Source organism: Bacillus sp. ES1-5 (genome assembly GCF_022487605.1).
In the GTDB taxonomy this organism is placed as follows: Bacteria; Bacillota; Bacilli; order Bacillales; family Bacillaceae_G; genus Bacillus_A; species Bacillus_A wiedmannii.
The window spans coordinates 346,029-461,371 of the sequence record NZ_JAKVPU010000004.1 but is presented as its reverse complement, the minus strand read 5'-3'; the positions used below and the strand labels follow the sequence as shown (position 1 = coordinate 461,371).

General features: G+C 35.3%; 118 protein-coding genes and 3 pseudogenes (2 of these 121 cut by a window edge). 92 read left to right on the top strand and 29 right to left on the bottom strand.

Annotated features, from left to right (window positions below; translation table 11 throughout):
* From MKO96_RS16780 to MKO96_RS16755, 6 genes are all read left to right on the top strand, one after another.
* A protein-coding gene (locus MKO96_RS16780) for a GH25 family lysozyme (protein WP_087981546.1) crosses the window boundary here: on the top strand, positions 1-7 show its 3' end. Its footprint begins 1,043 nt before the window's first position; 7 of the gene's 1,050 nt are visible here — the last part of the coding sequence; its start codon lies off the left edge, out of view; it ends in the stop codon at positions 5-7.
* Positions 8-216: 209 nt separating this feature from the next.
* Entirely contained in the window at positions 217-1,236 is a 1,020-nt protein-coding gene (locus MKO96_RS16775) for a nuclease-related domain-containing protein (protein ID WP_240588138.1), read from the top strand.
* 69 nt (positions 1,237-1,305) lie between these two features.
* On the top strand, positions 1,306-1,809 hold the full coding sequence (locus MKO96_RS16770; RefSeq protein ID WP_240588162.1) for a hypothetical protein: 504 nt from the start codon (positions 1,306-1,308) through the stop codon (positions 1,807-1,809).
* A gap of 214 nt (positions 1,810-2,023) precedes the next feature.
* Positions 2,024-3,745: an S-layer homology domain-containing protein gene (locus MKO96_RS16765; RefSeq protein WP_240588161.1), complete on the top strand. Its 1,722-nt coding sequence runs from the start codon at positions 2,024-2,026 to the stop codon at positions 3,743-3,745.
* A 240-nt stretch (positions 3,746-3,985) separates the two neighbouring features.
* Entirely contained in the window at positions 3,986-4,132 is a 147-nt protein-coding gene (locus tag MKO96_RS16760; RefSeq protein WP_240588137.1) for a BC1881 family protein, read from the top strand.
* Between the two features lie 60 nt (positions 4,133-4,192).
* A complete protein-coding gene (locus MKO96_RS16755) occupies positions 4,193-4,996 on the top strand; it encodes a sulfite exporter TauE/SafE family protein (RefSeq protein ID WP_240588136.1) in 804 nt (267 codons plus the stop codon).
* Positions 4,997-5,311: 315 nt separating this feature from the next.
* Here MKO96_RS16755 and MKO96_RS16750 read toward each other — a convergent pair whose 3' ends face one another.
* Positions 5,312-5,512, bottom strand: a complete 201-nt coding sequence (locus tag MKO96_RS16750) for a DUF3903 domain-containing protein (protein WP_240588135.1) — start codon at positions 5,510-5,512, stop codon at positions 5,312-5,314.
* Positions 5,513-5,653: 141 nt separating this feature from the next.
* Here MKO96_RS16750 and MKO96_RS16745 point away from each other — a divergent pair, with 141 nt between their 5' ends.
* Entirely contained in the window at positions 5,654-6,067 is a 414-nt protein-coding gene (locus MKO96_RS16745; protein WP_240588134.1) for an NUDIX hydrolase, read from the top strand.
* A 12-nt stretch (positions 6,068-6,079) separates the two neighbouring features.
* Here MKO96_RS16745 and MKO96_RS16740 read toward each other — a convergent pair whose 3' ends face one another.
* Both MKO96_RS16740 and MKO96_RS16735 read right to left on the bottom strand, forming a co-directional pair.
* Entirely contained in the window at positions 6,080-6,757 is a 678-nt protein-coding gene (locus tag MKO96_RS16740) for an LrgB family protein (RefSeq protein ID WP_240588133.1), read from the bottom strand.
* Positions 6,754-7,119: a CidA/LrgA family holin-like protein gene (locus tag MKO96_RS16735; protein ID WP_000872362.1), complete on the bottom strand. Its 366-nt coding sequence runs from the start codon at positions 7,117-7,119 to the stop codon at positions 6,754-6,756. The genes MKO96_RS16740 and MKO96_RS16735 overlap by 4 nt, the downstream gene beginning before the upstream one ends.
* 152 nt (positions 7,120-7,271) lie before the next feature.
* Here MKO96_RS16735 and alsR point away from each other — a divergent pair, with 152 nt between their 5' ends.
* A complete protein-coding gene (gene alsR, locus MKO96_RS16730) occupies positions 7,272-8,177 on the top strand; it encodes an acetoin biosynthesis transcriptional regulator AlsR (protein WP_240588132.1) in 906 nt (301 codons plus the stop codon).
* 63 nt (positions 8,178-8,240) lie between these two features.
* Here the strand turns inward: alsR and MKO96_RS16725 are convergent, their stop codons facing one another.
* Positions 8,241-8,840, bottom strand: coding sequence for a histidine kinase (locus MKO96_RS16725; protein WP_240588131.1), 600 nt, complete (start codon positions 8,838-8,840; stop codon positions 8,241-8,243).
* Between the two features lie 174 nt (positions 8,841-9,014).
* On the opposite strand from MKO96_RS16725, the gene MKO96_RS16720 reads away from it, so the two are divergent.
* The 3 genes from MKO96_RS16720 (at position 9,015) to MKO96_RS16710 (ending at position 11,529) form a co-directional block, all read left to right on the top strand.
* Positions 9,015-9,590, top strand: a complete 576-nt coding sequence (locus MKO96_RS16720; RefSeq protein ID WP_240588130.1) for an ABC transporter permease — start codon at positions 9,015-9,017, stop codon at positions 9,588-9,590.
* A 90-nt stretch (positions 9,591-9,680) separates the two neighbouring features.
* Complete coding sequence (locus MKO96_RS16715; RefSeq protein ID WP_137050695.1) at positions 9,681-10,592, top strand: ABC transporter ATP-binding protein; 912 nt, start codon at positions 9,681-9,683, stop codon at positions 10,590-10,592.
* Positions 10,585-11,529, top strand: a complete 945-nt coding sequence (locus MKO96_RS16710; protein ID WP_000482782.1) for an ABC transporter permease — start codon at positions 10,585-10,587, stop codon at positions 11,527-11,529. The genes MKO96_RS16715 and MKO96_RS16710 overlap by 8 nt, the downstream gene beginning before the upstream one ends.
* Positions 11,530-11,566: 37 nt before the next feature.
* Here MKO96_RS16710 and MKO96_RS16705 read toward each other — a convergent pair whose 3' ends face one another.
* Positions 11,567-12,712: a M20 peptidase aminoacylase family protein gene (locus tag MKO96_RS16705; RefSeq protein WP_240588129.1), complete on the bottom strand. Its 1,146-nt coding sequence runs from the start codon at positions 12,710-12,712 to the stop codon at positions 11,567-11,569.
* Positions 12,713-12,800: 88 nt separating this feature from the next.
* Positions 12,801-13,709, bottom strand: a complete 909-nt coding sequence (locus tag MKO96_RS16700; protein WP_087981533.1) for an EamA family transporter — start codon at positions 13,707-13,709, stop codon at positions 12,801-12,803.
* Between the two features lie 332 nt (positions 13,710-14,041).
* Here MKO96_RS16700 and MKO96_RS29520 point away from each other — a divergent pair, with 332 nt between their 5' ends.
* The 3 genes from MKO96_RS29520 to MKO96_RS16690 all read left to right on the top strand — a co-directional run bounded on the left by MKO96_RS29520 (position 14,042) and on the right by MKO96_RS16690 (position 15,500).
* A complete protein-coding gene (locus MKO96_RS29520; RefSeq protein WP_079999649.1) occupies positions 14,042-14,179 on the top strand; it encodes a peptidase T in 138 nt (45 codons plus the stop codon).
* Between the two features lie 16 nt (positions 14,180-14,195).
* Positions 14,196-14,903 (top strand): cytochrome c-type biogenesis protein CcdA, encoded by a 708-nt coding sequence (ccdA, locus tag MKO96_RS16695; protein ID WP_001152684.1) that lies wholly within the window; start codon positions 14,196-14,198, stop codon positions 14,901-14,903.
* A gap of 90 nt (positions 14,904-14,993) precedes the next feature.
* Positions 14,994-15,500: a CcdC family protein gene (locus MKO96_RS16690; RefSeq protein WP_001028637.1), complete on the top strand. Its 507-nt coding sequence runs from the start codon at positions 14,994-14,996 to the stop codon at positions 15,498-15,500.
* Between the two features lie 71 nt (positions 15,501-15,571).
* Here MKO96_RS16690 and MKO96_RS16685 read toward each other — a convergent pair whose 3' ends face one another.
* Entirely contained in the window at positions 15,572-16,003 is a 432-nt protein-coding gene (locus tag MKO96_RS16685; protein ID WP_240588128.1) for a DUF2621 domain-containing protein, read from the bottom strand.
* 103 nt (positions 16,004-16,106) lie between these two features.
* On the bottom strand, positions 16,107-16,403 hold the full coding sequence (locus MKO96_RS16680; protein WP_060487415.1) for a hypothetical protein: 297 nt from the start codon (positions 16,401-16,403) through the stop codon (positions 16,107-16,109).
* Between the two features lie 244 nt (positions 16,404-16,647).
* Between MKO96_RS16680 and MKO96_RS16675 the strand changes: the two genes are divergently transcribed.
* Together MKO96_RS16675 and MKO96_RS16670 are read left to right on the top strand one after the other, a co-directional pair.
* Complete coding sequence (locus tag MKO96_RS16675) at positions 16,648-17,235, top strand: AAA family ATPase (protein WP_140386858.1); 588 nt, start codon at positions 16,648-16,650, stop codon at positions 17,233-17,235.
* The gene (locus tag MKO96_RS16670) at positions 17,232-17,804 is read left to right on the top strand and encodes a DJ-1/PfpI family protein (RefSeq protein ID WP_240588127.1); all 573 of its coding nucleotides are present in this window, start codon (positions 17,232-17,234) and stop codon (positions 17,802-17,804) included. Before MKO96_RS16675 ends, MKO96_RS16670 begins: the two co-directional genes overlap by 4 nt.
* A 13-nt stretch (positions 17,805-17,817) precedes the next feature.
* On the opposite strand, the gene MKO96_RS16665 is transcribed toward MKO96_RS16670, so the two are convergent.
* Positions 17,818-18,765, bottom strand: coding sequence for a class I SAM-dependent methyltransferase (locus MKO96_RS16665; protein ID WP_140386857.1), 948 nt, complete (start codon positions 18,763-18,765; stop codon positions 17,818-17,820).
* A 194-nt stretch (positions 18,766-18,959) separates the two neighbouring features.
* On the opposite strand from MKO96_RS16665, the gene hutP reads away from it, so the two are divergent.
* From hutP to MKO96_RS16610, 11 genes are all read left to right on the top strand, one after another.
* Positions 18,960-19,400 (top strand): histidine utilization transcription antiterminator HutP, encoded by a 441-nt coding sequence (hutP, locus tag MKO96_RS16660; protein WP_087981527.1) that lies wholly within the window; start codon positions 18,960-18,962, stop codon positions 19,398-19,400.
* Positions 19,401-19,504: 104 nt separating this feature from the next.
* Positions 19,505-21,022, top strand: a complete 1,518-nt coding sequence (gene hutH, locus MKO96_RS16655; protein WP_240588126.1) for a histidine ammonia-lyase — start codon at positions 19,505-19,507, stop codon at positions 21,020-21,022.
* A 23-nt stretch (positions 21,023-21,045) separates the two neighbouring features.
* Complete coding sequence (gene hutU / locus MKO96_RS16650) at positions 21,046-22,704, top strand: urocanate hydratase (RefSeq protein WP_087981525.1); 1,659 nt, start codon at positions 21,046-21,048, stop codon at positions 22,702-22,704.
* A 12-nt stretch (positions 22,705-22,716) separates the two neighbouring features.
* Positions 22,717-23,988 carry an imidazolonepropionase gene (gene hutI, locus MKO96_RS16645; RefSeq protein ID WP_240588125.1) on the top strand — a complete coding sequence of 424 codons (1,272 nt, stop codon included), beginning with the start codon at positions 22,717-22,719 and terminating at the stop codon, positions 23,986-23,988.
* The gene (gene hutG, locus MKO96_RS16640) at positions 23,967-24,938 is read left to right on the top strand and encodes a formimidoylglutamase (protein ID WP_087981524.1); all 972 of its coding nucleotides are present in this window, start codon (positions 23,967-23,969) and stop codon (positions 24,936-24,938) included. The genes hutI and hutG overlap by 22 nt, the downstream gene beginning before the upstream one ends.
* Before the next feature lie 281 nt (positions 24,939-25,219).
* The gene (locus tag MKO96_RS16635; RefSeq protein ID WP_176225740.1) at positions 25,220-25,681 is read left to right on the top strand and encodes a CarD family transcriptional regulator; all 462 of its coding nucleotides are present in this window, start codon (positions 25,220-25,222) and stop codon (positions 25,679-25,681) included.
* 590 nt (positions 25,682-26,271) lie between these two features.
* Positions 26,272-27,399, top strand: a complete 1,128-nt coding sequence (locus tag MKO96_RS16630) for an alkene reductase (RefSeq protein ID WP_240588124.1) — start codon at positions 26,272-26,274, stop codon at positions 27,397-27,399.
* 67 nt (positions 27,400-27,466) lie between these two features.
* On the top strand, positions 27,467-29,041 hold the full coding sequence (locus MKO96_RS16625) for an FMN-binding glutamate synthase family protein (RefSeq protein WP_087981522.1): 1,575 nt from the start codon (positions 27,467-27,469) through the stop codon (positions 29,039-29,041).
* Positions 29,042-29,151: 110 nt separating this feature from the next.
* Positions 29,152-29,640 (top strand): CcdC protein domain-containing protein, encoded by a 489-nt coding sequence (locus MKO96_RS16620; RefSeq protein WP_240588123.1) that lies wholly within the window; start codon positions 29,152-29,154, stop codon positions 29,638-29,640.
* A gap of 336 nt (positions 29,641-29,976) precedes the next feature.
* Complete coding sequence (locus tag MKO96_RS16615; protein WP_087981520.1) at positions 29,977-30,915, top strand: ring-cleaving dioxygenase; 939 nt, start codon at positions 29,977-29,979, stop codon at positions 30,913-30,915.
* A 24-nt stretch (positions 30,916-30,939) separates the two neighbouring features.
* The gene (locus MKO96_RS16610) at positions 30,940-31,551 is read left to right on the top strand and encodes an alpha/beta hydrolase (RefSeq protein WP_240588122.1); all 612 of its coding nucleotides are present in this window, start codon (positions 30,940-30,942) and stop codon (positions 31,549-31,551) included.
* Positions 31,552-31,605: 54 nt separating this feature from the next.
* Here the strand turns inward: MKO96_RS16610 and MKO96_RS16605 are convergent, their stop codons facing one another.
* A complete protein-coding gene (locus MKO96_RS16605) occupies positions 31,606-33,138 on the bottom strand; it encodes a BA3702 family sensor histidine kinase (protein ID WP_240588121.1) in 1,533 nt (510 codons plus the stop codon).
* Between the two features lie 235 nt (positions 33,139-33,373).
* On the opposite strand from MKO96_RS16605, the gene MKO96_RS16600 reads away from it, so the two are divergent.
* On the top strand, positions 33,374-33,745 hold the full coding sequence (locus MKO96_RS16600; RefSeq protein WP_240588120.1) for a VOC family protein: 372 nt from the start codon (positions 33,374-33,376) through the stop codon (positions 33,743-33,745).
* Positions 33,746-33,765: 20 nt separating this feature from the next.
* Here the strand turns inward: MKO96_RS16600 and MKO96_RS16595 are convergent, their stop codons facing one another.
* Positions 33,766-34,575: a YitT family protein gene (locus MKO96_RS16595; RefSeq protein ID WP_000251342.1), complete on the bottom strand. Its 810-nt coding sequence runs from the start codon at positions 34,573-34,575 to the stop codon at positions 33,766-33,768.
* 144 nt (positions 34,576-34,719) lie between these two features.
* Here MKO96_RS16595 and MKO96_RS16590 point away from each other — a divergent pair, with 144 nt between their 5' ends.
* The 4 genes from MKO96_RS16590 to MKO96_RS16575 all read left to right on the top strand — a co-directional run bounded on the left by MKO96_RS16590 (position 34,720) and on the right by MKO96_RS16575 (position 38,173).
* Positions 34,720-35,523: a protein phosphatase 2C domain-containing protein gene (locus MKO96_RS16590; protein WP_240588119.1), complete on the top strand. Its 804-nt coding sequence runs from the start codon at positions 34,720-34,722 to the stop codon at positions 35,521-35,523.
* Positions 35,524-35,537: 14 nt separating this feature from the next.
* Positions 35,538-35,990 (top strand): peptidoglycan recognition protein family protein, encoded by a 453-nt coding sequence (locus MKO96_RS16585; protein WP_240588118.1) that lies wholly within the window; start codon positions 35,538-35,540, stop codon positions 35,988-35,990.
* A gap of 17 nt (positions 35,991-36,007) precedes the next feature.
* Entirely contained in the window at positions 36,008-36,259 is a 252-nt protein-coding gene (locus MKO96_RS16580) for a DUF2164 domain-containing protein (RefSeq protein ID WP_001983516.1), read from the top strand.
* A gap of 444 nt (positions 36,260-36,703) precedes the next feature.
* A complete protein-coding gene (locus MKO96_RS16575) occupies positions 36,704-38,173 on the top strand; it encodes a DUF4822 domain-containing protein (RefSeq protein ID WP_240588117.1) in 1,470 nt (489 codons plus the stop codon).
* 150 nt (positions 38,174-38,323) lie between these two features.
* Here MKO96_RS16575 and MKO96_RS16570 read toward each other — a convergent pair whose 3' ends face one another.
* The gene (locus MKO96_RS16570) at positions 38,324-38,536 is read right to left on the bottom strand and encodes a CsbD family protein (RefSeq protein ID WP_240588116.1); all 213 of its coding nucleotides are present in this window, start codon (positions 38,534-38,536) and stop codon (positions 38,324-38,326) included.
* A 171-nt stretch (positions 38,537-38,707) separates the two neighbouring features.
* Positions 38,708-39,520: a GNAT family N-acetyltransferase gene (locus tag MKO96_RS16565; RefSeq protein WP_240588115.1), complete on the bottom strand. Its 813-nt coding sequence runs from the start codon at positions 39,518-39,520 to the stop codon at positions 38,708-38,710.
* A gap of 152 nt (positions 39,521-39,672) precedes the next feature.
* On the opposite strand from MKO96_RS16565, the gene MKO96_RS16560 reads away from it, so the two are divergent.
* The 10 genes from MKO96_RS16560 (at position 39,673) to MKO96_RS16515 (ending at position 50,116) form a co-directional block, all read left to right on the top strand.
* Positions 39,673-39,876: a hypothetical protein gene (locus tag MKO96_RS16560; RefSeq protein WP_000810206.1), complete on the top strand. Its 204-nt coding sequence runs from the start codon at positions 39,673-39,675 to the stop codon at positions 39,874-39,876.
* 462 nt (positions 39,877-40,338) lie between these two features.
* Positions 40,339-41,127: a helix-turn-helix domain-containing protein gene (locus tag MKO96_RS16555; protein ID WP_240588114.1), complete on the top strand. Its 789-nt coding sequence runs from the start codon at positions 40,339-40,341 to the stop codon at positions 41,125-41,127.
* A gap of 45 nt (positions 41,128-41,172) precedes the next feature.
* On the top strand, positions 41,173-42,024 hold the full coding sequence (locus MKO96_RS16550; protein WP_240588113.1) for an ABC transporter ATP-binding protein: 852 nt from the start codon (positions 41,173-41,175) through the stop codon (positions 42,022-42,024).
* Positions 42,025-42,675 (top strand): ABC-2 transporter permease, encoded by a 651-nt coding sequence (locus tag MKO96_RS16545; protein WP_240588112.1) that lies wholly within the window; start codon positions 42,025-42,027, stop codon positions 42,673-42,675.
* A gap of 137 nt (positions 42,676-42,812) precedes the next feature.
* On the top strand, positions 42,813-44,426 hold the full coding sequence (locus MKO96_RS16540; RefSeq protein ID WP_240588111.1) for a long-chain fatty acid--CoA ligase: 1,614 nt from the start codon (positions 42,813-42,815) through the stop codon (positions 44,424-44,426).
* A 123-nt stretch (positions 44,427-44,549) separates the two neighbouring features.
* A complete protein-coding gene (locus MKO96_RS16535; protein ID WP_001093321.1) occupies positions 44,550-45,125 on the top strand; it encodes a biotin transporter BioY in 576 nt (191 codons plus the stop codon).
* 65 nt (positions 45,126-45,190) lie between these two features.
* Positions 45,191-46,651 carry an acyl-CoA synthetase gene (locus MKO96_RS16530; RefSeq protein WP_240588110.1) on the top strand — a complete coding sequence of 487 codons (1,461 nt, stop codon included), beginning with the start codon at positions 45,191-45,193 and terminating at the stop codon, positions 46,649-46,651.
* Entirely contained in the window at positions 46,644-47,735 is a 1,092-nt protein-coding gene (locus tag MKO96_RS16525) for an acetyl-CoA C-acyltransferase (RefSeq protein ID WP_240588109.1), read from the top strand. The genes MKO96_RS16530 and MKO96_RS16525 overlap by 8 nt, the downstream gene beginning before the upstream one ends.
* Positions 47,736-48,095: 360 nt before the next feature.
* A complete protein-coding gene (locus MKO96_RS16520) occupies positions 48,096-49,361 on the top strand; it encodes a helix-turn-helix domain-containing protein (protein WP_087981507.1) in 1,266 nt (421 codons plus the stop codon).
* A 557-nt stretch (positions 49,362-49,918) separates the two neighbouring features.
* Complete coding sequence (locus MKO96_RS16515) at positions 49,919-50,116, top strand: hypothetical protein (protein ID WP_078401409.1); 198 nt, start codon at positions 49,919-49,921, stop codon at positions 50,114-50,116.
* 177 nt (positions 50,117-50,293) lie between these two features.
* Here MKO96_RS16515 and MKO96_RS16510 read toward each other — a convergent pair whose 3' ends face one another.
* Positions 50,294-50,875, bottom strand: coding sequence for a DUF6434 domain-containing protein (locus MKO96_RS16510; RefSeq protein WP_240588108.1), 582 nt, complete (start codon positions 50,873-50,875; stop codon positions 50,294-50,296).
* 104 nt (positions 50,876-50,979) lie between these two features.
* On the opposite strand from MKO96_RS16510, the gene MKO96_RS16505 reads away from it, so the two are divergent.
* Positions 50,980-51,423: an NUDIX domain-containing protein gene (locus tag MKO96_RS16505; protein WP_240588107.1), complete on the top strand. Its 444-nt coding sequence runs from the start codon at positions 50,980-50,982 to the stop codon at positions 51,421-51,423.
* A gap of 44 nt (positions 51,424-51,467) precedes the next feature.
* On the opposite strand, the gene MKO96_RS16500 is transcribed toward MKO96_RS16505, so the two are convergent.
* The gene (locus tag MKO96_RS16500) at positions 51,468-52,670 is read right to left on the bottom strand and encodes an alanyl-tRNA editing protein (protein ID WP_240588106.1); all 1,203 of its coding nucleotides are present in this window, start codon (positions 52,668-52,670) and stop codon (positions 51,468-51,470) included.
* A 137-nt stretch (positions 52,671-52,807) separates the two neighbouring features.
* Here MKO96_RS16500 and MKO96_RS16495 point away from each other — a divergent pair, with 137 nt between their 5' ends.
* The gene (locus MKO96_RS16495; protein WP_000965140.1) at positions 52,808-53,215 is read left to right on the top strand and encodes a hypothetical protein; all 408 of its coding nucleotides are present in this window, start codon (positions 52,808-52,810) and stop codon (positions 53,213-53,215) included.
* A 67-nt stretch (positions 53,216-53,282) separates the two neighbouring features.
* Positions 53,283-54,521 carry an MDR family MFS transporter gene (locus MKO96_RS16490; RefSeq protein WP_240588105.1) on the top strand — a complete coding sequence of 413 codons (1,239 nt, stop codon included), beginning with the start codon at positions 53,283-53,285 and terminating at the stop codon, positions 54,519-54,521.
* Between the two features lie 242 nt (positions 54,522-54,763).
* On the opposite strand, the gene MKO96_RS16480 is transcribed toward MKO96_RS16490, so the two are convergent.
* A complete protein-coding gene (locus MKO96_RS16480) occupies positions 54,764-55,150 on the bottom strand; it encodes an Hsp20/alpha crystallin family protein (RefSeq protein ID WP_141525283.1) in 387 nt (128 codons plus the stop codon).
* Positions 55,151-55,274: 124 nt separating this feature from the next.
* The gene (locus MKO96_RS16475; protein ID WP_000517650.1) at positions 55,275-55,397 is read right to left on the bottom strand and encodes a small acid-soluble spore protein P; all 123 of its coding nucleotides are present in this window, start codon (positions 55,395-55,397) and stop codon (positions 55,275-55,277) included.
* Between the two features lie 121 nt (positions 55,398-55,518).
* Between MKO96_RS16475 and MKO96_RS16470 the strand changes: the two genes are divergently transcribed.
* Together MKO96_RS16470 and pdaB are read left to right on the top strand one after the other, a co-directional pair.
* Complete coding sequence (locus tag MKO96_RS16470; protein WP_001146292.1) at positions 55,519-55,782, top strand: hypothetical protein; 264 nt, start codon at positions 55,519-55,521, stop codon at positions 55,780-55,782.
* 45 nt (positions 55,783-55,827) lie between these two features.
* Complete coding sequence (gene pdaB, locus MKO96_RS16465) at positions 55,828-56,553, top strand: polysaccharide deacetylase family sporulation protein PdaB (RefSeq protein ID WP_096001630.1); 726 nt, start codon at positions 55,828-55,830, stop codon at positions 56,551-56,553.
* A 41-nt stretch (positions 56,554-56,594) separates the two neighbouring features.
* Here pdaB and sspO read toward each other — a convergent pair whose 3' ends face one another.
* Complete coding sequence (gene sspO, locus MKO96_RS16460) at positions 56,595-56,744, bottom strand: acid-soluble spore protein SspO (RefSeq protein WP_000518057.1); 150 nt, start codon at positions 56,742-56,744, stop codon at positions 56,595-56,597.
* A 291-nt stretch (positions 56,745-57,035) separates the two neighbouring features.
* Here sspO and acnA point away from each other — a divergent pair, with 291 nt between their 5' ends.
* Positions 57,036-59,759, top strand: a complete 2,724-nt coding sequence (gene acnA / locus MKO96_RS16455) for an aconitate hydratase AcnA (RefSeq protein ID WP_240588104.1) — start codon at positions 57,036-57,038, stop codon at positions 59,757-59,759.
* A gap of 124 nt (positions 59,760-59,883) precedes the next feature.
* Positions 59,884-60,307 (top strand): annotated as a pseudogene (locus MKO96_RS16450) (ABC transporter transmembrane domain-containing protein); the annotation flags it as partial.
* A gap of 7 nt (positions 60,308-60,314) precedes the next feature.
* Here MKO96_RS16450 and MKO96_RS16445 read toward each other — a convergent pair.
* Positions 60,315-60,572, bottom strand: coding sequence for a hypothetical protein (locus MKO96_RS16445; RefSeq protein ID WP_240588103.1), 258 nt, complete (start codon positions 60,570-60,572; stop codon positions 60,315-60,317).
* 249 nt (positions 60,573-60,821) lie between these two features.
* Here MKO96_RS16445 and MKO96_RS16440 point away from each other — a divergent pair, with 249 nt between their 5' ends.
* Positions 60,822-61,397, top strand: a complete 576-nt coding sequence (locus tag MKO96_RS16440; protein ID WP_087981500.1) for a redoxin domain-containing protein — start codon at positions 60,822-60,824, stop codon at positions 61,395-61,397.
* A 115-nt stretch (positions 61,398-61,512) separates the two neighbouring features.
* Complete coding sequence (locus tag MKO96_RS16435; RefSeq protein WP_240588102.1) at positions 61,513-62,460, top strand: 3'-5' exonuclease; 948 nt, start codon at positions 61,513-61,515, stop codon at positions 62,458-62,460.
* A 248-nt stretch (positions 62,461-62,708) separates the two neighbouring features.
* Here MKO96_RS16435 and MKO96_RS16430 read toward each other — a convergent pair whose 3' ends face one another.
* Positions 62,709-63,206, bottom strand: coding sequence for a DAPG hydrolase family protein (locus MKO96_RS16430; protein ID WP_076539386.1), 498 nt, complete (start codon positions 63,204-63,206; stop codon positions 62,709-62,711).
* 610 nt (positions 63,207-63,816) lie between these two features.
* Between MKO96_RS16430 and MKO96_RS16425 the strand changes: the two genes are divergently transcribed.
* Positions 63,817-63,960, top strand: a complete 144-nt coding sequence (locus MKO96_RS16425) for an FbpB family small basic protein (protein ID WP_001254698.1) — start codon at positions 63,817-63,819, stop codon at positions 63,958-63,960.
* A gap of 43 nt (positions 63,961-64,003) precedes the next feature.
* The gene (gene sspN / locus MKO96_RS16420; protein WP_000527987.1) at positions 64,004-64,138 is read left to right on the top strand and encodes an acid-soluble spore protein SspN; all 135 of its coding nucleotides are present in this window, start codon (positions 64,004-64,006) and stop codon (positions 64,136-64,138) included.
* Between the two features lie 67 nt (positions 64,139-64,205).
* On the opposite strand, the gene MKO96_RS16415 is transcribed toward sspN, so the two are convergent.
* Positions 64,206-65,498: a glycoside hydrolase family 18 protein gene (locus MKO96_RS16415; protein WP_240588101.1), complete on the bottom strand. Its 1,293-nt coding sequence runs from the start codon at positions 65,496-65,498 to the stop codon at positions 64,206-64,208.
* Positions 65,499-65,607: 109 nt separating this feature from the next.
* Here MKO96_RS16415 and MKO96_RS16410 point away from each other — a divergent pair, with 109 nt between their 5' ends.
* Positions 65,608-66,027 (top strand): acyl-CoA thioesterase, encoded by a 420-nt coding sequence (locus MKO96_RS16410; protein WP_000495804.1) that lies wholly within the window; start codon positions 65,608-65,610, stop codon positions 66,025-66,027.
* A 26-nt stretch (positions 66,028-66,053) separates the two neighbouring features.
* On the opposite strand, the gene MKO96_RS16405 is transcribed toward MKO96_RS16410, so the two are convergent.
* On the bottom strand, positions 66,054-66,344 hold the full coding sequence (locus tag MKO96_RS16405; RefSeq protein ID WP_001054449.1) for a HesB/YadR/YfhF family protein: 291 nt from the start codon (positions 66,342-66,344) through the stop codon (positions 66,054-66,056).
* A 108-nt stretch (positions 66,345-66,452) separates the two neighbouring features.
* Entirely contained in the window at positions 66,453-67,049 is a 597-nt protein-coding gene (plsY, locus tag MKO96_RS16400) for a glycerol-3-phosphate 1-O-acyltransferase PlsY (RefSeq protein ID WP_000258967.1), read from the bottom strand.
* A 225-nt stretch (positions 67,050-67,274) separates the two neighbouring features.
* Between plsY and MKO96_RS16395 the strand changes: the two genes are divergently transcribed.
* The 8 genes from MKO96_RS16395 to MKO96_RS16360 all read left to right on the top strand — a co-directional run bounded on the left by MKO96_RS16395 (position 67,275) and on the right by MKO96_RS16360 (position 78,175).
* Positions 67,275-69,131: an anaerobic ribonucleoside triphosphate reductase gene (locus MKO96_RS16395; RefSeq protein WP_240588100.1), complete on the top strand. Its 1,857-nt coding sequence runs from the start codon at positions 67,275-67,277 to the stop codon at positions 69,129-69,131.
* Positions 69,128-69,580, top strand: a complete 453-nt coding sequence (gene nrdG, locus MKO96_RS16390) for an anaerobic ribonucleoside-triphosphate reductase activating protein (RefSeq protein ID WP_087981495.1) — start codon at positions 69,128-69,130, stop codon at positions 69,578-69,580. Before MKO96_RS16395 ends, nrdG begins: the two co-directional genes overlap by 4 nt.
* A gap of 18 nt (positions 69,581-69,598) precedes the next feature.
* Complete coding sequence (locus MKO96_RS16385) at positions 69,599-70,276, top strand: response regulator transcription factor (protein ID WP_001044675.1); 678 nt, start codon at positions 69,599-69,601, stop codon at positions 70,274-70,276.
* Between the two features lie 200 nt (positions 70,277-70,476).
* Complete coding sequence (locus tag MKO96_RS16380; protein WP_087981494.1) at positions 70,477-71,718, top strand: S1C family serine protease; 1,242 nt, start codon at positions 70,477-70,479, stop codon at positions 71,716-71,718.
* 79 nt (positions 71,719-71,797) lie between these two features.
* On the top strand, positions 71,798-72,211 hold the full coding sequence (locus MKO96_RS16375; protein WP_000151391.1) for a CoA-binding protein: 414 nt from the start codon (positions 71,798-71,800) through the stop codon (positions 72,209-72,211).
* A 374-nt stretch (positions 72,212-72,585) separates the two neighbouring features.
* Positions 72,586-74,550 (top strand): DNA topoisomerase IV subunit B, encoded by a 1,965-nt coding sequence (gene parE, locus MKO96_RS16370; RefSeq protein WP_001062190.1) that lies wholly within the window; start codon positions 72,586-72,588, stop codon positions 74,548-74,550.
* 1 nt (position 74,551) lies between these two features.
* Entirely contained in the window at positions 74,552-76,975 is a 2,424-nt protein-coding gene (gene parC, locus MKO96_RS16365) for a DNA topoisomerase IV subunit A (protein WP_087981493.1), read from the top strand.
* A 168-nt stretch (positions 76,976-77,143) separates the two neighbouring features.
* Positions 77,144-78,175, top strand: a complete 1,032-nt coding sequence (locus tag MKO96_RS16360) for an oxidoreductase (protein ID WP_240588099.1) — start codon at positions 77,144-77,146, stop codon at positions 78,173-78,175.
* Between the two features lie 58 nt (positions 78,176-78,233).
* On the opposite strand, the gene MKO96_RS16355 is transcribed toward MKO96_RS16360, so the two are convergent.
* Positions 78,234-78,677 carry a VOC family protein gene (locus MKO96_RS16355; RefSeq protein ID WP_240588098.1) on the bottom strand — a complete coding sequence of 148 codons (444 nt, stop codon included), beginning with the start codon at positions 78,675-78,677 and terminating at the stop codon, positions 78,234-78,236.
* Positions 78,678-78,759: 82 nt separating this feature from the next.
* Between MKO96_RS16355 and MKO96_RS29620 the strand changes: the two are divergent.
* The 3 genes and pseudogenes from MKO96_RS29620 to MKO96_RS16345 form a co-directional block, all read left to right on the top strand.
* A pseudogene (locus MKO96_RS29620) lies at positions 78,760-78,822 on the top strand (helix-turn-helix transcriptional regulator); the annotation flags it as partial.
* 252 nt (positions 78,823-79,074) lie between these two features.
* Positions 79,075-80,187 (top strand): transposase, encoded by a 1,113-nt coding sequence (locus MKO96_RS16350; RefSeq protein WP_240588097.1) that lies wholly within the window; start codon positions 79,075-79,077, stop codon positions 80,185-80,187.
* A 136-nt stretch (positions 80,188-80,323) separates the two neighbouring features.
* Positions 80,324-80,425: pseudogene (locus MKO96_RS16345) on the top strand (helix-turn-helix transcriptional regulator); the annotation flags it as partial.
* 72 nt (positions 80,426-80,497) lie between these two features.
* Here the strand turns inward: MKO96_RS16345 and MKO96_RS16340 are convergent.
* Complete coding sequence (locus MKO96_RS16340; RefSeq protein ID WP_240588096.1) at positions 80,498-81,118, bottom strand: TetR/AcrR family transcriptional regulator; 621 nt, start codon at positions 81,116-81,118, stop codon at positions 80,498-80,500.
* Positions 81,119-81,255: 137 nt separating this feature from the next.
* Here MKO96_RS16340 and MKO96_RS16335 point away from each other — a divergent pair, with 137 nt between their 5' ends.
* The 10 genes from MKO96_RS16335 (at position 81,256) to MKO96_RS16290 (ending at position 93,022) form a co-directional block, all read left to right on the top strand.
* Positions 81,256-82,149: an ABC transporter ATP-binding protein gene (locus MKO96_RS16335; protein ID WP_240588095.1), complete on the top strand. Its 894-nt coding sequence runs from the start codon at positions 81,256-81,258 to the stop codon at positions 82,147-82,149.
* Entirely contained in the window at positions 82,142-82,948 is an 807-nt protein-coding gene (locus tag MKO96_RS16330) for an ABC transporter permease subunit (RefSeq protein ID WP_240588094.1), read from the top strand. Before MKO96_RS16335 ends, MKO96_RS16330 begins: the two co-directional genes overlap by 8 nt.
* A gap of 50 nt (positions 82,949-82,998) precedes the next feature.
* On the top strand, positions 82,999-83,370 hold the full coding sequence (locus tag MKO96_RS16325) for a VOC family protein (RefSeq protein WP_240588093.1): 372 nt from the start codon (positions 82,999-83,001) through the stop codon (positions 83,368-83,370).
* A 127-nt stretch (positions 83,371-83,497) separates the two neighbouring features.
* Positions 83,498-84,031 (top strand): sigma-70 family RNA polymerase sigma factor, encoded by a 534-nt coding sequence (locus MKO96_RS16320; protein WP_240588092.1) that lies wholly within the window; start codon positions 83,498-83,500, stop codon positions 84,029-84,031.
* Between the two features lie 12 nt (positions 84,032-84,043).
* Entirely contained in the window at positions 84,044-85,042 is a 999-nt protein-coding gene (locus tag MKO96_RS16315; protein ID WP_240588091.1) for an anti-sigma factor, read from the top strand.
* A gap of 17 nt (positions 85,043-85,059) precedes the next feature.
* Positions 85,060-86,097, top strand: a complete 1,038-nt coding sequence (locus MKO96_RS16310; RefSeq protein WP_087981483.1) for an LCP family protein — start codon at positions 85,060-85,062, stop codon at positions 86,095-86,097.
* Positions 86,098-86,444: 347 nt separating this feature from the next.
* Positions 86,445-88,148 (top strand): peptide ABC transporter substrate-binding protein, encoded by a 1,704-nt coding sequence (locus MKO96_RS16305; protein ID WP_240588090.1) that lies wholly within the window; start codon positions 86,445-86,447, stop codon positions 88,146-88,148.
* Positions 88,149-88,455: 307 nt separating this feature from the next.
* On the top strand, positions 88,456-90,162 hold the full coding sequence (locus MKO96_RS16300) for a peptide ABC transporter substrate-binding protein (RefSeq protein WP_240588089.1): 1,707 nt from the start codon (positions 88,456-88,458) through the stop codon (positions 90,160-90,162).
* Positions 90,163-90,447: 285 nt separating this feature from the next.
* Positions 90,448-92,154 carry a peptide ABC transporter substrate-binding protein gene (locus tag MKO96_RS16295; RefSeq protein WP_240588088.1) on the top strand — a complete coding sequence of 569 codons (1,707 nt, stop codon included), beginning with the start codon at positions 90,448-90,450 and terminating at the stop codon, positions 92,152-92,154.
* A gap of 148 nt (positions 92,155-92,302) precedes the next feature.
* Positions 92,303-93,022 carry a class I SAM-dependent methyltransferase gene (locus MKO96_RS16290; protein ID WP_240588087.1) on the top strand — a complete coding sequence of 240 codons (720 nt, stop codon included), beginning with the start codon at positions 92,303-92,305 and terminating at the stop codon, positions 93,020-93,022.
* 40 nt (positions 93,023-93,062) lie between these two features.
* On the opposite strand, the gene MKO96_RS16285 is transcribed toward MKO96_RS16290, so the two are convergent.
* On the bottom strand, positions 93,063-93,452 hold the full coding sequence (locus MKO96_RS16285; RefSeq protein WP_087981478.1) for a hypothetical protein: 390 nt from the start codon (positions 93,450-93,452) through the stop codon (positions 93,063-93,065).
* Between the two features lie 134 nt (positions 93,453-93,586).
* Here MKO96_RS16285 and MKO96_RS16280 point away from each other — a divergent pair, with 134 nt between their 5' ends.
* The 4 genes from MKO96_RS16280 to MKO96_RS16265 all read left to right on the top strand — a co-directional run bounded on the left by MKO96_RS16280 (position 93,587) and on the right by MKO96_RS16265 (position 99,900).
* On the top strand, positions 93,587-93,922 hold the full coding sequence (locus tag MKO96_RS16280; RefSeq protein WP_064476959.1) for a hypothetical protein: 336 nt from the start codon (positions 93,587-93,589) through the stop codon (positions 93,920-93,922).
* A gap of 250 nt (positions 93,923-94,172) precedes the next feature.
* Positions 94,173-96,272 carry a vWA domain-containing protein gene (locus MKO96_RS16275; protein ID WP_240588086.1) on the top strand — a complete coding sequence of 700 codons (2,100 nt, stop codon included), beginning with the start codon at positions 94,173-94,175 and terminating at the stop codon, positions 96,270-96,272.
* Positions 96,273-96,345: 73 nt separating this feature from the next.
* On the top strand, positions 96,346-99,708 hold the full coding sequence (locus MKO96_RS16270; protein WP_000175132.1) for a tubulin-like doman-containing protein: 3,363 nt from the start codon (positions 96,346-96,348) through the stop codon (positions 99,706-99,708).
* A 57-nt stretch (positions 99,709-99,765) separates the two neighbouring features.
* Entirely contained in the window at positions 99,766-99,900 is a 135-nt protein-coding gene (locus tag MKO96_RS16265; RefSeq protein ID WP_001116179.1) for a hypothetical protein, read from the top strand.
* Between the two features lie 79 nt (positions 99,901-99,979).
* Here MKO96_RS16265 and MKO96_RS16260 read toward each other — a convergent pair whose 3' ends face one another.
* Genes MKO96_RS16260 through MKO96_RS16250 form a run of 3 tightly spaced genes read right to left on the bottom strand, consistent with a single transcriptional unit; the run spans position 99,980 to position 103,749 of the window.
* Positions 99,980-101,116: a Ger(x)C family spore germination protein gene (locus MKO96_RS16260; protein WP_240588085.1), complete on the bottom strand. Its 1,137-nt coding sequence runs from the start codon at positions 101,114-101,116 to the stop codon at positions 99,980-99,982.
* Positions 101,117-102,214 (bottom strand): endospore germination permease, encoded by a 1,098-nt coding sequence (locus MKO96_RS16255; RefSeq protein WP_240588084.1) that lies wholly within the window; start codon positions 102,212-102,214, stop codon positions 101,117-101,119.
* Positions 102,211-103,749 (bottom strand): spore germination protein, encoded by a 1,539-nt coding sequence (locus tag MKO96_RS16250; protein ID WP_240588083.1) that lies wholly within the window; start codon positions 103,747-103,749, stop codon positions 102,211-102,213. The genes MKO96_RS16255 and MKO96_RS16250 overlap by 4 nt, the downstream gene beginning before the upstream one ends.
* Before the next feature lie 296 nt (positions 103,750-104,045).
* Between MKO96_RS16250 and fdhF the strand changes: the two genes are divergently transcribed.
* The 13 genes from fdhF to MKO96_RS16185 form a co-directional block, all read left to right on the top strand.
* The gene (fdhF, locus tag MKO96_RS16245) at positions 104,046-106,985 is read left to right on the top strand and encodes a formate dehydrogenase subunit alpha (RefSeq protein WP_240588082.1); all 2,940 of its coding nucleotides are present in this window, start codon (positions 104,046-104,048) and stop codon (positions 106,983-106,985) included.
* A 12-nt stretch (positions 106,986-106,997) separates the two neighbouring features.
* The gene (locus tag MKO96_RS16240) at positions 106,998-107,480 is read left to right on the top strand and encodes a helical membrane plugin domain-containing protein (protein ID WP_087981472.1); all 483 of its coding nucleotides are present in this window, start codon (positions 106,998-107,000) and stop codon (positions 107,478-107,480) included.
* Between the two features lie 116 nt (positions 107,481-107,596).
* Positions 107,597-107,941, top strand: coding sequence for a Na-translocating system protein MpsC family protein (locus MKO96_RS16235; protein WP_000039582.1), 345 nt, complete (start codon positions 107,597-107,599; stop codon positions 107,939-107,941).
* A gap of 16 nt (positions 107,942-107,957) precedes the next feature.
* Positions 107,958-108,755 carry a formate dehydrogenase accessory sulfurtransferase FdhD gene (gene fdhD / locus MKO96_RS16230; protein ID WP_240588081.1) on the top strand — a complete coding sequence of 266 codons (798 nt, stop codon included), beginning with the start codon at positions 107,958-107,960 and terminating at the stop codon, positions 108,753-108,755.
* Positions 108,756-108,775: 20 nt separating this feature from the next.
* A complete protein-coding gene (moaA, locus tag MKO96_RS16225) occupies positions 108,776-109,792 on the top strand; it encodes a GTP 3',8-cyclase MoaA (protein WP_240588080.1) in 1,017 nt (338 codons plus the stop codon).
* A 200-nt stretch (positions 109,793-109,992) separates the two neighbouring features.
* Entirely contained in the window at positions 109,993-110,772 is a 780-nt protein-coding gene (locus MKO96_RS16220) for a formate channel (protein WP_002107908.1), read from the top strand.
* Between the two features lie 24 nt (positions 110,773-110,796).
* Complete coding sequence (locus tag MKO96_RS16215; protein ID WP_240588079.1) at positions 110,797-111,813, top strand: molybdopterin-synthase adenylyltransferase MoeB; 1,017 nt, start codon at positions 110,797-110,799, stop codon at positions 111,811-111,813.
* 18 nt (positions 111,814-111,831) lie between these two features.
* A complete protein-coding gene (gene moeA, locus MKO96_RS16210; RefSeq protein ID WP_240588078.1) occupies positions 111,832-113,139 on the top strand; it encodes a molybdopterin molybdotransferase MoeA in 1,308 nt (435 codons plus the stop codon).
* Complete coding sequence (gene moaE / locus MKO96_RS16205; RefSeq protein ID WP_240588077.1) at positions 113,120-113,584, top strand: molybdopterin synthase catalytic subunit MoaE; 465 nt, start codon at positions 113,120-113,122, stop codon at positions 113,582-113,584. Before moeA ends, moaE begins: the two co-directional genes overlap by 20 nt.
* 4 nt (positions 113,585-113,588) lie before the next feature.
* The gene (gene moaD / locus MKO96_RS16200; protein ID WP_087981466.1) at positions 113,589-113,825 is read left to right on the top strand and encodes a molybdopterin converting factor subunit 1; all 237 of its coding nucleotides are present in this window, start codon (positions 113,589-113,591) and stop codon (positions 113,823-113,825) included.
* Between the two features lie 60 nt (positions 113,826-113,885).
* A complete protein-coding gene (locus tag MKO96_RS16195) occupies positions 113,886-114,935 on the top strand; it encodes a P-loop NTPase (RefSeq protein ID WP_240588076.1) in 1,050 nt (349 codons plus the stop codon).
* Between the two features lie 15 nt (positions 114,936-114,950).
* Complete coding sequence (locus tag MKO96_RS16190; protein ID WP_000752391.1) at positions 114,951-115,175, top strand: hypothetical protein; 225 nt, start codon at positions 114,951-114,953, stop codon at positions 115,173-115,175.
* Between the two features lie 42 nt (positions 115,176-115,217).
* A protein-coding gene (locus tag MKO96_RS16185) for a hypothetical protein (RefSeq protein WP_240588075.1) crosses the window boundary here: on the top strand, positions 115,218-115,343 show its 5' end (the start). The gene runs 273 nt beyond the window's last position; 126 of the gene's 399 nt are visible here — the first part of the coding sequence; the start codon lies at positions 115,218-115,220; its stop codon lies off the right edge, out of view.

Genomic DNA, 115,343 nt, shown 5'->3' with positions numbered 1-115,343 from the left:
ACAATAAAATGCACGTAAAAGGTATCTCGCCTGAGATGCCTTTTACTCTGCTATTTGAGGGCAACCTGAAACGATCGGTAGGGCATGGGGAAAATGGCTTATTAAAGTCTCGTTTCATTAAAAATATGTAATGTTTACAAAGTGTATATTGAAAGCATAGTATAATATAATGGATGTTTATAAAAATAAATGAAAATGGACTAAAGGAGTAAAAATATGGATTATGTGCTAATAGGTGTGATTTTATTATTATTAGCTGTAGCATTCGTGCTGTTCTATAAAAATAAACAGCTAGAATCAGAGAGTCAGCAAGTAGAGTTTGAGAAGAAACAAGCAATTGAAACGTATGAAAATGAAATTGCAGCTACGGTTACAGAGCATAAAGAACAACAAAATACATTGAAAAGTATGGAACAGAAGAAATATAATGATTTACAAATAAGTGCAGCTAGAGAACTTGAAAATATGCGTATGATGAAAAATCAATTAGCTGTGCAACATAGTAAAGAACGCAGTGAAGTGCAAGAAAAGCATAGTAACGAAATACATATGTTTCAAAAGTTAATTGCAAATTTGCGAGAGTATACGAAAAATGGAGCTGAAGTGAATACACACGAAACATTACATTATATGAAACGAGGCTTCGTAGAACAAGGCATAATACTAGATAATGAATTTCATATTATGCCGAATGTTTTTATTAGAAATCAGCACGGCGGAAATGATTTTCGAATTCATCATCTTGTTTTAAGTAAAACGGGCATATATCTACTTGAGACGAAAGAATGGACAGGGAAATTAATTCATGGCTTAACGAAAGAAAATGCTAGTATATATTCATTTATGATTGATGAAATTGGCAAGTATCAACAAGAAGTAGAGAAAGAAGAGACGTTTGAATGCATTACAGGTGAAGATTCATTAACGATACAAGTGAAAAATGAAGGGAATCCAGTATATAGAGCGAAGAAACTATCTCATATTCTATACAATTGTTTGAAAGAAATACAAGTTGATATTGTAAAGGAAAACGTAAAACCGATTGTATATTTTTATAATGAAAATGGGAAAGAAGTGCTAGATCTGTCTGAAGAAAAAACACCGAGATTAAAAGATAGAGAGCAAATTGTAACGTTCTTTAGAAATGAGATCTTAACAGGTAAAGTAATATATACAGATCAAGAGTTAGAAAAACTTCGAGAAATTATTAGCCGGATGAATTATATAATGAATTAAGAGGGGGGGGGCTTTTTGAATACTATATTGAGGGGTATTTTGTACATTTATTTTTGTTTGTATATACTAATGTATCTTGCGTTTATTTTTGTAATTGATGCGGTTCATATGTTAGTAAGTGTAAAAAGTATGTTTGTAGTAGTCATGCCATTTGTTTTATTAGTCGTGATTCAAAAGTTCGTCTTACGTAATTCTGTAAATCTTAATACAGAAAAGAAGCAAATGCTACGTGTAATGATAGTAGGGTGTATTCTATTGTTAGTGTGCACAGGGCAATTAAGTATGAATACATACACTTCAAAGTTTAATCAAGATCGGTGGTTACATGCTGAAGAGAAACGGGTACATATGGTAGATGATCTATTACAAAAATATAAATTAATAGGGAAATCAAATGAAGAAATCACAAAATTATTAGGAGCACCTACTGGAACAAGCAATGGAAAAGACGGTGTTATCACTTCGTACTATCTTGGAACTGAACGTGGCTTTATTCCAATAGATAGTGAGCAGCTTGTTTTACAATTTGATAGAGATGGTAGAGTTGTGGAATATAAGGTGCAAAGAGATTAAAGAAACTGGGAGAGAAGCTATATATTATAGCTTCTTTTTTATATTCCAATATAGTAAATGTAGGCAAATAGTAGTCATTCCTATCTATACGAATCGGAATGAGTCTGTTATATTGTAAATGGTTATGTAGTTTAATAGTTTACTAGATGTCCTATATTTTGGTTGAGGAGGGGGAAATTAACACGAATTTAATTATGGCGTGTTAAGTATTATGATGAAAAAAAGATTTTATAATGTTTTAGCTGCATCGATTGTATTTAGCGTGGTAACGATTCCGAATTATTCCTATGCTAATGAGTTGGAAAAAACTGTAGCGATTTCACCTGATGAACAAGCTTTAAAAAGTATTGAAAACCATATGAAAGAGGAAGATGGTCGAGGAGAAGATAAAGGAGTAAAAAATGAAGTGCAAGGCGAATTTCTTGTACATATAGTGAAAGAAGTACCTTTATATGATTCTAGTAATTTTCAACAGGAGACAGGGGTTCACATTTCGAATCAAGTTGTAAAAGCTGAGAAGAGAAAAGGAAACGCTTACTATGTTCGGACTTCATCTGGAACTGGATGGATAGAAAATAGTGAGGGGAATGTAGAGGTTAAAGAAGTTCACCCTTTATTAAGTGAAAAGTTGGTTATTAGTGAAGTAACCTTTACTTACTCTGAACCATTTACTTCATACAAAGAAGAAAATGTATTGGAGCCACAAAATATTCAAGCTATTGGACAGGCTGGAGAATGGTTCCAAGTAAAAATAAATGATGAGATAAAATGGATTTATTCACCTTCAGCAAAATTTGAAGGAACAAAAGCTTCAATTATTCAAGAGGCAACACCAGCACGTACAAAACGTGCAGCAGTTATGTATGCTGCACCAGAAAAAACAACGGATATTTATGGTGTAACTTTAAAAGAAATGATTGTACCGAAAGGAAATGAAAATATCCGTCCTGGTTATGCGATGAAGCCGAAGTATATTACGATTCATGAGACAGATAATTACAGTGTTGGGGCAAATGCTAAAAACCATGCAATATATTTATATAACCAAGCAACTGGAACGGAAGATCGTTCAGCGTCATGGCACTTTACGGTAGACGATAAAGAGATTTATCAACATCTTCCATTAAACGAAAATGCTTGGCATGCTGGAGATGGAGCAGAAGGAACTGGAAATCGAGAATCCATTGCGATTGAAATTGCCGTAAATGAAGATGGTGATTACAATAAAGCTGTTGAAAATGCTCGTAAATTAACAGCTTATTTAATGGGAGAATTACATATTCCTTTAGAAAATGTGAAGAAACATCAATTCTGGAGTGGAAAGAATTGTCCGGCTATTATGATTAAAAATAATGCGTGGGAACCATTCTTACAAGGAACAAAGGTTTATTATGATGCGAACCATAAAGATGATATAACAGGTGGTTGGTACGAAGCAGACATTCGTGAATTAGATAAACGAGGCATTATGATTGGGGATGGGAAAGGTTCTTATTGGCCAGAGCGTCTTGTCACACGTGGCGAATTTGCGAATTTAATTTCAAGATCATTACAGTTACCTGAAGGATCATCGAATTTTAATGATTTAAATACAGCACATTCATCGCTAATAGATGGTATTAATCGTGCAGCAAGTGCCGGGATAATAAGTGGTAGAGGAAATGGGACATTTGCTCCAAATGATACGATTAAACGAGATGAAGCTGTTATCATGATTGACCGTGCACTGCAATATAAAAAAATTAAAGGTAACTTAGTTCCGTTACCATTCTCGGATCAAGATTTAGCATATGATAAACAAGCTGTACAACGTGTTTATGGATTAGGTATTGTAAAAGGGAATGAAAATAATGAATTTATGCCGAAAGGTTCTGCGACGCGTGGAGAATCGGCAGCATTTATTAATAGAATGTTAAAAGTAATTGAAAGTAAATAATGAAAAAGCATTCGCTTTTGCGAGTGCTTTTTTATTTTTCAATACGTTACGGAAGGGAGAGAAAGGTTTTGAGGGGAATAAGGAATGAAAGCGGAGGTGATACATATATATAGATGCATTGGGGTGTTTTTTATCGTACATAAACGGGAAGCCCGATTATAACCCGTGTGGAGTGGACCAAACCTCTACTGATTAAACTTTCACTTTATCATATTGTATAAATGAAGAGGAGGTAAGACGGTGAAATCTATACCGACTGATGTCCTGAGTAAAGAGTTGATGGAAAGAGAAGGTGTTATATCTATTACAGTAAAGGAATTTGAAAAGATAGAAGTAGCTGGAGTAGTAGTCGCTGGTCCTGCGATTATTTTGATTAATCAAGATTAAGTACATAGTATCAATTTTGAAAAGTACGAAAAGCATCCGTCCAGGGTGCTTTTTATTTGTATGCAAGGAGGAATATGGTGGATAATTGGATTACTGGAGGGAGAGTTTGTGGCAATTATTATAACGATGTTAGTAATGGGGGTTTTATTAGGGTTTGTTGGAGCAGGGGGAGCTGGTTTTATTATCGCAATACTCACTTTAGTATTCCACATTCCTATTCATGTTGCACTTGCAACGTCTTTAAGTGCTATGGCATTTACGACATTATCTGGGGTTATAAGTCATTATCGTGAAGGAAATGTTGTATTTACTATAGGTGGGATTGTTGGTGGATGTGGAGCACTTGGTTCTTATATTGGTTCAAAGCTTGGTTCACTTATCCCACCGTATCTTCTTCATTGGTTTACAGCTGGGATGTTATTTTTATCTGCAATTTTTATGTTTATTAAATTAATTAAGTTTCAAAATAGGGAAAAACTACTTTTAGCAGAAATTAAAGATTTTTCGAAAGAAAATATAATGAAATGTATATGTCTTGGATTAGTCACTGGAATGATGGCTGGTTCATTCGGGATTGGTTCTGCACCATTTATTCAACTTGGATTAATGGTTCTATTAGGATTAACGATTCAGCAATCTGTAGGAACAACAATGCTTGTTATATTGCCGATCGCAATTGGAGGTGGGCTAGGATATAGTTCAGAAGGGTATCTAGATTATATATTGTTATTACAAGTATTAATTGGGACGATGTTAGGAGCGTATATCGGGGCGAAGTTTACAAATTATGCACCAAGTATGCTTTTGAAGCTTTCAATGATTATGACACCAGTTGTAGCTGGATGTATGTTGTTGATGGAATGAAAATAATATAGCAAACTAATATGTTTTACGAATGAATTATGTAAGTAATTCATATTTCCCATATAAAAGGATTTGCTTTAAAATAATGAGTGTAAAGTTCGAGTATTCGAAGTACTACTTGAATTATATCCCTATCCCTTTTCTAAAAATGCGAACAAGTTTTGCCCTATTCTATTCAATATTTAATTGCATAGAAATATATTGTTCGATGACCATTATGGAACGTACATAATGGGAAAATCCCGATCCTGAAAGAGGATGCCCCTAATCTTCATGTGAAAATATGATCGGATATGAAAGCTGACCAATTTATGGTCAGCTTTCTTTTTGTTCAAAAGCTAGTTCTTCTTTAATTTCGGTTTGTAATAATAAAGCTTTTCCGAAACGGCGTTTACATTCTGAACGCACTTTTTCAATGGCTAGTAGCTGAGTAGTGGCAGGAACCGTGACGATAGCTTGGCGAGGTTTTCGATTTTCTTCACAAAAGACACATTCCACAACATATTTAGAAATCATATTTTCATCCTTCCGTTTTTAATTTCTAAGAAGGGATTGTCTATGAAGTTAATGTGATTTTTCGTCATTAGTTTACTTTTTTCCTCTTTTTTCAAGGAGAAAATAGTAAAGAAGGCGAATTTTTGTAGGGGAGGGATGTACATGGAGAGATGGATAGGTGCAGCAGCTATATGTGTAAATGAAAGAAATGAAATCTTAATGGTATTGCAAGGACAAAAGGGAGAAGAAAAAAGGTGGTCTATCCCAAGTGGAGGACTTGAAAAAGGAGAAACACTAGAGGAATGTTGTATCCGAGAAGTTTGGGAGGAAACAGGTTATAGTGTGGAAGTTATAAGTACAATATATGAAAAAGAAGGTATTACATACGGGGTGCCTGTATACGTTCATTATTATGTCGTAAAAAAAATAGGCGGTAGTATGAAAATCCAAGATCCTGATGAGTTAATACATGAAATTGCGTGGAAGGGGATAGATGAAATGAAGGAATTAACGCTATCTTTCCCGGAGGATTATGAGATTTTAAATAAATATATAAATAAAAAAGCGAGTGTTTAAACACTTGCTTTTTCAATGTATCCACGATAAGAAAAGCGGAACGATAACTAAACTAGCTCCTGCTGTTAAAAGCATGGATAAACTGGCGATGGTTCCTTCTACAGGACCGATTTCAAATGCTTTTGATGTACCGGTGCCATTTGCGCTCGTGCCTAACATAATGCCTTTTGCGAGCGCTGTTTTAATACGGCATATACGTATGAGAGAAGGACCAAGCAATGCTCCTGTTAATGCAGTTAAAACAACAAATACAGCTGTTAATTGTGACATACCACCAATCATTTCTGAAATGGCCATTGCAATTGGTGTCGTTACAATATGAGGCGCTAAACTATGTTCTAACGATGAATCAATTTGAAAATAATTTGCTAGTAGTGCTGAAGTAATGACTGATAAAAATGAGCCGACAATGACATTAAGTAAAATAGCTATTCCATGTTTCTTGAGTAAATCAAAGTACTTATAGATTGGCCATGCGAAAGCAACTGTTGCAGGCTTTAATAATTCTGTTAACCATTGACCACCTGTTGCATATGTTTCATAAGGTGTGTCTAGTCCGATTAATAAAGCAATTAAAATAATAGGGCAGACGAGAAGAGGAGAAAGTAAGCTCCAATTCCAGCGTTTATACATTTTCTTCGATATCCAATATGTGAATAGTGTTAATAGTAAACAAAGAAAGCCGATCATTGTGTTGATCCTTTCCGCTTTAGTAGCAATTCTGTTAGGAGTCCTGTAGCGAGAGTGACACAAAGTGTACTAATCATAATAATTAAAATGAGATCGATTCCATATTGTGATAGTGTATCTTTGTAGCGTATGACAGCGACTGCAGAAGGAATGAAAAATAAAATAAGTTCTTTTAATAAAAAGTCTGCTCCGTCCTGTATCCACTCTTTTTTCACTAGGTTAAATTTTAATGAAATTAACAATAAAAAAATACCGATTATACTTCCTGGAACTGGGAGGTGTGCCTGTTTTGCAATCCATTCACCTGTCCAAGCGAAACAAAATAATAATAAAATTTGTCCGCTTAATTTCCACCATTTCATACAGTAACCACCTCTTTCTTTTTTTTCATAAAAATTGTAAAAAAGAATTAACAAATTCTACTATACGTTCATTCGAAAAATTTGTCTAATATATAAATTATATGTTATTAATATATTAGATGTATTAATTGAAAGTGAAAAGGGTGTCCAAAATGGAATTACGGCATTTGCAATATTTTGTTGTAGTGGCAGAGGAGTTACACTTTGGACGAGCAGCTGCTCGTTTACAAATGACACAACCACCGCTTAGTCAACAAATTCAGCAATTAGAAAAAGAAATGGGAGTTATGTTATTTTCAAGAACGAAGAGAAAAGTTGAATTAACAGAAGCTGGAGAAATGTTTTTAAAAGAAGTAAAAAAAGCGTTCGAACAAATTGATAAAGCGGTAGAAGTTGCACAAAGTGCCCAAAGGGGAGAAGTGGGCTCACTTTCAATTGGTTTTGTAGGTGCGGCGATATATGATATTTTACCATCTATCGTAAGGGAGTATAGAAAGAAATTTCCGAGAGTGTCTGTTGCGTTACATGAACTGTCAACACCGGATCAGGTGCATGCACTTCACGATAACCGTATTGATATTGGCTTTTTGCGTCCGCCAATTCCAACGCAATTACTAGAGTTAGAACCAATTCAAAAGCTTTCTTGTACGTTATGTTTACCGAAGGCACATCCACTTGCTGAAAAGGATGAAATACATATTGAAGATTTAAGAGACGAACCGTTCGTATTTATTACGAGACCGGTATGGCCAGCGTTATACGATACAATTTTATCACTTTGCCGCGACGTAGGATTTAGTCCACACATTGTACAAGAAGCAACGGAATATCAAACAGTTATGGGACTTGTAGCAGCAGGAATCGGAATTACGGTCATACCTGTATCGGCAAATAAATTGTATAAAACAGAAGTTGTATATAAAGAGTTATGTGATTCGAATTTTGTTGCAGAAATGTCAGTAGCGTACAAAAAAATGAATACTAATCCAGAGCTTTTAGAGTTTTTAAAAATTGCAAGAGAGAAGAAAAGAATAGAAGTTGAGGATGAGATTGATTAACTTGTTAAAAAGTACACCTCATTAAACACTAAAGCGGAAATGCAATATAATTGCATTTCCGCTTTAGTGTTCTTTTTTTAGTTCTATACTAAAGAGATAAACATGTTCGCTTTCTTGTAATAGTTGGTCAATAGCGGTTTTTTCCTCAAGCATTGGAACTCTTACGGTTTCTTTATTCGTTTTTATTATAGCCGCTAAAGTCGTCTTTTGATTGTATGTTAAGTTTATTGCAGATTGAAGAGTAGTAGAGGTAGAGCTATTTACGATTGGAGGTGCTTCTTCAGGAGCGAGCATGGAGCTACCTTCAATATTAACATACCAATGTTTTTGCACTTGTACATCTTTATCGAGTTGGGATTGAGGTGGTAAAAAAGAAAGCTTTACTTTCTTTTTTGGAAAATGGGAGGTAGCTATATTCGCAATTACGTTTGTTTTTTTACCATTTTGATAATAATCAATCGTAGCATGTATTTCATCTTTTTCATTTTTTAGGGTAACGTTATAAAATATGCTGTCTCCTTCTTGAAAAGGAGTCATTTGTAAAATAGAAGATTGCTCTTCTGTTAATTTGTATGGCTCAACAATGGCATCTGCATTGTTTTTAAGTGAGCTACAACTTGTGAGAAATAATAAAAATAAGATTGATAGTAATTTCATGTGCATGCAACCCCCTCCTTTTTACAATTATATTCTTAATATGATTTTTTTACCATTTTATTTTCTAGGACTAAAGACTTAGAAAAAATTCAGATTGTAGTGCGATGTTTAAAATGTCATATTTTTATACACTAGTAGTATAGAATGAGTATGGTATGAAGTAAGGTAGGGGAAGAATATATGTCTTTATGTCAGTTAGTGAGAAAAAATATAAGAACATTTGCTGCCAAAAGGATGAAGCAATTCATGTGGGTTGCTATGAGTACTATGATTTTATTTTTTATGATATCGCTCCAATTTAATGAAGGAGCTATTGGGAAATTAGAGACTACACTTTTATTTCAAATGAGCTTTTACATGCTGTTTATTGTATTCATTTTTATTTGTATTTTTACTACATATAAAATAACGTTTTCTCTTCTGCAAGTGAGGAAAGAGGAATTTAAATCTTATGTAGCAGAGAATAGGAAGAGAAATGACGTACTATGTTTATTATGTCAGGAGCAATTATTTATTTATGGAGCAGCGTTTGTTTTTGGATTAGTGAATGGGATGTTATTTTTGAAATTATTTACGATTATCTTTATGAAAATAGCAGGAATACAAGGGATAAATAGTGCACCAATTACAATATATGCAATCGTAGTTGTTAGTATAATTATGATCGTTATCGTCCTATTATCGATGATGCAATGTTTTCGATTTGTTCAAAGTTTACAAGATGAAAATTCGTTTTCATTCAAGGAAAAGGCATGAGAAATCATGCCTTTTCTTATTTTACACATAAAAATAATCATGTTACAGTGTAAAGACCTGACAAAGAATGGGAAGGAAAGGTTGTATAGAATGACAAATGAACAATCGATTGTAAAGGTTGAGCGATTAACGAAGCGAATTGGTTCAAAGACACTTGTAGAAAATATTAGTTTCGAAGTTAAAAAGGGTGAAGTAGTTGGCTTGCTCGGACCAAATGGTGCTGGAAAAACGACTTTAATGAGAATGATGGTCGGCATGATTCGTATGACAGAGGGCGAAGTTTGGATTGACGGTCAATCTGTAAAACAACAATTTGAAAGTACTGCTTCTAAAATTGGAGCAGTAATTGAGACACCCGAATTTTATCCATTTTTGAGTGGCTATGAAAATTTAACATATTTCGGACGCATGAATGGTAACGTGACAGAAGAACGTATCGATGAAGTAGTGAAATTGTTAGGGATGGGACAAGTAATTGACCGCAAAGTAAAAGCATATTCACTCGGCATGAGACAACGTTTAGGAATTGCTCAAGCGCTTATTCACGATCCAGATGTATTAATATTAGATGAGCCAACGAATGGATTAGATCCTAGTGGAATACATGAAATGAGAATGTACATAAAGAAAATTGCACATGAACAAGGAAAAGCGGTACTTGTATCTAGTCACTTACTTTCAGAAGTTGAATTAATGTGTGACAGAGTTATCATTATTCAGCATGGAGAATATGTGGCGACGCAAAATATTCAGCATAGTCAAAGCGAAGAGATGGAGACAATCCGTATACGTGTAGATGATGCAAATAAAGCAGCAGAAATGTTAGACCAAGATGTTTTAATAAAAGGTAATGATCTACTTATTCATGTAAAAGATGAAGAAATCCCAAATGTTATTCGTACATTGCTTGAGAAGGACATTCAAGTTTATCGTGTATATGAAGAAAGAAAAACGTTAGAAGAGCAATTTTTAGAATTAACAGGGGGAAAAGATATTGTTTAATTTAGTGTATAACGAACTGTATAAAATATTTAAGCGAAAGCGAACGATTATTCCCTTTGCAGTTATTGCAGTATTAATAATTGGATTAGGGTGGGTTACGGTAAAGTATTTAGAACCGGAAACAAAAGGATGGAAAGCCGATTATACAGAACGAACTGTAGAAATAGAGAAAAAGCTAGGTATGAAAAAAGAAGCTATATTAGCAGAACGATCTGGGGACGAGCTTGTAAAGGAATATCAGCTTAAGATGAAGCATTTAGATACAGATACAGCACCGGCAAGCAGTTCTCCGCTTTCTTTCATGAGAGATACAGGTTTTATCGTATTTCCAATATTGCTCCCATTTATCCTCGTGTATGCAAGTACAATTTTTGCGAATGAATATAGCTGGGGAACATATAAATTTTTAACGATACGACCAGCGAGTCGATTTAAAATTTTAACAGCTAAATTTTTAGCAATTGTGATATTTGCAGCGTTATTGTTTATATTTAATATGATTTTCTCCACTTTATGTGGACTTGTTATTTATAAATTTCAACAGCCTGCATGGAGCGAGCTTATTTTCCAAGATGGAAATATTATAAAACAAAATATTTTTGTGGAAGCTAGTAAGTATTATATTTTATCGTGGTTGCCGACCATTGTGTACGCAGCGTTTGCATTTATGATTTCTGTATTAACAAGATCTAGTGGAGGCGCGATTGGTATTTCGCTATTTCTTGCTTTATCAGGAAATATTGCATTATTAGCAGCAACTAGATATGATTGGGCGAAATATTTATTGCCAGCAAACACAGATTTATACAGTATTTCAAAGAATGGAAGTTTTATTGATGGAGTAACATTCCCGTTTGCTTCATGTATGTTATTACTATATTTATTTGTATTTTTAAGCATTTCCTATACAGTATTTTTAAAACGTGATTTAACTTAAAAAAAAGAGCCGTTAAGTATTTCTTAACGGCTCTTTTTTATGCAAAGTGTTTAAGTGCTTTTTCAGCTAACAAAGCGAAGTATTCTGCACTGATAGGTAATGCTTGCTCATCTACTGTAAAAGCTGGATGATGCCATTCATGTGTACCGCTCGTTCCCATAAAAACGAATGAACCAGGTATTTCTTGTTGATAAAAAGAAAAATCTTCTCCGGCCATTGACGGGGTAGGAGAGATGATATTTAAATTCATTTTTTCAGCAATTTGAGAGGATAAGTTTGTTAAAGATGTATCGTTATGAACAGCAGGAGGACCTGCATAAAAACGAAATTCTGTTTTTACACCTAATGCATCAGAAACCCCTTGAATAATACGTTTCATGAGAGCTGGAATCTTTTCACGTGTTTCAGTTTGGAATGTACGTACAGTTCCTTCCAGCGTTGCTTTTTCAGGAATTACGTTCCACGTATTTCCTGAATGGATGTTTGTGACACTGACGACGGCATTATGTGAAGAGCTTATATTTCGGCTTACAATTGTTTGGAGTGCCATCACGATTTGAGAGGACGCGACAATAGGGTCTACCCCAGCATCTGGTACAGCTGCATGTGTACCAACTCCGTGAATTTCAATTTCAAATCGATCGACCCCGGCCATCAGTGGACCATCTTTAATACCGATTGTACCTACTGGTAAATCAGGTTTATTATGCATACCGAAAATAGCTTGCACGCCATGTAAATGCCCGGCTTCAATTACTTTGCAAGCACCATTGCTACTTTCTTCAGCTGGTTGGAATATAAAGCGTACAGTTCCGCTAAGTGAAGATTCTTTTTCTTTTAATAAATAAGCGGCACCTATAATAGCAGCTGTATGAAAATCATGCCCACAAGCATGCATTTTACCAGGGATATTTGAAGCGTACGGTAAATTTGTTTCTTCTTGAATAGGAAGGGCATCAATATCAGCACGGATTGCTATAATTGGTCCGCTATTATTCCCTGAAATTTCAGCAATAACGCCTGTTTCTAAACTAGAATTTATAATCGTAATGTTTTTCTCTTCTAACCAATTTTTTATAGTCTTCGTCGTTTCAAATTCTTCGTATGATAACTCTGGATGTTCATGTAAATTTCGACGAATAGAAATTAGCATCTCAGTTAATTGCTCTACATTTGCTGCCACGTATAATGCCTTCTTTCTTAAATAAAGTATTTACATTAAGTATACAATAAGAAAAGAGAGGATTCTCAAATGAAAATCCTCTCTCGTTTTATGCTGCCAATTTTTTGTGTGTATGATGTTTACGATAACGTCCACGCATTGCATAGGCAATTTGCGGGATTGCAATACCGATTAAAATAAGTGATACACCGATCCATTGTGAAGATAGCACCGCTTCTTTTAAAACGAATACAGACATAATTGTTGTAACTGGTAGTTCTGCGGCACCAAGAATAGTCGCTAAGCCAGAACCGATCTTTGGAATACCGATTGTAAAGGCGATAGAAGGAATAACGATACTAAATGTTCCTAATCCTAAACCGTATTTCCAAAGTCCTTCAGAAATTGCACCGCTAAAAATAAATGTTGGCGGGAATACGATCATTACTAAAGTTAAAGCGCCAGTCATTAAGAGAACACCGCGCGGTAATGAAGGTACTTCAACAGCAACTTTTCCGCTCACGAAAATGTATGTTGCGAATGTAACAGCAGATAATAAACCTAGTATGATTCCAGTCATATCGAAATCACCTGCTGATTTCTCTAGTACACCACTTGATAAAAATGTACCTGCAAGTAAGAAAATAACGGAAATAACCTTTTCTCTTGAAGGTAATGCTTTTGTTGCGACTGCTTCAATAATAATTCCGACCCAAACGAATTGGAATAAAAGTATAATTGCAATAGATGCTGGTACAGTTTTTAATGAAGCATAATAAAAAATTCCAGTAAAACTTGCAGATGTACCTGCAACGAATAAAATTAACGCTTGTTTTAATGGAACACGATGTCTAGAAAATAGAAGAGTAATAGCAAGCAAAATAATCCAACCGAACAAATATTGGCTGCCAATTACCTCTCCAAGTGAAAATCCTTCCGCATATGCAAGTTTAACGAAAATGGCTAAAATCCCATAACTACACGCTCCTAATAAAACTAAAAGAGAATAACGAAGCATGAAAAATTCCTCCCATCTATATGAAATTGTTCCTAACGGACATATATAACTAGAGGGAAGTATACAAAATTAAAAATAAAGGGTCAAATAAAAGAAAAGTGTGACATTTTATAGAATAATAATAAAAGTATGATATTTATGCATAATCTTGAAATTAGTAATAATAAAAGTATTGTAAAATCAGATTCGTATTGTATAAAGACAGCATTTGAAAAAAAATTTTTTTTAGGGAGATAGAAGGGTAGTCTATTATAGTGTGCTAATCATTTGAGAAACTATGTTACCTTTGTTATGTTAATAACAATTAGAGAAGTTTAGTAGTCCAATTGAGAATGTTCTATATAATAGAAGGAAATGAAAACGTTTTATTAGAAACTGTTTGTAAGGGTAGTTTTTCTTATTATCACGTTGTTAAAGTGAGTTCACGAATTGTTCATAGTATTTTTATGTGTTTTTGCTACAATATGTAAGGAGAGGAGTGGAATCATGCAAGATATTAGTATTTTTTTAGCGTTTGGCGCTGGATTTTTATCATTTATTTCCCCATGTTGCTTACCGCTTTATCCGGCATTTTTATCGTACATAACAGGTATGTCGGTTTCTGAGTTGAAAGAAGAAAATGCAATGCTTCGTAAAAGAAGTATGATACATACAGCGTTTTTCTTACTTGGATTTTCAATTATATTTATTGCAATTGGGTTTGGTACAAGTTTTATTGGAGGCATCTTTACAAATTATAAAGATTTAATTAGACAGTTAGGTGGTATATTTATCATCGTGTTCGGTCTTATTATTGTCGGTGTGTTTAAGCCGAAGTTTTTAATGCAAGACCGCAAATTTACGTTTAAAAATCGTCCGAGTGGCTATTTTGGATCTGTTCTAATTGGATTGGCCTTTGCTGCAGGGTGGACACCATGTACTGGACCTATTTTAGTGTCTGTAATTGGATTAGCTGCAACAAATCCAGAATCAGCAATGATTTATATGATAGCATACATACTTGGGTTTGCTATCCCATTTTTCGTGCTATCATTCTTTATTACGAAAATGTCTTGGATTAAAAGAAATAGTATGAAATTCATGAAAATCGGGGGATATGTTATGATTGTCATGGGTATCTTCCTATACTTTAACTGGATGACGAAAATTATCGTATATTTCTCAAGTTTATTTGGTGGTTTTACCGGTTTTTAGTATTATTCTGTGAAAATGTTGGAAATACTAACGGAAAAGCATATAATGAAAATATATTTTGCATATAGCCACAAAAAAGGATGAGAAAATATGAACATAGTTGTTTTATCCAGTATCGTTGCTGTTTGTATGGCTGTCGGTGCGATGTTTATTCGTTTGAAAGCAGCTAAGAAACCTGCAACATTGAAAAAGATTATACTTCCACCATTTTTTATGAGCACGGGAGCGTTGATGTTTGTTTTTCCTGAATTTCGATTAACTCCAGCAGAAATGTTAGAAGCAATTGGCGTCGGTTTGTTTTTCTCTATTTTTCTTATTAAAACATCTAAATTTGAAATTAGAGGACAAGAGATTTATTTGAAGCGTTCAAAAGCCTTTGTTTTTATATTAATTGGATTGCTTGTCGTGCGGATTGTATTTAAAACATACTTAAGTCAATCTCTTGATTTAGGACAACTTAGTGGCATGTTCTTCTTACTGGCATTCGCTATGATTGTGTCATGGAGAATTGCCATGTACCGTTCCTTTACGAAATTACAGAAGGAAATGGAAAAAGAAGATGGTTTTTATAATGAAAAAGATATGAAACTAACTTAAAAACTGTATTTGTATAAAATAAAAAAGACAGCGTCAAAGGCGCTGTCTTTTTTATCGAAAATAATGTGAAGTTATTTTGCGAGTAAAGACTTATAGTTTGAATAATCAATCTCTTTTTCTTGTAGTTTTTTTACTAAAAATTTATGATCACGCTTCGGTGTAGCAATAATATACCCTTTAATAATTAAATCTTGTGTAATTTGAGAGGCTTTTTCTTGTAATGCTAGTTCTCCGATTTTGCCAGCAATTTTTGATTTAGCAACATCGCGAAATAGTTCTGGAACAGGACTTACGAGCTCTTCTAACAATTGTTTTTGTTCTTCATCCCATAAATGCCTAGTTTTATTAATATAGTGCTCTTCCCAATCTAAAACAGACATACCATCTTCTTTTGGTAATCGTTTTAGGAATTTTCTGAACATGAAATATCCACCGATAGACATAAGTCCTAATAAAATTATAGTCCATAGCACTATGAACCAACTGAACCATCCTTCGAGCAAGCTTATCCCCCCTTAATGATTACGGTTTTCTTTTATTCATATTATAAACAGTGATATTCATAGAAAGCAAGAACGCTTGGTCATTTTGACCAAGCGTTATCATTTAAACAAAGTATAGTTGTTCAACACATAAATTATTATTATCATCTTCTACATATTCAATGATTAATGTGCCAACTTTACGATCTTTATCTTCAGTTGTGAAAATAGAGTAAGAAGTAAAACGTACTGTTGATAGGCCGCTTATATGTGTAGGTAAAGAAATGTAGTCGTTATCGCGGAAGAATTCCATCAGTTCAATATTTTCAAATTCTTTTCGATCAACTTGTTTGTTCGTATAGCGGCGTTGAAGTTGTTTTAAAGACTCATTCCAAGAAATTGCTTTTGTATCGTATACCATTGTTCTATCTCCTTACTGTATGTAATCATTAAGAACATACGTTCTAAACTAGTATACTCTTTTTATTAGAAAAGGGAAAGCAAAAAATAATGTAAGCTTGGATTTCCAAGCTTACATTATTGATGCGTCCGTCATAATCTCTATTTTTATTATAAGTTAGATAAGAATAAGAAACAAGATGATATGTATATCGTTGATAGTTTTCAAAATTCTGTATATTATAGGTGTACTAAAGTGCAAGGGAATGAGAGGAATGGCATATGTAATTTCAATCCAAGGATCGATGGCAAGCGGAAAAACAACATTGGCTAAAAGGTTAGAGAGATGTGGGCTTTCAGTTATATATGAAAATCCATATCTAATTGTAGAAAAGCGAAAACAATTAAATTTGGATATGAATTCAAAAGAAGGATTTATTATAAATCAAAAAATGTTTATGGAAGCAAAAATAAAGGAGTTTCAAAATGTGAAAGATTCAGTCGTGATTTTTGATCGCGGACCAGAAGATATTGAGTTTTATACGCTTTTTTATCCAACGATTATAGGGGAAGAGTGGGATATGGAAACTGAATTAAAAGATGAATTATATAAATTAAGAGAATGTCGTTCAGATGCAATTTTTTATTTAGATGTTACGAAAAAGAATGTATATGATAGAAAAAATAATGATAGGACAAGAAACCGAAGTACATTTGAAGAGCAATTTAAATTAGTAGAAACTGAAAAAGAATGGTATAAACAATTTCCTGTAACTTATGTGGACACGAATAGATTAACAGTGGATGAGTTAGAAGCATATTTTATGGGCTGGTTAAAGGAGAAAGGACTATGAAAAAAATATTATTATTCGTATACCCAACATTTGCGGAGTTTGAAATTACAGTAGCAACAGCATTGCTGAAAAAGAAATATGAAATCATTACTGCGGGCTTAACAAAAGGGTTGATTATAAGTGAAACAGGCTTGCAAGTACAACCGCATATAGAATTAAGTGAAGTGCGTGTAGATGAATATGAGGGGATTATCATTCCAGGGGGAGACGCAGTACATATGAAAGACGCAGATATTCTCTTTTCAGTCATTCGCCAATTTTCTGAAAAAGAAAAATTAGTAGCTGCGATTTGTGCTGGACCGTATGCGTTAGCAAGAGCAGGTTTATTTAAAGGGATTTCTTATACAGCGACTATAGATTATCAAAAGTTAGATTGTTTTCCAGTAGAAAATTTTGTATATAAAGAAGTTGTACAACACTCAAATATTATTACTGCACAAGGACATGCTTTCGTACCATTCGGAATAGCAGTTGCTTCTTATTTTGGAGTAGCGAACGAATATAATATAAATTTTTACGGTGGTAAGGGCAATATGATGATGGACAAACTTTTACATGAGAATGTATAAAAGCTAGCATTTGCTAGCTTTTTTCTTTTTGACATCGATAAATGGCTAACGTTTTCGGGTCGCGCCATATACCGTTATGAAGTGACAATTCATTTTCTACTTCTTTTTTTAGCCATTCCTTCATTTCGGCGTGAAGATATGTATTATCAGGTATATGTAGCGACGGAAACATGCTAGAAATATAGTTTACAATCGGAGTAGCGTGATGAAAAACAAGAGCATTATGAATAACTGTTACTTCAACAGTTGGAAAAACAGACTGTAATATCTCTTTACCATTTTCTAAACAAAATGGAGTGACTGATGATGTTGTTTTCGGTAAATCAAATGCGTCCAACATGCGGTTACACATTTCAACTATACGAGGTAATGTAACGTCAGAATTTGTTGTAGCTAAAAGTGAGCCTCCGGGACGAATTACTTTATGGAATCCTTGAACTGTTTTTTCGACATCTTTCATGTGATATAACATATGTCTTGTGATGACCCAGTCATAGCAATTAGCTTCAAAAGGAAGTTTACCAGCATCACCTAGTTTCCATTCAATTATGCTATTCTTTATTGCAGCTTCAGAAAGCATCGTTTTCGATTGATCAAAACCGGTTAGTTGTCCTTTATGACCGTTAGTTTGTAAAAGGGAAAGGAAATTTCCATTAGCACACCCAACCTCTAATATTTTTTCTTCTCCTTGAAGTTGTAAATGTTCCATGACGAGTTCATCTAAATTTACTTGTTTTTCTTCGTAATGTTTATGCGTATCGATACGTGTTTGTAAATGGTTGCTTACGTTATATTGGCGTTTTACATCATTCATTTTTTCGCATTCCACCTTCGTGCAAAATTGCTGAATCGCATGTGTTAATACGTCGGTTTTCTTTAAACCTTCGTAATGGAGTGCAGATTCAAACCTTTCAAGTAATTTTTCTTCAATTCGAAAATGAATATCTTTTCGCTTCGTCATTGAAATATCGCCCCTTTGCATCTGTTAGTGAGACTATAGCACGCCTGAAAAATTTGTGTAAATCATTTGTGTACACAAATGGAGGGGATGAAAAAAATGTTTGAATGTGAGTTTAAACTATTGACGATTTAACCGTTTTCATATATTCTTAAATTAAGAAATATTCAAATAATTAAAAGAAATGAGAGAGTCACATGCTTCTTCAAGGAACACATCGAATTGGTCGTATGGCCATGTTGTTGGCACTTGCGGATGAGAATGAAAGTCCTGTATTATCTGTTCCAAAAGGTTGGAAGTATTGTACGGGGAAAGTGGGTTCGATGAATTCGCAAAAAGTTGTAGCAGCAATGGAAACAGCGGCTAAGAGCACCCAAGTTATTGAGACAGACGTTTACAGAGAAACACATGCACTTTATCATGCAATTATGGAAGCTTTGTACGGAGTGACGAGAGGTCAAATTCAGTTAGCAGACGTTCTTCGTACAGTAGGACTTCGCTTTGCGATTGTGCGCGGTACACCATACGACGGAAAAAAAGAAGGCGAATGGGTTGCTGTTGCATTATATGGAACGATTGGTGCACCTGTAAAAGGATCTGAGCATGAGGCGATTGGTTTAGGAATTAATCACATATGATTTGCCCATAGTCTATTAGTTAGAAGGGGGCCTTACTTTTTTAGGACAGAAGTCTGTCTTAAAAAAGATAAGGTCCCCTTTTGCCTTTTTAAGGAGGAAAAAGAATGATTACGTTAACAGGACAGACATTGACAATTGAAGAGATGAAGAAGTTGTTACTTGAAGGGGAAGGTGTAACAGCTTGTCCAAATAGTATGCAAAAGGTGGCGGAGTGCCGCGAAGTTGTTGAGAAAATTGTAGAGGACGGAAAAGTCGTTTACGGTATTACAACTGGATTTGGAAAGTTCAGTGACGTGCTTATTCAAAAAGATGATGTAAAGGCACTTCAACACAATTTAATTCAGTCACATGCATGCGGTATAGGTGATCCATTCCCTGAAGAAGTATCACGCGGTATGTTAATTTTACGAGCGAACACGATGCTTAAAGGAGTATCTGGTGTTAGACCGCTTGTTGTAAATATGCTTCTTGAGTTTGTAAATCGTAAAATTCACCCAGTCGTTCCTCAACAAGGTTCACTTGGTGCGAGTGGCGATTTAGCACCTTTATCTCATCTTGCGCTTGTATTATTAGGCGAAGGTGAAGTGTTCTATAAGGGAAAACGTGTTCATGCGATGGTTGCTCTTACAGAAGAAGGTCTTGAACCGATTGAACTTGAAGCGAAAGAAGGGCTGGCATTAATCAATGGTACGCAGGCGATGACAGCACAAGGAGTTCTTTCTTATATAGAAGCAGAAGCAATGGCTTATCAAGCTGAATTCATTGCTTCGATGACAATTGAAGGATTACAAGGCATTATTGATGCATTTGATGAAAATGTTCATAAAGCACGTGGTTATAAAGAGCAAGTGGAAGTAGCGAGCAGAATTCGTGACATCCTTCATGATAGTAAATTAACAACAAAACAAGGAGAACTACGAGTACAGGATGCATATTCACTTCGCTGTATCCCGCAAGTACACGGTGCTTCTTGGCAAGTTTTAAATTATGTGAAAGAAAAATTAGAAATTGAAATGAATGCAGCAACGGACAATCCACTAATCTTTGATGGTGGGGAAAAAGTAATTTCGGGTGGTAATTTCCATGGTCAACCGATTGCGTTTGCGATGGACTTCTTAAAAGTAGGAATGGCGGAACTTGCAAATATTTCAGAGCGTCGTATTGAGCGTTTAGTAAATCCGCAATTAAATGATTTACCTCCATTTTTAAGTCCAGAACCAGGACTTCAGTCTGGTGCAATGATTATGCAATACGCTGCAGCGTCACTTGTTTCTGAAAATAAAACGTTAGCACATCCAGCGAGTGTTGATTCAATTCCATCATCAGCTAATCAAGAGGATCACGTAAGTATGGGAACAATTGCTTCACGCCATGCACATCAAATTATTCAAAATGTAAGACGTGTTCTTTCAATTGAGATGATTTGTGCGATGCAAGCAGCAGAATATCGCGGTATTGAAAACATGAGTACAGTGACGAAGAGCTTCTACCATCAAGGCCGTCAACAAGTACCTTCTATTACAAATGATCGCATATTCTCAACGGATATTGAAAATATTGCGTATTGGTTAAAAACGAATTATTCGATAAAAGAAAGATTAGATGTAAACGCAGCACTATAAAATGAGAAAAGGGAGAGATTGAAATGGAAAAAGTTAAACAAACAATTCGCGCGCCAAGAGGCACAGAGCTACAAACGAAAGGGTGGGTTCAAGAAGCTGCACTTCGTATGTTAATGAACAATTTAGATCCTGAAGTTGCTGAAAAACCAGAAGAATTAGTTGTATATGGCGGAATTGGCCGGGCAGCTCGTAACTGGGAAAGCTACCATGCAATTGTAGATTCATTAAAAACGTTAGAAAGCGATGAAACATTACTTGTTCAATCAGGAAAACCAGTTGCAATTTTTAAATCACATGAAGATGCACCTCGCGTTCTGTTAGCAAACTCAAACTTAGTACCAAAATGGGCGAACTGGGATCACTTCCGTGAACTAGAGAAAAAAGGTCTTATGATGTACGGCCAAATGACAGCTGGTAGCTGGATTTACATTGGAACACAAGGGATTTTACAAGGAACATATGAAACATTTGGTGAAGCAGCACGTCAACATTTCGATGGATCATTAAAAGGTACAGTAACACTTACTGCTGGTTTAGGTGGTATGGGTGGTGCACAACCTCTTGCTGTAACGATGAACGGCGGTGTTGTAATTGCTATTGATGTTGATAAGCGCAGTATCGATCGTCGTATTGAAAAGAGATATTGTGATCTGTATACAGAGTCTTTAGAAGAAGCATTAACTATTGCGAACGAGTATAAAGAGAAGAAAGAACCGATTTCAATCGGATTGTTAGGAAATGCAGCGGAGATTTTACCAGAACTAGTGAAGCGTAATATCACGCCAGATTTAGTTACGGATCAAACATCTGCTCATGATCCATTAAACGGTTACATTCCAGTAGGTTACACGTTAGAAGAAGCAGCGAAACTTCGTGAAGAAGATCCAGAACGTTACGTACAATTATCAAAAGAAAGTATGAAAAAACATGTGGAAGCAATGCTTGCTATGCAAGAAAAAGGCGCGATTACATTTGATTACGGAAATAACATTCGCCAAGTTGCTTTCGATGAAGGTTTGAAAAATGCATTCGATTTCCCAGGATTCGTTCCAGCATTTATCCGTCCGTTATTCTGTGAAGGAAAAGGACCATTCCGCTGGGTAGCGCTTTCTGGTGATCCAGAAGATATTTATAAAACTGATGAAGTAATTTTACGTGAGTTTGCTGATAATGAGCATTTATGTAACTGGATTCGTATGGCTCGTCAGCAAGTTGAGTTCCAAGGTCTTCCATCACGTATTTGTTGGCTTGGTTACGGTGAGCGCGCAAAATTTGGCCGCATCATTAATGAAATGGTGGCGAATGGTGAATTATCAGCACCGATCGTTATCGGTCGTGACCATTTAGATTGCGGATCAGTAGCATCTCCAAACCGTGAGACAGAATCGATGAAAGACGGCAGTGATGCAGTAGCAGACTGGCCAATTTTAAATGCATTAATTAACAGTGTAAACGGTGCGAGCTGGGTGTCTGTTCATCACGGTGGTGGCGTTGGTATGGGTTATTCACTTCACGCTGGAATGGTTATCGTTGCAGATGGAACAGAAGCGGCAGCAAAACGTATTGAGCGCGTATTAACTTCTGATCCTGGTATGGGTGTTGTTCGTCACGTTGATGCAGGATATGACTTAGCTGTGGAAACTGCGAAAGAAAAAGGCGTTAACATTCCAATGATGAAATAAGGAGGAGAAAACATGCTGGACACTTTACTAATAAATATCGGTCAATTACTAACAATGGATCAAGAAGATGGCTTGTTAAGACGTGAGGCGATGAACACGCTTCCTGTTATCGAAAACGGTGCGGTTGGAATTGAAAATGGCGTAATTACTTTCGTTGGAACAGCGGAAGAAGCGAAAGGATTACAAGCTAAAGAAGTTATTGATTGCGGCGGGAAAATGGTTTCTCCTGGTCTTGTTGATCCGCATACTCACCTTGTATTTGGTGGATCTCGTGAAAATGAAATCGCACTGAAATTACAAGGAGTTCCGTACTTAGAAATTTTGGAACAAGGCGGAGGTATTCTTTCAACTGTAAATGCAACGAAACAGGCGTCGAGAGAAGAACTTGTTCAAAAAGCGAAATTTCATTTAGACCGTATGTTATCTTTCGGAGTTACAACTGTAGAAGCGAAGAGTGGTTACGGATTAGATGATGAGACGGAATGGAAACAATTAGAGGCAACTGCACAATTACAAAAAGAGCATCCAATCGATTTAGTTTCCACATTTTTAGGTGCTCATGCAGTTCCGAAAGAGTATAAAGGTAGATCGAAAGAATTTTTACAATGGATGTTAGACCTACTACCAGAAATGAAAGAGAAGCAACTAGCTGAATTCGTTGATATTTTCTGCGAAACAGGTGTGTTCTCTGTCGAAGAATCAAAAGAGTTTTTATTAAAAGCGAAAGAGCTTGGTTTTGATGTGAAAATTCATGCAGATGAAATTGACCCTCTTGGTGGCGCGGAAGTAGCGGCTGAAATTGGTGCAGCATCAGCGGACCATTTAGTTGGCGCTTCTGATAAAGGAATTGAAATGCTTGCAAACTCTAATACAGTAGCGACTTTATTACCAGGAACAACTTTCTATTTAAATAAAGAAAGCTTTGCTCGTGGGCGTAAAATGATCGATGAAGGTGTTGCAGTTGCGTTAGCTACAGATTTTAACCCAGGCAGCTGTCCAACTGAGAACATTCAGCTTATTATGAGCATCGCGATGCTCAAGCTGAAAATGACACCAGAAGAAGTTTGGAATGCAGTAACAGTTAACTCATCTTACGCAATTAATCGTGGTGATGTAGCTGGGAAAATTAGAGTTGGTCGTAAGGCAGATTTAGTTTTATGGGATGCTTACAATTATGCTTACGTACCGTATCATTACGGCGTAAGTCATGTAAATACAGTATGGAAGAATGGTAATATCGCATATACAAGAGGTGAACAATCGTGGAGCACGGCCACTATTTAAAGAAGAATGCAAAGTTTATTGATCGTGAAGTGACGAAATGGAGTGAGATGATTAAAGAGTGGGAGGAAGGCGTGGAAATATTCGGTGCTGCCTTAATTGGAGCACCCCTTTCTAAACCATCTATTAGTCATTCAGGAGCAAGCTTTGCTCCAAAAACAATTCGTGCGATGTTAGATGCATATAGCACGTACGCAATTACAGAAGAACATGATATGAAAGAAAGTGTCTTATATGATTGCGGTGATATCACGATGCATGTGACGGATATAAAAGAAAGTCATAACCGAATTGCGAAAACAGTTGGTCACGTAACGAAAGTAAATCCGAATATGACACCAATCGTTCTTGGCGGGGATCACTCGATTAGTTTTCCGAGTATAACAGGATTTGTAAATAGTAAAGGGAAGGTCGGTATTATTCAATTTGATGCCCATCATGATTTACGTAATTTAGATGATGGTGGTCCATCAAATGGGACACCGTTCCGTAGTTTACTAGAAAATGGTGTCATTACAGGAAAACAACTCGTTCAAATCGGGATTCGTAATTTTTCAAATGCACGTGCGTACCATGAATATGCAAAAGAGCAAGGCGTGACAGTGTACACAATGAAAGATGTACGGGAGCGAAAAATCAAAGATATTATCACGGAAAGTATTGAAGTATTAAGAGAGCAAGGCGTGACTTCTATTTACATTTCTCTTGATATGGATGTACTAGATCAAGCATTTGCACCAGGTTGTCCAGCAATTGGTCCTGGCGGTATGGATAGTACGACTTTACTTGATGCGATTGAATTTCTTGGTAAAGAACCGCTTGTTCAAGGGATGGATATAGTAGAAATTGATCCAACCCTTGATTTCAGAGATATGACAAGTCGAGTAGCTGCGCAAGTGATTATGGGTTTTCTTTTAGCGAGAGAGACAGTCTGTAAGCAGGTTAGTATATAGACGTGGAATTAATAGGGAATGTTTAACGATTCCGTATAAAAAACACATTACTACTTATAAGTAGTAATGTGTTTTTATGTAAAAAGAGAAGGTAAAGTTAGAATGTATATATGTGTGGAAAAGTTAATAAGATTGCGGGTTTTCAGTGATATTTCACAAATTTATTTTCTTAGTTCGAAAGGATTGACATGAAAAATAATTTTATGATAAAATAAAAATTTTGCTAAAAAAGCGATTGTGTGTTAAGATTGAGAAGGTTACCATATATGGAGGTGGATTATTTGTTTCAAATTGGCGATAACATTGTTTATCCTATGCACGGAGCAGGTATAATTAAAGCCGTAGAAGAGAAGGAAATCGCAGGAGAAAAACAACAGTATTATGTTATAAAAATGTCGGGTAGTAATATGGAAGTAATGATTCCGGCAGGGAGAATATTGAGCTCAAATATACGACCAGTCACGGATATAACGGCAATAGCACACATATTGGATATTTTTCAACATGGAGAATCTGATAGATTACTTACGTGGAAACAAAGGTATAAATTGAACACTGATAAAATAAAGACGGGTAAAATACAAGAAGGTGCTGAAGTTGTACGTGATTTATTACGTATGCAGAAAGAAAAAGCACTTAATGCAAGCGAAAAGAAAATGTTAGATAACGCACACGAATTTTTGATTAGTGAACTGGGATTAATTGAAGGTATCACAGAAAGTCAAATAAAAAGCTTTTGTTAAGATTCATTACAAATAATGTATTAGATCCCAAAAAAGGTTTTGAATTTTTTGGGAACATAATTATAGAAAATTAATCATTTCAAAGACATTCAACTCTTTCAAACCACTTTTAGAGCATTAACCTCTTTTGTTATTACTACAATCAAATCCATTTTTATTTTTTAATTCTTTATGAATGTTCGAAGTTTAATTAAATACTTCGATAGAATAGTTACTTGATTTTTGCAATCCTGATTCACACTGGCACGGACGAGGAGCCGTAAGGATGAAAGAGAGGTAGGGCTTTCATTGTTTTAGGTTTATAAGTTATTATTTTTAGAAGAATACTCAACCATTTCCACTTCTATTGATAAGGGATTTTTTATATGTGAAGAGATAATAATTCTTTATATAAAAGAGATAAAGAAATTGATACCCATATATGGTCAACTAAAAAAGGTTTCCTACTAAGGAAACCTTTTTTAGTTTATTTATAGCATTCTATTTGTTTGATATTCGAATGTTTTGTGTTTAAAGCGTATAAATTGACGTTACTATCTAAAAGTAAGTATGATGCGATTATAGTAAGAATTTTTTTAGGGGGAAGAAAAATGACAAGTTCAAATAATAAAGCAGCAAGTATTTATGAAGGAACAAATATAAACGCTTGGGGATCTTTTGAAAATATTGAAGAAATAAAGTTGTTTAATCCGATTCAAATTGGATCTTGGTCTCTTCGTAATCGCATAGCAATGGCACCGATGACGAGATGTTTCGCAAATCATGAAACGGGAGTAGTTGGTACTGATGTAGTTGAGTACTATAGAAAGCGTGCAGCTGATGGAGTTGGATTAATTATTACAGAGGGAATCGTCATTAGCCCAAGAGCAAAAGGTAATCCGGGAGTGCCAGGAATTTATACGCAAGAACAAATCGATTCGTGGAAGCCTGTTACAGAAGCAGTACATAAAGAAGGCGGAACGATTATTGCTCAAATATGGCATGTTGGCCGTATGAGTCATCACGAAATAATTGGTGGACAAATGCCACAAGCACCGTCTGCTATCGCTGCAGAGGGAAATGTTCCGCGTTTTCGTAAACCGTTCGACACGCCAGAAGCAATGACGTTAGAAGAAATACAAGAGGTGATTGGTCAATACGCACAAGCTGCGAAAAACGCGATCGAAGCCGGATTTGATGGAGTAGAAATTCATGGGGCACACGGATATTTAATCGATCAATTTACTTATGAGTTCGCAAATAAGCGTACTGATAAATACGGCGGAGATTTAAAGAAAAGGTTAACGTTTATGAAAGAAGTAACGGAGGCTGTAATAGAAGCTGTTGGGGCTGATAAAACACTTCTTCGTTTCTCTGCTTTCAAAGGTGATAATCCAACTTATATGTGGGAAAACCCTGAACTTGCAATTGAAATGTTTGTAAATATGTTCAACGAAGTTGGATTAACGATGATTCACCCTTCAACGATGAATTATACGGCAGTTATTGCTGACGGAAAGAATTTTCATCAATTAGTAAGAAAATATTGGGAGGGTACGATTGTAGGAGTAGGGAATTTAAATCCGAAAGAGGCTGAAGAAGCGTTGCAAGAAGGAACAATTGATGTAGTGGCATTCGGAAGACCTTTAATAGCTAATCCAGATTTTGTTCATCGAATTAAAAATGCTGAAAGTTTAGTTGAATATGATGCGAAAGAGCATCTTGCTACATTAATTTGAATAAAGATAAAAGGAGAACACATCAGGTGTTCTCCTTTTATTATGGATTTTCATAGGAGGAAGCGGGATGAGTGAAACGCTACTCGTTATTATTAGTATATTGCTCTTATTGATGTTACTATTAATCATTTTTTTTATTATTACATTTTTTATTAAAAAACGGACGCATCATTCTATATTAAAGTTACATCCATACTTAGGAAGGATGCGTTATTTACTTGAAAAGATAGGACCGGAATTTAGGCAATATTGGTTTGATCATGATACGGATGGAAAGCCCTTTTCACGTTATGATTTTCAAAGTGTAATGTTTCTAGCAAAATACCGTTCAGAAATACTCGGTTTTGGATCAAAACGAGATTTTGATGCATCTGGATATTATATCGCTAATACATTATTTCCGAAATTAACAGATGAATTAAGTGTGAATGTAACGAAAGAACGTGAAGGGAAAAAGTATGTGATTCATAAGGAAGGGTTATTTTCACGAAGAGAAAAATTGACAGCGGATACAACGAATCTTTGGTTATACGAAGAAGACGATGCAATTATCGTCGGTGAAAACCGCAAATATCCGTGGAAACTGTATGGCATGTTTGGCGCATCAGCAACTTCTTACGGTGCGATTGGCGAAAATTATATTTTGGCAAGTGGATTTGGCGCGAAGATGGCTGGCGGTTCGTGGATTAATACGGGGGAAGGTGGTGTAATACCGGAACATTTACATACCGGTGCAAATATCGTTGCGCAAATTGGTCCAGGATTATTTGGATATCGTGATGAGGATGGTAAGTTTTCAATGAAGAAATTTATGGAGAAAGCGAAAGAAAGTAATATTAAAGCATTCGAATTGAAATTTGGGCAAGGTGCGAAAATACGTGGTGGTCATCTAGAGGGACAAAAAGTAAATGAGAAAATTGCTTCTGTTCGGAATGTGCGAGAAGGAGAAACGATTAATTCACCGAATCGATTTCCATTTTTAAAGAATGCAGTAGATGTACTTTATTTTATTCAACATTTGCAAGAAAGCAGCGGCAAACCAGTCGGTATGAAAATTGTAATTGGACAGCAGGAGCCGTTGGAAGATTTATTCAAATCGATGAAAGAGTTAAATATTTATCCAGATTTCATTACAGTTGATGGTTCAGAAGGTGGATCAGGTGCAACGTATAAATCGATGGCAGATAGTATGGGGATGCCGCTTATTCCAGCGTTACTGACATGTATTGATACAGCGAATCATTACGGTGTCCGGGACAAATTCAAAGTTTTTGCCTCGGGGAAATTAATTACACCAGATAAAGTGGCAATTGCTTTAGCAATTGGTGCAGATGCTGTAAATTCAGCGCGTGGATTTATGATGGCAAGTGGCTGTATTATGGCGCTTCAATGTAATTCGGGGCAATGTCCATCTGGAGTTGCCACGACGAATCCGCACTATCAAAAAGCGCTAGATCCGTATGAGAAGAAATGGCGAGTAATGAATTATGTTGTTAGTATGAGATATAGTTTGTTCTCGCTTGCGGCAGCAGCGGGAGTAAAGAGCCCGCGTCATTTAACGAGAGAGCATATTGTGTTTAAAGATGAGGTAGGGCGGGTGGTGCCTCTTTCGGAATTGTTTCCTATAATAAATAAAACCTAAAAATATATTTTATATGTAAAATTTTTGAAGGAATAATCATATTCTTTAGAAAACATTAAGAGTATAATGGGAAAGGTTTTAAAAATGACTATTTTTAGGGAGAGATTCATTTGGATCAAGGTTCGTACAGTATAACAATTTTTTTACTTGTCATAGGGCTCATTATATTTGGACGTATGCGTTCTATGAATCGACCAATTAAAAATAAAGGAAGACGACTATTATTTCCATTATTCCTTTTATTACCAGGTTTTTCTTTATATGCGGCACCGATACAACTTGCTGATTGGCAAATTGGGGTAGCTGCTGGGATTGGACTGTTATTATCAATTCCACTTATTATTTTAACTGGATATGAAGTGAGAGAAGATGGTCAAATTTATGCGAAAAAAAGTATTGCTTTTATTGCTACATTTTTAATTATTGTCCTTTTACGTGCTTATTTTAGAAGACATTTACAAGGTTTAGATCCAAAGTCAATCGGCATTCTTTTCTACACCCTTGCGGTTTGTTATATAGTACCTTGGCGTATTGGCTGCTATATGAAATTTCGTAAAGTATATGCAGGGAAAGAGAAAATTGAGATGTCAATAAGTTAACAGTCATACATTTGTATGGCTTTTTTTAATTTGAAATGAAGTAAGTCACTTGTTGACAATGAAAAGTAAGTAACTTATAATAAATATTGAGTTCGAGATAAATATCATTCCAAATCAAGATTTATCATGATAATAGATTGAACAAATATTTTTTGAGTATTATCTTGAGTTCGAGATAATTTTAATGGTTTAGATGCTAAAATATAATTTTATAATTAATGTCTCGAATTCGAGATAAAATTATAACGATGGATTTTACTTTGCAGTATGGACAAAATGAATAATGAAATTTAATGTATAAAAGTTTTTAAAATGAAATAAAAAGGGGCGGAGAAAATGGAAAAGAAAACGATGGGAATTCATCACATTACAGCAATCGTAGGACATCCACAAGAAAATGTAGATTTTTATGCTGGTGTATTAGGTTTACGTTTAGTAAAACAAACAGTGAATTTTGATGATCCAGGTACGTACCATCTTTATTTCGGTAATGAAGGAGGAAAACCAGGAACAATCATTACGTTTTTCCCATGGGCAGGTGCTCGTCAAGGAGTTATTGGTGACGGTCAAGTGGGAATCACTTCTTATGTTGTACCAAAAGGGGCAATGGAGTTTTGGGAAAATAGATTAGAAAAATTCGATGTTTCGTATACAAAAATGACTCGATTTGGAGAGCAGTATTTAGAATTTGATGATCCACATGGTTTGCATATAGAATTAGTAGAAAGAGAAGAGGGTGAATTAAATAATTGGACTTTTGGAGAAGTTACGCCAGAAGTAGCAATTAAAGGATTTGGCGGTGCTGTTCTTTTATCGGCACAACCTCAAAAAACTGCTGAATTGTTAGAGCATGTTATGGGTCTTGAGAAAATTGGAGAAGAGGGTGAATTTATTCGATTCCGTTCTTCTGCTGATATTGGAAATATTATCGATTTGAGGTTATCGACAATTGGTCGTGGCCAAATGGGTGTTGGTACAGTGCATCATATTGCTTGGAGAGCGAGTGACGATGCTGATCAGCTAGACTGGAAAGAGCATGTGTCCCGTTTTGGATACCACGTAACTCCTGTACAAGATCGAAATTATTTTAACGCAATTTATTTTAGAGAACACGGTGAAATTTTATTTGAAATTGCAACAGATCCCCCTGGTTTCGCTCATGATGAATCGTTAGAGACGATGGGTGAGGAATTAAAGTTACCGGAACAATATGAACAACATAGAAAACAGATTGAACAAACACTTTTACCATTTGAAGTGAGAAATTTAGATTAAAGTGATTGAAAGGGGAAAAGGATTATGATGAAACATGTTTTTCAAAAAGGAAAAGATACGTCAAAACCAGTGTTATTATTACTTCATGGCACAGGAGGTAATGAATTAGATTTATTACCACTTGCAGAAATAATTGATCAGGAAGCTTCGGTATTAAGCGTTAGGGGAAATGTGTTAGAGAATGGGATGCCGCGTTTCTTCCGCCGATTAGCAGAAGGTATTTTTGATGAAGAGGACTTGATTTTCCGTACGAAGGAATTAAATGAGTTTTTAGATGAAGCTGCAAAAACATATGAATTTGATAGAAACAACATTGTTGCTATCGGTTATTCAAATGGAGCAAACATTGCGGCAAGCTTATTATTCCATTATGAAAATGCGTTAAAAGGTGCTGTGCTTCATCACCCAATGGTGCCTAGAAGAGGAATGCAATTACCTAATTTAGCAGAAAAATCTGTGTTTATTGCTGCTGGGACAAATGATCCGATTTGTTCATCAGCAGAGTCAGAGGAATTGAAGGTACTATTAGAAAATGCAAATGCTAATGTAACAATGCATTGGGAAAATAGAGGGCATCAATTAACAATGGGTGAAGTAGAAAAAGCAAAAGAATGGTATGGCAATACAGTATTATAAAAACAAATAAAAAAGAAGCATCTGCTCATCATTAGCAGATGCTTCTTTTTTTATTTACGGCTGAATTGCAAGATGAGATGAAGAAAGCGGTAATTGAATGTCAACGATCGTACCTTTATTTAATTCGCTTGAAATGTGTAATTTACCATGATGTTCCTCAATTATTTTGTAACACATCATTAATCCTAGTCCTGTTCCCTTTTCTTTTAAACTGTAAAATGGTTCGCCTAGACGAGAGATACGATCTTCTGGGATACCACAACCTTCATCGATAATTCGTATTAAAATAAAGGCATCATCCAATGGTTTTGTTTGGATGTAAATATTTCCGCCATTTGGCATCGCTTCTATAGCATTTTTTAATATATTTATAAAAACTTGTTTTAATTGGTTACCATCACATTGAATATCATGTTTGTAATCAAAATGATCCATAATGATATGAACACTATGCATAATAGCAGTTGGTAAAATAAATGTAACTACCTCTTCAATTAAATTTTGTATGTTACAAGTTTGGATAGATAATACTTGTGGTTTAGACATCGCCATAAATTGACTTGTGATAGATTCCATTTGTGAAATCTCACTTAACATAACATCGATATACCATTTATGCTCCTCATTTATTTCAGGGAGTAGCAATGTTAGAAAACCTTTTAGAGAAGTCAGTGGATTTCGAATTTCATGGGCAATTCCAGCTGTCAGTTGTCCGACTACGGCAAGCTTTTCTGATTTTCGTAATAACTTTTCCGTTTCTTTTAGCTCGGTAACGTCTCTTCCCATTACGATAAGACCTTTACGGGAGCCGTCAGGATGATAAAGTGGAACTTTCGATATACTTAAGATTAGATCGAAATCATCTCTATGAATAATAAATTCCTCACCATGAAGAATTTGTCTTTGTTGCCATGCTAGTTCGTCGACTTCTTCACAATGTAAAAAAGCCTCTCGGTACGCTTCGTTATATTGAATGAGTTCACTATCTTTTTTCCCATGGTAAGGTACATGATGGAAATTGAAACAAGAAAGTGCGTAGTCATTTGCCTCAAGCCAGCGCCCCTCATGATCCTTAAATATAACAAACGCAGGCATGGAGTTCACTAATGTACGTAACCTCTTCTCACTTTCTTTTAGCATATTCTCAATTCTTTCTGATTTTTCAAGAGGCTTCATAATAGTATATACGCCAGTTAGACGATTTTGGACAAAAATAGGAACTAGTTTTGTCACGACGTCTAATAAGAATCCACTTTTATGATAAATAGATAAGATATACTCTTGTTGATTATCTGCTTCAGTATTCTTTATATTGTGTAATACTTGTTCAGAAATATGAGCTTCTAAAATAGAGGTAATATTTTTCTGTTCTAATTCTAAAGAAGTGTAACCTAATATTCTTTCGGCAGAAGGATTTATATGTAGAATAACTCCCTCTAAATTTAATGAAATAATACTATCAGGATTGTGTTCGAACAGAGATGCGTACATTTCTGTTAATGAACGATCTTGTATATGGTTTCGAAAACGTCTAGAAATGTTCGGATGACGTTTTCTTTGAGTTGATGAATATTTTTTACGACTCATAATAGTTCCTCCGTACAAATAGCATCTAAAAAGATTTGTCTATTCATAACTATAATATAGATGTAATGTGTATTTCTATAAAAAATGGAAGTTATATAATAAATTTTGTTTTCTTTATTTTGTAAAAGTGCGTATAGGGTGGTAATAAGGGAAGCTTATATTGTTTTATAAATCATTTGTAAGTTACAGGAGAAGGTTTTCCTTATAATATTAGGGTAGAAGAGGGGGAGAGAAAATGAGAAATTATATTCAGGGTATCGATCATGTACAAGTAGCTGCGCCTGTAGGGTGTGAAGAAGAAGCACGAGAGTTTTATAGTAATAAAATTGGTATGGAGGAAATACCGAAACCAGAGGAACTAAAGAAGCGTGGTGGATGTTGGTTTAAGTGTGGAAATCAAGAGATTCATATCGGAGTTGAGCAAAACTTCAATCCAGCTAAAAAAGCGCATCCGGCTTTTTATGTTTTAAAAATTGATGAATTTAAACAAGAGTTAATAAAGAAAGGTATTGAAGTAATAGATGATTATGCACGGCCAGATGTAATTAGATTTTATGTGTCAGATCCGTTCGGAAATCGAATTGAATTTATGGAAAATAAAAACTAGGTGGAAATCCACCTAGTTTTTTAACCTTTTCTAAACAACCCTAATACTTCAACAGTTTCGGTAATGTTAACGAATGCATGAGGGTCAATTTCAGAAATTGTTAATTTCATACTTGCCAATTCTTCACGAGAAACGACCGTCATAAGTACACGTTTTTTTTCGCTGGAATAAGCACCTTCGCCATCAAGTAATGTAATTCCACGTACAACAGTTGAAAGAAGTTGTTTTTTCATTTTTTCTGCTTCATTTGTTACAATCATAAGTGTAACCTTTCGATGTTTCGTATGAATAGCATCGATCACTTTACCAGTTACATAAATTGAAAGTAAGCTTGTAAGAGCAACATCCCAAGTGAAGAAGAATCCTGCAATTATTACAACGACTGCATTTAAAATAATAAGGAATCCACCAAGTTTAATGTCTCTTTTTCGAGACAATAGCATACCGATAATATCAAATCCACCAGTTGATCCATTACAGTTAAAAACAAGACCGATACCAGCTCCGGCAATGACACCACCAAAGATAGATGATAAAAGTGGGTCTGTTGCTACGACTTTTACTGGAACGTAGTATAATGCAACAGATAATACAATAACAGAGATAACAGTGTTAAAAATTACTTTTTTTCCAAGGCCTATGTATCCTAAAATAAGGATAGGTAAGTTTAATACAAAGTTAATAATACCTGTGTTTACAGGAGTTACAATCCCTAAAATAATAGCAATTCCGCCAATTCCACTACTTAATATTTTGTGGGGGATAAGGAAAAGATTGAATGCAATCGCAATAATAATAGAACCGATAATAACACCAAGAAATCTGACCATCTCTTTCCCGTCCTTCACTAAAAAATTCATATTATTTCAAGATTATATATGATATTGAAAGTTTTGGGTAAAAACAGTTTATTTCGGAAAATTAGATTAATCAAAAGAATTCGAGTATTTTATCATTTGAAAGGGGATACAGATATGAGGATAAAAACGTATCAACAGAAAAGCCCGTTGAAGCAAGAATGTGAGGATTCTTATTTTTGTAATGAAGAAAAAAAGATGTATGGTGTATGTGATGGTGCAACACCGCTCGTCCCGTTTCGTGATGAAAAGGGACATAATGGAGCATACATCGCTTCGCATTTATTTGCAAGTTATTTTGCTTCATTACGTGAAAATCATAGTTTGCAAGTTGCCGTTGCAAAAGCAAATGAAGCATTGCAAAGCAAAATGGTAGAGTATGAAGTAGATACGAGAAAGAAAGAGCATTTGTGGTGTACATGTATTGCGGCCGTTCAAATAGATGGTGAGAAAATTGAATACGCACAGTTAGGGGACTGTATGATTGTCGCAATACTTCAAAATGGAACGATGCAAGTATTAACGAAAGACACGGTTGAAGGAATTAGTAAACGAGCAAAAAAGAAGAGAGAAGAGGATCGTAAAAAAGGGTTATCTGTACCAGAAGAACATGTTTTTCAAGATGTGCAAGAACAGTTAAAATATAATCGTTATCTTGCAAATATGCAGGACGGGTATTCTGTTGCAAATGGAATGAAAGAAGCGATACATTATTTACAACATGGTGAATTGCATATAGATGAAGTGAGTGGGATTTTTATTTGTTCAGACGGATTATTCCACCCAGATTGGCCACTCGAACAAACTGTTGCATATATAAGAAAGAATAGTATAAATGAATATGTAGCAATTATTGAAGAGCTAGAAGGGGAAAAGAGAATAAGACCAGATGATAAAACAATTATGATCATTGATTTTTAAGGGAGGACGTTCAAATGGAAATCAAATGTGTTAATTTAACATTTCAAGATGAATTAATTCCTTTAGAGAAAGTAAATAAACTGATTATCCACCACACATCTGAAGAGGGATGGGATGTGTATAAAACACATGAATTTCATCAAAAAGTAAGAGGGTGGAGTGGGATCGGTTATAATTATTTTATTGAAGAAGATGGAACTGTAGTCGAAGGGCGAGGTTTACATATTGGAGCACATGCGAAAGATAATAATAGAGATACAATTGGAATATGTATGACGGGTAATTTTGATAAATATGATCCAACTTCTACACAAATGAATGCATTGTATTCTTTATGTAAAATGTTTATGAAGCAGTTTGCTATAAAGAAAGAAAATATACTCGGTCATAGGGAGCTAGAAGGAGTTACAAAAAGTTGTCCTGGCAATCGCTTTTCTATGGTAGAGTTAAGAAACGTACTATCTTAAATATAGAGGAGTAAGAAATGATGATGAATATAAAAATACCAAATGATAAAAAAGAAGAGCTTGTAGCACAAATTCAGCAATTTTTCGTTGAAGAAGATTTAGATGAAATTGGACGTTTTCAAGCAGAGCGATTAATAGAAGAAATGATAAAATTAGTAGGACCATTTGCATACAATCAAGCAATTGGAGATGCTAGAAAGCTTGTAACAGAGAAACTATCTAATATTGAAGAAGATTTGTATGTGTTAGAGAAGAGTGAAGGGAAGTAAAAAGAGCCATTTTGGCCGTATTCCGTCAATTATAAAATAAGTATTATGCCACGGCTTTTTCCGATGTTCTGTTTGGAAAAGGCCGTGAAGTTGTTTATGGGCATATAAAATAAAGTTTCTCTTTTTTTGTCAAAAAGAACCCTAGAACTAAAAACGTTATTCTTTCTTAACAAGCTAGATGAGAAAGAATAACGTTTTTTTAGATTGAGATTAAAAATATATTATCTTAATTTTATCTTTTTTTAATAATTTATTTATGGGCAATTTATAATTGCTATTTATAATTCCTATATATAACAGCTATGGATACTACGAAAAAGAACTTTGGAGGTGTAACTAATTAGCTGTAATCAAAATTTAAAACATGAATTGCTCACATAGAATCTTCTTTTGGAAGATAAGTGGTGTAATTCTTTGTTAAATGAAGGAAGGGATTGGGAAGTTATGAATAAAATAATTTTAAAAACATGTATCATATCAGCAGTTTTAGGTGGAAGTCTATTAAGTGAAAAAAATGGAGAGGTGAAAGCAGAAGAGGTTACACCACAAGCGAATCATACTGGTGTATTCAAAGATGTTCCAAAGGGGCACTGGGCATATGAGGCGATTCATCAATTAGCAGGTGAGAAAATTATTTTTGGCTATGATGATGGAAGGTTTGGTTTTGGAGATAACGTAACACGCGAACAAGTTGCAGCATTAATGTATCGTTATTTTAATATGGCAGAAAACAAAAATTATGAGAACTCATATGGGGACGTAAGCGAAGAGTCGACAAGCTATATAAAGGAAATTTTGTCTTTAACAGAAATGGGTGTTTTTACGGGTGACGAGCATGGGAACTTTAGACCGAAGGCATCCTTAACACGTGCAGAAATGGCACAAGTTCTTACAAATGCTTTTCATTTAAAGGCAAAGAGTGATCATACTTTTAATGACATTTCAACGAACTCATGGGCAAGAAATGCAATTAGTGCTGTTCAAACAAATAATATTACAAAAGGAGTAGGAGGAGGGAAATTTGCTCCAAGTATGGATGTGACGCGTGAACAGTACGCACAATTTTTATACAATGCAATACAAGAAACTCAACAAACGAAAGGGCAACTACTAGCTAGCATACTTGGTGAAACAAATTGGAAAGGGACAAAAGTCTATGACAAAGATCATAATGATGTAACGAAAGAAAATCAAAATTTCATCGGGCTTGCAAAATATGATGCTAAAACTGCAAGGTATGAATTTTTTAATGCAAGTACAGGGGAAAGTCGTAATGATAGCGGTACCTTTTTTATAACGAATGATGGAAAGAAAAGAGTGTTAATTTCTGAAACGCAAAATTATCAGGCAGTTGTTGAATTAACGCAATTAGACAAGGAGAAATTTACATATAAAAGAATGGGGAAAGATGCAAAAGGGAACGATGTAGAAGTGTTTGTTGAACATGTTCCTTACCATGAAAAAGAACTTTCTTTCACGCAACCTGATAAAAATTTAGAAAGCTCGACAGGGAAAATAGTTACAGACGTTGATGGAGATGAAATTTTATCTAGTACACTATGGAACGGAACGGTGGTATTAGACGAACAGGGTAATAATGTAACAAAATACAACTCAAACTTAATCAGTCTAGCAAAATATGATAAAAATACAAATAAATATGAGTTTTTCAATATGAATACAGGAGAAAGCCGTGGAGACTATGGTTTCTTTGATGTTGTACATGGTAATAAAATAAGGGCTCACGTTTCGTTAGGAAATAATAAATATGGTGCGGTCCTTGAACTTACAGAGTTAAATAAAGAGAAATTTACGTACACAAGAATCGGGAAAGATGCGAATGGAAAAGATATAAAAATCTTTGTTGAGCATGAACCGTATACAGGTGACCTAAAACCAAATTTCACAAAGTAGGATGTAAAATAGTTGTTTATAGACAAAAAGATGCCTTGAGGCATCTTTTTGTCGTTTTAAAATGATTTTATAGGCAAATATAAAATACAAACTCTCTTTTCTCAAATCTAGTAACTTACTACTTGCACAACCATACATCCTAGTTCTTTTTTATTTATTCTCTTTATGCTCTTTATATTCATGTACTTTCTCTTTTACATTACCAACCGTATCTTTAGCAGTGCCTTTCACTTTATCCCATTTTCCTTCAGCTTGTAATTTTTTATTGTCAGTTACTTTCCCGACAACTTCTTTCACTTCACCTTTTACTTTATCAATAGCACCTTCTACTTTTTCTTTTAAACCGTGTTCATGCTTACTCATACATTTCTCCTCCTTGTAGTTTGATTAGAATTCTCTTTTCATGTTGCAAGTTGAATGATGTATCTAGTAATAGCGTAACAAATCTAGTTTGAATATTCAAATGATTAATAGGATAGAAAAGGAATTGTCATAGAATGTATAAGATTGTAATGGAAGGAGAAAGAATGTTAATTATATGTCTTTTGCAGTCCATATTGATTTTGTATAAGCAATTTTCATATGGGCACGTTCCATATTATTTTGACTGCCGCTACCGAACCTTGCTTGTCCGACTATTAAATGACAGTTTTTCGCTAGGGCTTTTTCTATTCGTTTTTGAATTAAGGCAGTATGACAGCCTTTACGCTGAAATTCTGGCAAAGTAGCAGAAGCAGCTAATGAAGCAACACCGTTATTTATATAGAGAACTCCTATACTAGCGGGAGTGTTTTGAACTTCGGCTATGAAAAAATGCCAGCCGGGTTTATTGTAGAGAATTTCGTTATTTTGGCGCACGCCATCTTTTGTAAAGGGTGGCATGTTAAATCCACGTACATATATGTCGGCAAACGTATCAAACTCATTTTCTTTCAGGTGGCGTACTGAAATATGAGAAGGAAGAAGGGGCGAATCTTCTCTCGGTATACTGTATAAAGCGGTATGGAAGCTGGATTGGTAAAATCCTTTTTGAGATAAGTATTGAAATAATTCAGCTGTACCTTGAGCGGGTGTAATTTCAAAACGACAAGGGATTTGTAGCGATTGATAATAAGAGATGATTTCATCTATCTCATCTGTATTTGTAAAGGTAACGCCTTTTACTGTGTTAAAAGCAGGACCAGCAATTATTTTTGATGAAAAGGCAGTGGCACTCCCGAACTTTTTCATTTGTACTTGCATTGAATTTTCAGCTAGCGCTTGTAGTGCTTTTAGTCTAGAAGAGAGCATATGTATTTCTGCGTTTTCAATTTCTTGAGCTGTATTGAGTGTCATAATTGTACTCATACTATTCCTCCGTCAATAAATATATTTCATAGTACATATACGATGTTTGTTCTGAAATTCCTGTTGAAATGTAAGAGAATAAGAGGTTTTTTGGAAGGGAAATGGAAGTGAACTGTCGAAGGGAGTGGAAACAGATTAAAGGTGGTGCTCTCATGAAACAGAAAGACGTGCAGACATGCTCTAATTGTGGTTCTCATAACATAGGAGAAGGTGAGTTTGTCGGTTATGCACAAATACGGAAAAAGGAGACGATGTTTACATCTTCACCAGTAGATGCTTATATTTGTACAGATTGCGGGAATATCCTTTTATTAAAAGTACGACATTATGAAAAGTTTAAGCAGAAGCCGTTATGATTATGGAGAAGTGTTTTTATTAGGGAAGTTAGAGGAGTAATATTTTACATATATATATATGATTATGTCCTTATATAAAGAGATGAAAACATATACTGTGTGGGATGCTTATTAATCGTTGCACGACATACAAAAATGTATAGAAGAAATTGTGAATCAATATGGGGAAGACAAATTAACCCTTATTGGAATACTTCATAGCGAAAACTCCTTTAAATGAATAAGGGGGTTTTTGTTTTTTTTTTTTTTATAACAGTAATTACCTTTAATTGTTATAATTGGTTATTGGGAGAGGGTATTTTATTAACGCCATAATCATAGAAGAAAACTAGCTAAATCGTATAGAAAACGGCTATATAACACAATCGCAACCATAAGTTGACAAAGTGCAACCGCAGGAAGATAGAGATAAGGGTAATGTTTACATACAATTTAGTTAAGAAAACAAAGGGGGACACACATATGGGATTTGGTGAAAAGCTTTTTAAATTAAGAAAGGAAAAGGGCCTTTCTCAAGAAGCGTTAGCTGAAAAATTAAACACAACAAGGCAAGCAGTTAGTAAATGGGAAAACGGTCAAGGATTTCCTGAAACTGAAAAGTTAATAATGATTGGAAATGTATTTGAAGTATCACTCGACTATTTATTAAAAGAAACTGCTGGGCAAAGTAATGAAAATGTGGAGGGCTATTACGTAAGTCAGGAAATGGCAGAAGGGTATATAGTGTATGGGCAAAAAATTTCTAAATATATTGCGTTAGGATTTAGTTTGCTTATTTTGTCTACAATACCGTATTTATTATTTAAAGAAAATGCAACAATGTCGACATTCCTTGTCATTATCATTGCTGTTCTTGGAATTGGAGCGATGATGGTACCTGTAACGATAGAAGAGAGTCGATACAATGTATTGAAAAAGGAAGAACTACTATTTGATCAAAACTTTCTAAAAGAATTGACAAAAAGATATGAAGTAATTAAGAAGAAGTATGCTGCAGTAATGATTGTTGGATTTTGTTTTATAACTGCAGGAGCGATACCATTTTTATTTGAGAAAAAGCATATCACTTCAGGAGAATTAGTGCAGTATTATCCGTACTGTGTTGTACTTATTGCGATTGGAGTCTATCTTTTTGTTCGTGTTGTAGGAGTGTGGGAGATGTATCGGATTTTAGTAGAAAATAAGGAATATAGTAATCGTATTATTTTTAAACTAAAAAAGAAAGTGAGAGATAAAGTGGATAATTTTTAATAGGAGAAAATCTATTTTATTAAAAGTTAAGATGGGAGTGAAATGATGTCAAACATTCTAGAAATTAAAAATTTAAGTAAATCATTTGGAAGCAAAGTTGTTTTAAAAGATGTTACATTCAATGTGCCATCAGGGGCAATTGTTGGATTCATTGGTGACAATGGGGCAGGTAAATCAACAACATTTAAAACAGTACTAGAATTAATTTCTAAAGATAGCGGTACAGTAAAAATATTTGGTGAAGAAAATATAAATAAAGATGCCAAGAATAAGGGGAAGATTGGAGTCGTATTTGATGCTATGAATGTCCCGGCTCATCTTACAATAAAACAACTAAATAAGGTTTTTGAAAACATGTTTGAATCTTGGGATAGAGAAAATTTTTACCGATTAGTTCATTCTTTCTCTTTACCTACTAATGAAAAAGTAGGTAGGTTTTCCCGTGGAATGTCGATGAAACTATCTATAGCTGTTGCATTGTCGCATAATGCCAAATTATTAATTCTAGATGAAGCGACGGGAGGTCTTGATCCTTCATCTAGGGAGGAGGTGTTAGAGGAATTAAAAAGTTTTGTGAATAAAAGTAATGGTGGTATATTACTTTCTTCTCATATTATGAGTGATGTAGAAAAAATCGCTAGCCACCTTATCGTGATAAAAGATGAAGAAATTTTATTGAATGAAGAAAAGGATAAGGTTTTGGACAATTATGCCATTGTATATGTTAATGAGGAACAACTAACTTTAATCAACAAAGATATAGTTGTGGTGAAAAGGAATAATGGCTCTTATTTCAATGTACTTGTATCAGATGTGCATAAACTACCAAATGGGATTGCTCATAGAACCATTTCAATAGAAGAAATAAGTGTTTTATTAACGAGGAGTGAAAAATAAATGAAAGGTTTATTATTGACAAACTATTATCTAGTGTATCGAACTTTCTTTATGTTCATGGGAATAGCGATATTAGGAGCGGGATTTGTTTTTTATTTTGGTAATGCTTCAATGTACCGTTTAATTGCTACGTTCATTATCTTATTTGCTGCGATTCCTGCACTTGAAGTTATTAAATATGAGAGTAAGTCGGGGTATGAAAAATATGTACTTACTTTACCGGTTACTAGAAATAATATTGTACAAAGTCACTATCTTTTCTATTTTTTAGTTGTAATTATTGGTACTTTATTATCGTATGGCATATTTTATGTACATGGTTTAGTTTCAGATACACCAATTGAGGATGGTATATTTAAGAGTGTTTCTTTAGGGACATTCATCATTCTTAATGCCGGAGCAATAGCTTATCCGCTTCTCTATGTTTTTGGAGCAGAAAAATCTGATGCTATTACAATTGGAGGCGCATGTGGGGGACTTGCTACTTATTTTGGATTACAAAGTGTAATTGGATATCTAATAGAACAATTTCCAATATCAAATTTAAATTCATCTGTATACGTTTCAATTCTATATACAATATTTGGCGTTATCATATATATCTTTTCTTATTTCATTTCAGTATTTATATATCGTAAGAAGGAATTTTAATATATTTTCTCTTAGTATTTTCTGAATTATTTCCGAAGAAATAATTCAGAAAATACAGAAAAGTGTCGTAATTGTTTGTGGAAGTCTGTTATAATAAACAAAAAAATGAAAACGCTTTAAAGGGGGATATAACCAATATGATGATGAATGTACCGCTAACAATTAGTTCTATGATGGAAAGAGCAGAAAAACTGTTTTCAAAGAAAGAAATTGTTTCACGGACACATGATACAGTTACGACGTTAACGTATAAGCAGTTAGGTGAAAGGACGAGAAGGCTTTCTAGTGCGTTAAAAAAATTAGGAATTAAAGAAGGCGAGCGTATAGGAACGTTAGCGTGGAATCATCATCGACATGTGGAAGCATATTTTGCTATTCCTGGTATTGCTTCTGTTTTGCACACAATTAATATTCGTTTATCCCCTCAACATATTTCATACATTATTCAGCACGCAGAAGATCGCATTCTACTTATAGATGAAGATCTCGTACCACTCGTTGAAAATATTCAATCACAATTATCAACTGTACAAGCCTACATTATTATGACTGATAAAGATGAACTTCCAAATACTACGCTAGAACCTGTATATCATTATGAAAAGCTATTAGAAGAAGGCGATCCAACTTTCCAATTTGTAAAAGATATTGATGAAAATACACCTGCTGGTATGTGTTATACGTCAGCGACTACAGGAAACCCAAAAGGTGTTGTATATACGCATCGTAGTACTGTATTGCATTGTATGGCACTCGGTTTAGCGGATACAGCTGCTTTATCGGAAAGTGATGCGGCGATGGCAATTGTACCGATGTTCCATGTGAACGCTTGGGGGCTTCCTTTTGCAGCTACTTGGTTTGGAACTAAACAAGTTCTGCCAGGACCAATGTTTACTCCAAAAATTTTATTAGAGATGATTCAAGCTGAAAAAGTAACGATAGCAGCAGGTGTGCCGACAATTTGGCTCGGTGTATTACAAGAATTAGAAAATAATAGTTACGATCTATCTAGTATAACGAGAATATTATGCGGTGGTGCTGCTGCACCGAAAAGCGTTATTAAAGCATTTGAGCAAAAATATAATGTTCCTTTCGTACATGCATATGGTATGACTGAAACAAGCCCACTCGTAACACTTGCACGTTTAAAAAGTTATGAAACAGAATTATCATATGAAGAGCAATTAGAAATCCGCTCAAAACAAGGATATCTTGTCCCTGGTGTAGAGATGAAAGTAGTCGGTACAAACGGTGAAGTGAAGTGGGATGGTACTGAGATGGGAGAGTTATGTTTACGAGCACCTTGGATCGCTGAAAGCTATTATAACGATGATCGTACTGTCGAAGGATTCCGAGAAGGTTGGTTATATACTGGTGATGTTGTTACAGTTGATGAGGAAGGCTGCGTGAAAATCGTTGACCGCACGAAAGATGTTATTAAAAGCGGTGGAGAATGGATTTCTTCCGTGGATCTTGAAAATGCGTTAATGGCGCATGATGCTATATTTGAAGCAGCTGTCGTTGCCGTTCCTCATCCGCAGTGGCAAGAGCGACCAATTGCCTGCGTCGTTCAAAAGAAAAATAGTACAGTAACAAAAGAAGAAATATATGAGTTTTTAAAACCACAGTTTGCGAAGTGGTGGTTACCAGACGATATTGTATTTATGGAAGAAATACCGAAAACATCTGTTGGGAAGTTTTTAAAACAGGCGCTTCGGAAAGAACTTGAGCATTTGCATAAAGAGAAATAATTGAAAAAATATTTGTAAACCTATATTTAAAATAAGTTGACAAAGACTAAATAGAAAGATAATATAACTCCTATAATATGTTATCTAAAAATCATTTTAAGTTTACAAATAGGAGAAGCAAATATGAATACAAAAAACTTAGTTTTCGTCGCTTTATTTAGTTCTATTATGGGAGTGTTAGGGTTAATACCTCCAATTGCTCTTGCTATTACACCAGTTCCGATTACATTACAATCACTCGGTGTTATGCTTGCTGGTGGATTGTTAGGATCACGTCTTGGTGCGTTAAGTCAACTTATTTTCTTACTTATAGTTGGAGTCGGAGCACCATTACTTGCTGGTGGACGCGGTGGTCCAGGCGTATTTGTTGGGCCAAGTGCAGGATATTTACTCGGTTATATCGTTGGAGCGTTTGTCATTGGTTATTTAATTGAGCGTTTACGTGAAGTTTCTATAATAAAGGTATTATGTATTAATATAATTGGTGGTATTTTCGTAGTTTATGTATTTGGTATTATTGTACAAGCTTTCTTTATGGATGTTTCTATATGGCAGACGATGAAAGTAAGTGCGGTATTTTTACCAGGTGATTGCATAAAAGCGATTATAGCAGCGATTCTTGTAACGAAATTACATCGTTCATTGAAACATATTATTACGCCTGCTCTAAAGAGTGGGAAATATACAAATGCAGGATAAGAAAGAGAAGAAACACGTTCATTGCGTGTTTCTTTTTATTATTTTGTAGAGAAAGGACAACTTATATGGGAATTACAAAAGAATATAAAAAACATCTCTCTATACAATCAAATAAAATAGCGATAAAGGAAAATGATCGAATTTTAACATATAAAGAATGGTTTGAGTCAGTGTGTAAAGTAGCAAACTGGTTGAATGAAAAAGAATCGAAGAATAAAACGATAGCAATTGTATTAGAGAATAGTATAGAATTTTTACAACTATTTGCTGGTGCTGCTATGGCCGGATGGGTTTGTGTGCCATTAGATATAAAGTGGAAACAGGATGAGCTCAAAGAAAGAATTGCAATCAGTAATCCGGATATGATTGTGATAGAGCGATATAAGGTAAATGATTTACCGGATGAAGAAAGAGTAATAGAAATTGATGAGTGGAAAAGTAGGATAGAGAACTACCTGCCTACATATTATCCTATAGAAAATGTGCAACATGCTCCGTTCTATATGGGATTTACATCAGGATCGACTGGGAAGGCGAAAGCATTTTTACGTGCACAACAATCGTGGGTTCATAGTTTTGATTGCAATATAAAGGACTTTCATATGAAAAAAGAAGATTCTATTTTAATAGCTGGGACGCTCGTTCATTCTCTTTTCTTATATGGCGCAATAAGTGCATTATATGTAGGGCAAACGGTGCACGTTATGAGAAAGTTTATTCCAGATCAAGTGTTGGATAAGTTAGAAACGGAACATATCTCGGTCATGTATACAGTTCCGACAATGCTAGAATCTTTATATAAAGAAAACAGAGTAATAGAAAATGAAATGAAAATTATTTCGTCAGGAGCGAAATGGGAAGCTGAAGCGAAAGAAAAAATAAAGAGTATATTTCCTTATGCACGAAAATATGAATTTTACGGTGCATCGGAACTAAGTTTTGTAACAGCACTTGTTGATGAAGAGAGTGATAGAAGGCCAAATTCAGTAGGGAAACCTTGTCACAATGTGCAAGTTCGAATATGTAATGAAGCAGGAGAAGAGGTACAAAAAGGCGAGATTGGAACTGTTTATGTGAATAGTGATCAGTTTTTTATGGGATACATATTGGATAAGGTTTTAGTTCCAGAGTTGACTGAAGAAGGCTGGATGACAGTACGAGATGTAGGTTATGAAGATGAAGAAGGCTTTATTTATATTGTCGGTAGAGAGAAGAATATGATTTTATTTGGAGGAATTAATATTTTTCCAGAAGAAATAGAAAGTGTATTACATGAACACCCAGCTGTTGATGAAATAGTTGTAATTGGTGTGAAAGATAGTTACTGGGGTGAAAAACCTGTCGCCATCGTAAAAGGAAGTGCTACGAGGCAACAATTAAAAAGTTTTTGCTTACAACGATTATCCTCTTTTAAAATACCGAAAGAATGGCATTTTGTAGATGAACTACCGTATACAGATAGCGGGAAAATCGCTCGTATTGCAGCAAAAAATATGATTGAAAACCGGGAGAAGATATATGAATAGAGCGGTTATTGTAGAAGCAAAAAGGACACCTATTGGTAAGAAGAATGGGATGTTGAAAGATTATGAAGTTCAGCAATTAGTAACGCCGCTTCTTACATTTTTAAGTAAAGGAATTGAGAGAGAAATAGACGATGTCATATTAGGGAATATTGTGGGGCCAGGAGGGAATGTTGCAAGATTATCTGCTTTAGCGGCAGGACTTGGCTATCATATTCCTGGTGTAACGATTGATCGGCAATGTGGTGCGGGTTTGGAAGCGATTCGCACCGCATGTCATTTCATTCAAGGCGGGGCAGGTAATTGTTATATTGCAGGAGGAGTAGAGAGTACAAGTACATCACCTTTTCAAAATAGAGCGCGATTTTCACCAGAAACAATTGGAGATCCTAATATGGGAGTGGCGGCTGAATATGTTGCAGAGCGTTATAATATAACGCGAGAAATGCAAGACGAATACGCTTGTCTTAGTTATAAACGGACACTGCAAGCATTAGAAAATAGATATATACAAGATGAAATACTTTCTTTTAATGGATCTTTTGACGAGGCTATAAAACTAGAAATGAAGTATGAAAGAATGATTAAAAGAACTAAGCCGGCATTTTTACAAAATGGTACAGTAACGGCAGGTAATTCGTGCGGTGTAAATGATGGAGCATGTGCCGTTCTTGTAATGGAAGAGGGGCAAGCCCGAAAATTAGGATACAAACCTGTACTTCGTTTCGTTCGTAGTGCTGTAGTTGGAGTGGATCCAAATCTTCCGGGGACTGGTCCGATATTTGCGGTGAACAAATTATTAAACGAAATGAATATGAAAGTAGAGGACATCGATTACTTTGAAATAAATGAAGCGTTCGCTTCAAAAGTTGTTGCTTGTGCAAAGGAGTTACAAATTCCATATGAAAAATTGAATGTCAATGGTGGAGCAATTGCGCTCGGTCATCCGTACGGTGCATCTGGTGCTATGCTTGTAACACGTTTGTTTTATCAGGCACAAAGAGAACATATGAAATACGGAATTGTGACGTTAGGAATTGGGGGCGGAATAGGGCTTGCTTTATTATTTGAGAAAGTAGAAGACTAGTGAGGTATTAACTGTACTATGATTAATAGAGGATAATTAGTTCAATATATGAGTTAATATCCTCTATTAGTAACTAAAAAACAAACAAATATTATTCTATATTTTGGGGTTACCTGAGGTTGAATTTGTAAGCTTGAGCCTCAGATTATTGGTATAATGTAGTAATATGGGTGGAAGGTGGAAAAGCTGATATTAGTAAATTGAGCATACAAATTTCAAATGCATCCAGATAAGTATTAATAACATTTCTCTCTCTGAACATAAAACTATACACATATTATGATAGGTAATATAGGCGTTATTCTTATTATATTGCTCTAAAATAATCAAACCAGTTTATTTGAAGAAAGGAATGGGAATATGAACATTGGTGAACGGATTCGACAAATACGTATACATAAAGAATTCACGCAAGGGGAAGTAGTATCAGGGGTATGTTCTATAACTTATTTAAGTAGAATTGAAAATGGACAAATTAAACCTTCAAATTCTGTTTTAAAAAAAATCGCTAAAAATCTAGATATTGATTACAACTTTCTTGTAGGTGCAGATTATGAGGATATTGAAGCTAAGATTCTTGAAATATGTAATAGGTATAAAAATGATAATATTATAAACTCTAAAGACTTATCATTTTTAGAGTTATATGTTCGCGATACAGACTCTATTCTCTTATTATTAAAGGCCTATGGTGTTTTAATATACTACCATTCTCGAAATAATAACTTATTACATGTAGCAACGATTGTAAATGAGGCTTCGCAAGTACTTCCAAATCAAGTAGCCTCCCTTTATACTCAAGACTTTATATATTATTTAATGGCTCGAGGTTATTATTTTTCTAATAAACAAGACTATATGACTGCAAATGAAATTTATATGCAGACAGAGAGTTTACTTGGTCTAGATGAAACTATGCTACACGCTGATATATATTATAATCTAAGTCTAACAAATCAAAGTCTTTATAAAGATCAAACGATTAGTCGTTTGTATGCTAAAAAAGCCTACAGATTGTATGAAAAATTAAATGTAGAAAATCAAGTAATAAACATTCTTATAATCATTGCACTACAATATCAAAAAGATAATCTACCCGAGAAAGCTCTTGAATCTTTAAAACAAGCAGAAATTAAAGCAGAGGTTAGTGCTAATCCTATGTATTTACCTTTAATTGCATATAATTATGGGAAAATATATCAAGGATTAAAAGATTACACCAATTCTATTAAATACTATGAAAAAAGTTTACAGACTAGCAATCTCTATCCAGATCAAGCTCAAAAAATATACGCAGTAAGAAACTTAATAGAAATTTATATAGAATCTAAAGACTGGAAAATTGTTAATAAACTGATGGATGATGCATTAGAAATGTTATCAATTTCTGATATGCCACACGCATATGTTGAGATATATGGACTGAAGGGGAAAATATCCAAATTAAGGGGCGATAATCATGGATATGAGAAAAATATGCAAAAAGCTATTGAAATGGGCCTAGAAAAAAAGCAATACCCTTTAGTTCGTGAACTCGCTACTGAACTAGGAAACTATTTTTATGATAATCGTGCCTATAAAATGTCAGCAAAGTACTTGAAAATATCCAGTCAACTCCCCACTTAAGCTACGCTTAAGTGGGCTTTCTTATGTATTGATCTAATAGGGAATTAACACCAGTAAAACTACTATGTTTATAACGCTCCCATTCAAGTACATTACTTTCGTCAAATATCTAGTTAGGGGAGTAAAACTTTCCTATATTTCAAAATAAGTAAAATATCAAGTTTAAAACAATTGATAATTCGCTAAAAATTTAATGGAATTTTACTAATTGTTATTAACATAAATGAACATGTATATTTTAAGTACAGAAATTCAAATAGCAAGGAGGGAGTTATTCTGATGCAAGAGAAAAAATGATCTACAAATATGATAGACAATATAAATTATCATTTGAATTAGAGTAAAGGTTATAATCAATATTTTAAAATCCTTTCAAATGAACGTGAAGTATTGCCATATCATGTTTATAAACACTCATAGCGGAAACATACATCACAAAAAGAATGGATGAAAAAGACAGTATTTAAGCAAATTCAAATGAGATGAACAAAAAAATTGATGGCACTGAAGATACAATGCAGCAGACCTTACTTAATAAATAAGAAAGAGGGATACATATGAAAAGAAACGAAACGGGAACTAAGCGAAAAATAGTAAGATATACGGGTGGAATTGCTATACTTATATTATTGATATCCTTTATATATCAATGGAAAAATGGTTTAGAGGTTGATACTACTGAAAACTTCAGTCTGGCATTAATTGTTGCCATTTTCCTGTCTAGTTTTATTCCTGAAAGAAAAAGAGATAGTTAAATAATTGAATAGGCAATTGAGATCTATTTCTCAATTGCCTATTTATGCAAATGTAAATTCAAAATAAGAGATAAATGCTTAATATCGGTGATTACATACTTGAATAACAAATAATTCTTATTCAATATTTAATTATCTTTTAAAGTTTTTTAGATTTAGGTCTTGATAGTAGTGCTACTAGTTTTCTACTTTCTGAGGAACATAAGCATTACTACCAGGTTTTGCTTTTATTTCATTCCAAGCAGCGATAGCATCAGCTTTTGATTTTCCTTTATTATTTGGATCTTCGAAAAAGTCGCGAGTGAAACGATTGTATTCAAACTGCGCGCTAATAGTTGTTTTATAAGTAGGATCTTTTTTTCGTTCGTTTTCTTCATACCAAAACGTTATCGCGTCTTCATATGTTTTTCCAACATTCTCTTTAAAAAACTTTTGAAGAGCTACTGTAAAGCGGAAGTTTGCTCCAATTTTGTCTTTGAAAAAAGCACGAACATCTTCGCTACAGCGGTGATTTTTAGTAATAAGCGTTTGAAGGGAAAGTTCTTTATAAGAGAGGGAAGCTTTACTCATATTTTGACCAGAGCTGTATTTTAATATTTTACCAGTAGTTAAATAATGTGAGATACGCTCGGTTATTTCCATTTTAGAGCCACTAGCTGGTAAACCATGCTCACGACAAAATGTTTGGAGTTCTGCTTTTAACCAATAATAGTTTTGGAAATCTTCAAGTGATATAGATTTTGTTAAAGTTGGACGCATGAATGTAACAACTTCTTTCTTCCATAATTTTCTTTAATTATAAAACATATGTTCTTTTTGTGGAAGGATTAATTTGTGAATATAACAGGAAGAGGAGATTACATATGGAAAATGTAATGCAAGTTCGTGTTACGGGAATTTTAATTGAAGATGAAAAGGTATTGCTAGTAAAGCAAAAAGTTGCTAATCGCGATTGGTCTTTACCTGGAGGAAGGGTAGAGAATGGTGAAATGTTAGAAGAAGCGATGATTCGAGAAATGAGAGAAGAAACAGGATTAGAAGTTAAAATTAAGAAGCTACTCTATGTTTGTGATAAACCAGATGCTAGTCCATCTTTATTACATATTACGTTTCTGCTTGAAAGGATTGAAGGTGAAATTACGCTACCTTCTAACGAGTTCGATCATAATCCGATTCATGATGTGCAAATGGTACCGATTAACGAATTAAGTCATTATGGTTTTTCGGAAACTTTTATGAAACTGGTAAATGAAGGGTTTGCAAATGCAGGGAGTTATCAAGGATTGAAACAAAATATAGGCCTGTAAGTATAGATAAAGGATAGCTATTAGCTATCCTTCGCAAAAATATTTCACACCGCTGACTGTAAAGAAGAAACAAGTTGGTTTAAAAACTCTTCTCCGGTCATAACCGCTTTTCCGCCGCCGCGCGCACTCTTTTTATTTCCACCACCTTTTCCTTCAATTGCAGGAAGTGCATCTTTTAAAAGAGCATTCATATCGAGCGTGACTGTTTTTCCACAAGCAAGAATACATTGTAATTTGTCCTCGTTTTCAATAACGAAATATGTAATGGCATGTTCTTGTTGTTCTGTAATAATAGCAGAAAGCTTTGCGATTTCTTGCATAGAACGATTTATAAATACTTTAGAAATAAGTATGCCAGCATGTATTTCTACAGGGTGTTGGAGTAGTTCATTTGTCTCTGCAAATAATAATTTTTCATTCATTGTTTGTATTGTTTTTTCATTTTCTTTTTGAGAAGTTAAAAGTTGTGAAACTTTAGCTGGAATATCAGTTTCGCTACTGTTTAATTGTTTAGAAACATCTTTCATAATTTGTTGCTGTTGCCCCATAAGTTTTAGTGTGCGCCAGCCAGCTATAAACGTTAATCGTATGCCACCTTTATTGCGCTCCCATCCTAATACTTGAATAGGACCTACTTCACCTGTACGTTTCGGATGTGTTCCGCCACAGCCGTTGTAGTCGTAATTTTCGATAATAACAACACGTATATTTTCTGTTAACGTCGGTTCTTTACGAAGGGGTAATGTTTTTGCTTCTTCTAAGCTCATCCACTGGGTACGTATCGGGTGGTTTTCAAAAACAATTTGATTAGCAATTTGTAAGGCCTTCTCAACAGTTTCCGTAGAAAGGTTAGCAGTTTCTAAATCAATTGTTACCGTTTCTTTACCAAGATGGAATCCAATCGTAGGTATGTTAAAATGGTCCCAAAACGCAGCAGATAAAATGTGCTGAGCGGCATGTTGCTGCATGTGATCAAACCGGCGCTCCCAATTGATTGTACCTTCTACTTCTTCTGTATGTAATTGTTCTACAATGAAGTGGCGAATTTCTCCATCTATCTCTTCTACATTGATTACATCGATGTTATTTAATGTGCCAGTATCATATGGTTGTCCGCCACCTGTCGGATAAAATGCCGTTTCGTTTAAAACAACGTATAAGTTCCCGTCTTTATCATAATCTTGTTTTATAACTTTTGTAGTAAAGTCTTGCTTATAAGCGTCAGTGTAATATAATTTTTGCTCCAATTTTCTTTCCCCTTTCGTGTTCACTAGTTTCATTGTAAAGCAATTGAAATTAGTTTCCTAATATTTCAGAAGAAAGAAACTATTTTTAGAATTTTCTTGCTATAATAAGAAAAAGAAAATGCGGGGGTGGAATGAATATGTTATATGAAAACGGCGTAGATAAACTTCTTAGTTTAAGCAAAAATATTTCTGAATTGTATCGAGAATTAAATGAAATGACCCGGATTTTAACGGATTGTAATCGAGAAAGTGTGAAGTTTGATCGGTTATATGTAAAAGAAGTACTGTGGAAGAAAGAAGATGTAATAGAGAAATATGACCAGCTGCTTGTGCAACTTTGTATAAATGAATGCTTTGATCTAAAAAGTGTCATTACAGGGGAATATAAGTATACATATGAAGAAGTAGAAAATATCGTTTTACAATTTAATGAGAAGTATAATGTTGCAATTTTAATTAAAGATGTTTGTAAAGAATTACAGTTTACATATGGCATAGATATGGACATAACGAGAACAGCCCGGGTATCAACAGCTCAAGTATAAAAAGGGAAAAGAAAGCAGATCCTTTGCTTTCTTTTTTTATGTAAGAATTGGGAGAGAAGGTTTGAAGATGAAGGGGAAGTTGCACAATATTCATCCGTTAGGAATGACAATTATAATAGGGACTTTATTCGCAAGGTTTGCTACGTCAATGAGTATTCCTTTTTTAGCAATTTATTTAACGACTGTTAAAGGTGTATCAGCTGGAATGACGGGTGCTATTATCGGAACGAGTGCACTTGTTGGAGTGTTTGCTAGTTTTATCGGAGGAAATTTATCGGATCGATTCGGCCGAAACATGATTATAATATGGTCCATGATCGTTTGGGTGTTTGTATTTATAGGTTTTTCATTTGCAAATCATGTTTTAAGTTTCTTTTTATTAAATGCTTTGAATGGATTATGTAGGTCCTTTTTTGAGCCGACGTCAAGAGCATTATTATCAGATTTAACGAAACCAGAGTATCGTTTACTCGTATATAATTTGCGTTACGGTGCAATAAATGTTGGAGTAGCGATTGGCCCACTTGTCGGGTTACAGATTGGAAGTGTAAAATCTACAATTCCTTTTTTAGTAGCAGCTGGAGTATATATTCTATATACAGCTATATTAGCATTCCAATTTAAGAAGTATCCAATTGAAAAAAAGAAAGTAAATACAGAAAAGCCCGTCACAATGTTAAATGCAGTTCGTATATTGCGAAAGGATGTCGTATTTTTAGTTGCTTTAGTCGGTATTATTTTGAGTAATTGTGGCTTTTCACACTTAACGACAACAGTGTCTCAATATTTTGCAAATTCACATATATTTCAGGATGGAGTGAAATTGTTTTCGTACATGTTAGCTTTAAATGCGATTGTTGTAGTCGTAATTCAATACCCTGTTATTCAAATATGTAAAAAGTATACACCGTTAACATCAATTATGGTTGGAACTTTATTTGTGAGCGGGGGGGTGTTTGGATTTGGAATAGTAGAATCTACGCTAGGTGCTGCTGTCTGCACAATTATTTTTACAGTTGGAGAAGTTTTAATGTTTTCCATGACGGATGTATTTATTGATGATATAGCTGTTTCGCATTTGAAAGGCACATATTTTGGAGCAATGGGATTTTCAGGAATTGGAGCAGTAATTGGTCCATGGCTTGGGGGAGTGCTTCTCGATTACTACGGGTATCAAAATGGGTTTGTAGTATTTTCAGCGCTAGCTATAATTTCAACTGTAGCATTTCCTGTACTTTTAGTTACAAAAGGTTTATTGAAAAAAAGATATGATAAAAATTGTAATTTAGAATTACATGCGAAATAAAATAAGCCCCAGCAGATGACTGGGGCTTATTTTTGTATTTATCCCGCATTAACGGGCGATAAGAATCCCCACCTAAAAATTCAGCGAAAGCAAAGAAGTTAGGTGGGGGATCAACTGCCCGTAAAAGCCCGATTGGTGAAGGCTAATAATCAGTGGGGATGAAGCCCCCACTGATTAAAGTTTCACTTTATCCCGCTATTTGCGGACAGTAAAACTCCCATTGATTACAGTTTTACTTTATTTTACTGCTCACTTTGAAAAAGAACTTTTTCTTCATGTTTATTAGTAACTTCATTTTTGGAAATATGAATGGCTAAATATCCATTCTCTAAGCAGGCTAGCATCTTCTTATAAATAATAGTAGCGGGTAAAGGAATGATCCGCTGCAAAGAAATATTTTTATGAAGTATGCAAATGTTTAGGCCTGTCTCCATCTTTTTAATGACTACATTTTGTTCGGATACATTTGGTACATCTGTTTCCAAAATGTACTCTTGTTCAGTTTCGCAAAGGTCAATATGAATTTGATTTGGGAAACTAAAGTTACTGCAAGAATCAGAACAAAATTGATCCATCCATTCTTCGAAACCATCAACATGAAAAAGACAATCCTTCTTTTTCTTGCCCATGTAAGACACCCTCCGTAAAATCTCAATTCATACTATGTTATGCATGAATGAAGTGGGGGTGAAGAATAAATGGAAAAATATAAACATTGTATGTGACAAAGGTAGCTAGTGTGAACCTTTTGTTTTACATATCATGATGTGCATGATTTTTTTGGCGTGAATGGTTACGGTTTTTTACTTTATGCGATCCGCTTAATGGTTCAGGTTGTCCCTTTTTTTCTTTCGCTTCACGATTGTTTTTTCCCATTGTATGTGACACCTCCTCTTTCTCTTTAGAATGAGAGAAGTTTGCAAATTTATACGAGAATGTTTTTAGAAAAAAAGGTAAAGATAAATGGGACTAACTATTATGGAAAGGGGATTATATAATGCCATATCATAAAGATAAACAACAAGCTTTTCAAGCAGCGCAGCAAGGAGTTACACAAGCAGAACATGCATTTAACAACATTGTAAAAAATGATCCAAACTACGGTCATGATCTAAAAGAATTACGCCAAGAGGTTCAGGAAGCGTATGAACAGATTCAAAATGCGTTAGAAGTAGCTTCAGAAACACAACGTCCACAACTTGAGCAATACGAAAATAATCTCCAAAACATTATGCGAAATGTAGATCAATTAGAAAAGTAAATGAGGTTGTTGTGTATTCGACAACCTCCTACTTTAATGAACATTATGCTAAAACAGAAAATTTTTTTAGTGGTTTTTTCTTTATTATGCGCAGTACATATATTTCAAGTGGAAAAAGTGGAAGCGAAAATGTTGCTCAGAAAAGAGCTAGAACCAACTGGTTATGTAACATGGGAAGTACCTAATAATGAAAAGATTATTGCCATTACATTTGATGATGGACCAGATCCGACTTATACAACACAAATTTTACATTTATTACGTCAATATAAAGCAGAAGCGACTTTTTTTATGATTGGATTTCGAGTTCAGCGTAATCCATATTTAGTGAAACAAGTGTTAAAAGAGGGACATGAAATTGGAAATCATACGATGAACCATTTGTATGCGAGTAATTCATCAGATGAAAAATTAGAAAATGATATTTTAGATGGAAAGAAATTTTTTAAAAAATGGGTGAAAGAACCTTTACTATTCCGTCCTCCTGGCGGATATATTAACGATGCTGTATTTAAAACAGCGAAAGAAGCAGGTTATCAAACTGTTCTATGGTCGTGGCATCAAGATCCACGTGATTGGGCGAATCCAGGGGTTGAATCCATTGTAAATCATGTAGTGAAAAATGCTAAAAGTGGAGATATCGTATTATTACATGATGGAGGAAATGATCGTAGTCAAACAGTAGCAGCGCTAGCAAAAATTTTACCTGAGCTGAAAAAACAAGGCTATCGATTTGTAACGGTTTCGGAATTACTACGTTATAAACATTAGAAAAAATCCCAAAAGGAAAATATGCCTTTTGGGATTTTTCGTTACTGGTTCTTTTTACGTTTTTTATTATTTTGTCGCTCTGCTGGAGTTAAAGGTTCATTTGCAAATTCTTCATTGTAACCAGTTCCTTGTCCTTGTGCAGATGCCGCATTCATTCCTGAAATAGTATGATTTGCTTTTCTTTTACCCATTTTATTTCACCTCTATAACATTTTTTGTATGTTGAATGATGAGCAGTTCATAGTATGTATGAACTGTAAGTAAAGCACTAATAGAGCACTTTACTTTATGGTAATAGTATTCATAAGGACCGTGAACACTATTCAAATTTAGAAACATAAAGAAAACTTATGATAATCTATAAGTTTCTTATTATTTACTTATTTAGAAAGTTGTAATAAGATATTATCGTAAGGTATTGAAAAGTTTGTCTACATTTTATATTCAGACAACTTAGTCACGTTTAACAGGGGGGAAACATAATGGTCAAACATAATCCATTTCAATCACGTGCAACTTTTGAAGTAGATGAAAAAACGTATCATTATTATGATTTGAAAGCGCTTGAAAATGCAGGGGTTGGCAACGTATCACAATTACCATATTCTGTGAAAGTTTTACTTGAATCAGTACTTCGTCAAGTAGACGGACGTGTAATCACAGAAGAGCATGTTACAAATTTAGCGAAATGGGGAACGAAAGATGTGCAAGATATCGATGTTCCATTTAAACCATCTCGTGTAATTTTACAAGATTTCACTGGTGTTCCAGCCGTTGTAGATTTGGCTTCGCTTCGTAAAGCAATGGCAGATATGGGCGGGGATCCTGATAAAATTAATCCAGAAATTACTGTAGACCTTGTAATTGACCACTCTGTACAGGTTGATAGAGCGGGTACGGCAGACGCGCTTGCATTCAACATGGACTTAGAGTTTAAACGTAATGAAGAACGTTATAAATTTTTAAGCTGGGCACAAAAATCATTTGATAACTATCGCGCAGTGCCACCAGCTACAGGTATTGTACACCAAGTAAACCTTGAATATTTAGCACCAGTTGTTCATGCTGTGAAAAATGCTGAAGGTGACTTAGTTGCATACCCAGATTCATTAGTTGGAACAGACTCACATACAACGATGATTAACGGTATCGGCGTTCTTGGATGGGGCGTTGGTGGTATTGAAGCAGAAGCAGGAATGCTTGGACAGCCTTCATACTTCCCAGTACCTGAAGTAATCGGTGTGAAATTAACTGGTACACTTCCAAGTGGTACTACAGCAACTGATGTTGCATTAAAAGTAACACAAGTATTACGTCAAAAAGGTGTAGTTGGTAAATTCGTTGAGTTCTTCGGTAATGGACTAAAGAGCATGCCTTTAGCTGACCGTGCAACAATTTCAAACATGGCACCAGAATACGGTGCAACTTGTGGATTCTTCCCAATTGACGATATTTCATTAGAATACTTACGTTTAACAGGTAGAGATGAAGAGCAAATTCGCATTGTTGAAGAATACTGTAAAGCAAATGGTTTATTCTATACAGCAGACAGCAAAGATCCAATTTACACTGATCTTGTTGAAATTGATTTAAATACAATTGAATCTAACCTTTCTGGACCGAAACGCCCACAAGATTTAATTCCACTTTCAGATATGAAAGATGCGTTCCACAAAGCTGTTTTAGCACCAGTTGGAACACAAGGACTTGGATTTAATGAGCAAGAGTTCGATAAAGAAGTGAAGGTTACATTAGAAGATAAAGAAGTAACGATGAAGACAGGTGCAATTGCAATCGCTGCAATTACAAGCTGTACAAATACATCAAACCCATACGTATTAATTGGGGCAGGTCTAGTTGCAAAGAAAGCAATTGAAAAAGGACTTGTAGTACCTGAGTACGTAAAAACATCATTAGCACCAGGATCTAAAGTTGTTACTGAGTACTTAGATAAATCAGGTTTAACAACATATTTAGATCAATTAGGTTTCCAAACAGTTGGTTACGGTTGTACGACTTGTATCGGTAACTCTGGTCCGTTAGCAGAGGAATTAGAAGAAGCAATCGCAGCAAACGATTTATTAGTAACATCTGTTTTATCTGGTAACCGTAACTTTGAAGGTCGTATTCATCCACTTGTAAAAGCAAACTACTTAGCATCACCACCACTTGTTGTGGCATATGCACTTGCAGGTACTGTTGATATTGACCTGAAAAATGATGCAATCGGTAAAGATGCAAATGGCAATGCTGTTTACTTCAACGATATTTGGCCATCAGCTAAAGAAATTGAAGATGTAGTTCAAAACGTTGTTACATCAGAACTGTTCAAGAAAGAATATGCACAAGTATTTAACAGCAATGAGCGCTGGAATGAAATTCAAACTTCAAACGAAGCTTTATATACTTGGGATAATGATTCAACTTATATTCAAAACCCACCGTTCTTTGAAGGATTATCTAAAGAGCCAGGTGAAGTTGAAACGTTATCAGATTTACGCATAGTTGGTAAATTTGGAGACTCTGTAACGACAGACCATATTTCACCAGCAGGTTCAATTGGTAAGCATACACCAGCTGGACGCTACTTATTAGAAAACGGCGTACAACCAGTTGACTTTAACTCTTACGGTTCTCGTCGTGGTAACCACGAAGTTATGATGCGTGGTACATTCGCGAACATCCGTATTAAAAACCAAATTGCACCAGGAACAGAAGGCGGATACACAACATATTGGCCAACTGGTGAAGTAACATCAATCTATGATGCTGCTATGAAATATAAAGAAGATGGCACAGGCCTTCTAGTTATTGCTGGTAAAGATTACGGTATGGGAAGTTCTCGTGACTGGGCTGCGAAAGGTACAAACTTATTAGGTATTAAAGCAGTAATCGCAGAAAGCTTCGAACGTATTCACCGTAGTAACTTAGTGTTAATGGGCGTGTTACCACTTCAATTTAAAGATGGCGAAAGCGCTGAAACATTAGGTCTTGTTGGTAACGAGTCATTTGAAATTCAAATTGACAAAACAGTTAGACCACGCGATCTTGTAAAAGTAGTTGCAACTGATGCAGATGGCAACGAAAAACAATTTGAAGTAGTAGCTCGTTTCGATAGTGAAGTAGAAATTGACTACTACCGTCACGGTGGTATTCTACAAATGGTTCTTCGTGAGAAAATTGAAGAGTCAAAAGTATCGAACTAAATAATTGAAATGAACGATAAGGAAGCTAACAACTGTTAGCTTCCTTATTTTATGGAAAGGGATGAAACCAATTGGTTTCATCCCTTTCTTTTTACTATAAAAATGGAGGGAACATCATGAAAGAATATTGTTACCGTTACAGAAAGAAAAATTATTAGTAATAGCAGCTGTATGCAGCTATTCGCTTGTTGATGTGGATAAACAATCTTTCATTTGATTATGTGAGCTCCAAAGCAAGTCAACGAATATTGCAAAGGAAACGTATAGATGTATTGCGTCATTTTTTCTCATTACCGTTTGAAGAGAGTGAGAAGATTAAACAAGGAGAGTTAGAGACGTTAGTTGTGTCTGATATTCCAAACTGGGTCAGATTATATGGTTCTATATTAATAGAATATATTCACGCTATTGCGAAATTTATAGGTGCGTTCATAGCACTACAACATATAGATACAGAGTTCATATTGTGGGTAACTCCGTTTTTATTTTTAAGTGCAACGGTTCCGATATTGATGGGGAAAAAGGTAAGAAATATTGCAAGCATTGCTCTTATCTTTATTCAGCGTCATCTATTTGATACTCGATAGATTCCGAGTGATTCAGATCAACGTTAAAAGTAGCGGTCATAAGGAAAGTGGCAATTCCAAGGATTACGAAAAGGACGAATGAGACTAGAGAGACGTAGAGACAAATACGCCCTACTTTCTTTTTTTCAAGATCTTTATTAAAGAGTGAAATGATCCATGTAATAATACCGATTGGGTATAAAAGAAAACTAAGAATATATAATGTTATTTTTTCGAATGAATTCATAAACAATCCCCCTTTTGTTGAAGGTTATATAAGAAAGTAAAAAGGTGAATGGGTCCATAAGAAGATAAACAACACTTCATCTGTTTTTTCTAATTATATGATAAAAAGGGAAAAATTACACTTCAAATAAGAATATTCTAATTATTTTGATTGTGAATATTTCCAAGCTTGTCCGTATAAGCTAAAATAAGGTATATAGTATTTGGGTGATTAAGTTATAAGAAGATAAACACGTTAGGGTGATATAAAATGTGGCGGAAACTTACGATTATTGTAGTGTTACTTTGTTTAGCGGGATATGCAGCTTATGAACAGTTTGGTAAAAACGATCAGGTGGTACAAGGGGAGCAAGAAAAAAGTGAAGCTGCTATGAAAGAGATGATTGCAAGTAATGGTATTGAAATAGGGAAGAGTGCACCAGACTTTGCATTAACGAAGTTAGATGGAACGAATATAAAGTTATCAGATTTAAAAGGAAAGAAAGTAATTTTAAACTTTTGGGCAACGTGGTGTGGACCTTGCCAGCAAGAAATGCCTGATATGGAAGCTTTCTATAAAGAACATAAAGAGAACGTAGAAATTTTAGCAATAAATTATACGCCTTCAGAAAAAGGTGGTGGGGTAGAAAAGGTAAGCAATTTTGCTAAGGAGAAAGGCATTACTTTTCCTATTTTATTGGACAAGAACATTGATGTGACAACAGCGTATAAAGTAATTACGATTCCAACTTCGTATTTTATAGATACGAAAGGTGTCATTCAAGATAAGTTTATTGGACCGATGACACAAAAAGAGATGGAGAAACGGATTGCTAAATTAAAATAACGGCGAAAAGGTAGAGGTGGAAAGTTACCATTTCTGCCTTTTCTTTTTCACGGAGTGATAGCAGCATGTTATGATAAAAGAAATATAAACGTTTAGAGATAAAGGAGTGTATGGAGTGGGGAATATATCCTTACCGTTAGATTATGTTGTAATTGATTTTGAAACAACAGGATTTAACCCTTATAATGATAAAATTATTCAAGTCGCAGCAGTGAAATATCGTAATCATGAACTAGTAGATCAATTTGTTTCCTATGTGAATCCAGAGCGTTCAATTCCGGACCGAATAACAAGTTTAACAGGTATTACAAATTATCGTGTTTCAGATGCACCGACGATTGAAGAAGTATTACCTTTATTTTTAGCATTTTTACATACAAATGTAATTGTCGCTCATAATGCATCGTTTGATATGCGTTTTTTGAAAAGTAATGTAAATATGCTTGGTTTACCGGAACCTCAAAATAAAGTGATTGATACTGTGTTTTTAGCAAAGAAATATATGAAGCACGCGCCTAATCATAAACTTGAAACGTTAAAGCGAATGCTTGGAATTCGTTTAAGTTCTCATAATGCATTTGATGATTGTATTACTTGTGCAGCTGTTTATCAAAAATGTTCATCTATTGAAGAAGTGGAAAAAAGAAAATCGAATACGGAAGTACTTGATGAAACAGCAGTATATGAAGCAGTAAAAAAGATACTTGTACGAAATAAACGTGATATCGAATGGATTCGTTGTATGAATGTAGGAAGCTATTTAGATATAAAAGCTTTTTATCCAGTTATGAGAGTAAAAGTAAAAGGGCGAAAGAAATACGTATTAACAGAGATATTAGAAGATGATGTGAAAGAAATATGTACGAGTTTAAATTGTGAACCGGCGTTAAAAAGTGAAGTTGGTAATACGAGAATTATGCTTAATAGTTTAGAGGATGTCTTGAAATTAGAAAGTTATATTTTAGAACAGTATGATTTCGTACTGCAATCGCTGCGTGATTATAAAGAAAGTGAAGTGAATGCAGAAGAGAAATTAAAAGAGTATTTAAACGTTAGGGTATAAAAACTTTGTGTGCTATTTTGAAGTGAATCCGAATCGTGGTGCAGGAAAAAATATCTCCTGAATTCGCATACTAAGTATGTAAATTTGACGGAGGTGTTTTTCATTTGAAGAGCAGAGCACATTACTGAGAGAAGTAATGTGATTGGTTTGATATTGAAAGCCCCCATCATTTTAGTCATATCTAAAATGATGGGGGCTAATTTGTTTTCTAGTTAGTCACGTATTCAAAGAAAATTTGTTTAGTTACCTTACAAATTTTCTTTGAACAGTTCTGGTAAAAAATTACTGAACTCACTCATTTCTTCTACATTGTGTTTATATAAACCACTTAGATTAATAAATGGTGGTAATCCTTTCGGGAAAATGAATGTAGAAGTCATTACTGTACCGTTCTCGGATTTTTCATATTGATGTATTACTTGTGAAATTACATCGTCATTATCATCTAAACATGAACCCATTAAAACATGGCTGTAATGTTTATTTATAGGACAATCTTTAGGATCTTCCCATCTAATTCTTAGCGGAAATTCCAGTCCATCCCCAGCAGATTCAATTGAAGCTGATATGGCTCCTACATGCCCATGTACTTTAGGATCAACTAACCATTTAAAATCAACATGTTCTTCTGGGTGCCATAGTTTATATCGTTCAGAGTTATCAATATTATCCCACCACCAGTCAATCATTTCTGGTGTTACGTTATTCAATTCATGTTCAACTACTATTGATACTTGATTTTTCATTTTAGTGCCTCCTATTTTTTAACCAACATAGTGTTGGTTATTTATATTTGTTATTATAGTTTGTATATTTCATGTGTTCAATAAACAGAAATAGCCGATCTGTTGTATTTTGAACACTTTATAAAAATATGTCTAAAAAAATTTATGAGGTAAAAATTGGGGAAAGAATACACTAATTTACGTATAGCTCGTACTAACGAAGCAATACGTAATGCATGAACTAAATTAATATATGAAAAAGGAATGGATTGCATACGGTAAAGGATATTACAATTAAAGCCAATAGTAATCGAGGGACATTTGCTCGGAAGTCAAAATATTTTTTGAATTAAGATATGGATGAAATGGTAACGAATCGATCAAATTTATCTTTTTAACAATGTATACGGAAAATATCCCTTTGAAAATATGTCAAAAGTACTAAGTGAATTGCAGCGGATGGCTTAGGTGTTTTGATATGTGTCCAGATTTCGTGAGTGTTGCAATTTATTGTACACGGAGTTTTTTTAGGAGTACTAAAACATAAAATTTTCTTGCAAATCTGATTAAAGCGTTTTTCATTTGCTCATACTATGTATAGTAAGAATGCGAAGGAGAGAGGGTGAACAGCATGAGAAGAAGTCGCCGTAAATCATTTGACGAACTTGTGAAAGAAAATAAACAACAATTATTAAGTGATCGTGATGCAATCGATCGCATTGAAGAGCGTATTGAAAAACGTTATGAAATGCAACTTTTTAAGCAAGCTGAATAATTCTTAACACTAGTACGATACTAGTGTTAAGGAGGCGATAGTAATGGGTAATCCGAAAAAGAATTCAAAAGACTTTGCACCGAATCATATTGGAACACAATCAAAAAAAGCTGGTGGCAATAAAGGAAAGCAAATGCAAGACCAAACGGGCAAACAACCGATTGTTGATAACGGTTAAAAAGGGAGAATGTTGTCATTCTTCTTTTTGTGACGGATTTTTAATAGTAAAAAAGGGCTGACTTATGTCAGCCCTTTTTCGTAATCGTAAAATTTTCAACGAGTAAACGCCAATTTTGCGGGAATGGTAAGCCAATCTTCCAGTAACTAATACCGCCTATACCTTGTTCTTTCATTAAATTGAATTTGCTTTGAACAGACCGTGAATCTTCAAACCAAACTTCGTGTTGAACACCATTTTCATCAAAATAATTAAAATGAGGAGCTTGAGCTGTGAAATCATAGCGGATGGGGACATTGAATTTACGAGCTAGTGCGACAGCTGCGACAGAGCTAATTGCTTTTGCAGGCGGATTGCCTTGTTTGAACGGAAGTTTCCAATCGAATCCGTATAAGTTTTGCCCCATCATAATTTTTTGGGGAGGCATTTGAGATTTCGCGTATTGAAGTACTTCTTTTACAGGACCGATAGGCGAAATAGCCATCGGTGGCCCGCCTTGCCAACCCCAGTCATATGTCATAATGACGACGAAATCAACAATTTGCCCTTGTGCTTTATAATCGTGAGCTTCGAAAAATTTTCCCTTTTGATTTGAACTTGTTTTCGGTACAAGCGTTGTACTCAATGTGTACCCATTAGGTAAGCGTGTTTTTACATTTCGTAAAAAACGATTATACGCTTCGCGATCTTCAGGTGCTACACTCTCGAAATCAAAATGAATGTCTCGCATACCGTACTTCTCAGCTGTTTGTAAAATGTTAGTAATAAATTTGTTTTGAATCGATGCATCGCGTAAAATAACTGATGTCAGATCGGCACTGAAATTTCCATTTTCAATATTTGTAATAACGAGCATCGGGATGGTTTTGCCTTGCGTTGCAATATTAGCGATTTTAGCTGTTTCAGTTGGTTCTTTTAACGTACCATCTCTTTTTGCCTCGAAACTGAAGTAAGCCAAATATGTTAAAAATGGATTAATGGCACGCGTAGCGTTAACCAAACTTTCTTTTATTGGTATTGTTGAAGGCTGTAAATAAGCGATGGATTCTACTGCACGTTTTGTCCCTTTCGGTATATATAACTGCTGTCCAACATGGAGAATGGATTTTAAAGATAAGTTATTAACTTTAGCTAAACTAGCGAGAGGTACGTTATATGTCTGAGAGATTCGATATAGGCTATCACCAGGCTGTACATAATAATTATTCCCTTTCGTATTAACGATCAGTGCCTGACCTACAACGAGTGTTTCAGCTGGATTTAGTCCATTGTCCTTTACTATTTCGTCAGGTGTTGATCCATACTTTGATGCCAAGCTATATACGCTATCACCGCTACGAACAGTTACAATTTGAATCATATGCTTGCCCCTTTCAGTAAAAGATTCACTGTTTTTATTTTATTTTTGATGTCACTGTATTATGATTAAATGTATGCAAGGTAGCAGAAGTGAAAGAAGGCGAATACATATGTTTGTAGCAGAACATGAAGTTGAAATCCGTTATGCGGAAACAGATCAAATGGGTGTTGTTTACCATTCAAACTATTTGGTGTGGCTTGAACTAGGTCGCACGAAACTTATACAAGATTTAGGATTTTCATATGTTGAAATGGAGAAAGAGGGAATTATTTCTCCTGTGTTAGACTTGCAAATTTCATATCGTAAAGCGATGCGTTACGGAGAAAAAGCAATTGTGAAAACGTGGATTGATACTGTGAGTCCGCTTCGCGTTGTATATGGTTATGAAATATATAACGGTGAAGGTGAACTTTGTATTACTGCAAGTACGACGAATATTTGCGCAAAAAAAGAAGGGTTCAGGCCCGTATCATTTAAAAAGTTATATCCAGAGTGGTATGCGAAATATGAGGAAATTAAGAAAAAATAAAAAAGCGTGGCAGAAGCCACGCTTTTTTATTTTTCATAATTAAATTGCGGGAAATCATCACCGTCGTTAAATGTAACAGATAAATTATGTCCATCGAAGAACCATTCATCATCGCCTTCAATAAAGAAGTTAATACCTTCTTCTTGAGTTTGAACAGCAGGATGTGCAGGGTCATCTTTACGAATACCTAAAGAAAGTCCTTTTTGCACAGTACTGCAACCGCCGTATTGTACGAAAAGGCGTAGTGTTTCACCCGATTGTAAGTTTAATTCATTTTTATACCATTGTGCTGCTTCTTTTGTTACGGAAAGATTCATGTATAGTTCCTCCAAATTATGTTGCTTTTTCTTTAGTATAAAAAATAACGCAAAAAGACGCTATTAATATGCTTCACGTTTTCTTTTTGCGTTATGTGGGTTACAATCTTATTTTTGCTTTTTTGAAAAGTTTGCTTTCGGTTCAGTTTTATTTATAATTCGTCCGATATTTGCACGGTGTTTATAAATAACCATACCTGCTAATAAACACATCGCAATAATGAAGATTTTATCCCCGCTAACAATGGATGCAATAACAGCAACGACGGCTGTTACCATAGAAGAAAGTGATACGTATCTTGTTGTAAATAAAAGGCTGAAAAAGACAACAGCTAATATTGCAAAAACAACTGGAGAGTAGCATAATAGCACGCCAGCAGAAGTTGCAACAGCTTTACCACCACGGAATTTTGCGAAAATTGGATATACATGTCCAAGAACAGCAGCTAATCCGAACCATAGTGGGTGAACATCTAATCCGAAAATAATCGGTAGACTTGTTGCTAATGTACCTTTTAAAATGTCAGCAATTGTAACGATAAAACCTGCTTTTTTCCCTAGTGTGCGGAATGTATTTGTTCCGCCTAGATTACCGCTTCCGTGCTCACGAATATCGATTCCGTAGCCGATTTTTCCAACGACTAGTGCGAATGGAATCGAGCCAAGTAAGTAGGCAACGATAAATAAAAGATATGTAGTAACCATAAGTTCAGTCTCCTTTATTCAAATGTGTTGATAAAGGGTAAAAAGAGTTTTTCCCGTATATTGTACCATACATTTGTAAAGAGCACATTTCTTTTTTGTAAATGAAAAATTCATTATTTCGTGAAAAAAATTTCACAGGAATGTTACATTTCTCACAGAAACACCAAGACTATATGTAGTAACATTTTAATCAAAAGACAACAACATATTGGTGGAGGGTTATAAATGTTACAACGAAATGTACGTGGAGAAGAATTAATGAGAGTGTTTGAGACGATTGTCCACGGTAGTGAGCAAGATTTAATGCAAGAAAATGCAAATGTAGATGGCCGCTCTCCGATGGGAGTAATGGGAACGTTCGCATCAGAGAGTGCGAAATATTATACAGTTGAAAATTTATTGTCAGATCAAGTGAAAAAAGCGATAAATCAAAATATATTATATCCACATGACTTAGATTTTTATGCGACAGGAACGACGACTTGTTCGCAAATTCCGTTAGCGCAAATGCTTACGACCGGTTTTCATACCGGGCATGGGCATATGAGACAACCGCAGGATATTAAAAGTGCATTGGCTCTTTCGTCTATTATTTTTCAGGCGAATCAAAATATGCAGCACGGTGGTCAATCATTTGCACTCTTTGATATTGATTTAGCTCCATATGTGAGAAAAACAATAGCGAGACATAAGAAACGATTACAGTCATATCCGCTTACGAAAGAACAAATAGAAGAATTTGCATGGAAAGAAACAGAAAATGATACGTATCAGGCATGTGAAGCTTTCGTTCATAATTCAAATAGTATGCACAGTAGGGGTGGGGGACAAGTACCGTTTATTTCTATTAATTATGGAACAGACACATCAAAAGAGGGACGGTTATTAGTTAGACAACTTTTAAAAGCGACACAAGCTGGTCTTGGTAAAGGGGAAACACCAATTTTTCCAATTCAAATTTTTAAAATGAAAAAAGGTGTGAACTTTGAAGAATGTGATCCGAACTATGATTTATTTGAATTAGCGTTAGAGACAACGGCTGAACGATTATTCCCTAACTTTTCATTTTTAGATGCGCCATTTAATGCAGTGCATTATGACGGACGACCGGAAAGTGAAGTATGTTACATGGGATGTCGTACCCGTGTTATGTCTAACATACATGGAGAAGAAACAGCGATTGGAAGAGGCAATTTATCATTTACTTCTATCAACTTAGTGAAATTAGCGTTAATTAGTGGTTCAAAAGAAGCATTTTTTGAAGCATTAAATTATTACTTAGATTTAGGAATTAAGCAATTATTAGAGAGATTTGAGTATCAATGTACGAAGCGAGCGAGAGATTTTCGATTTTTATATTCACAAGGTGTATGGCGCGGTGGAGAAAAGTTACAGCCTGAAGATTCTGTAGCATCCATTTTAAAGCAAGGGACGTTAAGTCTTGGTTTTATCGGTCTTGCGGAGTGCTTAGTAGCTTTAACAGGAAAGCATCATGGAGAAGATGAAGAATCATGGAAACTCGGGTATGAAATCATTTCCTTTATGAGAGATAGAATGGATAAAGCAACGGAAGAACATGAACTGAATTTCTCAGTAATTGCAACTCCTGCAGAAGGGTTATCAGGGAAGTTTGTGAAAAAAGATAGAGAAGAATTTGGTGTGATTAGCGGTATAACGAACCATAATTATTATACGAATTCATTCCATATTCCAGTTTACTATAGCATTCAAGCGATAAATAAAATTCGCTTAGAAGGACCTTTCCATGCTCTATGTAACGGGGGACATATTACGTACATTGAACTAGACGGAGCAGCTATGCATAACAAACAGGCGTTAAAACAAATTGTACGAGCGATGGCAGATCATGGCGTTGGATACGGTTCAATTAATCATCCTGTTGACCGTTGTAAATGCTGCAGTTATCACGGAGTTATTGGAAATGAATGCCCAAGTTGCGGAAATGAAGACGAAACTAATATAGAAAGAATTCGCCGTATTACAGGCTATCTTGTAGGAGATATGTCGAAGTGGAATAGTGCAAAACGTAGTGAAGAGATGGATCGGGTGAAGCATAAATGAAAGTGATGAACATCATTCATGATAGTGTAGTAGATGGAGAAGGGTTGCGGACAGTCGTGTTTTTTGCGGGCTGTCCGCATCGTTGTTTCAGTTGCCATAATCCGAAATCGTGGAATATTTGTAATGGAACTGAAATGACAGTAGAAGAAATTGTGAACGAGATTGCAAGTAATTCATTAACTGATGTAACATTTTCAGGTGGAGATCCATTCTTCCAAGCTGCTGAAGTGAAAAAAGTAGCAAAAGCTGTGAAAGACTTGAAAAAAAATCTTTGGATGTATACAGGTTATACGTTAGAAGAGATACAGAGTTCTCAAAATAATGATATGATAGAGTTGTTACATTATGGGGATGTTTTAGTCGATGGAAGGTTTGAAATCGAGAAAAAAGATTTAACACTTCCATTTCGCGGAAGCTCCAATCAACGTATTATTCGATTGAAAGAGTAAAAAGGCGGGATAGATTATATGAATAAAACAGTATTACTTGTTGAAGATGAAAGAAGATTACGTGAAATCGTTAGTGATTATTTTCGTAATGAAGGCTTTGAAGTAATCGAAGCAGAAGACGGAAAAATAGCGTTAGAATTATTTGCAGAGCATGAAATTGATTTAATTATGTTAGATATAATGTTACCAGAAATAGATGGATGGTCTGTTTGTAGACGAATTAGAAAAGAATCAGCAGTACCAATCATTATGCTAACAGCCCGTTCGGATGAGGATGATACATTACTAGGGTTCGAATTAGGTGCAGATGAGTATGTAACGAAACCTTTCAGCCCGAAAGTGTTAGTAGCTCGTGCGAAGACATTATTGAAACGTGCGGATGGTGTGGTAGGAGTAGCGGAAGAAAATGCTATGTCTTTAGCTGGAATAGAAGTGAATCGTCTATCTAGAACCGTTTTAGTAGATGGAGAAGAAATTATATTGACACATAAGGAATTTGAACTTCTTGTTTATTTAATGGAGAACAAAGGAATTGTGTTGTCACGTCAACATTTATTAGATCAGTTATGGGGATATGATTACTACGGTGATGACCGAACGGTGGATACTCATATTAAAAAACTACGAAATAAGCTAGGAGATAAAGCGAAGCATATCGGTACTGTTATTCGAGTGGGTTACAAATTTGAAGAATAACCTTTAAATTACTATGGGCTTTGGGATATAGCAAATTTATACTCTCTTTTGTAGGTGGAATGTACAAAAAATACTTTTCTTGTCTACAATGTTAGATAAGAAAGAGTATTTTTTTAATTGGATTTCACGATGAGTTCACAAGAAGGACACAAAACGTGACTATACTGAAAATACGAATTCACCAGAGAGGGGAAGTAAACATGGGATATTACGACGGACCAAATTTAAATGAAGAGCATAGTGAAACGAGAGAAGTGAGAAAATCAGGTAGTAGAAAAGGTTATTTTTTCACAGGTTTAGTCGGAGCTGTAGTTGGGGCTGTCACAATTAGTTTTGCGGCACCATATATGCCATGGGCTCAAAATAATGGAGCGGCTGTATCATCATTCAGTTCGGATTCAAAAGTTGAAGGTACTGTAGTTCCTGTTGTCAATAAAGCAAAAAATGAAACTGATTTACCTGGTATGATTGAAGGCGCGAAAGATGTTGTTGTAGGTGTTATTAATATGCAACAAAGTGTTGATCCATTTGCAATGCAACCGACAGGCCAAGAGCAACAAGCTGGCTCAGGATCAGGTGTTATTTATAAAAAAGCAGGAAATAAAGCGTATATTGTAACGAACAACCATGTAGTAGATGGAGCAAATAAACTTGCTGTAAAACTAAGTGATGGTAAAAAGGTAGATGCAAAACTTGTAGGGAAAGACCCTTGGTTAGATTTAGCGGTTGTAGAAATTGATGGATCTAATGTAAATAAAGTTGCCACTTTAGGTGATTCAAGTAAACTTCGTGCGGGTGAAAAAGCGATTGCAATTGGTAACCCACTAGGGTTTGATGGAAGTGTAACGGAAGGTATTATTAGTAGCAAAGAACGTGAAATTCCAGTAGATATCGATGGCGATAAGCGTGCAGATTGGAATGCTCAAGTTATTCAAACAGATGCAGCAATTAACCCAGGTAATAGTGGTGGTGCGTTGTTTAACCAAAATGGTGAAATAATTGGGATTAATTCAAGTAAAATTGCACAACAAGAAGTTGAAGGAATTGGATTTGCTATTCCAATTAATATTGCAAAACCAGTTATTGAATCACTTGAAAAAGACGGAGTGGTGAAACGTCCAGCTCTTGGAGTAGGTGTCGTTTCATTAGAAGATGTGCAAGCTTATGCAGTAAATCAATTGAAAGTACCGAAAGAAGTAACAAACGGCGTTGTATTAGGTAAAATTTACCCAATATCACCTGCAGAAAAAGCAGGTTTAGAGCAATATGATATTGTAGTATCATTAGATGATCAAAAAGTAGAAAATTCACTTCAATTCCGTAAATATTTATATGAAAAGAAAAAAGTAGGCGAGAAAGTAGAAGTTACATTCTATCGTAACGGTCAAAAAATGACAAAAACTGCTACTTTAGCAGATAATTCAGCTACAAAGAATCAATAATTGAAATAAAAGAAAGTCTCTTTCATATTGAAAGAGACTTTCTTTATCGGCTATACTAAAGGAATAGGAGGGATAAATTATGACAATTGAAAACCCAACTCGTACGGAAATTGGTGAAGTATTAAAGAAAAGCAAAACGATTGCAGTTGTTGGATTATCGGATAAGCCAGAACGTACATCGTATATGGTTTCAAAAGCAATGCAAGATGCTGGGTATCGTATTATTCCAGTGAACCCAACAGTAGATGAGGTGCTTGGAGAAAAAGCAGTTTCTTCACTAAAGGATATTAAGGAACATGTTGATATTGTAAATGTATTCCGCCGTTCAGAATTTTTAATGGATGTTGCGAAAGAGTTTGTAGAGATTGATGCAGATGTTTTTTGGGCACAATTAGGAGTACAAGATGAAGATACATATAAACTGTTAAAAGAAAAAGGCTATACTGTAATAATGGATCGTTGCATTAAAGTAGAACATGCGATGACAAAATAGTATAGGTTTTAAAGAGAGAAAGATTGATTCAGCCCTCTTTATAAATAAGTAGGGCCGATGAACGAGGTGTTCATCATGAGATTTTTTAAAGGCTGTTTTTGGGGATTGTTACTTGTTATCCCATTTTGGATATTGATCATTTGGATCATGATAAAGGTTTGGAATGTATAATCTTGGCATACATATCCATTTCTCGTTGACAAACGATTATTTTTCTGAAATAGTAGCCTAGAGGAATCCTTGTGAAAAAACAAGGATTTTTCTATTGAAAATGGTATATAAAAGAGATAAGATAACTTGCCAAAACTATAGTCGAGGCGTTATTCTATAATAGAAACATATGTTCTGATTTGATTAGGAAAGGGGCAAGGAGTTTGGCGAAGCATCAGTTCCAATACAATGAAGATGCAATTCAAGTGCTAGAAGGACTTGAAGCCGTTCGAAAACGCCCGGGTATGTATATCGGGAGTACGGATAGCCGTGGATTGCATCATTTAGTATATGAAATAGTAGATAACTCCGTTGATGAAGCGTTAGCGGGATTTGGCGACGAAATTTCTGTCGTAATACATAAAGATAATAGTATTAGCGTTATAGATAAAGGGCGAGGAATGCCTACGGGAATGCATAAACTTGGGAAACCTACACCTGAAGTCATTTTAACTGTACTTCATGCCGGTGGTAAGTTTGGTCAAGGTGGCTATAAAACAAGTGGTGGTTTACACGGTGTTGGAGCATCAGTTGTAAATGCCTTGTCAGAATGGTTAGTAGTGACGATTAAACGTGACGGAAATATTTATGAACAACGCTTTGAAAATGGTGGTATTCCTGCAACGACACTGGAGAAGATCGGGAAGACGAAAGAGTCCGGTACGACAATACATTTTAAACCAGATACAACTATTTTCAGTACAACAAATTACAATTATGAAACATTATGTGAGAGATTACGTGAATCTGCATTCTTATTAAAAGGAATGAAAATCTCGATAAAAGATGAACGTAATGATTTAGAAGATGTCTTTCATTATGAAACAGGAATTGAAGCTTTCGTTTCATACTTAAACGAAGAGAAAGATTCGATTCATCCGGTTGTATACTTCACTGGTGAACAAAACGGAATTGAAGCAGAGTTAGCATTCCAGTTTAACGATGGCTATTCAGAAAACATTCTTTCGTTTGTAAATAATGTACGTACAAAAGATGGGGGAACACACGAAGCTGGATTTAAAACAGCAATGACGCGTGTGTTCAATGAGTATGCTCGTAAAGTATCGTTACTAAAAGAAAAAGATAAAAACTTAGAAGGTACAGATATTCGTGAAGGTGTAGCGGCTATCGTTTCTGTACGTGTACCAGAAGAAGTACTTCAGTTTGAAGGGCAAACCAAAGGGAAACTTGGTACAAGTGAAGCTCGTTCTTCAATTGATGCAATTGTATCTGAGCATTTAGCTTACTTTTTAGAAGAAAACCCGGATGTTGCTACACTTCTTGTGAGAAAAGCAGTTAAAGCAGCGCAGGCACGTGAGGCTGCTCGTAAAGCGAGAGAAGAAGCGCGTACTGGTAAAAAGAAAAAGAAATCAGAAGGTACATTAAGTGGTAAGTTAACACCAGCACAATCACGTAACCCGCAAAAAAATGAACTGTACCTAGTAGAGGGTGACTCTGCGGGTGGTTCCGCGAAACAAGGTCGAGACCGACGTTTCCAAGCGGTATTACCGTTACGTGGTAAAGTAATCAATACAGAAAAAGCAAAACTTGCTGATATCTTTAAAAATGAAGAGATTAATACAATCATTTACGCTATTGGCGGTGGTGTAGGGAATGAATTCGCTGTTGAAGATATTAACTACGATAAAGTTGTAATTATGACCGATGCTGATACAGATGGTGCACACATTCAAGTATTGTTATTAACGTTCTTCTACAGATATATGAAACCACTAATCGAAGCTGGCAAAGTATTTATTGCACTTCCTCCTTTATACAAAGTAAGTAAAGGAAAAGGTAAGAGTGAAGTGATTGAGTATGCATGGTCTGATGAAGAATTAGATGGTGTAACAAAAAAGGTCGGTAAAGGCTACATGCTGCAGCGCTATAAAGGACTTGGCGAAATGAATGCCGATCAATTATGGGAAACGACGATGAATCCTGAAACACGTACGTTGATTCGTGTAAAAATCGACGATGCATCAAGAGCGGAGCGCCGAGTTACGACATTGATGGGTGATAAAGTAGAACCTCGCCGTAAATGGATCGAACGAAATGTACAATTTGGTATGCAAGAAGAAGGAAACATTTTAGAAAATGAAATGATTATGGAGACGGAGGTGGAATAACATGCAGGCAGAGAAGTTTCATGACCTCCCGCTTGAAGACGTGTTAGGTGACCGCTTTGCACGTTATAGTAAATATATTATTCAAGATCGCGCGCTTCCAGATGCGCGTGACGGTTTAAAACCGGTACAAAGACGTATTTTATATTCTATGTATGTAGAAGGAAATGTACATGATAAAGCATTTCGTAAATCAGCTAAAACAGTTGGTAATGTTATTGGTAACTACCATCCACACGGTGATTCCTCTGTATATGAGGCGATGGTACGTTTAAGTCAAACTTGGAAAGTACGTAATGTTTTAGTTGAAATGCATGGTAATAATGGTAGTGTGGATGGCGATCCAGCAGCGGCAATGCGTTATACAGAAGCACGTTTATCACCAATCGCATCTGAGTTATTGCGTGATCTTGATAAAGAAACAGTAGAATTCGTGTCAAACTTCGATGATACGAGTGAAGAACCGGTTGTACTTCCAGCGATGTTCCCGAACTTACTAGTGAACGGATCGACAGGAATTTCAGCTGGTTATGCAACAGAAATTCCTCCGCATCACCTTGGGGAAGTAATTGATGCAACGATGATGCGTATTGATAAGCCGAATAGTACTGTTGATGATTTATTAACAGTTATGAAAGGACCAGATTTCCCGACAGGTGGTATTATTCAAGGGATTGATGGTATCAAAAAAGCGTATGAAACAGGAAAAGGTAAAATTATTATTCGCGGAAAAGCAGAAGTTGAAACGATCCGCGGCGGTAAGCAACAAATCGTTATCACAGAAATTCCGTATGAAGTAAATAAAGCGAACCTTGTTAAAAAAATGGATGAATTACGTCTAGATAAAAAACTAGATGGAATTGCTGAAGTACGTGATGAGACAGATCGTACAGGTCTTCGCATCGTTGTAGAGTTAAAAAAAGAAGTAAATGCTGAAGGTATTTTAAATTATTTATATAAGAATACAGATTTACAAATTCCATATAACTTTAATATGGTAGCGATAAATAATCGTCGTCCGACACTTATGACATTACCTAAGATTTTGGATGCATATATTGGGCATCAGAAAGAAGTTGTTACGAGACGCTCGCAATATGAATTACGAAAAGCGGAAAATCGTCAACATATTGTAGAAGGTTTAAAGAAAGCATTATCGATTTTAGATGAAGTGATTGAAACAATCCGTGCTTCTAAAGATAAGCGTAATGCAAAAGATAATTTAAGTACGAAATTTGGATTTACAGAAGCGCAGTCAGAAGCAATTGTTTCGTTGCAACTATATCGTTTAACAAATACAGATATTACGGCGCTAGAACAAGAAGCAGACGAGCTTAATAAGAAGATTATAGAGTTACAGTCAATTTTACAAAGTGAACAAAGGCTTCTTCAAGTTATTAAAACAGATTTGAAGAGAGTAAAGAAAACATATAGTGATGATCGCCGTGCTATTATTGAAGAACAAATTGAGGAAATTAAAATCGATGTGGAAGTTATGATTCCGCAGGAAGATGTCATCGTTACTGTAACGAAAGAAGGATATGTGAAACGAACAGGTTGGCGTTCACATAATGCATCGAACGGGAAAGACTTCGGTATGAAAGAGGGTGACATCTTACTGGAGCGATTCGATACGAATACGACAGAGACAGTCCTCTTATTTACGAATAAAGGAAACTATATATATCTGCCAGTATATGAAATGCCAGAAATTCGTTGGAAAGATTTAGGTCAACACGTTGCGAATCTCGTTTCACTCGAGCGGGATGAAATGATTATTTGGGCGACCGTCGTACCGAACTTTGAAGAAGAAAAACGATTTATCGTATTTGTTACACGAAATGGTATGATTAAGAAAACAGAATTAAACCAATATAAAGTTCAGCGTTATTCAAGAGCGTTCGTCGCTGTGAATTTGAAAAAAGATGATTATGTTGTAGATATATTTGCAACAGATGGAACGAGTGATATTGTTCTTGCAACCTATGGTGCATATGCACTTATTTTCCATGAAGATGAAGTAAGTCCAGTCGGTGTAAGGGCCGCTGGTGTGAAAGCAATTAACTTAAAAGAAGATGATTACGTCGCTTCTGGTAAACCGTTAAATGGTGACAAAGATCAACTTATTCTCGTAACGCAGCGCGGTGCTGTAAAACGTCTAAAAGCATCAGAAATTGAGAAATCAACGAGGGCGAAGCGGGGACTTGTTATTTTCAAAGAGTTAAAACGTAATCCATACCGCATTGTCGGTATTGAAATTGTTCGAGACGATGAACTAGTTTACATGAAGACAGAGAAACACATTGTAGAAGAAATTGATCCGAAAGCGTATCGAAATAAAGACCGGTATAGTAACGGTAGTTTAGTGCTAGATGTTAATGATACTGGTGAAGTTATTGAAACGTGGACGAAAAAACGACCAGAATAGAAAAGCATCTTGCTATGAGTAATAGCAAGATGCTTTTTTCTAGGCAAATTATTATGTACATAATTATAATCTTGTTATAATAACTGAATGAAATCGTTCTCATAAAGTGAAACTTTAATCAGTGGGGTTCTTACTCGCCACAAATAGCAGGATAAATGGAGGGGCAACATGAAAAAAATAGGTGTAGGGATTGTAGGGTTTGGATTTTCTAGTACAACATTTCACATCCCATTATTACAAACGATAGAAGAATACGATATTCGTGCGGTATTATCTTCAAAAGAAGAGGTAGTAAAAGAAACATTACCGAATGCTACCGTCGTTAGTACAATTGATGAATTGGTGAAGCGAGCTGATATTGACTTAGTGGTCATTACTTCACCGAATACAACTCATTTTCCATATGTAAAAGAAGCAATATTAAACGGTAAGCATGTTGTTGTAGAAAAACCATTTGTTGTTTCAATTGAAGAAGGAGAAGAGCTTATTTCATTAGCAGAGCAACATAATGTGGTAGTAAGTGTATATCATAATCGTCGTTTTGATAATGATTTCTTAACGATAAAAAAATTGTTAGAAGAAAATAGAGTAGGGAATCTATACGCATATGAAGCACATTTCGATCGTTTTCGCCCGAATGTACGTGATCGCTGGAGAGAAAAGAATTTACCAGGATCAGGTATACTGTATGATTTAGGATCGCATTTAATTGACCAAGCATTATCATTATTTGGGAAACCAGATGCAATAAGTGCAGATGTAATTAAACAACGACCAGGCGCAGAGATTGATGATTACTTCCATGTTATACTTCACTACGGTGTGAAACGTATCACTTTACATAGTAGCAGTCATGTAAAGCAAGCAGGTCCACACTTTACACTGCATGGTGATAAAGGTTCTATCGTGAAATACGGTATGGATTCACAAGAAGAACAATTAAAAAATGGAATGAAGCCAGGCGATAACGGTTATGGAGTAGACGCTGAAGAGAATTTTGCTACTTTACATACGGAAGAAAAGCTAGAGCGTATTCCAACAGAAGTTGGCTGTTATGACATGTATTATAAAGGTGTAAGAGATAGTATTGTAAATGGTGAGAAATCACCTGTAACAGCACAAGAAGGCTTAGAAGTTATTCGACTTATTCAATTAGCGATTGAAAGTAGTGAAACGGGTAGAGTCATCACTGTGAAATAAAAAAAGACACGAATTTCGTGTCTTTTTTTATTAGGAATATGTGAATCTGACTAATTATTTAGTTTAATCGTTTGTCATACATTAACTGAATTTGTATGCCGTAAGGATCTTCAATAATCCCATATGCTTCACTAAATATATTTTTTTCTAGCGGAGAGAGTATCTTCACGTTCTTATCGGAAATTAAATTATTATAAAATCTTTGTATTTCTTCTAAATTAGCGCTTTGAATGCAAAGTGACATATTATTTCCGACGTTATAACGTTCAGTAGGATTCATTGTATCTTCTGCTATCATTAGCTTTGTATTCCTAATTTGTAAAACAGAGTGAGCAATATGATCTTTATTTTCACTTGTAATTTTAAGAGAACTATCTCTTTTGGCCAGTTCTCCATACGTAACAATCATTAACTGCTTAGCTTCTAAATTGCGTGTGTAAAAATTAATTGCCTCCTTTGCTTGCCCATTCATTGAAAGAAAAATAGCTATTTCTAATGTCATAAATATATAACTCCTTTATTAGTTAATAATTATAATATAGACTAAAAAGGTTTCAATACATGACACCTTTCGGGAGGGAAATATGAAAAAAACGGAACGAATAAATGATATGCTTATTTTCTTAAATAATAAAAGATATTTTAACGCATTATCCGAAAGAAGTCTCCTTCCTGGGGCGTGTGAAAGACGATAGTCTAGCGGTAGGTGGGAGAGGAATTTCGGTTTGGCGTAGCCAAACATTTGATTTTCCTATTTATTTCGCCCCTGATATACTCAGTCTTATAAGAGGTAAAGTTTGGTATAACAATGAACGTAGATAATAGTCATGTTATTGTTTAGGTTGTGTGATCACTGTCATAGCTTATGGGAAATGAAGCGAAAAGTGAGATGAATTGATATGACAAAGCATAATAAGGCGTACAAATTTCGTCTGTATCCAACAGAAGAACAAGCACATCTTATTCGTAAAACTTTCGGGTGTGTACGCTTTGTGTATAATAAAATGCTGGATGAGCGAAAAGAAATATACGAAACATACAAAGAGAACAAGGAAGAACTAAAGAAACAAAAATTCCCTACTCCTGCGAAATACAAAGAGGAGTATGAATGGTTGAAAGAAGTCGATTCCTTAGCATTGGCTAACGCTCAATTAAACTTGCAAACTGCCTATAAGAATTTTTTTAGTGGTCAAAGTGATTTTCCTACATTCAAAAGTAGAAAAAGTAGAAAATCTTATACAACGAATCGAGTAAACGGAAATATTATGTTATTTCATGGTTATATCAAATTACCGAAATTGAAAATGGTGAAATTGAAGCAACATAGAGAGATCCCGCCAAATCATATCATCAAATCATGTACGATTTCGATGACACCAACTGGTAAGTATTACGTGTCTATTTTGACCGAATATGAAAAAGAAATCGCTCAAAAAGAAGTAGAAAGTGTAGTTGGATTAGACTTCGCAATGGCTGAATTGTACGTGAGTAGCGAAGATGAGAAAGCCAATTATCCTCGCTTTTATCGTCAGATGTTAGACAGGTTAGCAAAGGCACAACGAGTATTAGCAAGACGAGTGAAAGATTCAGCGCGTTGGAATAAACAACGCATTCGTGTAGCGAAGTTACATGAAAAAGTTGCCAATCAACGTAAAAATTTCCTTCATCACAAGTCTAAAGAATTAGCTACGAGTTTTGACGTTGTAGCAATAGAAGACTTGCATATGCAAGGAATGTCACAAGCACTTCGCTTTGCTAAGAGTGTAGCGGATAACGGTTGGAGGATGTTCACGACATTTTTAGCATATAAGTTACAAGACCAAGGAAAACAGCTTGTAAAAATAGATAAATGGTTTCCTTCTACAAAGATGTGTAGTCGTTGTGGAAACAAAAAAGAAATGCCATTATGTGAACGCACGTATGCGTGTTCATGTGGACTCACAATCAGTCGTGACTATAACGCAGCTATCAATATCAAAAAGGAAGCCATGCGGTTATTAGCATTGATGTAAATCGTAAGAAATAACCTTTGGAACAAGGGAGTTAGCTCGGCTGTCCTAAGACAAATTCGTTAGCTATCAAAAGTAGCGATAAACCGAGAAGCCCCCACTTCAAGTAAGCTAGTAAGACATGCTAAGTGGTGGGTAGTTCACACATGTATTACCTGATAATGTGCGTAATAATATTTCAATCATGGAACGAAAACTTACCTTTGAAGTAACCAATCATAGTAATTTTAATCATTTTTTGGACATGAAAAAGCCCTTGAGATTTAAATATCCAAAGGGTTTTTTTTGTGATGGTATTTGTTCTTTAGAAACATTATTTTTCTGGGACGGACAGTCCATAAAAGAACATCGTAACGATATCTTGTATATGTTTTTCGCGATCTCCTTCAAGAAGCTGAGCCCCGAAATCATCACCTAGTCTAGTGAACATTTGAATGTATAGTAACATCATTTCTTTAGTAAGGTGAGGGTTAATTTCATTTTTTTGCTGTGCTTGTTCTAGGATTTCTAAATACCAAGGCAGGATTTTTTCGTTTTGATAACTATAAATAAACTCTCGGAGCTCTTCATCCCTTTGCATCATTTGTAGTAACATATCCGGCTGAAATAACCCACCAGTATTCATTTTTCTTACAATCATCTTTTGCATCATCTCATGAAAAGGTAATTTTTCTTCTGCAAGTTTTTTATAATATTGAAATTCAGATGTTATAAATTCTTGTATCAGTTCTCTAAATAACGCTTCTTTACTTCCGAAATGATTATAAATGGTAACTTGAGAAACGTTTGCTTCTTTTGCAATATGCTCTATTTTCACTTCATTAAATCCACGTTCTGAAAATAATAAGAAGGCTGCCTCTTTAATGGCACGTTTTTTCTTTTCTTTCACTTTTTCAAAGCCGTTCAATGCAATCACCTCAATTAAAATATACAAGAAAAAATAATGGAAAACAATATTTTTGAAATATGGACATATAAATATTTCAAAAAGTTGTTGCGAATATGAAAGATGAGGAGTACAATAATTTTGAAATATCACATATTAAATATTTCAAAAAATGAGGTGGAATTATGATTTCAGTTCAAAATGTCACAAAACAGTTTTCAAATGGAAAAGGTTTGTTTCATATTACATTTGATGTAAAAAAAGGGGAAGTATTCGGTTACTTAGGACCAAATGGTGCCGGGAAATCCACAACAATTCGTAATTTAATGGGATTTATAAAACCGACAGATGGTAAAGCGACAATTTTTGGATTAGATTGTTGGAATGAAGCAGCGAAAATTCAAAGAGAAGTTGGCTATCTACCAGGAGAAATTTCTTTTATTGAAGGAATGAACGGATTAGGGTTTTTAAAGTTAATGCAAGGAATGCGTGGGCTAAAGGATACGAAAAGACGAGATGAATTAATAGAACGTCTACAATTTGATGTGAAAACACCGATTCGAAAAATGTCTAAAGGAATGAAGCAAAAAGTAGGGATTGTTGCTGCTTTTATGCATGATCCGGAAGTGTTAATTTTAGATGAACCGACATCAGGGCTCGATCCACTTATGCAGCAAGTATTTATAGATTTAATATTAGAAGAAAAGCAAAGAGGGAAAACAATTCTTATGTCATCGCACATTTTTACTGAGATTGAGAGAACTTGTGACAGAGTGGCTATAATTAAAGATGGTCGCCTTGTAACGGTTGAAAATATTCATGATTTACAAAGCTTGAGACGACAGGTAATAGATGTAACCGTATCATCGCAAGAAGAAATTGAATCTCTTACACAATGTAATTTGCAATTTGAAGCGGTGAAAGGTAGAGAAGCATCGATTATTGTGCAAGGAAACTATCAAACTGTTTTACAAACACTTTCAAACTATAATGTAACGGCGCTTCAAACGAGAGCAATGGATTTAGAACATTTATTTATGCATTATTACGATAAGGAAGAAGGGATAAAGCATGAATAAGCAATTGTTTTTAGCTAGTTTGAAAGAAACACAAAAAAGTATTTTGAGTTATGCAACTGGTGCAGCTCTATATTTATGGTTATTAATTTGGATCTTCCCTTCAATGGTATCAGCGAAAGGGTTAAATGAATTAATAAGTGCTATGCCTGATAGTGTGAAAAAAATTGTTGGAATGGAAAGTCCGATTCAAAACGTAATGGATTTTTTAGCTGGCGAATATTATAGTCTATTGTTTATTATCATATTAACAATTTTTTGTGTAACAGTTGCAACGCATTTAATTGCTCGTCATGTAGATAAAGGAGCGATGGCATACTTGCTAGCAACACCTGTATCTAGAGTGCAAATTGCAATTACGCAAGCGGCTATTCTCGTATTAGGGCTACTAATCATAGTAACTGTTACGTATGTAGCGGGTATAGTAGGTGCAGAGTGGTTTCTACAAGATAATAACTTAAATAAAGCATTATTCCTGAAGATAAATATAGTCGGTGGGTTAATATTTTTAGTCGTTAGTGCGTATTCATTTTTCTTTTCTTGTATATGTAATGACGAAAGAAAGGCACTTAGCTACTCAGCAAGTTTAACAATTTTATTTTTCGTAACGGATATGGTAGGGAAATTAAGCGATAAGTTAGAGTGGATGAGAAATATATCATTATTTACGTTATTTCGTCCGAAAGAAATTGCTGAGGGAACGTATAATATATGGCCAGTGAGTATAAGTTTAACTGCTGGAGCCTTTTGTATTTTTATAGCAGCAATTGTAGTGTTTAGGAAAAGGGATTTACCGTTGTAAAGTAGAAAGTCCACTGAGAAAGTGGGCTTTTTTTGATGAGGAGGAAACGAATGAATTATTTGTTCCGGGTTCAGCTATATGTAAATGATGTTGAGAAGTCATTATTGTTTTATGAAGAAGTAATTGGTTTACAGTTGTATAAAAGAAGTATGCATGCAGCACGCTTTAATCACGATCAGTTTTCTCTATTACTAGCTACTGATTCAACATTGAGTGAAAATCACTATTTTTACAATCGAAAAGAAATGAAGGGGAATGGCTTTGAACTAATTATTGTTGTCAATCGGATTGAAGAAGTATATGAACGTTGTAAAGAGAAGCGATGCACAATACAAGAAGAAATTCAAACTTATCCGTGGGAGATGCGGGGATTTAAAGTTGTCGATCCAGATGGATATTTCCTTAGAATTATATCTGAGTAAAGGTAAACATGAAAAATGTTTACCTTTTTTTATGAAAATATTCAAAAAAATGAACCTTTTTCTAGGCTCATCCGTCTAATACATGTAAAGTTAAATTTGAAGTGAGGATGAAACAGGAGGAGCAATTGTGAAAGTAATCCCTTTATATAAAATGATTGTAAAAGAAGAAACGGATGTTTCTTTAGCGAAAAAAGGTGATCATGAAGCTTTTATGGTGCTTATACATACAGAAAAAATGAAGATGTATCGTATTGCAAAGGCTATGTTACGTGATGAGACAAATATAGAGGATGCGATACAGGCAACAATTTTAAAAGCCTATGAAAATATAAAAAAATTAAAAAAAGAAGAGTTTTTTCAAACTTGGTTAATTCGAATTTTAATGAATGAGTGTAACAACATTATTAGAGCGTATAAAAAGGTAATTGTGACAGAAGAGAATGATTACAATATGAGTGCGTGTGATCAGTATGAAGATATAGATTTGTGTAATGCGATTCAATCATTACATGAAGAATTAAGAGCTGTTACGGTTCTTTATTATTATGAAGATATGAATCAAGAGAGTATAGCAAAGCTTTTAGAAATTCCAAAAGGAACAGTGAAATCGAGATTGTCACGTGCGAGGGAACAACTGCAAAAACGATTAAAGATGGAATAGGGGGTGTACAAGATGGATAATGAAAAATTATTTGATGAGAAATTAAAAAAGAGAATAAAAGATGAGAATGTTATAATGCCACCAGAGTTAAATGAAAAGATTAATCGTACACTACATAATCTTCCTGTAAAAAAGAAAGGTTACAGAGTTTATATGATGGTTATAAGTGCTGCTGTTCTAACACTTTCAATTGTTTCTATGTCGGAGTTTTCTGATCAAATTTTTGCTCAAAACGGCGGAGTATTTGAATACGTAAAGAAAAAGGCGTTTTCTGATTATGAAAATGAAGAAGAAATAAAATCAAATGTAAATTATCCAGATAAAGAAAAGATTCATGAAAAAATGCTGGATTCTATTGATCATTTTAAAAATATTTCAGGGCAATTTGAGGAATATTCTAGCTCGTCAAGAATTGCTACAACATACAAATATGCGATTGATACGGAGAAACAAAGAGGTATCTCTTCGAAAGAAGATAGACTAGCGAAAAAACGAACAATTATATATAACGAGGGAAAGAAAAAAGAATTTGATGATGAGAAGTATACATATAAAGAGACAAAATGGAGCCCGAAAGAAAGAAACTATGAACTACTAAAATTAAATCCTACGGAAAGATTATTGAGAAAATCAGGCGAGAAAAAAAGATATGATGATGAATATATAGGATTTGCGAAGTATAGTATTCAATCAGAATTTGCTGATCTATTAATCCGATATAAAGATTGGAACTATAAAGAAACGAAGTATCTCGGACTGGATTGCTACAAAATAGAAGGGACAATAAACATAGAAATGCCTGTAAGTACATCTGAAGATTTAAGAGGGAAATTTGAAATGGTTGTAGAGAAAAATACGGGGATTATGCTAAAGTTCCTTAGTTTCCACGAAGGTATGATTCAATATTCGATTACGACTGAATGGATACAAATAAACACTGGGCTGAAAGAGAATGTATTTCAAAAGGATAGCACTAATTATGAAAAATTGAAAAATATTTTAGATGAATAGAAAACGGAGGGAACGATATGGAGAATACTTCTTCTTCAAGAGAAAAGAAAAATAAAAGAAAATATAAAAAGACAATGATAATAAGTGTATTGTTAGTGGTATTACTATTTGGCGGAGTTGGATATGGTACTTATGTATATATGAAAACTTCTAATCTCGTACAAAAGTCTAGTTTGAATTTAGCGCGTGGTGAAAAATCACATTTACGTGAGGAAACTGTAAAGCCAATTGCAAACAATGTTTCACTTTTAATTATGGGAATTGATGAAAATCAAGAACGACAAAAGGAGTATAATGGTGCATTTCATACAGATGCACTACTGTTAGCTACTTTTAATAAAGATGATAAGACAGTGAAATTAACGAGCATACCACGTGATACATATACATATGTTCCGGTTGAAAAGAAAAAAGATAAAATAACGCATGCGTATGGAAGTGGTTTCGTTAAAAATGGTAAAGATGGAGGACCGCAAGCTTCAGTGGAAGCGGTAGAAAAGTTGCTACAGGTGCCCGTTGATTATTTTGTGAAGTTTAATTTTAATTCATTTACTAAAATTGTTGATGGGTTAGATGGGATTGAAGTAAATGTCCCAGTTGAATTTACGGAGCAAAATAGTAAAGATGAACCTGACGCAATCCATTTGAAAAAAGGACTACAAAAATTAACAGGGGAAGAAGCACTTGCACTGGCAAGAACGCGTCATATTGATAGTGATGCAATGAGAGGTCAGCGCCAACAACTTGTTATTGAAGCGATGTTAAGTAAATTAAAAAGTGTAGGCTCGATTACGAAGCTAGAAAAAATAGTTGAGGCGGTTGACGGCGATTTTAAAACAAATTTAGTAATGGATGATATTTTATCTTTTTATAAATACGGTTTAAATGGTTCAGTTGAAAAGATTCAATTAGGCGGAGATGATTTATATTTACCTAATGGTCCAAATGGGCAACGTGTATATTATTATAATCCTAATAAAAAAGATCTACAGAGTTTGAGTAATACGCTTAGAACACATCTAGGATTAAGTGAAAAGCAGATTGAGGAGAATTGAAGCAGGCGTAATGTCTGCTTTTTTATTTTTGTAGAAAAGAGGTTTGTTACGATATACATTATTTATTAACAATAATTTACAAGTGTTTTATAGTGTAGGGAGATAAAGACTATTAAATCAATACATAGAATTCAATGAGATATAGTGTTTCGAAAGAGTATGGAATTTTTATGAATATTACTGTAAAAAAATAATTTTTTAAAAATTTTCAATAATAACACTTTACAAAACTCGAAAAATTAGTAGAATAATAGTTAATAAGAATCTTCTGATAAATATATAAAGAAAAACAGAATTATCAGAAAATTTTTAAATGAGAGCGTTAAGAATTAGGGAGGGTACAGAAAGTGAAAAAGAAAAAAATGAAAAAACTAACAGCAGTTGTAGCACCAGTTTTAGCAATGAGTATGGCATTGACAGCATGTTCTACATCAGGTGGAGATAAGAAGACAAGCACAAATTCTAGCTCTGGCGGGGATAGCAAATCAGAAGAAAAATTAGCAGCGAAACAAGTGCTAAATCGAACAGAAACGAATGAGATTCCAACAATGGATACTTCGAAAAGTACAGATACTTTAGGTTCTCAAATGTTAGGGAACACAATGGAAGGTTTATACCGATTAGATAAAGAAAATAAACCAATCCCAGCTGCGGCAGAGTCAAGCACGAAGAGTGAGGATGGTAAAAAATATACATTTAAATTACGTAAAGATGCAAAATGGTCAAATGGTGATCCAGTAACAGCGAAAGATTTCGTATTTGCATGGCAACGTCTATTAGATCCAAAAACAGCTGCTGAATATGCATTTATCGCATTCCCGATTAAAAATGCAGAAGCAATTAGTCAGGGGAAAGCAGAAGTTTCTACATTAGGTGTAAAAGCGGTTGATGATCTTACACTTGAAGTAGAATTAGAACAAGCAGTACCATACTTCTTAAACTTAGTAGCATTCCCGTCGTATTATCCACTAAATGAAAAGTTCGTCAAAGAAAAAGGGGATAAATACGGTTTAGAGTCTGATACAACAGTATATAACGGACCGTTCGTTCTTACTGATTGGAAGCATGAGCAAGGCTGGAAACTGAAGAAAAACGATCAATATTGGGATAAAAAGACTGTGAAATTAGATGAGATTAACTTTAGTGTTGTAAAAGAGCCAGCAACTCGTGTGAATTTATACGATAGTGGCCAAATTGATTTCTCTCTATTGACTGGAGAATTCGTTGACAAATATAGAAATAATAAAGAGGAGTTTGGAACATATTCAGAACCAAGTACGTTTTTCATACGTTTAAACCAAAAACGTGGTGGGCAAGATACACCGTTAAAGAGCAAAAAATTACGTGAAGCAATTGCTTTATCGATTGATAAAAAGAATTTAGCGAATGTTATTTTAAATGATGGATCGAAACCGGCTGATTACTTAGTACCTAAAGGGCTAGCAAATGGACCAGACGGAAAAGACTTCCAAGAAACGTTTAAAAATGGTATTAAGCCAGATGCAAAAAAAGCAGCTGCTGCATGGGAAGAAGCGAAAAAAGAACTTGGAAAAGATCAAGTTACAATTGAGTTTTTAAACTATGATACTGGTAATGCGAAAAAAGTTGGGGAATATGTAAAAGATCAAATTGAGAAAAACTTAAAAGGTGTAACAGTAAACATTAAACTGCAGCCGTTTAAACAAAAACTAAAATTAGAATCGGAGCAAGATTATGATATTTCATATGGTGGATGGAGCCCAGACTATGCAGATCCAATGACATATTTAGATATGTTTGAATCTAAACACTCTCATAACCAAATGAGCTACTCTGATGCGAAATATGATGAAATGGTTAAAAAAGCCGGTGGAGAGTTAATGAGTGACGCGAAGAAACGTTGGGAAGAACTAGGGAAAGCTGAAAAATTATTACTTGAGCAAGATGTAGCACTTGTACCATTATATCAAAATGCTAGATCTTATGTAATGAAACCGACTGTAAAAGGTGTTGTTAAACATAACATTAGTCCGGAGTACAGCTTTAAATGGGCTTATGTAACTGAAAAATAATAAGTTAAAAAAGCATTCCGAAAGTAGACTACTTTTGGAATGCTTTTTTATTATGAGATTAAATTGTAAACAAACCAATAAGCACAAGGGGAATGCTACTTATATAGTAAATAGGAAGAATTTGTATAGTGGTAATTGTAAAAAAAAATTTACTATCACAAAAAAATAATTTTTAGAATATTTTAAAAATAACTTTACAAAACCTGAAAAATTAGTAGAATATTAATTAATAAGAATTTTCTGATAACTGGTTATTAGAAAATCTATCAAAATTAGTTTCGTACATATAATTGGGGAGGGTACAAAAATGAAGAAAAAGATGAAAAAGTTCACGGCGGTTGTAGCGCCAGTTTTAGCGATGAGTATGGCGTTGACAGCGTGTTCTGGATCTGGTGGGGAAAAGAAAACAACTACGACGTCTAGTGGTGGTGGGGAAGAGAAAAAATCTGAAATTAAATACGCAGCAAAACAAGTATTAAATCGTACAGAGAATCAAGAGATTCCGACGATGGATGTTTCAAAATCTACTGATACATTAGGTTCTCAAATTTTAGGGAACACAATGGAAGGTTTATATCGATTAGATAAAGATAATAAGCCAATCCCAGCTGCAGCAGAATCTAGTACGAAAAGTGAGGATGGCAAAAAATATACATTTAAATTACGTAAAGATGCAAAATGGTCGAATGGTGACCCTGTAACAGCAAAAGATTTCGTATACGGATGGCAACGTTTACTTGATAAAAATACAGCGGCAGAATACGCGTTTATCGCTTACTATATTAAAAATGCAGAGGCAATTAATAAAGGTGAAAAACCACTAACAGATTTAGGAGCAAAAGCGGTAGATGATTATACGCTAGAAGTAGAATTAGAAAAACCAGTGCCATATTTCTTGAACTTAATGGCATTCCCATCTTACTATCCTTTAAATGAAAAGTTCGTAAAAGAAAAAGGAGATAAATTCGGTTTAGAAGCAGATACAACGTTGTATAACGGACCGTTCGTTATGGCTTCATGGAAACATGAACAAGGATGGCAGCTAAAGAAAAATGATAAGTATTGGGATAATAAGACTGTAAAATTAGAAGAAATTAACTATAGTGTAGTAAAAGAAGTTGCGACGAAAGTAAACTTATATGATACAGGCTCAATTGATTTCACACTATTATCAGGAGAATTCGTTGATAAATATAAATCGAACAAAGAAGAGTACGGTGAGTATTCAGAAGCAAGTACATTCTTCTTACGTTTAAATCAAAAGCGTAACGGACAAGATACACCGTTAAAGAGCAAAAAACTTCGTGAAGCAATCGCATTATCAATTGATAAAAAAGGTTTAGCAACCGTTATTTTAAATAACGGTTCAAAAGCAACAGATCAATTAGTACCAAAAGGGCTTGCGACAGGACCTGACGGTAAAGATTACCAAGATACATTTAAAAATGGTCTGAAATATGATCCGAAAAAAGGTGCAGCAGCTTGGGAAGCAGCGAAAAAAGAACTTGGAAAAGATCAAGTGACAATTGAATTACTAAGCTATGATGATGGAACTGCGAAAAAAATTGCTGACTACTTTAAAGATCAAATTGAGAAAAACTTAAAAGGTGTAACGGTTAATACGAAAATTCAGCCGTTCAAACAAAAATTAAAATTAGAGTCTGCACAAGATTATGAAGTTTCATTTGCAGGTTGGAGCCCAGATTATTCGGATCCAATGACATTTATTGATATGTTTGAATCGAAGAGCCCGTATAACCAAATGAGTTATTCGAATCCAAAATACGATGATATGGTGAAAAAAGCGGGTAATGAATTATTGTCAGATCCGAAGAAGCGTTGGGAAACGTTAGGAAAAGCAGAGAAATTGTTCCTTGAAGAAGATGCAGGATTAGTTCCTTTATATCAAACAGGTAGAGCCTATGTAATGAAACCGAATGTAAAAGGAATTGTGAAACACAACATTAGTCCAGAATATAGCTTTAAGTGGGCTTATGTAACGGAAGGTAAATAATAAAAAAGAGCGTGTTTAAAAATAGATAAGTTATTTTTAACACGCTCTTTTTATATTCAATTAAATAGAGAAGAATAAGAAATGTGGTACTGACATATAGTAGATGGGGGAGAATTCGTATAGCAATAATAGTAAAATACATAGTTACTATAAAAATAAAATTATTAAAACTTCAAAAATGAGGGTAATTAATAGCGTGTTAATTGGTGAAAAGGTATTAATAATTATGTTCATAGAAAATCTCTCAAAGTTAGTTTCGTACATATAATTGGGGAGGGTACAAGAATGAAGAAAAAGATGAAAAAATTCACGGCAGTTGTAGCACCAGTTTTGGCAATGAGTATGGCTTTAACAGCATGCTCTTCTGGATCTGGTGGGGAGAAGAAACCGACTACAACGTCTAATAATGGTGGAGAAGAGAAGAAATCTGATATTAAATATGCGGCGAAGCAAGTGCTGAATCGTACAGAAACGAATGAAATTCCGACGATGGATACTTCAAAAAGTACAGATACACTAGGCGCACAAATTTTAGGGAATACGATGGAAGGTTTATATCGCCTTGATAAAGATAATAAGCCAATCCCAGCTGTAGCAGAATCTAGCACAAAAAGTGAGGATGGTAAAAAATATACGTTTAAACTACGTAAAGATGCAAAGTGGTCAAATGGTGATCCAGTAACGGCGAAAGATTTCGTATTTGCATGGCAACGTCTAGTAGATCCAAAAACAGCTGCTGAGTATGCATTTATTGCTTACTATATTAAAAATGCAGAAACAATTAATCAAGGAAAAGCAGAAGTTGCTACATTAGGTGTAAAAGCGGTAGATGATTATACGCTTGAAGTTGAACTAGAAAGACCAGTACCGTATTTCTTGAACTTAATGGCATTTGCGTCTTACTATCCATTAAATGAAAAGTTCGTAAAAGAAAAAGGGAATAAATACGGTTTAGAGTCTGATACAACAGTATATAACGGGCCTTTCGTTCTTACTGATTGGAAGCATGAGCAAGGCTGGAAATTAAAGAAAAATGATCAGTATTGGGACAAAAAGACTGTAAAACTAGATGAAATCAACTTTAGTGTAGTAAAAGAACCAGCTACTAGAGTTAATTTATATGATACAGGTGCGATTGATTTTGCACTTTTATCAGGTGAATTTGTTGATAAATATAGAAATAATAAAGAGGAGTTTGGCGCATATTCGGAAACAAGTACGTTTTACTTACGTCTAAACCAAAAACGTGGTGGGCAAGATACACCGTTAAAGAGCAAAAAACTACGTGAAGCAATTGCATTATCTATTGATAAGAAAGCTTTAACGAATGTCATTTTAAATGATGGTTCAAAACCAGTGGATTACTTAGTACCAAAAGGTTTAGCGAGTGGACCAGACGGTAAAGATTTTGCAGAAACGTTTAAGAATGGTTTAAAACAAGACTCCAAAAAGGCAGCGGCAGCTTGGGAAGAAGCGAAAAAAGAACTTGGAAAAGATCAAGTCACAATTGAACTGTTAAATTATGATACTGGTAATGCGAAAAAAGTTGGGGAGTATGTAAAAGATCAAGTTGAAAAGAATTTAAAAGGCGTGACAGTAAATATTAAACTGCAACCATTTAAGCAAAAACTAAAATTAGAATCAGACCAAGATTATGATTTTTCATATGGTGGCTGGAATCCAGATTATGCGGATCCGATGACGTATCTTGATATGTTTGAAACAAAAAATTCGCAGAACCAGATGAGCTACTCAAATTCAAAATATGATGACATTATTACTAAAAGTAAGACAGAATGGATGGCGGATGCAAAAAAACGTTGGACTGAGTTAGGAAAGGCTGAGAAAATATTACTTGAAGATGATGTAGCGCTTGTACCTTTATATCAAAATGGTAGATCATATGTAATGAAGCCAACTGTAAAGGGAATTGTGAAACATAATATTAGTCCGGAATATAGTTTCAAATGGGCGTATGTAGAAGAGAAATAATAAAGTGAAACCTTAATCAGGCTGCCTGGTTAATAGTGGGATAAGAAAAAAAGCATTTTCAAGTTGCGGTATTAGAGCACTTGAAAATGCTTTTTCTATGCACTTTTATTTCTTCCTCGAATATATAAAATAAAAAAGGGAGAATCCCATGGAACGAAATGCTTACATCGATTTCCTAGCTTATTACGGAATAGGGAGTGCTCATCCTGGTGGTTTTACGTTAACGAAACAATTGTTAGCACAACTACCTTTTCAATATGGAGCGAATGTCCTTGAGATAGGATGCGGTACGGGGAAAACAGCGGCGTATATGACAAAAGAGTGTGGTTATAAAGTAACGGCGGTTGAAAAGAATGAGATTATGATTCAAAAGGCGAAAGATAGATGGGCGTTTGAAGGACTAGACATTCAATTAATTGAGGGGAATGTAGAGCAATTACCTTGTTTGCATGACTCATTTGAGTTCGTACTCGGAGAATCGATACTCGCTTTTACAGAGAAAGAAAGGGTTATATCGGAGTGCTATCGTGTATTACAGAAGGATGGAAAGCTAGTTGTCATTGAAATGATTATTAATGCCCACCTTGGGAAGAGTGAAGAAGAAAAAATCGCCCGACTATACGGGATGAAAGAACTATTAACTGAGAGTGAGTGGGTACAATTATTTCAGAAAGCAAACTTTAAGCGGATTACCATTGCTGGTGGTAGTACAATTGCAGAAACAATCTCAGGCTATATAGAAGAGCCAGAATGGAATGTATCCTCGCATATTCCAAATGAATTATATGAGGCATGGGTACAGCATGAAAATGTACGACTTATGTACCAACATATTTTAGGGCATCGTATTTTTATATGTGAAAAATAAAGAAAGAGAGTTGACTAAAGGTAGTCAACTCTTTACTATGTTAAATGAAAAATAATGCAGCTAATGTAATTCCGAAGATGAAACCAAATCCGAGTTCAACACCCCAGCCACAACCGCCGCCTCCCCAGCCGCCACAACTACCGCAACCACGACCGCCACATCCACAGCCGCTGAATCCACCACCACAACCAAATCCGCAACTATCACATCTGTTAAGGCCCCCGCAAAGATCACAACCACCGTTTGCATATGCGTCATAGTATCCAAATCCTGTATCAAAAGATGAGCGCTGTTGCACCGGTTCAATCCATACAGAGCTGTTTGTCACATCAATTATTTTGCCTAAATGAATGCGACCATCACGATCTTCAATTCGAACGACTTTACCGAAATAACGTTGGCACGTATTGTAACATTTTTGTCTATGCATGTTCTTTCCTCCTTCCCCATTACAGTAATACGATATGTAATGGGGAGAAGTGCGGCTTGTACGAATGTCCTATCTATCATAATTGTTATAGAAAGGGGAAATATAGGAGAAGGATATATAAGGAGGAAAAGGCAATGAAATCTACAGATCAGTTTCAGATATACGAAGTACCGTGGGAAGAGTTTATTGAAGCTTTGCGAGAGGAAATGAAGAAGCAAGTTGGGGCAGACATTATTGATACAGTAGTTTGCAATTTAGAAGATGGTTTTGAAGTGTATACATATGTGCAGGGGGATTTGGATTTTGAATATAAGGAAGCGCTGGAAAGGAAATATGGGAGCGATGCAAAAACTCCTAATGTGTTAACGATTATGTTATTAGCTAGTATTTATAGTACAAGTGAAGAGAATTTACGCTTACATGCGGATAATAAAGATAATCCGATTGTTGAAGTGTATGTGAAGCAATAAATCAAACTTTTTAATATGTGTTTTCAATATGAAAAGTAGGAAAAGTCTGTTTTAAGTGTAGAGCTTAAACAGGCTTTTTTACTTATTTTATCGGGTAGAAAACGTTAGAAGGAATCATATTCAGTTTATATAACTGTTTACATAATAAAGTTATGATGCGTTAGTTGTCCTAAAATACAAGTCATATATCTTGTATCCTCTCATAAATTTAAACATAGGAATTTGTCTACAAAGGTGGCGAAGCCTCAGCATGAAAATTCGAATTTGTGCCACATTTATGTTGTTTCTATTTATATGGTTACATCCTTTTTGGACTTTTGCAAAAGGAGAGGAGGCAAAGGAAAGGGTCGTTTCACTTGTATATGATGATTCGGGCAGCATGAGAAATAACGATCGCTGGAAATATGCCAATTATGCTTTGCAAAGTTTAGTTGCGCTATTAGATGAAAAAGATAAATTCTCTTATGTTCCAATGAGCAAGCCGAATGATTCATTAAACATTTCGTTAACGAAGGATAAGAGACAAACAGAAATTGAGGGAATTGGAGCATGGAAAACGTATTTAAATACTCCGTTTAGCGCAGTGGAAACGGCGATGCAATCTATAAAAAAGGAAGCAGATATAGATGGGAAACGTGAATTTTGGCTTATTGTTTTAACTGACGGGGCATTTAATGATTTAGAGAAAGATAAAGTTGACGGAAAAGAACAAATTACACAGAAGTTAGCACAATTTAAGAAGGATATGGATGCAAAAAAGATATCGTTACATCCAATTTTAATTACGATGGAAGAGGATTTAGGACAGCAAGAAAAGGCACAACTAAATACGTTTAAAGAAATATGGAAGAAAGAGATAAACGGAGTTACGATGCCATCTAGTGGAGAGGATGGTATTGTAAAAAGCGTCAATCAAGTAGCAGCGTTAGTTGCCAACCGTGATCCGTTCTCCTCTGTTGAATCGATTGTAAAAACGAAAGTATTAGGGAAGAAAGTAGAGATTACAACGCCATTTCCGTTAAAGCGTATGACGCTTGTACGACAATCGCCTTCTTTGTCTAATTATCAGGTCACACAAATTTCTAAACCATTACAATTACAATCTTCTTATTCCATACATGCACCAGGAGAAGCGAAATTATTCGGAAATATAGTTCATATAAGTACGGAAAATCAGGAAGTTATTAAACCAGGAACGTATACGATAGAAGTGGATCGAGATATTGAGAAAGAAGGCTTACAAGTACTAGTTGAACCGGCGCTTAACTATACTGTTTCTACTTATGACAAAGACGATAGTAGTCAAAAAAATGTGGAGAAAATGTACGAAGGTGTTACTGCTGTTATTGAAGCGAAGCCTACGGAATTACCAATCCAGTCTTCATATTTTCAGTCAGAAGTAGAAATAGACGGAAAACAGTACCCGATGAAGTGGGACGAAAAAAAACATGTATTTTACTACGAAACGAAGATCGATAAAGGGTTAGTTCGCGGGAAAGTTCATATGAACATAAAGGGGTTTTACAGACAGACGAAGGAATTTAAAATCGAAGTAACTGAAAAACCAAAATTATCATTGCAAACTATTACGAAAGATTATGAGGAAAAAGTAACGAATTTAGAGAATAGTAAACCGTTTATTATACAACCAAAGTTAGATGGTAAGCCGATGACAGAAGAAGCTGTAAAGAAACTATTAAAATCTACTGGTGTCACATCTAAACAATCAATCAACTATGAAATAAAACAACAGGATAATCAAATTTATATTTATCCTCGCCCTCATTACTCCGACACATTCAATTTTACAGATACCGGCACCGTAGAAGCTACCATCACTATACAAGATTCAAAATTACAAGAAGTAAAGAAAAATATATCACTTCATATTCAAAATGCACCGTTTTATGAAAAATATGCGCTTATTTTTAAGTTTGTTATTCCTATCACTTTATTATTGTTAATAGTAGGAATAATCGTTTTAGGATGGATTGTTCGTCCAAGATTTCACCGAAAAGCACTATTGTATTACGAATGGGATCAAGAGGTAGCGAAAGATTGGTTATATCAATCTGAGCCAGAATTACTTAAAAATAAATGGTGGAAGCACTATTTTGGTATTCCATTCCGAGCAGAAAGAAAGACTGTGCAATCCGTTACGTTTATAGCAAAGAAAGGATCGAAATCAATATTTGTAGCGAAAGAGTCACAAGTAGTAGGAATGATTATTGATGGGATGTTTATAACAGAAGATGAGGTTGGAATGGAACATAAGACGCTATATCCAAATGAACTTTTAGTAATTGATAGAGGGTATGGTAAAGAAATTTACAAATATGAATGTGAATAGTAGATAGGGAAAAGGAGGGAGTCTTATCTTTCTCCCCTCTTTTTAAACAAGCAAGAATAGGAAGGTGGTTCACATGACGTTACAAGTTCCAACGATATTAATTGGTTTAGGTGGAATCGGTAGTACTGTGACACATCAAATATATGAAAGGCTACCTGAGGAGCGCCGAAAAAAGGTAGCAATGCACGTATTTGATACAGATGTGAATACATTGAGTAAATTTGATCATATTCGAAAGTTTAAGACGCAAACGAGTTCTAGTAAAACACCAAGAGAGTATATTGCGGGAGATCCGACGATTCCAGAGTGGTTTCCGATGGACCCGACTATACTTGATAAACCACTGACAGAAGGGGCAGGACAGTTACGCGTCATTTCCCGTTTAGCGTTACTTGCTGCGATGAAAGAAGATAAATTGACATCCTTTTGGCAAGAAATCGAGAAGATTTTTCCGGTTACAAGCGATCAAACGGAATATGGAGTGCGTGTCATTATCGTAACATCACTAGCGGGCGGAACAGGTTCAGGGATGTTTCTACAAATTGCGTTATATTTACGTGAAATGCTTCGTAAAAAACTGCAGCATCACAACATTTTAATACGTGGTGCGTTTTTAATGCCTGACGTTTTAGTTAAGACGAGAACGGTTAGTGCGAAAGAGTTTGAAACGGTGCAAGCAAACGGCTATGCCTCGTTAAAAGAATTACATGCCATTACACTCGGTTCCACTGGAGAATTATCAAAACGCGGCGGTGTGACGATTGAATTAGAATATCGACCTGATCAAGTAGATGAAGACGGAAGAACGAATCATACGATTAAACAACATCATTTACCGTACAATTATTGTTTCCTATACGATTACGAAAATCTACATGGACACCATCTGCACAATTTATCAGATTATATGGAGCAAATGGCAAATACGATTTATTTACAGTTATTCAGTCCGATGTCTGCAAATCATTTTGCACAGGAAGATAATCAAATTCAGCAATTAGCAGAATCAAGCGGGAAAGGACGATATTGCGGGGCAGGAACGGCAAAGATTATTTATCCGTATGAGCACGTGTTAAAATATTGTGCTTTAAAATGGGCTGTGCAAGGTTTGGATGAATCGTGGCTTCATTTAGATCAATTGTTTCAAGAGAAGAAGCAAAGATATGATCAAGATGTAAAACGTGGGATGCAGCGTGAAAAGCCAGAGCGTGGGAAAAGTTATTTAGAAGACTTAGAACATCTTGCTACTCGTCCAGAACAGGCCCATATTTTCTATAGACAAATGTACAATGAAACGCGTGAAGGAGCAGAGGGCGGTAAAGTGGGTGTGGCGAAATCTAAACTGTTTTTAGAGGCTGTAGAAAGCTATGTACAGCGAACGGTGCAAAAAGATGAGGAATTAAACCGTCTGCAACACGAGTGTAAAATTTCGGCTGCAAAATTGAAAATGATGGAGCAAATGAAAGGTGAAGTAGCAAGGGTGGATCATGCGGTTCGTTTATATGCGTATGCGATTCCGAGCCGCGTACATGAGCATGTAACGACACTATTGTATGACATGATTGAATCAGACCGTTTTTCACCAAGTGGTTCTGAAGGGCAGTCCTATCAATTAAATACATGGTTTTTAAAGAAAACAGATCCTGTTCATCCAGTATCAGCTCGTTTTATGTTGTATGAAATTCGAAAGCAGTTAGTCGAGAAAATGAATCGACTACATGAAAATAATGAACAAAAGCGTAATTTAATTCAAAACTACGATAAGAAATTTAATGTAAGTAATATTGATGGAACAGTAACAGCTGTTCGCCGAGTAGAAATCGCGCAGCAACAAGGCTGGTTTGGAAAAATGATGAATAATCAGCAGCGTTTGTTTAAAAAAGAATTTGAAGATATTGTAACGCAGTACGTACACAAATTAAACGAGTATCGTAAAGAAATGCTATTAGAACTCGTTTATCAATCGCTTTATCAAGCAGTTAATAAAATGATTCAATATTGGGAAAGGTTTTTTGATAATTTACATGAAACGCGTGAAAATTTATTGTTTGAAATTCAAAAACGAAGCAAGGAATTTGAAGGGAAAACAAACCCAACGAATGTATACGTATTAGCTGAAGAAAAGTTGCAAGAAAAGATATGGCAAGATATGCAACAACATTTGAATTTAGGTGTATTACCGAAAGATATATCTGCGGAAATTTATATGAGTTTATACGGAGAATATTGCCGGGATGCGAAAACAGAAGAGATTCAATCGAAAAAGGTAGAAGACTTTTATCGTGAGCACATACTAAGTTATTGCTACGATGAATTACAAATACGCTATCGTGATAAATTAGAGCTGAATATCGTTGAGGCGTTACGAAAAGAGGCGGATTATAAGAAGCGTGATCGTGATGAATATGTCCGTGAAAAAATTGAAGACTTGTTCCATTTAGCAAGTCCATTCGTTCCGAAAGTTTCCCACCATAGGGAATTACAATATTGGGGTATACATCCATCCTTAAAGAAAGAACTGCAAGAAGAATTAATTCAAGAAATGTTTAAAGAAAAAGATACAGTACATGAAGCTTTTTCGCCATTTGAAGTCATTTGTTATCGTGCGCATTACGGTTTATCATTGCAAGACTTTCCTAAGCTTTCCTCAGGGCATATTGCAAATGGATTTATGAATGATAAAGGTGATTATTTTCAGTCTTACTATCGCCGTGTGAACAAGTTGAATAGTAAAAAGTCTAGTTTAACGCCACATTTAGATAAATACTGGCACTTGCCAGCCTTCATGCCAGACTTAAATGCAACGCAAACGAAGTTAGATTACGATAAATGTAATCGCGCTCTTCTATATGCGTATATGTATCGCTGGATTAGTTTAGTAGCTGTTGATGGCCAGTTCGTCTATCAATATAACGGCGTTGGACGTAGCTTCTTAATTCAGTCGATGGGGAAAAATATTTCAAGCGAAAGTTACAAATTGCACAGGGCATTGCTTCATAATCCATTTATTTATGAAAACATCTTGTCCAGATTTGAAGAAGAACAAGAAAAGGCGATGATACAAGGCGGACATTTATATACACATCCGTTCGTATTAGGCGCTCAAGATATTAGATGGCTGCGTAAAGAGCATGTCCATAATATTTTAGATATGATTTTAATGTACGACCGTGAGGCGAAATATGATCCAACGTTAGAAGAAACTTCTGATGAATTATTAAGATTGTTCCTTGATGAAATTGAGTTATATTTCCAAAACTACTACGGTACAGGTGCCGATATGGTGGCAAAGAAAGAAAAAGAAATGTTTATTAAACAATTGTGGGATCGTTCGTACGCGAAAGGTTATGTAGATCCAAATAGTGCTCCTTATAAAAAGTGGCAAAATTTATTAAGCGTTCATGATGAAGAAGAAACGCCAAAAACGAATGTATAATGAATGAAAAGGGAATCCTTAAAAGTGGCAATACAACTTTAGAAAAGAGGGATTCCGATGCCGTTTTTAGGAAGTGTATATCAAATATTTGGATTGTATCCAGAAATTTATTATGGAATGATTTCAGCCGAACTTGCGGAGCAACAAAGATTGGAACAAGCGGAAAACGAAGAACCAGAAACAGAAGTATAACTGTATAAGAAGCTTCAAAATAAAAATGATAACACGCTACTTACTCTTTACACGTATAAGAGCAAGTAGCGTGTTTTTACTATTTAATAATCCCGTTTTCTAAAATTTTAATAGTAGGAGTTACTTTCACATTAGCTTTTGAAAAGGCACTTGGCCAATCATCTTCGACAGTTTTCCATTCTTTATATTGAAATGCTCTCGCATAATCACCAAACCCGAATGGATCAAGTTGCTGTTTTTGAATTTTGTGGATTAACTCGTTTAAATCTTTGTTTAGTTGTTTTGTAATAAGTGCAGTTAATTTCTTTCTACCTTTGTCTATATCCATGTTGAATGTAAGTTCAGATACGGAAACTTTAAAATTCATTGCAATATTAAAGTTGAAGTGGTTATCGTGATAGCCTGTGTGAATGTCACGATTCATGCTAAGAACATTTATTGTTACGAAATCGTCGCCGTCTGTATCTTTTAGATGACTATTACTTTCAACTGAATTAGAAGGGATTTTCAGTGTAAGTGAAACGGGTATATTCGCTTTCTTTTGTAATAGAAGAAGAAGGGCACTTTCATATCGATTTAAAGACATTTTATAGATTCCGCGAGAAGTTAATAATGCAGAGCCGGTAACAAGAATATCTTTTTTACCTTTTTTTATTTCTGAGATAGCAGGTGTTATACCTTTATTAAAAGTTTGCCTATGGAATTCATGGAATGTCGTAAACGTGGTTCGATTGTATAGTTTGTTCGTATTAATTAAATCTGTTAAATATTCAGGAAGTGCAGGCTTATCTTTAAAATTATTATATATAACTGAGGAGATTGGACCGTCTACTGCAACCATGCGCATATTTCCAGTATTTTTAGGGTCACGATACCAAACATCAAGGTAAGGCATAGCTCCTTCTTGTTTTAAAAATTTCGTACTAAATAAAATGAGTTGTAACTTTTCTGTAGATACTAAACCGCTACTTGAACTATTAAATGTTGCTTTTGCTTCTCGAGGGGTATGTACTGTCGCTTCATGAGTTTCGTATTTTTTCTCCACATCTTCATTAAAAATAGGGTTTACGTGGTACACAATTAATTTTCCTTTTGCTTTTGCGTCAAACCCGTAAATTAAGGAAATGGATTGTTTTTCTAGGTCGAGCCGATCTCCTCCACATCCTGTTAAAAAGGTTATGAGAAAGCAAAATATAGTGAAAATAAGGCGTCTCATTTAAATTTTTCTCCTTTTCCAATGCTGATAAAGTGTCATGTATAAGAGAAATACGACTGGGAATAGAAAAACGATAAAATAACTTGCAGTTCCCCAAAATTCCCGCAATGCACTTATTTGATACGAGGATGGGATATAAAAAAATAAAACGAAAACACACCCGAATAATAAAAACCAAACAGGTAATGAACTCCCTTTTTTGTTAAGTAACTGATTGATTCCATCTGAAGCAGTGAAAATATAAGGAATGCAAGAATCAAAAATAATGAAGAGATAAAATGACAAAAAGATAATTTCAAACCGTTCCAGAAACGAAAAGTGAAATGGTGTAACAAGAGAAAGAGTGGGCCATAAAAACTTAGTTATACCATCTGGGCTAAAATACACGAAAGAAACGAACGTAACTTGCAGGTAAACGAATAAAGTAATCATATTTGCAATAACGATTCCTTTTTTTGCAGATGATTTATTACTGAGATAAGGATAAAGGACAAATGCAAACTCAAATCCGAGAAAGGCAATAATAGTTGATTTTACTGTGTTGAAAACTGGTAGCCATCCCTCTTTAAGGAGAGGAAGAAGATAAACCCAATGCCCGTCTTTAAGTGGGATAAATAATAGCAATGGCATCCAGAGTGTAAATAAGACAGTAAAAACAGCATAGCGGCTAATAATAAGAACACCTTTACATGCGAGCATAACCATTGGGATAGATAATAATATCATGACTAAAAACATTGGAGATCTAGGTAAAATCCAAATGTGAATAACGTATAAGAGGGAAAAAATCAAGGAAACAGCTGCAAGAACAGCATATAAAATCCAAAAAATCATTGCTACTCTTCCTAGCCACTTCCCAAGATAACGAGTTAGCATATCAAGTAAAGTATACCCGGGATGTGTTTCCATAATTTTCACAATACACAGACTGACTAAAGTAGTGATAGCGCATCCTATTATAATAGACATCCAGCCATCTGTATTCGCCCCTTGCGCAACTTCACGTGGCAGTGTAAGTACACCGAACCCTACTTGAACACCACTAATCGTTAAAATGTATTGAAATAAACTAATCTCCCTCTTTGCACGCTTTGTCACTTATCTTCCTCCGTTTCTTCTATATCGCGTTGTCGATTCTCTTGTTTTAAGTTAAGGGATAGTGGTCGTTTCTTCATTATTTTCCATGGTAAACGTACAAGAATGTCTTTTAAATCCGAAGCAAATGACGGAGAAAAAGGACTACCATAAGGAACACCAAGTGATTCCATAGAAAGAATATGGATGATGATAACTGCCATCCCGACCATAATTCCAATGACCCCAAACAAAGAAGCGGTTATCATCATTGGAAAGCGAAGAAGCCGAATTCCTGCTGACATTTCCATGTTAGGGATGATAAAAGAAGCGACTGCAGTAATAGATACGACGATAACCATAACATTACTTACTATTCCTGCTTGGACAGCAGCTTGTCCAATGACAATCCCTCCTACGACTCCAATCGTTTGTCCAACAGGACCAGGAAGCCGAACCGCAGCTTCGCGGAGCATTTCAAGTACTAGTTCCATCAAAAGTGCTTCTAATATAGGGGGGAAAGGAATTTTAGCTCGAGATTCTCCAATTGTTAACAATAATTTAAGTGGAATCACTTCATAATGAAAGGAAATCATAGCAATATAAAGAGCTGGAGCAAATATTGCAATAAATAGTCCGGTAAAACGAAGTAGTCGTATGAAAGATGGAATCATTGGTCGGAAGCTGTAATCATCTATCGTCTGAAAAAAAGATGAAAAGGTCATAGGTCCAATTAATACGCCGGGTGAGTGGTCTACAACAACAGCAATTCGTCCATCCAAAATGTGATGGGCTGTTGTATCAGGGCGTTCGGTTATTGATAATTGTGGAAAGAGAGTATAGGAATTATCTTCAACAAACCCTTCTAATTCTCCGGTAGTAATAATGGCATCCACTTTGATTGATTCGATACGGCATGCCATTTCTTGTACAACGTCTTCGTTTGCAACGTCTGCTAAGTACAGCAAAAAAACCTTTGAAGTAGCTCGTTCACCAACAGTGAATTCCTTCACTTTCAATTCGCGATTTGGAATATATCGACGAATAAGTGCAAGACTGTCGCTCGCTACTTCATTAAATCCTTCGTGTGAGCTTTTTATAGCAGTTTCTGTTGTAGGTTCTTCAATACTTCTTTTTGGCGCCGATTGCGTATCTAGTTCTAATGCTGTAAGTTGTCCATTTATAAATAAAATGCTTTTACCATGTAAAAGGGACTGTTCAATATCGGACCACTGCTGAACTTTCTTTATATTCCCGACTGTAACTGAGGATTCCCAACAATCATCTTCATTCCACTCTTTAAATAGCAGAGGGCGAAGAATATCAATGTTGATAACAGTTTTGTCTACAAGTCCTTCCATATATATAATTGCAGCTTCTTTTCCGTTTTTTAACGGAAAAGTACGTGTAATTAATTCTGGAATACCGCTAAAAAGTTTGGACAAGTGCTTTAGATTAATGGAAAGAGAGGGAGAGATAGATTTATTTAAAAGGTGATCAGCTTGTTCTTGTGCAGAGAAAGATTTTTCACCACGTATCCATTTATTAAAAGACCCCATTTGTTCGCTTACTCCTTGTTATGTTTTATATGGGTTATTATGGATAGTTCCGTGCTGACATATGCGTAGTTTAAATTTTATATTGTATATTTTTATCTTTAACGCTATAATTATAGTGTTAAAGATGGAATCGTGATATGACCTGTTATGAATCTATCGTTTTATTTATGAATAAATGGATTGGTATTTTAGCAAGATGTGCTAATAAACTACTCCACCATGATAATAACGTGCCGAAATGTGGTGCGTATATTTTCGTGGTGGAGTTTTTTTATTCTCAAAAAGGGGGAAAGACCATGAATAACAACATGGTTCATATTACAATTGACGGAAAAAAGTATACAGCGGAGCCTGGTTCAACGATATTGGGTGTTATTAATGAGAACGGGATTGAACATCCGCAAATTTGTTACGTGCCAGAAGTAGATCCTATTCAAACATGTGACACTTGTATTGTAGAGGTTGACGGAAAGTTAGTGCGCTCTTGTTCGGCAGTAGTGAAAGAAGGTATGAACATTGAACGTAATTCTGCTCATGCCAAAGAAGCACAAACAGAGGCAATGGATCGGTTACTAGAAAATCATTTATTATACTGTACAGTATGTGACAACAACAATGGGAACTGTAAACTGCATAATACAGCAGAATTAATGGAGATTGAACATCAAAAATATCCTTATGAACCAAAAGTAGATGCAAGTGAAGTTGATATGACGCATCCGTTTTATCGCTACGATCCTAATCAATGTATTGCATGTGGTCAATGTGTTGAGGTATGTCAAAACTTACAAGTAAATGAAACGTTATCAATAGACTGGGAAGCGGAACGCCCACGAGTTATTTGGGATGAAGGAGTAAATATTAATGATTCTTCATGCGTGAGCTGTGGTCAATGTGTAACCATTTGCCCTTGTAATGCTTTAATGGAGAAAACGATGCTCGGTGAAGCTGGATTTATGACGGGATTAAAACCAGATATTCTTGAACCGATGGTAGATTTAATTAAAGAAGTTGAGCCTGGATATAGTGGCATTTTTGCGGTATCAGAAGTGGAAGCGGCCATGCGTGATACTCGTACGAAGAAAACGAAAACAGTTTGTACATTTTGTGGTGTAGGTTGTTCATTTGAAGTGTGGACGAAAGGGCGTAAAATTCTTAAAGTACAGCCTTCTTCTGATGCGCCAGTTAACGCAATTTCTACTTGTGTAAAAGGAAAATTCGGTTGGGATTTCGTAAATTCTAAAGAAAGAATTACAAAACCTTTAATTCGTAAAAATGGAACGTTTGTTGAATCTACATGGGAAGAAGCACTAAATGTAGTTGCAAGTAAATTAGGATCTATTAAAGCAGAATACGGTAAAGATGCTATCGGTTTTATTTCTTCATCTAAAATTACGAATGAAGACAATTATGTAATTCAGAAATTAGCTCGACAAGTATTTGAAACGAATAATATTGATAACTGCTCACGTTATTGTCAATCGCCAGCGACAGACGGATTATTCCGTACAATTGGTATGGGCGGAGATGCTGGAACGATTAAAGATATTGCAAAATCCGGTCTTGTTATCATTGTAGGTTGTAATCCGACAGAAGGTCATCCTGTTTTAGCTACACGTATTAAACGTGCGCATAAATTACACGGACAAAAATTAATTGTGGCTGATCTTCGTAAAACAGAAATGGCAGAGCGTTCAGACGTCTTTATTAGTCCAAAACAAGGAACAGATCAAGTATGGTTAATGGCTGTTACGAAATATATGATTGACCAAGGCTGGCATGATCAACGATTTATTGATGAGAATGTAAACTTCTTTGAAGATTTCAAAGAGAGTCTGAAAGAATATACACTTGAATATGCAGAAGAAATGACTGGTATTTCAAAAGAAACACTTATTCAAATGGCTGAAATGATTCGTGATGCAGATGGTACATGTATCCTTTGGGGTATGGGAGTAACGCAAAATACAGGTGGATCTGATACTTCCGCTGCGATTTCAAACTTACTTCTTGCAACAGGTAATTATCGTCGTCCAGGTGCTGGTGCATATCCACTTCGAGGTCATAATAACGTACAAGGTGCTTGTGATATGGGTACTTTACCTGGATGGCTTCCTGGATATCAGCACGTTACTAACGATATGGAGCGTGCGAAATTTGAAATGGCTTACGGAGTGAAAATTAATAGTGAACCAGGTCTGAATAATATTGAAATGCTACACGCAATTGATGAAGGGAAAATGAAAGCTATGTATCTTGTTGGAGAGGATATGGCTCTTGTAGACTCTAATGCGAACCATGTACATGAAGTGTTATCAAGCCTTGATTTCTTCGTTGTGCAAGACGTTTTCTTATCTAAAACTGCTCAATATGCAGATGTTGTATTACCGGCAGCACCGTCTCTTGAGAAAGAAGGTACTTTCACAAATACAGAGCGTCGTGTACAAAGATTGTATCAAGTTCTTCCTACGCTTGGAGATGCGAAGCCAGATTGGTGGATTGTGCAGGAGATTGCGAATAAATTAGGTGTAAACTGGAATTATAGCCATCCAAGTGAAATTTTTGCTGAAATGGCAAGCTTATCACCACTATTCTCACAAGCAAATTATGAAGTACTTGAAGGCTGGAATAGTTTCCATTGGGGAAGTTTTGATGGAACGAATACACCATTACTTTTCCAAGATGGATTTAACTTCCCAGATAAAAAAGCTCGTTTTGCGATTGCTGACTGGGTACGTCCAGCTGAATTCCCAGCGGAGTTTGATCTTCACATTAATAACGGTCGTATGCTTGAACATTTCCATGAAGGGAATATGACAAATAAATCAACAGGTATTCAAACGAAAGTACCTGGTGTGTTTGTTGAAGTTTCTCCAGCACTTGCAAAAGAACGTGGAGTGAAAACAGGGTCATTAGTTCGTCTTGTTTCTCCTTTTGGAGCATTAAAATTACGTGTACTTGTAACAGACCGTGTAAAAGCGAATGAGTTATATTTACCGATGAACTCTACAGATAATGAAACAGCAATTAATTTCTTAACAGGTCCTGCTGTGGACGTACGTACGAACACACCTGCTTATAAACAAACGAAAGTGCGTATGGAAGTGCTAGAAGTTGATGGCGCAAATCCGATGCCAAAAGCGAACCCGCGTAACAAAAAACGTCATCCTCAAGCTGGTATTGAGGTAAATCGTAAGTGGGCACGTCCAGGGTATGTGCATTTAACGGATAAGTAGGAGGAGAAAAATATGGCTGCACCTATAAAAGTGATTCAAAAACAAGAATTAACTGAGGAAGAAATAAAACAGCAAAAATTAGATGATTTAAAAGAGCTTCTAGCTAATAATGAAGAAGCTTTAAATCAAATGTTTAATATTGTTGGTGAGTTAAATGACATCGGAATGCTAGAAGCTGCAAATTCTATGTTAAAGGCGAAAGAACCGATCGCCAAAATTGTTCTTGGCCAAGTGACTCGTGAGCCTGTTACAAATTTAATTAATAATATGATGGGTGCTGCGGGTGCTTTAACAGAACTAGATCCGGAACTTACGAAAAAGCTTATAGGTAGCTTATTAGTAGGGTTAGAAGAAGGTAATGAACATCTAGAGAGTAATAAAAAAGTAGGGGTATTTGACCTTATGAAAGTATTGAAAGACCCAGACATTAACCGTGCTATCGGGTTTGGACTTCATTTCTTAAAAGGTATGGGGAAAGGGTTAAAAGACGAATAAACTTCATGAAGTGAACCTTTCCGCCCAAATGTTTGTACGAAATAGTTTGGGCGGAAGGATCATTTTGGTAAAATATATAATAAAGTAAAATGAGGATTTTTGGGAGGTATAATTGTATGTCAAAAAAAGTACATGAATTTAATGATATGATACGAAAACTTCGAAAGGAACTTTTCGGAAAAGGGCCAGAACGAATTCATACTGTTTTTGCTGAAAATATGGCGATTGCGACCCTTTATGGAAACTTAACACCTACTGAAAAATTCATTTCAAGTACGATGGACGGTGCGGAAATGGTTCATATGGCTAGAACGAAAATGATTCAAGAAGTGTATGCTGCGAATTCCCGTGAACATTTGGAAGAACTTGTAGGTGCGAAATTAGTGAATTTGTTTTCAGATATGAAAGTAGAGGAAGATATTGCGGTTTCGGTATTTGTTTTTGATAAAAATATAACGTGAGAGAAGGATACTGATCGTGAAACCGATACAGGTAGAAAGAGAAATCTTTCGTTATGAACAAGGGGCGTTTAAGCATATAGAGGACAGCATTGTAACAGAGTTTCCAGTCACGATTAAAATGAACGGACAGGAGTTTGTTACAATGGTTAGTACTCCAGAATATATAGAAGACATGGCAATAGGCTTCCTAGCATCTGAAGGAATCATTCGGAAGTATGAAGATATTGATGACATATGGGTACAAGAGAAAGAAGGATTTGTACATGTCACAACGAAAAAAGTGAATCCGTATTACGAACAAATGCAAAATAAACGTTATATTACTTCATGCTGTGGTATGAGTAGACAAGGGTTTGTTTTTGCAAATGATGCACTAAGCGCGAAAAAAATGAATGGTATCCATGTACAGGTTGATGTAGAGGACTGTTTTCGGTTAATGAAAGAAATGCAGCAATCTGCGGAGACATTTCGTCATACAGGCGGCGTTCATAATGCATCTTTGTGCGATGTGAGTGGCATTATTTTAAGCCGGATGGATATCGGTAGGCATAATGCGTTAGATAAAATTTACGGTTATTGTTTAAAAAATAATATTTCTATAAGGAATAAAATCATTGTATTTAGTGGTCGTATTTCTTCGGAAATATTATTGAAAGTTGCAAAGATTGGTTGTGAAATTATATTGTCAAAATCAGCTCCAACTGAGTTGGCTTTGCAGCTAGCAGAAGAATTAGGTATTACTACGATAGGGTTTATTCGGAATCAATCCTTAAATGTATATACGCATCCAGAGCGTGTTGTAAATATAAAATAAGTAAAAGTGAGGCAATAAATATGAAATCTGTCACATTAGACAAACTACAACGTCCTTTAAAGGATTTACGTATTTCTGTTACTGATCGCTGTAATTTCCGCTGTCGTTATTGTATGCCAGAAGAAATATTTGGTCCTGATTATTCGTTTTTGTCTAATGATAAAATTTTATCTTTTGATGAGATTGAAAGGATAACACGTATTTTTGTTTCTTTAGGTGTAAGAAAGTTACGAATTACAGGCGGAGAACCGTTACTTCGAAGAGGTCTTCCGCAGCTTATTGAGCGCCTTAATAAAATAGAAGGTGTGGAGGATATCGGTTTAACAACCAATGGATCACTACTGAAAAAGTTTGCTCCAGATTTATATAAGGCGGGTTTATCGCGTGTGACAGTTAGTTTAGATTCCTTAGAAGAAGAGCGATTTTTCTATTTGAATGGTAATAGAAGCAAAGTGCAAAGGGTTCTGGAAGGAATACAGGCTGCAGCTGAAGTTGGTATGAAAATTAAAATAAACATGGTCGTTCAAAAAGGGAAAAACGAACAAGACATCTTGCAGATGGCGCAATACTTTAAGGAAAATAAGCATATTCTTCGGTTTATTGAGTATATGGACGTTGGAAATTATAACGGTTGGGAGTTAAAAGAGGTTGTCTCTAAACAAGAAATAGTAGATGCCATTCATCAAGTTATGCCATTAGAACGGATAGAAGCGAATTATGCAGGTGAAGTTGCTACTCGCTATCGTTATATTGGAAGTGATGAAGAGATAGGTATTATTTCATCAGTAACAGATTCCTTCTGTTCATCATGTACGAGAGCACGTATTTCTGCAGAAGGAAAATTATATACTTGTTTGTTCGCTTCTAAAGGAAATGACTTGAGAGAACTACTTCGATCTGGATACACTGACGAGGAAATAACATATATCGTACGCGATATATGGAACAATCGAGAAGATCGTTATTCAGATGAACGCTTAAATAATACAAGTAAAAAAAGAATATCTAAAATTGAAATGTCACATATTGGTGGTTGATATATATAAGTGACGCTATGATGAAGTATATACAAAATGGAAAATGTGCAACGTTTGTAGATTTTCTATTTTATAGTAAAAGTGATGATTGATATCTCTGTAAAAGATGTGCAGAGAAATTAAGCAGCATTCAAAAACCTTTATTTTGAGGAGGTTTTTTGAAGCTGCTTTTTTATTTGGAGAAAATGGAGGAATTAGTAATGGCATTTCATAAACCGGAACAAATTGCTGAACTCGTAATTGAGGCCGGTGTTCAAAAAGTAAGTCAGACGTTGCCAGCAATGCTTATTCTCGGTTTTTTAGGAGGAGCGTTTATTTCGCTCGGTTTTTTACTTAACATTCGAGTTTTAGGTAATTTACCTGAGCGCTGGGGGAGTTTAGTCAATGTATTAGGAGGAGCGGTTTTTCCTGTTGGACTAATGCTCGTCGTATTAGCGGGAGGAGAATTAATTACTGGAAATATGATGTCACTTTCTATGGCGCTATATGCAAAGAAAATTACATTGGTAAGTGTATTAAATAATTGGGTTTGGATTACTTTCATGAATTTCGTGGGAGCTATTTTTGTTGCGTATTGTTTCGGTCATCTTGGCGGATTAACAGAGGGAGATTATTTAAATAAAACGGTAGCGATAGCAGAAGGAAAGTTACATGAAACGTTTGGGAGAACTTTAATTTTAGCGATTGGATGTAATTGGCTCGTTTGTCTTGCGCTTTGGCTTGCTTATGGGACGAGTGATTTTGTCGGGAAAATAATCGGAATTTGGATTCCAATTATGGCATTTGTAGTGATTGGATTTCAGCAAGTAGTAGCAAATATGTTTGTCATCTCGGCAGTTATTTTTGCAGGTCATCTGACGTGGATGGATCTTGCTAGAAATTTTGTTCCTGTCTTTATCGGAAATGTAATTGGAGGAGCTGGATTTGTTGGATTTGCTTACTTTGCTTGTTATCAAAAACAACATTCTAATATGAAATAGAGTTCTTGAGAGGAAGGGTATGTAATGGCTGAGCGGTATTCACGACAACAGTTGTTCAAACCGATTGGGAGTAAAGGGCAAGAAAAAATTCGAAATAAACATGTGTTAATTGTAGGAGCAGGCGCATTAGGAAGTGCAAGTGCCGAAAGTTTCGTACGTGCAGGTATTGGCAAGTTGACGATTATTGATCGTGACTACGTTGAATGGAGTAATTTACAAAGGCAACAATTGTACTCTGAACAAGATGCGAGAGAGAAACTGCCGAAAGCAATTGCTGCTAAAAATCGGTTAGAGCGAATTAATTCGGAAGTACACATAGATGCCTTCGTAATGGATGCAAGTGCAGAAAACATGGAAGACCTATTAAAAAATGTAGATGTAATAATTGATGCAACAGATAATTTTGATATTCGATTTGTAATAAATGATTTATCACAAAAACATAATATTCCTTGGGTATATGGTTCTTGCGTTGGATCGTACGGTATGAGCTATACGGTTATTCCGCAAGAGACACCGTGTTTACATTGTGTGCTGAAGAACGTTCCTTTTACAGGTGTGACATGTGATACCGTCGGAATTATTAGCCCGACTGTTCAAATCGTCGCAGCATATCAAGTGGCGGAAGCACTCAAAATTTTAGTCGGAGATTTCTCGGCAATTAGAAAAACATTTTTCATGTTTGATATATGGAGTAATCAAAACCATTTTATAAAACTAGGGAAAATCAAAACGGACGATTGCCCCTCGTGTGGTTTGAATCGAACTTATCCTTATTTATCATACGAAAACCAAACGAAGGTGGCTGCTTTATGCGGAAGAAATACAGTGCAAATTAGGTCAGTAGAAAATAGAAAGTACGATTTTGACGATATGGAAAAGGTATTAAACAAACTAGGGAAAGTAGAGCGGAATCCGTATTTACTATCTTGCCAACTAGATGATTACCGCGTCGTTATTTTTCGGGATGGTCGTGTTTTCATTCATGGTACAAATGATATTTCGAAAGCGAAACAATTATATTATCGCGTATTCGGTTAATAGAAAGGGTTGTCAATAATGGAAAGAAGAGTGCCAATTACGGTTGAAGAAGCTGTTCGTAAAGTAATGGGATTTGCTAATGAGGGATTAAAGGAGCTACTACCTATTGAATTAGCTTACGGACGTATATTAGCGGAGGATTTAATAGCTGACCATGACGTACCTTCATTCAATCGTTCACCGTATGACGGATTTGCTATTAGAGCAGAAGATACGAATGTAGCAAGTTATGAAACGCCAATTGTGTTTGAAGTAGTTGGTGAAATTGGTGCGGGATCAATATTCCACGAGAAAGTAGGTCCGTTTCAAGCAGTTCGAATTATGACGGGAGCACAAATTCCGAATGGGTGTGATGCGGTTGTTATGTTAGAGCTGGCTCGTCAATATGAGGAAGCTGGCAACAATTATATGGAAGTGAAGCGATCATTCAAAACGGGTGACAATATTTCTTTTCAAGGTGAAGATGCTCGTAAAGGAACGGTTCTTGCAAAAAAAGGATCATACATTCATCCAGGTATTTCGGCTCTTCTTGCTACGTTCGGATATAGTGAGGTACCAGTGGCAAGAAAGCCTGTAATTGGATTGTTAGCGACTGGTAGTGAATTACTGGATGTAAATGATTCATTACAGCCAGGGAAAATCCGAAATAGTAATACGTATATGATATTGTCTCAAATTCGAAGAGCGGGCGGAAGAGTAAAATATTTTGGGAAGTTTAGCGATGATTTTCATACATGTTTCACAGCTGTAAAAGAAGCGTTAAGCCAAGTGGATATGCTCATTACAACAGGCGGTGTATCAGTAGGGGATTATGATTATTTACCAGCTATTTACGAAAAGTTAGGTGCATCGGTTCTTTTCAATAAAGTTGCAATGCGGCCAGGAAGTGTTACGACTGTAGCACAATTAAATGGCAAGTTATTATTTGGTTTATCAGGAAATCCATCTGCTTGTTACGTAGGATTTGAATTATTTGTAAGACCATGTATTCGGACGTATATGTTTAGTGAAAAAGCACATGTAAAAAGAGAAAAAGCGTTATTAGGAGAAGATTTTCTAAAACCAAATCCATTTACAAGATTTGTACGAGCAAAACTGACATATAACGAAGGGCAATTAATTGCTTATCCGTCAGGGTTTGATAAATCTAGCTCCGTTTCTTCTCTAGCAGAGACAAATATATTTATTGTACTTCCAGGTGGTACGAGAGGTTATAAAAAAGATATGTTCGTAGATGTTCTCTTGCTGGAAGATAACGAAGGTAGTGAATGGCCTTGGGCATTTTATAAAGTGAGAGGTGTTTCTAATGGGACAAGCACTATTTGAGATTGTAGATATACCGATTGTAGTTGAAGAAGTAACGAATAAAGTCGTAAGAAGAGAAGCAGGTGCAATTACAACATTTATTGGTACGGTGAGAGAATTAACGAAAGGAAAACGAACGTTACATTTAGAGTATGAAGCATATAAACCGATGGCAGTAAAACAACTTACGAAAATTGGAGAAGAAATTAACGGAAAATGGCCGGACGCAAAAGTAGCAATTATGCACCGAGTAGGGCGGCTAGAAATCATGGATATTGCGGTCGTTATTGCAGTTTCATCACCGCATCGTAAAGTAGCGTATGAAGCGAATGAATACGCGATTGAACGTATAAAACAAATCGTCCCAATTTGGAAAAAGGAATTTTGGGAAGATGGTACGATGTGGATTGGAGATCAACTTGAAAATACGGCATATCCAGAAGGAAAACCGAAGAAGGAAGAATGAGAAGATGATTACAATTTTATTGTTCGCAAATTTACGTGAGGAAGTCGGATCGGATCGATTCGTAATTTTAGAAAAACAAGAGATGACAGTGCAACAATTAAAAGAATGGCTCAAAGCAAGCTATTGCTTACAATCACTTGATAGAGTGATGGTGGCTGTTAATGAAGAATTTGTAACGGATGAAGAGATGATAAAAGCCGGAGATATAGTCGCATTAATCCCGCCCGTTAGTGGGGGATAATAAGCTTTTTCGCCAAGAAGATGTTGTATATAAATTCGAATACGAGAAGGGATGAGTTCTATGATTACTCAAGAACAAATAATGAACGCATTAAAACATGTAGAGGATCCGGAGTTACACAAAAGTATTGTAGAATTAAATATGGTTAGAAATATACAAATGAATGGAACAGAGGTTAAACTTGAAGTAGTGCTAACGATTCAAGGTTGTCCATTAAAGGCAAAAATTCAACAAGATGTGGAAGAGTCTCTTCAGGCAATTGGTGCATCTAAAGTAGATTTGACATTTGGTTCTATGACACAAGAAGAACGAGCTGCGCTAACAGAGAAATTAAAGAAAAATAGTAGAACAGAAACTGGTATGCCGAGCATGCTTCACTGTGATTCAGGGGTACGATTTATTACTGTAACGAGCGGTAAAGGTGGAGTTGGAAAATCAACGGTGACAATTAACCTTGCAACTGCTTTAGCTCGTATGGGCAAAAAAGTGGGGATATTAGATGCAGATATATATGGTTTTAGTATTCCAGCTATGATGGAAACGAATCAAAAACCGACGATGATCGATCAAACGGCAATTCCAGTCGTTAGTCACGGTGTTAAAATTATGTCGATGGGATTTTTTACAGAAGGAAATAACCCAGTTATGTGGCGCGGACCGATGTTAAATAAATGGATTCAAAATTTCCTCGCGAATACGCACTGGGGAGAATTAGATTATTTACTTCTTGATTTACCACCCGGCACAGGAGATGTAGCTATTGATGTTGCAGCAATGATCCCGCAGGCGCAAGAAATTATCGTTACAACACCACACAACGTAGCTTCATTCGTAGCATCTAGAGTAGGTGTTATGGCAAAACATACGAAACACGAGATTTTAGGTATTGTAGAAAATATGGCTTATTATGAAGAACAAGATGGATCGAAAAATTATCTCTTCGGAAAAGGTGGCGGCGAAATGCTTGCAGAACAATTGCAAACAGAAGTGATTGCACAAATACCTTTTGCAAAACGAGAAGAAAATAACGGTTCATCTGTATATGATGAAGACTCTCTTGTAGGAGAAGTGTTTACATCGTTAGCGGAGGATATTATTTATAGAGGATAGAGGGGGAAGTTTAGTATGGCGTGTAATATCGATCATTCTATGGAAGATGTAATGAATAAGCTTGAAAGTCAAAAGAGTTTTTTGCCTAAAGAGATTTTCACAGGATTGAAGGGATTTTTGCAAGGTAATCATTCACAGGAAATATTAAATGATATCTTTCATCTTTTAAAAAAGTATGACTTAGTTAGTGAAGAAGAACGAGAGATGAGAAATACTCAATTATTGCTGATTATAAAATAAATACGCTTTGGCTTTTGTTTTTTTGCAGAAGGGGTTAATGTAATGGATATGAAAAAGATGATTGAAACGATAGAAGCAACTAAAGTGACTGACGAAGAATTATCGATTTCTACTTTACATCAAAAGCTTGTGAAGTTGTATAGTCAAAAAGATAGTGCGGAGTATAAG

Excerpts from the sequence above, each read along its gene's own strand:
- MKO96_RS16275 (WP_240588086.1), top strand. The coding sequence starts at position 94,173 with ATGAAAATTCGAATTTGTGCCACATTTATGTTGTTTCTATTTATATGG.
- MKO96_RS16440 (WP_087981500.1), top strand. The coding sequence starts at position 60,822 with ATGTGGCGGAAACTTACGATTATTGTAGTGTTACTTTGTTTAGCGGGA.
- MKO96_RS16540 (WP_240588111.1), top strand. The coding sequence starts at position 42,813 with ATGATGATGAATGTACCGCTAACAATTAGTTCTATGATGGAAAGAGCA.
- hutU (WP_087981525.1), top strand. The coding sequence starts at position 21,046 with ATGGAAAAAGTTAAACAAACAATTCGCGCGCCAAGAGGCACAGAGCTA.
- MKO96_RS16600 (WP_240588120.1), top strand. The coding sequence starts at position 33,374 with ATGAGAAATTATATTCAGGGTATCGATCATGTACAAGTAGCTGCGCCT.
- MKO96_RS16505 (WP_240588107.1), top strand. The coding sequence starts at position 50,980 with ATGGAAAATGTAATGCAAGTTCGTGTTACGGGAATTTTAATTGAAGAT.
- MKO96_RS16425 (WP_001254698.1), top strand. The coding sequence starts at position 63,817 with ATGAGAAGAAGTCGCCGTAAATCATTTGACGAACTTGTGAAAGAAAAT.
- hutP (WP_087981527.1), top strand. The coding sequence starts at position 18,960 with ATGCTTCTTCAAGGAACACATCGAATTGGTCGTATGGCCATGTTGTTG.
- MKO96_RS16295 (WP_240588088.1), top strand. The coding sequence starts at position 90,448 with ATGAAGAAAAAGATGAAAAAATTCACGGCAGTTGTAGCACCAGTTTTG.
- MKO96_RS16475 (WP_000517650.1), bottom strand. The coding sequence starts at position 55,397 with ATGGGAAAAAACAATCGTGAAGCGAAAGAAAAAAAGGGACAACCTGAA.
- moaE (WP_240588077.1), top strand. The coding sequence starts at position 113,120 with ATGGGACAAGCACTATTTGAGATTGTAGATATACCGATTGTAGTTGAA.
- moaD (WP_087981466.1), top strand. The coding sequence starts at position 113,589 with ATGATTACAATTTTATTGTTCGCAAATTTACGTGAGGAAGTCGGATCG.
- MKO96_RS16755 (WP_240588136.1), top strand. The coding sequence starts at position 4,193 with ATGCAAGGAGGAATATGGTGGATAATTGGATTACTGGAGGGAGAGTTT.
- MKO96_RS16560 (WP_000810206.1), top strand. The coding sequence starts at position 39,673 with ATGAAACAGAAAGACGTGCAGACATGCTCTAATTGTGGTTCTCATAAC.
- MKO96_RS16330 (WP_240588094.1), top strand. The coding sequence starts at position 82,142 with ATGAATAAGCAATTGTTTTTAGCTAGTTTGAAAGAAACACAAAAAAGT.
- MKO96_RS16445 (WP_240588103.1), bottom strand. The coding sequence starts at position 60,572 with ATGAATTCATTCGAAAAAATAACATTATATATTCTTAGTTTTCTTTTA.
- pdaB (WP_096001630.1), top strand. The coding sequence starts at position 55,828 with ATGCTAAAACAGAAAATTTTTTTAGTGGTTTTTTCTTTATTATGCGCA.
- MKO96_RS16380 (WP_087981494.1), top strand. The coding sequence starts at position 70,477 with ATGGGATATTACGACGGACCAAATTTAAATGAAGAGCATAGTGAAACG.
- MKO96_RS16580 (WP_001983516.1), top strand. The coding sequence starts at position 36,008 with ATGATGATGAATATAAAAATACCAAATGATAAAAAAGAAGAGCTTGTA.
- MKO96_RS16280 (WP_064476959.1), top strand. The coding sequence starts at position 93,587 with ATGAAATCTACAGATCAGTTTCAGATATACGAAGTACCGTGGGAAGAG.
- MKO96_RS16625 (WP_087981522.1), top strand. The coding sequence starts at position 27,467 with ATGAGTGAAACGCTACTCGTTATTATTAGTATATTGCTCTTATTGATG.
- MKO96_RS16405 (WP_001054449.1), bottom strand. The coding sequence starts at position 66,344 with ATGAATCTTTCCGTAACAAAAGAAGCAGCACAATGGTATAAAAATGAA.
- MKO96_RS16715 (WP_137050695.1), top strand. The coding sequence starts at position 9,681 with ATGACAAATGAACAATCGATTGTAAAGGTTGAGCGATTAACGAAGCGA.
- MKO96_RS16610 (WP_240588122.1), top strand. The coding sequence starts at position 30,940 with ATGATGAAACATGTTTTTCAAAAAGGAAAAGATACGTCAAAACCAGTG.
- acnA (WP_240588104.1), top strand. The coding sequence starts at position 57,036 with ATGGTCAAACATAATCCATTTCAATCACGTGCAACTTTTGAAGTAGAT.
- MKO96_RS16605 (WP_240588121.1), bottom strand. The coding sequence starts at position 33,138 with ATGAGTCGTAAAAAATATTCATCAACTCAAAGAAAACGTCATCCGAAC.
- MKO96_RS16430 (WP_076539386.1), bottom strand. The coding sequence starts at position 63,206 with ATGAAAAATCAAGTATCAATAGTAGTTGAACATGAATTGAATAACGTA.
- MKO96_RS16550 (WP_240588113.1), top strand. The coding sequence starts at position 41,173 with ATGTCAAACATTCTAGAAATTAAAAATTTAAGTAAATCATTTGGAAGC.
- MKO96_RS16675 (WP_140386858.1), top strand. The coding sequence starts at position 16,648 with ATGAGAGGAATGGCATATGTAATTTCAATCCAAGGATCGATGGCAAGC.
- MKO96_RS16215 (WP_240588079.1), top strand. The coding sequence starts at position 110,797 with ATGGCTGAGCGGTATTCACGACAACAGTTGTTCAAACCGATTGGGAGT.
- ccdA (WP_001152684.1), top strand. The coding sequence starts at position 14,196 with ATGCAAGATATTAGTATTTTTTTAGCGTTTGGCGCTGGATTTTTATCA.
- MKO96_RS16350 (WP_240588097.1), top strand. The coding sequence starts at position 79,075 with ATGACAAAGCATAATAAGGCGTACAAATTTCGTCTGTATCCAACAGAA.
- MKO96_RS16510 (WP_240588108.1), bottom strand. The coding sequence starts at position 50,875 with ATGCGTCCAACTTTAACAAAATCTATATCACTTGAAGATTTCCAAAAC.
- alsR (WP_240588132.1), top strand. The coding sequence starts at position 7,272 with ATGGAATTACGGCATTTGCAATATTTTGTTGTAGTGGCAGAGGAGTTA.
- MKO96_RS16355 (WP_240588098.1), bottom strand. The coding sequence starts at position 78,677 with ATGACATTAGAAATAGCTATTTTTCTTTCAATGAATGGGCAAGCAAAG.
- MKO96_RS16310 (WP_087981483.1), top strand. The coding sequence starts at position 85,060 with ATGGAGAATACTTCTTCTTCAAGAGAAAAGAAAAATAAAAGAAAATAT.
- MKO96_RS16595 (WP_000251342.1), bottom strand. The coding sequence starts at position 34,575 with ATGGTCAGATTTCTTGGTGTTATTATCGGTTCTATTATTATTGCGATT.
- MKO96_RS16195 (WP_240588076.1), top strand. The coding sequence starts at position 113,886 with ATGATTACTCAAGAACAAATAATGAACGCATTAAAACATGTAGAGGAT.
- MKO96_RS16765 (WP_240588161.1), top strand. The coding sequence starts at position 2,024 with ATGAAAAAAAGATTTTATAATGTTTTAGCTGCATCGATTGTATTTAGC.
- plsY (WP_000258967.1), bottom strand. The coding sequence starts at position 67,049 with ATGGTTACTACATATCTTTTATTTATCGTTGCCTACTTACTTGGCTCG.
- MKO96_RS16285 (WP_087981478.1), bottom strand. The coding sequence starts at position 93,452 with ATGCATAGACAAAAATGTTACAATACGTGCCAACGTTATTTCGGTAAA.
- MKO96_RS16570 (WP_240588116.1), bottom strand. The coding sequence starts at position 38,536 with ATGAGTAAGCATGAACACGGTTTAAAAGAAAAAGTAGAAGGTGCTATT.
- hutI (WP_240588125.1), top strand. The coding sequence starts at position 22,717 with ATGCTGGACACTTTACTAATAAATATCGGTCAATTACTAACAATGGAT.
- MKO96_RS16515 (WP_078401409.1), top strand. The coding sequence starts at position 49,919 with ATGAAAAGAAACGAAACGGGAACTAAGCGAAAAATAGTAAGATATACG.
- MKO96_RS16325 (WP_240588093.1), top strand. The coding sequence starts at position 82,999 with ATGAATTATTTGTTCCGGGTTCAGCTATATGTAAATGATGTTGAGAAG.
- sspN (WP_000527987.1), top strand. The coding sequence starts at position 64,004 with ATGGGTAATCCGAAAAAGAATTCAAAAGACTTTGCACCGAATCATATT.
- MKO96_RS16555 (WP_240588114.1), top strand. The coding sequence starts at position 40,339 with ATGGGATTTGGTGAAAAGCTTTTTAAATTAAGAAAGGAAAAGGGCCTT.
- MKO96_RS16615 (WP_087981520.1), top strand. The coding sequence starts at position 29,977 with ATGGAAAAGAAAACGATGGGAATTCATCACATTACAGCAATCGTAGGA.
- MKO96_RS16235 (WP_000039582.1), top strand. The coding sequence starts at position 107,597 with ATGTCAAAAAAAGTACATGAATTTAATGATATGATACGAAAACTTCGA.
- MKO96_RS16360 (WP_240588099.1), top strand. The coding sequence starts at position 77,144 with ATGAAAAAAATAGGTGTAGGGATTGTAGGGTTTGGATTTTCTAGTACA.
- MKO96_RS16535 (WP_001093321.1), top strand. The coding sequence starts at position 44,550 with ATGAATACAAAAAACTTAGTTTTCGTCGCTTTATTTAGTTCTATTATG.
- MKO96_RS16220 (WP_002107908.1), top strand. The coding sequence starts at position 109,993 with ATGGCATTTCATAAACCGGAACAAATTGCTGAACTCGTAATTGAGGCC.
- MKO96_RS16480 (WP_141525283.1), bottom strand. The coding sequence starts at position 55,150 with ATGGGCAAGAAAAAGAAGGATTGTCTTTTTCATGTTGATGGTTTCGAA.
- MKO96_RS16335 (WP_240588095.1), top strand. The coding sequence starts at position 81,256 with ATGATTTCAGTTCAAAATGTCACAAAACAGTTTTCAAATGGAAAAGGT.
- MKO96_RS16725 (WP_240588131.1), bottom strand. The coding sequence starts at position 8,840 with ATGCACATGAAATTACTATCAATCTTATTTTTATTATTTCTCACAAGT.
- MKO96_RS16585 (WP_240588118.1), top strand. The coding sequence starts at position 35,538 with ATGGAAATCAAATGTGTTAATTTAACATTTCAAGATGAATTAATTCCT.
- MKO96_RS16700 (WP_087981533.1), bottom strand. The coding sequence starts at position 13,709 with ATGCTTCGTTATTCTCTTTTAGTTTTATTAGGAGCGTGTAGTTATGGG.
- MKO96_RS16665 (WP_140386857.1), bottom strand. The coding sequence starts at position 18,765 with ATGACGAAGCGAAAAGATATTCATTTTCGAATTGAAGAAAAATTACTT.
- MKO96_RS16745 (WP_240588134.1), top strand. The coding sequence starts at position 5,654 with ATGGAGAGATGGATAGGTGCAGCAGCTATATGTGTAAATGAAAGAAAT.
- MKO96_RS16240 (WP_087981472.1), top strand. The coding sequence starts at position 106,998 with ATGGCTGCACCTATAAAAGTGATTCAAAAACAAGAATTAACTGAGGAA.
- MKO96_RS16495 (WP_000965140.1), top strand. The coding sequence starts at position 52,808 with ATGTTATATGAAAACGGCGTAGATAAACTTCTTAGTTTAAGCAAAAAT.
- MKO96_RS16315 (WP_240588091.1), top strand. The coding sequence starts at position 84,044 with ATGGATAATGAAAAATTATTTGATGAGAAATTAAAAAAGAGAATAAAA.
- MKO96_RS16410 (WP_000495804.1), top strand. The coding sequence starts at position 65,608 with ATGTTTGTAGCAGAACATGAAGTTGAAATCCGTTATGCGGAAACAGAT.
- MKO96_RS16670 (WP_240588127.1), top strand. The coding sequence starts at position 17,232 with ATGAAAAAAATATTATTATTCGTATACCCAACATTTGCGGAGTTTGAA.
- MKO96_RS16525 (WP_240588109.1), top strand. The coding sequence starts at position 46,644 with ATGAATAGAGCGGTTATTGTAGAAGCAAAAAGGACACCTATTGGTAAG.
- MKO96_RS16770 (WP_240588162.1), top strand. The coding sequence starts at position 1,306 with ATGTATCTTGCGTTTATTTTTGTAATTGATGCGGTTCATATGTTAGTA.
- MKO96_RS16290 (WP_240588087.1), top strand. The coding sequence starts at position 92,303 with ATGGAACGAAATGCTTACATCGATTTCCTAGCTTATTACGGAATAGGG.
- fdhF (WP_240588082.1), top strand. The coding sequence starts at position 104,046 with ATGAATAACAACATGGTTCATATTACAATTGACGGAAAAAAGTATACA.
- MKO96_RS16575 (WP_240588117.1), top strand. The coding sequence starts at position 36,704 with ATGAATAAAATAATTTTAAAAACATGTATCATATCAGCAGTTTTAGGT.
- MKO96_RS16680 (WP_060487415.1), bottom strand. The coding sequence starts at position 16,403 with ATGGTATACGATACAAAAGCAATTTCTTGGAATGAGTCTTTAAAACAA.
- MKO96_RS29520 (WP_079999649.1), top strand. The coding sequence starts at position 14,042 with ATGTTCTATATAATAGAAGGAAATGAAAACGTTTTATTAGAAACTGTT.
- MKO96_RS16375 (WP_000151391.1), top strand. The coding sequence starts at position 71,798 with ATGACAATTGAAAACCCAACTCGTACGGAAATTGGTGAAGTATTAAAG.
- MKO96_RS16690 (WP_001028637.1), top strand. The coding sequence starts at position 14,994 with ATGAACATAGTTGTTTTATCCAGTATCGTTGCTGTTTGTATGGCTGTC.
- sspO (WP_000518057.1), bottom strand. The coding sequence starts at position 56,744 with ATGGGTAAAAGAAAAGCAAATCATACTATTTCAGGAATGAATGCGGCA.
- MKO96_RS16265 (WP_001116179.1), top strand. The coding sequence starts at position 99,766 with ATGCCGTTTTTAGGAAGTGTATATCAAATATTTGGATTGTATCCAGAA.
- MKO96_RS16750 (WP_240588135.1), bottom strand. The coding sequence starts at position 5,512 with ATGATTTCTAAATATGTTGTGGAATGTGTCTTTTGTGAAGAAAATCGA.
- MKO96_RS16260 (WP_240588085.1), bottom strand. The coding sequence starts at position 101,116 with ATGAGACGCCTTATTTTCACTATATTTTGCTTTCTCATAACCTTTTTA.
- MKO96_RS16565 (WP_240588115.1), bottom strand. The coding sequence starts at position 39,520 with ATGAGTACAATTATGACACTCAATACAGCTCAAGAAATTGAAAACGCA.
- MKO96_RS16415 (WP_240588101.1), bottom strand. The coding sequence starts at position 65,498 with ATGATTCAAATTGTAACTGTTCGTAGCGGTGATAGCGTATATAGCTTG.
- MKO96_RS16520 (WP_087981507.1), top strand. The coding sequence starts at position 48,096 with ATGAACATTGGTGAACGGATTCGACAAATACGTATACATAAAGAATTC.
- moaA (WP_240588080.1), top strand. The coding sequence starts at position 108,776 with ATGAAATCTGTCACATTAGACAAACTACAACGTCCTTTAAAGGATTTA.
- MKO96_RS16720 (WP_240588130.1), top strand. The coding sequence starts at position 9,015 with ATGTCTTTATGTCAGTTAGTGAGAAAAAATATAAGAACATTTGCTGCC.
- parC (WP_087981493.1), top strand. The coding sequence starts at position 74,552 with ATGCAGGCAGAGAAGTTTCATGACCTCCCGCTTGAAGACGTGTTAGGT.
- MKO96_RS16775 (WP_240588138.1), top strand. The coding sequence starts at position 217 with ATGGATTATGTGCTAATAGGTGTGATTTTATTATTATTAGCTGTAGCA.
- MKO96_RS16740 (WP_240588133.1), bottom strand. The coding sequence starts at position 6,757 with ATGATCGGCTTTCTTTGTTTACTATTAACACTATTCACATATTGGATA.
- moeA (WP_240588078.1), top strand. The coding sequence starts at position 111,832 with ATGGAAAGAAGAGTGCCAATTACGGTTGAAGAAGCTGTTCGTAAAGTA.
- MKO96_RS16590 (WP_240588119.1), top strand. The coding sequence starts at position 34,720 with ATGAGGATAAAAACGTATCAACAGAAAAGCCCGTTGAAGCAAGAATGT.
- nrdG (WP_087981495.1), top strand. The coding sequence starts at position 69,128 with ATGAAAGTGATGAACATCATTCATGATAGTGTAGTAGATGGAGAAGGG.
- MKO96_RS16385 (WP_001044675.1), top strand. The coding sequence starts at position 69,599 with ATGAATAAAACAGTATTACTTGTTGAAGATGAAAGAAGATTACGTGAA.
- MKO96_RS16490 (WP_240588105.1), top strand. The coding sequence starts at position 53,283 with ATGAAGGGGAAGTTGCACAATATTCATCCGTTAGGAATGACAATTATA.
- MKO96_RS16545 (WP_240588112.1), top strand. The coding sequence starts at position 42,025 with ATGAAAGGTTTATTATTGACAAACTATTATCTAGTGTATCGAACTTTC.
- MKO96_RS16300 (WP_240588089.1), top strand. The coding sequence starts at position 88,456 with ATGAAGAAAAAGATGAAAAAGTTCACGGCGGTTGTAGCGCCAGTTTTA.
- MKO96_RS16470 (WP_001146292.1), top strand. The coding sequence starts at position 55,519 with ATGCCATATCATAAAGATAAACAACAAGCTTTTCAAGCAGCGCAGCAA.
- MKO96_RS16190 (WP_000752391.1), top strand. The coding sequence starts at position 114,951 with ATGGCGTGTAATATCGATCATTCTATGGAAGATGTAATGAATAAGCTT.
- MKO96_RS16530 (WP_240588110.1), top strand. The coding sequence starts at position 45,191 with ATGGGAATTACAAAAGAATATAAAAAACATCTCTCTATACAATCAAAT.
- MKO96_RS16270 (WP_000175132.1), top strand. The coding sequence starts at position 96,346 with ATGACGTTACAAGTTCCAACGATATTAATTGGTTTAGGTGGAATCGGT.
- MKO96_RS16630 (WP_240588124.1), top strand. The coding sequence starts at position 26,272 with ATGACAAGTTCAAATAATAAAGCAGCAAGTATTTATGAAGGAACAAAT.
- MKO96_RS16395 (WP_240588100.1), top strand. The coding sequence starts at position 67,275 with ATGTTACAACGAAATGTACGTGGAGAAGAATTAATGAGAGTGTTTGAG.
- MKO96_RS16735 (WP_000872362.1), bottom strand. The coding sequence starts at position 7,119 with ATGAAATGGTGGAAATTAAGCGGACAAATTTTATTATTATTTTGTTTC.
- hutH (WP_240588126.1), top strand. The coding sequence starts at position 19,505 with ATGATTACGTTAACAGGACAGACATTGACAATTGAAGAGATGAAGAAG.
- MKO96_RS16250 (WP_240588083.1), bottom strand. The coding sequence starts at position 103,749 with ATGGGGTCTTTTAATAAATGGATACGTGGTGAAAAATCTTTCTCTGCA.